We start from the raw sequence: 115343 nt of genomic DNA, 5'->3' as shown, positions 1-115343 counted from the left end.
CGCAACTGTCCCCCAAACCCAGGACAACCTGGCCTTCGGGTTCTGATTCTGCGGGGCCATGGGGCACGAAGCTTTCGCCCTTGAAACGCCACAGGCGGGCGTCGAGCTCGTCGCGTTGGGCTGCATCGCTGCAATGCAGGTAGATGCGGTGGCCCATGCGCCAGGCTTTTTCGGTGAGTTTGCAGGCGAAGTCCAGGCGCGCGAGCGGATCGGCGCTGGGCAATATATAGAAGTCGACTTGGGTCATTGCGGTTCCTGGGCTGCCGCGCCTGCCGCCGTCATAATGTAGGAGCGAGCTTGCTCGCGAAGAACCTGAGAACAATGCGTTCATCCAAGATGAACGCGTTATCGTTGACGCTCTTCGCGAGCAAGCTCGCTCCTACAGTTGACCGCGGCAGGCAGCTGGGCAGGTGTTTAGGCTTTGGCGCGGTCCAGCAGGTATTGGGTCAGCAATGGCACCGGACGGCCGGTGGCGCCCTTGTCCTTGCCGCCGCTGGTCCAGGCCGTGCCGGCGATGTCCAGGTGCGCCCAGTTGAAGTTCTTGGCGAAGCGCGACAGGAAACACGCAGCCGTGATGGTGCCGGCTTTCGGGCCGCCGATGTTGGCGATGTCGGCGAACGGGCTGTCCAGCTGTTCCTGGTACTCATCGAACAGCGGCAGTTGCCAGGCGCGGTCGTCGGCGGCCTTGCCGGCGCTGAGCAGCTGCTCGATCAACTCGTCGTTATTGCCCAGCAGGCCCGAGGTGTGGGAACCCAGGGCAACGATGCAGGCGCCGGTCAGGGTGGCGATGTCGATCACGGCCTGTGGCTTGAAGCGCTCGGCGTAGGTCAGGGCATCGCACAGCACCAGGCGGCCTTCGGCGTCGGTGTTGAGGATTTCCACGGTCTGGCCGCTGAGGGTGGTGACGATGTCGCCCGGACGGGCCGCGCCGCCGCTCGGCATGTTTTCGGCGCAGGCCAGAATGCACACCAGGTTGATCGGCAGCTTCAGTTCCAGCACGGCGCGCAGGGTACCGAACACGCTGGCGGCGCCGCCCATGTCGTACTTCATCTCGTCCATGCCCAGGCCCGGCTTGAGGCTGATGCCGCCGGTGTCGAAGGTGATGCCTTTACCCACCAGGGCGTAAGGCTTCTCGGACTTCTTGCCGCCGTTGTATTGCATCACGATCAGGCGTGGCGGTTGGTCGCTGCCCTGGCCCACGGCATAGAACGAGCCCATGCCCAGTTCCTTGATCTTCTTCTCATCCAGGACTTCGACTTTCAGGCCCTTGAACTCTTTACCCAATGCCTTGGCCTGTTCGCCCAGGTAGGTCGGGTGGCAGATGTTCGGCGGCAGGTTGCCCAGGTCGCGGGTGAACGACATGCCATTGGCGATGGCCTGGGCGTGAGTCACGGCGCGCTCGACTTCAGCCTGGGCGGCCTTGATGGTCAGCAGGGTGATTTTCTTCAGGGCGCGGGGTTCGGTTTTCTGGCTCTTGAACTGATCAAAAATGTAGCCGCCGTCCACCAGGGTTTCGGCCAGCAGGCGGGTCTTGCCGTAGCTGTCACGGCCTTTTACGACGATTTCATCGAGTGCCAGTGCCGCATCGCTGCCGCCCAGGCCCTTGAGGGTGTTGAGGATGCCGCTGATGATCTTGCGGAACGGACGGTCGCCCAGTTCAGCGTCCTTGCCCACGCCCACCAGCAATACGCGGTCGGCTTTCAGGTTAGGCAGGCTTTGCAGCAGCAGGCTCTGGCCGACTTTGCCGGCCAGGTCGCCGCGCTTGAGAACCGCGCTGATCGCGCCGCCGCTGAGTTCGTCGAGCTGCCTGGCGGCTACGCCGAGCTTGCGGCCTTCGCCGATGGCGACCACGAGGGTGGCGGTTTTCAACGTTTCGGGGCTAACGCTTTTTACAACCAATTCCATTTTCGGGTCCCTTATATAAGGTCTGAGAGCCTGGCGTCTGTACGCAGGCTTTAAAGCGTGGCGGCTGTGTAAACCACCAGCGACAAAGGCCGCAGTTTGAACCTCGCCGACGGAGCCTGACAACCCTTTGTGCCTGCGCATGAGGTTGCGCAGTGACAGGCGCGGTCAATCACAGGATAATGCGCCATCTTTTTAGCCGGCCCGGTGCAAACGGGCTGACTCGGTATGCTTGCTTGTTTGGCCGCCTTAGCCTGACAACCCTGGAGTGTCTGGTTTGATCGTCTTCCGTTATCTGTCCCGCGAAGTCCTGTTGACCCTGAGTGCCGTGAGTGCGGTCCTGCTGGTCATCATCATGAGTGGTCGTTTCGTCAAATACCTGGCCCAGGCTGCCTCCGGCGCCCTGGACCCAGGCTCGCTGTTCCTGATCATGGGCTTTCGCCTGCCGGGATTCTTGCAACTGATCCTGCCGCTGGGCCTGTTCCTCGGCATCCTGCTGGCCTACGGCCGCTTGTACCTTGAAAGTGAAATGACCGTGCTCTCGGCCACCGGCATGAGCCAGCAGCGCCTGCTGGGCATGACCATGATTCCGGCGGCCGGCGTTGCGCTGATCGTGGCCTGGTTGAGCCTGAGCCTGGCTCCCCAGGGCGCGATGCAGTTCCAGTTGGTGCTGAACAAACAGGACGCGATGACCGAGTTCGACACCCTCGAGCCGGGCCGTTTCCAGGCACTCAATGACGGCTCGCGGGTGACTTACACGGAAACCTTGACCGACGACCGCGCCAACCTGGGCGGTGTGTTCATCTCCGAGAAACGGTTTGGCCAGGACAAGAAAGACCGGGGCATTTCCGTACTGGTGGCCGATTCGGGCCGCCAGGAAGTGCGTCCTGACGGCAGCCGCTACCTGATCCTGGAAAATGGCTATCGCTACGATGGCAGTCCAGGCATGGCCGACTATCGCGCGATCAAGTACGACACCTATGGCGTGATGCTGGCCCGCCCGGATATCAGCGACGAAGTCACCGACCGCGACGCCATCCCCACGGCGGACCTGCTCGGCAGCAAGGAACTGCGCTCCATCGCCGAGCTGCAATGGCGGATTTCCCTGCCGCTGCTGGTGTTTATCGTGACCCTGATGGCCGTGCCGCTGTCGCGCGTCAACCCGCGCCAGGGCCGTTTCCTCAAGCTGTTGCCGGCGATCCTGCTGTACATGGCTTACCTCACCATCCTGATTTCCGCCCGTGGCTCCCTGGAGAAAGGCAAGCTGTCGCCGGTCCTGGGCCTGTGGTGGGTGCACGGCATGTTCCTGTTGATCGGCCTGGGGCTGCTGTATTGGGAGCCTATTCGTTTGAAAATGATGAGCCATAGTGGCCAGAAGGAGTTGGCTCGTGGCTAAGCTCGATCGCTACATTGGTAGCAGCGTCCTGATCGCCATCCTGGCGGTACTGGGCATTATCCTGGGTCTGGCCTCGTTGTTCGCCTTCATCGATGAAGTCGGCAACGTCAGCGACACCTATACCGTATGGGACGTGCTCGGCTACGTGGCACTCACCGCGCCGCGTCGTCTCTACGACATGATGCCGATGGCCGCGCTGATCGGTTGCCTGATCGGCCTGGGCAGCCTGGCCAGCAACAGCGAACTGACCATCATGCGCGCCGCCGGTGTGTCCATCGGGCGTATCGTCTGGGCGGTCATGAAGCCTATGTTGCTGCTGATGCTGTGCAGCGTGCTGATCGGTGAGTACGTAGCGCCGCCGGCCGAAACCACCGCCCAGGCCAATCGAGCCCTGGCCCAGGGCTCGGGCGATGCACAAAGCGCCAAGCATGGCCTGTGGCACCGCCAGGGTGATGAGTTCATCCACATCAACGCCGTGCAACCGGGCGGGCTGTTGATCGGTGTGACGCGCTATACGTTCGACAAGGAACGTCACATGCTGTCGTCCAGTTTCGCCAAACGCGCGCAGTACGGCGACGAAAAATGGCAACTGACCGACGTCACCACGACTTACTTCCGCAATGTCGGCCAAGGCACCAAGGCCAGCACCGAAGTGATCAATGTGCCGAGTGAGGAGTGGGATATCGCCCTCAAGCCGGAACTGCTCAATACGGTGGTGATGATCCCCGAAAGCCTGCCGATCTCCGGGTTGTGGGGCTATATCCACTACCTGAAGGATCAAGGCTTGAATAACGGTCGTTACTGGCTGGCATTTTGGGTCAAGGTGTTGCAGCCGGTGGTGACCGCCGCACTGGTGCTGATGGCGATCTCGTTCATCTTCGGTCCGTTGCGCTCCGTGACCCTCGGCCAGCGGGTATTCACTGGCGTGCTGGTCGGTTTCACCTTCCGCATCGCCCAGGATCTGCTCGGCCCGTCGAGCCTGGTGTTCGGGTTCTCGCCGCTGTTTGCAGTGCTGGTGCCGACGGCCATCTGCGCCCTGGCCGGGTTCTGGCTGCTGCGCCGGGCCGGCTGATACCGCACCGTTGGATAAAAAATGCCCCGCTCGGATGAGTGGGGCATTTTTGTTCTGGTCAGCAAAGATGACGCCCGGCCTGAGCATCAGGTACAATTCCCGGCTATTTTTCAGCGGGCAATCTGCCTGCAGCCTTTTTGAGTGTTGATCCGTGAGTGATTTGAGTCATATCCGCAATTTCTCCATCATCGCCCACATTGACCATGGTAAGTCGACGCTGGCCGATCGATTCATCCAGATGTGCGGCGGCCTTGCCGAGCGTGAAATGGAAGCCCAGGTGCTGGACTCCATGGACCTCGAACGCGAGCGCGGGATCACCATCAAGGCCCACAGCGTTACCCTGTACTACACCGCCAAAGACGGTATCAAGTACCAGTTGAACTTCATTGACACCCCGGGCCACGTGGACTTCACCTATGAAGTCAGCCGCTCCCTGGCGGCCTGCGAAGGTGCGCTGCTGGTGGTGGACGCGGGACAGGGTGTTGAAGCCCAGTCCGTGGCCAACTGCTACACCGCCATCGAGCAAGGCCTGGAAGTCATGCCGGTGCTGAACAAGATCGACCTGCCACAGGCCGATCCGGACCGCGTAAAAGAAGAAATCGAAAAAATCATCGGCATTGACGCCACCGACGCCGTCGAGTGCAGCGCCAAGACCGGCCTGGGCGTCGACGAAGTGCTCGAGCGCCTGGTCAAGACTATCCCGGCCCCCACCGGCAACTACGAAGATCCGCTGCAGGCGTTGATCATCGACTCCTGGTTCGACAACTACCTGGGGGTTGTCTCCCTGGTACGCGTGCGCCACGGCCGTGTGAAGAAGGGCGACAAGATCCTGGTCAAGTCCACCGGCAAGATCCACCTGGTGGACAGCGTCGGTGTATTCAACCCCAAGCACACCGCGACCACTGATCTGAAAGCCGGTGAAGTAGGTTTCATCATCGCCGGCATCAAGGACATTCATGGTGCGCCGGTGGGTGACACCCTGACCTTGAGCTCCACCCCTGACGTCGACGTGCTGCCGGGCTTCAAACGCATCCAGCCGCAGGTCTACGCCGGCCTGTTCCCGGTCAGCTCCGACGACTTCGAAGACTTCCGCGAAGCCCTGCAAAAGCTGACCCTCAACGACTCGTCGTTGCAGTACACCCCGGAAAGCTCCGACGCCCTGGGCTTCGGCTTCCGCTGCGGCTTCCTCGGCATGCTGCACATGGAAATCATCCAGGAGCGCCTTGAGCGCGAGTACGACCTGGACCTGATCACCACGGCGCCGACGGTTATTTTCGAGCTGCTGCTCAAAAACGGTGAAACGATTTACGTCGACAACCCGTCCAAGCTCCCAGACCTGTCTTCCATCGAAGACATGCGCGAGCCGATCGTGCGGGCCAATATCCTTGTGCCGCAGGAACACCTGGGCAACGTCATTACCCTGTGTATCGAAAAGCGTGGCGTGCAGCACGACATGCTGTTCCTCGGTACCCAGGTGCAAGTGACCTACGATTTGCCGATGAACGAAGTGGTTCTGGACTTCTTTGACCGTCTCAAATCCACCAGTCGCGGCTATGCTTCGCTGGATTACCATTTCGACCGTTACCAATCGGCTAATCTGGTGAAACTGGATGTGCTGATCAACGGCGACAAGGTCGATGCCCTGGCACTGATCGTGCACAAGGACAACGCGCACTACAAAGGTCGCCAGTTGACCGAGAAGATGAAAGAACTGATTCCGCGCCAGATGTTCGACGTCGCGATCCAGGCCGCCATTGGCGGGCAGATCATTGCGCGAACCTCCGTCAAGGCACTCAGAAAGAACGTACTGGCCAAATGCTACGGTGGCGACGTCAGCCGTAAGCGCAAGCTGCTTGAGAAGCAAAAGGCCGGTAAAAAACGCATGAAGCAAGTGGGCAACGTGGAAATTCCACAAGAAGCCTTCCTTGCGGTGCTCAGGTTGGATAGTTAGGTCCTATGTCGCTAAATTTCCCGCTGTTGCTGGTCATCGCCGTTGCCGTTTGCGGTCTCCTGGCGTTGCTCGATCTGGTGTTCTTCGCCCCGCGTCGGCGGGCGGCTATCGCGTCCTATCAGGGCAGCGTCAGCCAGCCCGATGGCATGGTGATCGAGAAGCTGAACAAAGAGCCCTTGCTGGTTGAATACGGCAAGTCGTTCTTCCCGGTGTTGTTCATCGTGCTGGTGCTGCGCTCGTTCCTGGTGGAACCGTTTCAGATCCCGTCGGGCTCGATGAAACCTACCCTGGACGTGGGCGATTTCATCCTGGTGAACAAGTTCTCCTACGGGATTCGCCTGCCGGTGATCGACAAGAAGGTCATCGAAGTCGGTGATCCGCAGCGCGGCGACGTGATGGTGTTCCGCTACCCGAGCGACCCGAACGTCAACTACATCAAGCGTGTGGTAGGCCTGCCGGGCGACGTGATTCGCTACACCAGCGACAAGCGTCTGTTCATCAACGGCGAGTCGGTGGCCGAGAAGCTGATCGGTTCCGAACCGAACAGCCTGGGCAGTGCCGAGCTGTACCAGGAAAAACTCGGTGCGGTAGAGCACGAAATCCGCAAGGAAATGAGCCGCTACCGTGCCATGCCTGATGGTGAGTGGAAAGTGCCGGCCGGGCACTACTTCATGATGGGCGACAACCGCGACAACTCCAATGACAGCCGTTACTGGGATGACCCCAGCATTCCCAAGGACCTGCTGGGCATGGTTCCCGACCAGAATATCGTCGGCAAGGCCTTTGCGGTCTGGATGAGCTGGCCGGAACCCAAGCTCAGCCACCTGCCGAACTTCTCGCGGGTCGGGCTGATCAAGTAATACAAGCGGCGCTGTGCACACAGCGCCGAATGCTTTTCTGGGGCCTGGACATTTCCCGTCCCCGTGCAATACCAACCAGGATTTGAATTTGAACACTGCGTCAATCGTCGATGGCCGCCGGTGCCACCACACAGATATGGGTAAACCGTGACCGTTTCTCTAAGTCGTCTCGAGCGCCAGCTCGGCTACACCTTCAAGGATCAGGAATTGATGGTCCTTGCCCTCACACACCGCAGCTTTGCAGGGCGTAACAACGAACGCCTGGAATTCCTCGGTGATGCCATCCTCAATTTCGTCGCCGGTGAAGCTCTGTTCGAGCGCTTTCCCCAAGCCCGTGAAGGCCAGCTGTCGCGTTTACGCGCACGCCTGGTAAAGGGCGAGACCCTGGCCGTACTGGCCCGTGGTTTTGGCCTGGGTGAGTACCTGCGCCTCGGCTCCGGTGAGTTGAAGAGCGGCGGGTTCCGCCGTGAGTCGATCCTGGCCGATGCGCTTGAGGCATTGATCGGCGCGATCTACCTCGATGCAGGCATGGAAGCGGCCAAGGAGCGCGTCACCGCGTGGCTGACCTCCGAGATCGAAAGCCTCACGCTGGTCGACACCAACAAGGATCCGAAGACCCGACTGCAGGAATTCCTGCAATCGCGCGGTTGCGACCTGCCACGCTACGAAGTGGTGGATATCCAGGGTGAGCCCCATTGCCGCGTGTTCTTCGTGGAATGTGAAATCACCTTACTGAATGAAAAAAGCCGAGGTCAGGGTGTGAGCCGTCGCATTGCCGAACAGGTAGCGGCCGCTGCAGCACTGATTGCCCTGGGCGTGGAGAATGGCCATGACTGATTCAACCGCAACACGCTGTGGCTATGTTGCCATCGTCGGCCGCCCGAACGTGGGCAAGTCCACGCTGCTGAACCATATCCTCGGCCAGAAGCTTGCAATCACCTCGCGCAAGCCGCAAACCACCCGCCACAACATGCTGGGCATCAAGACCGAAGGCAGCGTGCAAGCGGTCTACGTCGACACCCCGGGCATGCACAAGGGCGGCGAGAAAGCCCTTAATCGCTACATGAACAAGACGGCCTCGGCGGCGTTGAAAGACGTGGACGTGGTGATCTTCGTGGTCGACCGCACCAAGTGGACCGACGAAGACCAGATGGTTCTCGAGCGTGTGCAGTACGTCACCGGCCCTTTGATCGTCGCGTTGAACAAGACCGACCGCATCGAAGACAAAGCCGAGCTGATGCCGCACCTGAGCTGGCTGCAGGAGCAACTGCCGAACGCCCAGATCATGCCGATCTCGGCCCAGCACGGCCACAACCTCGAAGCCCTGGAGCGCGTGATCGCCGGCTACCTGCCGGAGAACGAGCACTTCTTCCCGGAAGACCAGATCACCGACCGCAGCAGCCGTTTCCTCGCCGCCGAACTGGTGCGTGAGAAAATCATGCGCCAGATGGGCGCCGAGCTGCCGTACCAGATCACCGTTGAAATCGAAGAGTTCAAGCAGCAGGGCAAGACCCTGCATATCCATGCGCTGATCCTCGTCGAACGTGACGGCCAGAAGAAAATCATCATCGGCGACAAGGGCGAGCGCATCAAACGCATCGGCACCGAAGCGCGCAAGGACATGGAATTGCTGTTCGATTCCAAGATCATGCTTAACCTGTGGGTGAAGGTTAAGGGTGGTTGGTCCGATGATGAGCGTGCGTTACGCTCCCTTGGCTACGGCGACCTGTAAGGACACCGCAGGGCAAAAAATGTGGGAGGGGGCTTGCCCCCGATAGCCATGGATATCTACACAATTTTCCGTGGTCTGTGGCGAGGGAGCTTGGGCCCGTGGCGGCCTTCGGGCCGACCGCTTTTTGGGGTTTGGGGGAGTACATATCCGTTGCTGCGGTCACGGCGACTTAGGGTTCCGCCCTTACGGCGGGTCACTTTTGGAAGAGCCCAAAAGTAACCAAAAGGCTCTCGCCCCACCACTCGGTACCTCGCCTAGGCTCGGTATGCCCGAACGCAGGCTTGAATCCGTGGGCCGCCGTCATGGGCCATCCCTGGCCCAGGACGGCTAACCCGGCGTCCTGCCGGGTTACCCACGGATTCAAGCCTGCGTTCGGCCCGCGTGGTTAACGGGGCGCCTGAGATCAAGATCAAGATCAAAAGCCAGAGCCAGAGCAGATCAAAAGATGGCTGACTTCGTCAGCGGTTAAGGAAGTAGAAGCCACACCGCGTACGCTTCAAAGATCAGGTCGGCTTTAAGGCCGCCTCGTCTTGTTTTTGATTTGGGATCGCCCCGTCAAACACGCTGGCCGAACGCAGGCTTGAATCCGTGGGTAACCCGGCAGGACGCCGGGTTAGCCGCGCTGGGCCATGGATGGCCCATCGCGGCGGCCCACGCTCCAAAGCCTGCGTTCGGGCACACCGAGCCTAAGCGAGGTGCCGAGTGTTGGGGCGAAGGCCTTTTGGTTACTTTTGTGCCTTTACAAAAGTGACACGCCGTAAGGGCGTAACCCTAAGTGGCCGTTACCGCAGCAACGGATATGTACTCGGTCAAATCCAACGACATGGTCGGCCCGAAGGCCGCCACGGGCCCAAGCTCCCTCGCCACAGGCCGCTGAAAAAAGTTGTGTAGATACTTATGCCCCGATAGCGGTGGGTCAGTTAACCAATAAATGACTGACACACTGCCATCGGGGGCAAGCCCCCTCCCACATTAGGTTTGTGTTGTTTTCAAGATAGAGAACCCATGTCCCAATCCCAACCCACCAGCCAACTCGCCTACGTCCTGCACAGCCGCGCCTACCGCGAGACCAGCGCCCTGGTGGATTTCCTTACGCCCCAAGGCCGCCTGCGCGCGGTGTTGCGTAGCGCGCGGGGCAAGGCGGGGACATTGGCGCGACCTTTCGTGGCGTTGGACGTGGAGTTTCGCGGCAAGGGCGAGTTGAAGAACGTCGGCCGCCTGGAAAGCGTCGGCACGTCCGCCTGGCTCAATGGCGATGCACTGTTCAGCGGCCTCTACCTTAATGAACTACTGATCCGCCTGTTGCCCGCCGAAGACCCGCACCCGGCGGTCTTCGATCACTACGCCGCCACCTTGCTGGCCCTGGCCGAGGGCCGCCCCCTGGAGCCGCTGTTGCGCGCCTTCGAATGGCGCCTGCTCGACGACCTGGGCTACGGCTTCGAACTGCACAACGACCTGCACGGCGACCCCGTCGCCGCCGACGGCATGTATCGCCTGCAGGTGGATGCGGGCCTGGAGCGTGTGTACCTGCTGCAACCGGGACTGTTCCAGGGCACCGAGCTGCTGGCCATGAGCGAGGCCGACTGGAGCGCCCCCGGTGCCTTGTCCGCCGCCAAGCGCTTGATGCGCCAGGCCCTGGCCGTGCACTTAGGCGGACGGCCGCTGGTCAGTCGCGAGTTGTTTCGAAAGCCCTGACATCCCCGTGTATGCTGTGCAGCGTTTCTTCCCCTTTTCAGGAGCGCTTCCGTGACCACCAGCAATCGCATTCTTCTTGGCGTCAACATCGACCACGTCGCTACCCTGCGCCAGGCCCGGGGCACCCGTTACCCTGACCCGGTCAAGGCCGCGCTGGACGCCGAAGAAGCGGGTGCCGACGGCATCACCGTGCACCTGCGCGAAGACCGCCGCCACATCCAGGAGCGCGATGTGCTGCTGCTCAAGGACGTGCTGCAAACCCGCATGAACTTCGAGATGGGCGTCACCGAAGAAATGATGGCCTTCGCCGAGCGCATTCGCCCGGCGCACATCTGCCTGGTCCCGGAAACCCGCCAGGAACTGACCACCGAAGGCGGCCTCGACGTGGCCGGCCAGGAAGCGCGGATCAAGGCCGCGGTGGAGCGCCTGTCGAAGATCGGCAGCGAAGTGTCACTGTTCATCGACGCCGACGAACGTCAGATCGAAGCGTCCCGCCGTGTCGGCGCGCCGGCCATCGAACTGCACACCGGCCGTTACGCCGACGCCACCACACCGACCGAAGTGGCGGATGAACTGCAGCGCATCATTGACGGTGTGAACTGCGGCCTCAATGAAGGCCTGATCGTCAACGCCGGCCACGGCCTGCACTACCACAACGTCGAAGCAGTGGCTGCGATCAAGGGCATCAACGAGCTGAACATCGGCCACGCGCTGGTAGCCCACGCGCTGTTCGTCGGTTTCAAAGGCGCGGTTGCCGAGATGAAGGCCCTGATCCTGGCCGCCGCCAAGCCCTAAAAAACACTGAAAATCCAATGTGGGAGGGGGCTCGCCCCCGATAGCGGTGTATCAGCCATAAAGGTAGTGGCTGACACACTGCTATCGGGGCATAGGTATCTACACAACTCTTAGAGGCAGGCACAAAACCCTGTGGTGAGCGGGGCAAGCCCGCTCACCACAAGGGCCTCGTTCGCTAAGGGTAGGTTTTCACCAAAGATGTGTAGATACCTATGGCTATCGGGGGCAAGCCCCCTCTCACATGCGAAGCCTTACTGTTTAGCCAATGCAGGTGTATCGTATCTGCCCTTTGCAGGCCCTGTGCCTGCGGCAGATACGTGAGGTTGTTGTGTCCCGATCCTTTTCCCGTCGACAAATCCTGGGTGGTCTTGCAGGCCTGGCCGTAGTGGGCGTCGGTGCCGGTGGCGCCTACCGCTACTGGCTGGGGAAAGTCGCTGAAGCCGAGGCGGGGCATGATTACGAACTGATCGCCGCGCCGCTCGACGTAGAACTGGTGCCGGGGCACAAGACCCAGGCCTGGGCCTTCGGCCCTTCGGCACCGGGCACCGAGTTGCGGGTGCGCCAGGGTGAGTGGCTGCGGGTGCGCTTTATCAACCACCTGCCGGTCGCCACCACGATCCACTGGCACGGCATCCGCCTGCCGCTGGAAATGGACGGCGTGCCCTACGTCTCGCAATTGCCGGTGCTGCCCGGCGAATACTTCGACTACACATTCCGCGTGCCCGACGCCGGCAGCTACTGGTACCACCCCCATGTGAACAGCAGCGAAGAACTCGGCCGCGGCCTGGTCGGCCCGCTGATTATCGAAGAACGCGAACCCACCGGGTTCAAGCACGAACGCACCCTGAGCCTGAAGAGCTGGCATGTGGACGAAGAGGGCGCCTTTGTCGCCTTCAGCATTCCCCGTGAGGCCGCGCGCGGGGGCACGGCCGGGCGGTTGTCGACGATCAATGGCGTATCCCAGGCGGTGATCGACCTGCCTGCCGGGCAGATCACCCGTGTGCGCCTGCTCAACCTCGACAACACCCTGACCTATCGCATCAACATCCCCGACGTCGAAGCGCAGATCTACGCGCTGGACGGCAACCCTGTCGAACCGCGCCCGCTGGGCAAGGAATACTGGCTGGGTCCGGGCATGCGCATCTGCCTCGCGATCAAGGCGCCGCCGGCGGGCGAAGAACTGTCGATCCGTAACGGCCCGGTGCGCCTGGGCACTTTCCGCTCAGTCGTCAACGCCGATGCACCGACCGAATGGCCCCCGGCATTGCCCGCCAACCCGATTGCCGAGCCGGACCTGGCCAATGCGGAGAAACTCAACTTCAATTTCGAGTGGGTCGGTTCAGTGTCGGTGAATGTCGATAATGGCAAGCCGCCGAGCCTCTGGCAGATCAACGGCCAGGCCTGGGACATCACCGACAAGACCTGCGCCGACCGCCCGATTGCCAAGCTGGAAAAAGGCAAGAGCTACATTTTCGAATTGAAGAACATGACCCAGTACCAGCACCCCATCCACCTGCACGGCATGAGCTTCAAGGTGATCGCCTCGAACCGCCACAAGGTGATCCCGTATTTCACCGACACTTACCTGCTGGGCAAGAACGAACGCGCCCGCGTGGCCTTGGTGGCGGATAACCCCGGGGTGTGGATGTTCCACTGCCACGTGATCGACCATATGGAAACCGGCCTGATGGCCGCCATCGAGGTGGCGTAATGCGCCAGTTTCGCCCCACGGCGATCATCGACCGCAGCCGCGACCAGGATTTCATGCGCGAAGCCCTGGCCCTTGCCGCCCAAGGCGCGGCGCTGGGCGAAGTGCCGGTGGGCGCGGTGCTGGTGCAGGACGGTGAAATCATCGGCCGCGGCTTCAACTGCCCGATCAGCGGCAATGACCCCAGCGCCCATGCCGAAATGGTCGCCATTCGCGCCGCTGCGCACGCTGTCAGCAACTACCGACTGCCGGGCAGTACGCTGTACGTGACCCTGGAACCGTGCAGCATGTGCGCCGGGCTGATCGTGCATTCACGCATCGCGCGGGTGGTGTATGGCGCGTTGGAGCCGAAAGCGGGGATCGTGCAAAGCCAGGGGCAGTTTTTTACCCAAGGGTTTCTTAACCATCGGGTGTTGTTTGAAGGCGGGGTGCTGGCCGAGGAGTGCGGCACGGTGTTGAGCGAATTCTTCAAGGCCCGCCGAGCCAAGCCCCCGCTCTAAAGAACACTTCATTTTTTCAGGGAGTTTGGGGGCTTACTTTTTAGCGATGATCACCGCCCGCATCGGCGCCGGCAGCCCTTCAATCGTCTTGCTGTGATCCTGTGGATCGAGGAAGTCGCTGAGGGACTGATACTTCATCCACGCCGTCCCGCGCTGTTCCTCCACCGTGGTCACGCTCACATCCACGCACCTCACATCACTGAACCCGGCACGCCGCAGCCACAGCATCAACGCCGGCACTGAGGGCAGGAACCACACGTTACGCATCTGCGCATAACGGTCTTCCGGAACCAGCACCTGTTGCTGGTCGCCTTCCACCACCAAGGTTTCCAGGACCAGTTCGCCGCCCTTGACCAAGGTGTCCTTCAGCGCCAGCAAATGCTCGATCGGCGAGCGGCGGTGATAGAACACCCCCATGGAAAACACCGTGTCGAAGCCTTCCAGGTTCGCCGGCAGGTCTTCAAACGGGAACGGTAGGTGCCAGGCCTTGGGTTCGGACAGGTAACGCTGTACGGCCTGGAACTGGCAGAAGAACAGCCAGTTCGGGTCGACGCCAATCACGCTGTCGGCCCCGGCGCCGAGCATGCGCCACATGTAGTAACCGTTGCCGCAACCGACATCGAGAATACGCTTGCCCTTCAGGTCCAGGTGCGGGGCCACACGCGACCACTTCCAGTCCGAGCGCCATTCGGTGTCCACATGCACGCCGAACAGGTGGAACGGGCCCTTGCGCCACGGGCTCAAGCCCATCAGCGCGGTGTGCATCTGCGCGCGGGTGGCGTCGTCGCAATCGGTGTCCAGCACCAGGCCATTGAGCAAGTCGACTTCACTGGGCTGGATCTTGGGCAGCGCGTCCAGGGCACTCTGCCAACGCTCCAGGTCGCCATGACCCTTTTCCATCTTGCTATCGAGCTGCGCTTGCAGGCCTTGGGCCCATACAGCCAGGGGGGTACCGACCAGATGGCGGGCGAGGGGGGACAGATCAATCATGGCAAGGCAATCAACGAGGCAAAGTTAAGACACTGGAACCACGGCACGACTTTCGAAAACCCGGCCGCCAGCAGGCGTTCGCGGTGTTCTTCGAGGCTGTCGGGCTTCATGACGTTTTCGATGGCGCTGCGCTTCTGGGCGATTTCCAGTTCGCTGTAGCCGTTGGCGCGTTTGAACGCGATATGCAGGTCGGTGAGCAGCGCATGTTCTTCCAGGTCGTTGAAGCGCAGCTTTTCCGAAAGGATCAGTGCGCCGCCGGGCAATAACGACTGGCGGATACGCCCGAGCAACGCCAGGCGCTCATCCGGGGCGATAAATTGCAGGGTGAAGTTCAACGCCACCACCGAGGCCGGTTGGAACTGCAGCGCGAGGATGTCGCCGTCGATCACCTCGACCGGCAGCAGCTCCTGGAACATCGAGTCCTGGCCATTGAGGTATTCGCGGCAGCGCTCGACCATGGCCGCCGAGTTATCCACCGCGATCACGCGGCAACCGTCGGTGCGCACATGACGGCGCAAGGCCTGGGTCACCGCTCCCAGGGACGAGCCCAGGTCGTAGAGCACGCTGTGTGGTTGGGCAAACTGCGCTGCAAGCACGCCGAGGTTTTCGACAATCGTCGGGTAACCGGGCACCGAACGCTTGATCATGTCCGGGAACACCCGCACCACGTCCTCGTTAAAGGCGAAGTCCGGCACCTGGGGCAGGGGCTGGGCGAATAGGCGATCGGGTTCTTTGCTCACGGTTGTTCCGGCGACGAAGGGGAAAGGCCGGCATTTTAGCCAAGTTGGCCCTCGTGTGCGCGGGTTGTCTGATGGAAAGCCGAGGCGGTGATGCCCCACTGTCCGAGCCAGTAGGTGACGATCAACAAATACGGCGCGGCGTCGAATGACAGCACAAACCGATTGATGCCGATCAGCGTGTCGGAAAACACAAACGACACCGCGCCAGCCGCCGCCAGCAGCGCCGAGCGTTTCGGTACATCGCTGCCCACACGTGCCAGCGCGCGCCAGAGCATGGCGCTGATCACCAGTGCGTAAATCACCACCGGTACCAGCAGTTCGCCAAGACCGTGGGAGATCAGGATGCCCAGCAGGATCGCGCCCACGCCCAGCGCCAACGCCAACGGCAGCAGCGCCAGACGGCGGCAGTCGCTGAAATAGGCTCTGAGATAGGCCAGGTGGGCACACAGGAAAGCGCCGAGGCCGAAGATAAACAGGTCGCCCGGCCAGGCCAGCAATACATCGCCGGCCAGGGAAAAAATCAGCCCGAGGCTGATCCAGCGTCGATAGTCGGTCGGCGGCGCATCATGCAGCCAACCCAGCAGCGCCAGCACCGGCAGCGGCTTGACCAGCAGGCACAGCAACGTGGCATGGGTGCTCAGGCCGTAGATAAAGGTGCCTGCGCCCATCAACGCAAGAATCAGCCATGGCATATCAGTTCACCGTAATGGCGCAATCGAAGGTCTCTGCGGGCTCGGCTTCCGGTTCCCAGGGTTGCTGGGAGGTCAGGCGCAAACGACCCTGGCCGGCCGTGAATGCCTGGAAGCGCCAGGTGGACTGGCCGCCGCCGCCGATTACACCGGATTCCGAGCTGCTGTACACCTCGGGGCCCAGGGCCCGCAATACGCCGCCGGCGGAATCCTGGATGGCCCAGCGGTAGCCGGTGGTGGGGTTGCTCGGCAGGGTGAGGATCAGGTTTTGCCCGGTCTTGAGTTGCAGCGGGCAGGCGCTCTGGTTGTCCACGGTGACGTTTTGCTTCGGCGCACTGGCGCAGGCGGCGAGCAGGCAAAGGCTCAGGGGGAGAAGCAGGCGGGCGGCGATCATGGGGGCTCCGTTGTTTGGCGACGAAGACCGAGCATAACCGAAGATGAGACAAGGTGTGACAAGAGGGCTGCCGGGTGCCGTTTGTGGCGAGCAGGCTTGCCCTGCGTTGGGCTGCGAAGCAGCCCCTCTTAAAAAGACCCCCATTCTTTCTGAAAGAACAGGGTCGTCAGTTTCGGGGCTGCTGCGCAGCCCAACGCAGGGCAAGCCTGCTCACCACAGGGGCCCACTCGGGCTAATGAGGTATCAGAAGAGCACCTTCGCCACATCCGCAAAGCGCTTGGCAAAGTGCACGGTCATGCCTTCCTTCAGGTACTCCGGCAACTCTTCAAAACTGCCGCGATTGGGCTCCGGCAAAATCAGCTCGTGAATCTTCTGGCGGCGCGCCGCAATCACCTTCTCGCGTACCCCGCCAATCGGCAGCACATGCCCGGTCAACGTCAGTTCGCCGGTCATGGCCACGCCTTTTTTCGGCGCTTGATTGCGCGCCAGGGACAGCAGCGCGCTGGCCATGGTCACCCCGGCGCTCGGGCCGTCCTTCGGCGTGGCGCCTTCCGGTACGTGCAAGTGCACGAAGGCTTCGTCGAAGAACTTCGGATCGCCGCCAAACGACTTCAGGTTGGAGCTGATGTAGCTGTAGGCGATTTCGGCGGACTCTTTCATCACCTCACCCAGCTGCCCGGTGAGCTTGAAGCCGCGATTGAGGGTGTGGATACGGGTCGCCTCGATCGGCAGGGTCGCGCCACCCATGCTGGTCCAGGCCAGGCCGGTGATCACGCCGGTACCCGACAGCACCTGTTCGTTGCGGAACACCGGCATGCCGAGGGAGCTTTCCAGGTCCTTGTTGCCGATCTTGATCACCGAGTTCGGTTCGTCCAGCAGCTTGACCACCGCCTTGCGCACCAGTTTGCCCAGTTGTTTCTCCAGCTGGCGCACCCCGGCTTCACGGGCGTACCCGTCGATCAGTGCGCGCAGGGCGCCGTCACTGATGCTCAGGCTGTTTTTCGAAACGCCGGCTTTTTCCAGCTGTTTTGGCCACAGGTGGCGTTTGGCGATGGCGACTTTTTCTTCGGTGATATAGCCCGACAGGCGAATCACTTCCATACGGTCCAGCAGCGGGCCGGGAATCGAGTCCAGGGTGTTGGCGGTGCACACGAACAGCACCTTGGACAGGTCCAGGCGCAGGTCCAGGTAGTGGTCGAGGAATTCGACGTTCTGCTCCGGGTCGAGGGTTTCCAGGAGTGCCGAAGCCGGATCGCCCTGGAAGCTCTGGCCCATCTTGTCGATCTCGTCGAGCATGATCACCGGGTTCATCACTTCCACATCCTTGAGCGCCTGCACCAGCTTGCCCGGCAGGGCGCCGATGTAGGTGCGGCGATGGCCCTTGATCTCGGCCTCGTCGCGCATGCCGCCGACGCTGAAGCGATAGAACGGCCGCCCGAGGGACTCGGCGATGGACTTGCCCACGCTGGTCTTGCCCACGCCCGGCGGGCCCACCAGCAGCACGATGGAGCCAGCGACCTCGCCTTTATAGGCGCCCACCGCGAGGAACTCGAGGATGCGGCTCTTGATGTCATCCAGGCCGGCATGGTGCTTGTCCAGCACCTTGCGTGCGTGCTTGAGGTCGAGTTTGTCCTCGCCATACACGCCCCAGGGCACCGAGGTGGCCCAGTCCAGGTAATTGCGCGTGACGGCGTATTCCGGCGAGCCGGTTTCGAGGATCGACAGTTTGTTCAGTTCTTCATCGATACGTTTTTTCGCCTGGGCCGGCAGCACCTTGCCTTCCAGGCGTTGCTCGAACTGTTCGACGTCGGCGCTGCGGTCGTCCTTGGTCAGGCCCAGTTCCTGCTGGATGACCTTGAGCTGTTCCTTGAGGAAGAACTCGCGCTGGTGTTCGCCGATCTTGCGGTTCACCTCGGCGGAGAGTTCTTTTTGCAGGCGCGCGACTTCCACCTCCTTGCGCAGCATCGGCAGGACTTTTTCCATGCGCTTGAGCATCGGCACGCAGTCCAGCACTTCCTGCAGCTCATTGCCTGTGGCCGAGGTCAGCGCGGCGGCGAAGTCGGTGAGGGGCGACGGGTCGTTGGGGCTGAAGCGGTTGAGGTAGTTCTTCAGCTCTTCGCTGTACAGCGGGTTGAGCGGCAGCAGTTCCTTGATCGCATTGATCAGCGCCATGCCGTAGGCCTTGACCTCGTCGGTCGGCTCGCTCGGCTGGTGCGGGTATTCCACTTCCACCAGGTACGGTGGGCGGTGGTGCTTGAGCCAGGTCTTGATCCGCACGCGGGTCAGGCCCTGGGCGACGAATTGCAGCTTGCCGTTCTCGCGGCTGGCGTGGTGCACCTTCACCAGGGTGCCGTACAGCGGCAGGGCGGAGGTGTCGAAATGGCGTGGATCTTCCGGCGGCGTGTCCATGAAGAACAGGGCCAGGGAGTGATGGTCGGATTTGCTCACCAGCTCCAGGGTCTCGGCCCACGGCTCTTCGTTGACGATCACCGGCAGCACTTGCGCCGGGAAGAACGGCCGATTGTGGATCGGGATGATGTAGACCTTGTCCGGCAGGTTTTGCCCAGGCAGGGCCAGGCCGGTATTGGACGAAGGGGTTTCAGCGTTTTCGGGGTCGGCGTAATCGTTGAGGTCGTAATCAGGGAATTCTTGCTGGTCGCTCATGGGGCACCTGCATAAGGAAGTATGCAGCTTAGATGGGGCGGGGTAGCAGTGGTTTCAATGGTGGGGGTGAGATAGCAACATATTGCAGGAAATTACTGCGGCGACATTGGTCAATATGGGTCAGCTGATTTTGTGGAGGTAGGCGGGGAGTGGCTGTTCTGGCAGCACCGAGAGCACTTTCAGGCGCTGCAACATCCGCTGCCGCGCCCGCTGCAAATGCTCGCGCAGGTTCAACGCCGCCGCATCGAATGCGCCATGCAGCAGCAGCTCCAGAATCAATCGATGTTCGGCAAGCATCGCCGGATCAGCGCCGATCCCCAGCAATCGGTAAAAAATCCGGCTGATGATCATCGGGCTCTGGCCCTGGCGAATCAGCGCGGCAATCTTGCGGTTTTGCAGGCCGGCCAGGCAGCGCTGGTGCAGGTCCTCTTCGATCTGCTCGATGGCTTCCAGGCTGCACTGGGGGCTGTCCTGGGCATCCAGCACGCGCTGCAGCATGGCTTCCAGCATGTCGCGGTCGAGGTTCGGGGCACTCTGGCGCAGGGCTTCGGGTTCCAGGCAGGCGCGCAGTTCGTAATCTTCGGTGACTTCCCGCGCGGTCAAGGGCCCCGCCAGCCATTGGGAATAGGGCTCTTTTTCCACCAGGCCGCGGTCGCGCAGGCGCATCAGCGCTTCACGCACCACCGCGCGGCTGACGCCGTAGTGGTCGGCGGCGGCTTGCTCATCCAGGCGGTAATGGCCAAAGGCGATACAGGTGGACAGCGCCGCGCCGATTTCCTCGACGATGCGCTCGCCCAGCGGCCGGGTGTCCACCAGTTCGGCCTCGCCATTGAGGCCCAGGTGCCCATGGCTCAAGGGCAGGCGCAACGGCTCCATGGCCAGGCCGTCGGGGTTGATCAGGTAGCCCCGGCCGTTGAAACGGCAGATCAAGCCCTCAGCGTGCAGCAGGTCCAGCGCCTTGCGCACCGGCACGCGGCTGGTGCCGAACAGCTCGGCCAGGGGCGCTTCCAGCAATACCAGGCCATGGCGGGCGGTGCCATTGACGATCGCGTCGCGCAACACCTGGTGAATCATCGCGTAACGGGAGGCCGAGGCGGACACTGCTTTCATCGATTTCTCAAAGGCATGTAGGACGATGGCCGGGGATTCTCTCATAAGTTGCGCCTGTCACTCTGCGCCACGTCGGTGGCACTTTTTTGGGGCCTTGAATGTAGGAATGTTACTTTTCTGCACCAAAATGTACTTATTAATAAAAGATACATTATTTCATTGAGGACGCTTCGTAACCGTGGCGCAAGATTTTTTTCCATCGATCAACACCATCTATCCTGTAGCTCTGGGTAAGAATGCGTAATCGCGCCAAGAGCGCTACGCAGAGACTGGCACGAAAGCTGCCTTTGTAAAATGTACATTTTATTAATATGTACGTTTTATGAGGTTTCCCTGATGTCAGACGCCACTTCACTGGCCGAGGATTTCGCCAGCGGTCGCAGCGACCCGGTGCAAGTCCTTGAGCAGGCACTCGATCAAGCGAGCCGCTCGACCAGCGTATTTATTGCCCTGACGGCCGAGCGCGCCCGCCGTGAAGCCGAAGCGTCCGCCGCCCGGTGGCGTGCCGGCCAGCCCTTGAGCGTGTTCGATGGCGTGCCCCTGGCCTGGAAAGACCTGTTCGACGTAGCCGGCAGCATCACCACCGCCGGCGCCGCTTACCGCCGTACTGCGCCCGCCGCGTTGCTCGACGCCCCCAGCGTGGGCCTGTTGTGCCGTGCCGGGATGGTCAGCGTCGGCAAGACCAACCTCAGCGAACTCGCCTATTCCGGTTTGGGCCTGAACCCGCATTTCGGCACGCCGCACAATCCCCATGACACGGACCAGGCGCGCATTCCCGGCGGCTCGTCGTCCGGGTCGGCGGTGGCGGTTGCGGCCGGTATCGTGCCGATCGCCATGGGCACCGACACCGCTGGCTCCATCCGCATTCCGGCAGCGCTCAACGGCCTGGTGGGGTACCGCAGCAGCAGCCGACGCTACAGCCGCGACGGTGTGTTTCCCCTGGCCCGTTCCCTCGACAGCCTTGGCCCGTTGACCCGCAGCGTGCGCGATACCTTGGCCATCGACGACCTGCTCCATGGCCGTGCCCGGCAGCACAGTGCCCGTCGCCTGAAAGGGCAGCGTTTTGTGTTGGAACAGGGTGTGCTAGCTGACGTGGAGCCTGCCGTGCGCAACAACCTGCTGCGCGCCGTTGAGCGACTGAAGGCGGACGGTGCGCTGATTGAAGAGCGTGAAAGCACCCCGTTCCAGGCCACCCTGGACCTGATCAAGCACCAAGGCTGGCTCGGCGCGTTCGAAGCCTTCGCCCTGCACCAGGACCTGCTCGACAGTGCTGACGCCGAACACCTCGACCCCCGTGTGCGCCGCCGCCTTGAAGCCGCGCGCGCATTGCCGGCCAGCCAGTTGATCCACCTGACCGACGCACGCCGTCGCCTGCAACAGCAACTGCTCGACGCGCTTGACGGCGCGATCCTGATCACCCCCACCGTCGCCCATGTCGCCCCGGCGTTGGCACCGCTTGAGGCCGACGACGAACTGTTCGTCAAAACCAACCTCGCCACCCTGCGCCTGACCATGCCCGGCAGCTTTCTCGACATGCCAGGCGTCAGCTTACCCAGTGGCCGCGATGCCCAGGGCCTGCCCACCGGGCTGCTGCTGAGCGCCCCGAGCGGAGAAGACGCGCGGCTGTTGCGCGCGGCCTTGTCCGTCGAGTCCGTACTTAACTTTTAAGGAGACACACCATGGCTAAAGACATCCTCTGTGCATTTGGCGTCGACGTCGACGCCGTCGCCGGCTGGCTCGGTTCCTATGGCGGCGAAGACTCGCCCGACGACATCTCCCGCGGCCTGTTCGCCGGTGAAATCGGTGCGCCGCGCCTGCTCAAACTGTTCGAGCGCTACGGCCTGCGCACCACCTGGTTTATCCCCGGCCACTCGATGGAAACCTTCCCCGAGCAGATGAAGGCCGTGGCCGACGCCGGCCACGAAATCGGCGTGCATGGCTACAGCCACGAAAACCCGATTGCGATGACCGCCGAGCAGGAAGAAATCGTCCTCGATAAATCCATCGAGTTGATCACCCAAGTCACCGGCAAACGCCCCACCGGCTACGTCGCGCCGTGGTGGGAATTCAGCAAGGTCACCAACGAGCTGTTGCTGAAAAAAGGCATCAAGTACGACCACAGCCTGATGCACAACGACTTCCACCCCTACTACGTGCGCAAGGGCGACAGCTGGACCAAGATCGACTACAGCCAGCACCCCGACACCTGGATGAAACCCCTGGTGCGCGGCGAAGAAACCGATCTGGTGGAGATCCCGGCCAACTGGTACCTCGACGACCTGCCGCCGATGATGTTCATCAAGAAAGCCCCCAACAGCCACGGCTTCGTCAACCCGCGCCACCTCGAAGAAATGTGGCGCGACCAGTTCGACTGGGTCTACCGCGAGCACGAACACGCGGTATTCACCATGACCATCCATCCCGACGTGTCCGGCCGCCCGCAAGTGCTGCTGATGCTTGAACGCTTGATCGAACACATCCAGAGCCATGCCGGCGTGCGCTTCGTCACCTTCGACGAAATCGCCGACGACTTTATCCGCCGCCAACCGCGTACCTGATCCCAACCCTGTAGGAGCGAGCTTGCTCGCGAAAAGCCTGAGAGCACCGCGTGCATTCAGGATGCCCGCGTCATCGTTGACGATTTTCGCGAGCAAGCACGCTCCTACAGAAAGCCCACTCCACCTCCCGAGGCGCGATTATGTCCATCTACAACAAGCTTGACCTGACTGGCTGGAAACCCCGGCAACTGACGTCCCAGGAAGTGCGCTTCGCCACCTGGATCGCGTTTTTCGCCTGGGTGTTTGCGGTGTACGACTTCATCCTGTTCGGCACCTTGCTGCCGGAGATCGGCCGACACTTCGGCTGGGGTGAAGTGGAGCAGGCTGAAATCGCGACCTGGGTGGCGGTGGGTACCGCCGTGGTTGCCTTGGCCATCGGGCCGATCGTCGACAAGCTGGGGCGGCGCAAAGGGATTATTTTCACCGTGGCCGGTTCCGCACTGTGCTCGGCGCTGACCGCCATTGGCGGGGCGTGGGGCAAGTCGCCGCTGATTCTGATTCGTTCGCTGGGCGGCCTGGGGTATGCCGAAGAAACCGTCAACGCCACCTATTTGACCGAGCTGTATGGCGCCTCGGAAGACCCGCGACTGACCAAGCGCCGCGGCTTCATCTACAGCCTCGTGCAGGGCGGCTGGCCGGTCGGTGCGTTGATCGCCGCCGGCTTGACCGCGCTGTTGCTGCCGATCATCGGCTGGCAGGGTTGCTTCATCTTCGCCGCGATCCCGGCGGTGGTGATCGCGATCATGGCGCGCAAGCTCAAGGAGAGCCCGCAGTTCCAGATCCACCAGCGCATCAGTCAGTTGCGTAAAAGCGGCGCGGTGAAAGAAGCACAAAACGTTGCCGTGACCTACGGTGTGGACTACGACGAACACAGCAAGGCCGGCCTCAAGGCGGCCTTCCGTGGCCCGGCCCGTCGCGCCACCCTGGTGATCGGCGCTGCGCTGCTGCTCAACTGGGCAGCGATCCAGGTGTTCAGCGTGCTCGGCACCTCGGTGATCGTCAGCGTGCACCACATCTCGTTCGAGAACTCGCTGATCATCCTCGTGCTGTCCAACCTGGTGGGTTACTGCGGCTACCTCAGCCACGGCTGGATGGGCGACAAGATCGGCCGTCGCAATGTGATCGGCCTGGGTTGGATGCTTGGCGGCCTGGCGTTTGCCGGCATGCTGTTTGGCCCAAGCAATATGCCGATGGTGGTCGGGTTGTACAGCCTGGGCCTGTTCTTCCTGATCGGGCCGTACTCGGCGGCGCTGTTCTTTATCAGTGAAAGTTTCCCCACCAGCATCCGCGCCACCGGCGGCGCGATCATCCATGCCATGGGCCCGATTGGTGCCGTGGTCGCGGGCTTTGGTGCGACCCAGGTGTTGTCCGCCGGCAGTGACTGGCAGACCGCCGCGCTGTGGTTCGGCGCGCTGCCGTGCTTCTTGTCCGGCGCCCTGATGTTTGCCGCCCGCCATGTGCGTCCGGAAACCGTTCAGTAAGGAGAGTTCGATGAGCCGTAAAGTTGCCTTGATTACCGGCGCCGCCAGTGGAATCGGCCAAGCCCTCGCCGTGGCCTATGCACGTTGTGGCGTGGCGGTGGTGGGCGGGTATTACCCGGCCGATCCCCACGACCCGGGCACCACCGTGTCGTTGGTGGAAGAGGCGGGGGGCGAGTGCCTGATGTTGCCGCTGGACGTGGGCGATACCGTCTCGGTGGACGCCCTCGCCGAACAGGCGGTACAGCATTTCGGTCGGCTGGATTACGCGGTGGCCAACGCCGGTTTGCTGCGCCGTGCGCCGCTGCTGGAAATGACCGACGAGTTATGGAACGAGATGCTCAATGTCGACCTGACCGGGGTGATGCGCACCTTCCGCGCGGCGACGCGGCATATGAACGAAGGCGGCGCGCTGGTGGCGATCTCTTCGATTGCCGGCGGCGTGTATGGCTGGCACGACCACAGCCATTACGCTGCGGCCAAGGCCGGTGTGCCGGGGTTGTGCCGTTCGCTGGCGGTGGAATTGGCGCCCCTGGGCATTCGCTGCAATGCGGTGATCCCGGGGTTGATCGAGACGCCGCAGTCGCTGGATGCGAAGAACTCGCTGGGTCCGGAAGGTCTGGCAAAAGCGGCGCGGGCGATTCCGTTGGGGCGGGTAGGGCGCGCGGATGAAGTGGCGTCGCTGGTGCAGTTCTTGACCAGTGAAGCGTCGAGCTATTTGACCGGGCAGAGCATCGTTATCGACGGCGGCCTGACCGTACGCTGGCCCGACTGACTGATGTACTCAATCCAAATGTGGGAGGGGGCTTGCTCCCGATAGCGGTGGGTCAGTCACAGCAGTTCTAACTGAACCACCGCTATCGGGAGCAAGCCCCCTCCCACATTGAAACTGTGTTTGCTTCAGGAGATTTAACATGTTCCAACTGACTGACCGCCGCGCCGTGATCACCGGCGCCGGCAGCGGCATCGGTGCCGCCATCGCCCGCGCCTATGCCGTTGAAGGCGCGCGCCTGTTATTGGCCGACCGCAACTCCGCCAGCCTCGCCGAAACCGCGATCACCTGCCGTAACCTGGGCGCCGAGGTGGTCGAGTGCGTGGCCGATGTGGGTACGGTCGAAGGCGCCCAGGCCAGTGTCGACCGTTGCGTCGACCACTTCGGCGGCATCGATATCCTGGTCAACAATGCCGGGATGCTCACCCAGGCGCGTTGCGTCGACCTGTCCATCGAAATGTGGAACGACATGCTGCGCGTCGACCTCACCAGCGTGTTCGTCGCCAGCCAACGTGCCTTGCCCCATATGCTCGCGCAGCGTTGGGGACGGATCATCAACGTGGCTTCGCAACTGGGTATCAAGGGCGGCGCCGAACTGACTCACTACGCGGCCGCCAAGGCTGGAGTGATCGGTTTTACCAAGTCCCTGGCGTTGGAGGTGGCCAAGGACAATGTGCTGGTCAATGCCATCGCCCCCGGCCCGATCGAGACGCCGTTAGTGGGCGGTATCAGCGACGATTGGAAGCGCGCCAAGGCCAAGGAGCTACCCCTGGGTCGCTTCGGCCTGGCGGACGAAGTGGCGCCCACCGCCGTGCTGCTGGCCAGTGAACCCGGCGGCAACCTGTTCGTCGGCCAGACCCTGGGCCCGAACTCCGGCGATGTCATGCCATGAGCGGGGTGTAGCCATGTGCGGACTCTGCGGATTGCTCGGCGAAGACCTGCACTGGAGCGACCCCTTGGGTGATGAATTGCCCAGGCGCCGCGAACGCCTGCGCCGTATCGCCGCGATCAACCAGGTGCTGGCGGTGTTCCGGCTCAAGGTCGAAGACTTCCAGGGCGCGTCTTATCTGCTGTTGGGCGCCACCGGTAAACAGGCACTGGCGAGCGGCTTGGATCAACTGTGGCAGGCAGCTGAAGCCATGCTCGGCCGGCCGCTGGATCCCCTTGATCCGCGTCTGCTTGACCACCTGGAAAACACCCCACTGTAGGAGCGAGCTTGCTCGCGAAAAACGTCAACGATAACGCGTGTTGTCTGGATGTACGTGGCGCTCTCGGGTTTTTCGCGAGCAAGCTCGCTCCTACCGGGCGTGGAGGTAAATATGAGCATTGCTCTAAATGTGATCACCGGCTTCCTCGGCAGTGGCAAGACCACCTTGCTCCAGCGCCTGCTGCAAGGCGAAAGCCTGGGCGACACCGCGTTGCTGATCAACGAATTCGGCGATATCGGCATCGACCATCTGCTGGTGGAAGAAGTCGCGCCGAACACTGTGCTGCTGCCCAGCGGATGCATTTGCTGCTCCATCCGTGGCGAGCTCAAGGACGCGTTGCTCGGCCTGTTGCAACGCCGCGAGCGTGGCGAAATTCCTGCGTTCAAACGGGTGATCCTCGAGACCACCGGCCTGGCCGACCCGGCCCCGATCCTCGCCACCTTGAACAACGATGTGCAACTGCGCGGGCGTTTTCATATCGGCCTGGTGGTGACGCTGGTCGACGCCAGCCACGCCGCGTTGCAGGAGCGCCTGCACCCGGAATGGCTGGCCCAGGTTGCGGCCGCAGACCGTTTGCTGCTGAGCAAGACTGATCTTGTGGATGACTGCGAACCGCTGCGTGCGCACCTGCAGGCGCTCAACACCGGTACGCCGATCCTCGATACCCACGCTATCCACAGTGGCGACCAACTGTTGCTCGGCGAAGGCCTGCGCAGTGCCGAACCCGCCCTGGAAGTCAGCCGCTGGCAATTGCACCAGACCACCAGCGCCAGCCATGGGGCGGCCCAAGTGTGCAGTATGACCTTTGACCAGCCGCTGGACTGGGTCGGCTTCGGGGTGTGGTTGTCGATGCTGTTAAGATGCCACGGCGAACGAATCCTTCGCGTCAAAGGACTGCTCAACGTGAACGCCAGTAACGCCCCCATCGTCATTCATGGCGTGCAGCATTGCCTGCATGCCCCGGTCCATCTGCCCACGTGGCCAGGCACCGAGCGGCAATCGCGGCTGGTGTTTATCCTGCGTGGCCTGGACCCCGCGCTGCTGCAGCGCTCGTTTGAGGTGTTCTCGCGGCGGTTCGCCGAATGATCACCTTACGAGTGCTCGGCACCTCGGTCACTTTGCTCGAATGCCTGCGCGTGCGCGCCGAACAGGAACTGGGGATTCGCCTCGTGTACCAGGTGCACGATGTGGAACAGGCCCAGCGCATCGCAGTGATGCAGCCCGACAGCTACGACCTGTACGACCAATGGTTTCACAACGTCGACTTCGTGTGGCCGGCCCGGGCGATCCAGCCCATTGACACGCGGCGCATCGCGCTGTGGCACGAGATCAACGACTTGCCCAAGCGCGGTCGCCTGTCACCCAACGACCGGCTGGGCAGCGGCAGTGTGCCCAGTGAGCGGTTGTTCGTGCAGCACGATGGCAGCCTGGGCAGCACCGTCACCGAACGCATCAGCATGCTGCCCCTTACCCACAATGCGGACAGTTTTGCCTACCGCCCTGAGCGCCTGCCCGAGGGTTTTTGCCACGGCAACGAAAGCTGGGGCTGGCTGCTGGACCCGGCCTGGCGTGCCCGCACGGCGTTGCAGAGCGACGCCGCCATCGGTGCACTGGATGCGGCGCTGGCGGTGCAGGGCGCGGGACTGGCGCGCTTCAACGACATCGGCAATATGAGCATCGAAGAGATCGACGTGCTCGCCGATATTCTGGTGCGCAAGCAGAAGGAAGGGCATTTCGCTGCGTTTTGGTCCGACGATGAAGAGGCGGCGCAACTGATGCTCAGCCCGAGCATCGATATCCAGAGCCTGTGGTCGCCAACCTTGATGCGCCTGCACCGCGCCGGGGTGAAATACCGCCTGGCGGTGCCCCGCGAAGGCTATCGCGCCTGGTTCGGCGGCTTGTCGTTGTCGCGCCATGCCCAGGGGCCGGTGCTGGACGCGGCCTACGCGTACCTCAATTGGTGGTTGTCCGGCTGGCCGGGCGCGGTGATGGCGCGCCAGGGTTACTACATCGGCAACCCGGCGCGCAGCCGTGATCACCTGAGCAGTGCCGAGTGGGATTACTGGTACGCCGGCAAGCCTGCGCGGGAGGAGCTGCTCGGCAGTGATGGGTTGCCGTTGATCGATATCGGCGAGGTGCGCGATGGCGGCTCCTATGAGCAGCGCATGGGGCATATTGCGGTGTGGAACTCGGTCATGGATGAGCACAACTATCTGGTGCGGCGTTGGGGGGACTTCATGCGCGCCCGCAGCTGACAGGCGGGTATGGCCAAGCGGTTGTCGCCAATAAAATGACAGTTTAATCCCCGGTTTTATTCGGTGCGCTTCTGCTCTGTCCCAGCTACTCTGCTAAAACAAAATGTCCAGTCTAAATAGATGTTTTTTTGACGGCGGGTTTGGGCGCAGGGACTGCACATGACTAAGGGACGCGGCGGCAGAGAGAGGCGAACGCTGCCAGAGGGCACTGCCATGACATGGCGCCATACCTTTCAAACCCGCATCGCCGGGGTGTTGGCGCTGTTGCTGCTGGTGGTGGTCGCCGCCACCTATTTCGCCGTCAAGAGCGCCACCCGCCGTGCCGTGGAGAACCAGGCACAAGTCCAACTGAAAACCGGAACCCAGGTATTCGAGCGTCTGCTGGACCTGCGCGGGCGGCGCCTGCAATACGGGCTCGACTGGCTCGCCGGCGATGGTCCGTTCAAGCAGGCCGTGGCCGGAGGCAAGCCCGCGCCGATCCTGGCGGCACTGCGTCGCCACGGCACCGGCATCCGTTCCAGCGACGTGTTTGTGCTGGGCCTGAATGGCAAGGTCATGGTCAGCACACTCCCTATCCTCACCCGCGGCCAGCCGTTCCCCTATGACGCCGCCTTGCGCCATGCGCGGCGCAATGGCCTGCACATGGTGATCGTGGCCCTGGATGGGCGGCCTTACCTGCTGGTGCAGGATGAAGTGCGCGACCCGTTGCCCATCGCGCGCATCGTGATGGGCTTTGCCATGGACCAACTGTTCGCCTATGAACTGCGCTCCATGAGCAACCTGGAAGTGTCGTTTCTCAGTGTGCAGGACGGCACGCCCGGCCCGCTGTTCAGCACCCAGCCCGACGCGTACCGGGCCACCGCCCTCAGCCTGCTGCACGACGCTCCGCTCAACCCTGAGGCACAGATCCATGGGTTCCACGGTCAGCGCGTGCTCAGCCGCGTGCTTCCATTGGCCAATACCGGCGACGGCGATGACGTGCGCGTATTGCTGCAAAGCCCGCTGGACCATGCGCTGGAATCCTTTGCGCCGCTGGACCGGCAGTTTCTCGGGATTGCCCTGGCGGTGCTGCTGGTGTCGTTGGCCGGCGCGTTGTTCCTGGCGCGGCGGGTGTCGCGCCCGCTCAACGCCCTCGTGGAGGCGGCGGGGCGCATCGGCGCCGGTGATTACCGCACGCCGGTGCGGGTACGCAGCCACGATGAGTTCGGTTTGCTGGCACGCGCCTTCAACGCCATGCAAAGCGGCATCGCCGTGCGCGAACGGCAACTGGCCCACAACGCCCTGCACGACCCACTCACCGGTCTACCCAACCGGGCGCTGGCGATGGAGCGCCTGGGCAGCGCGATCAGTGCGCGGCGGCCGGTGGTGTTGCTGTACTTGGGCATCGAGAACTACCGGGTGATCAACGAAGGCTTCGGCCCCGAGGGCGTGGAGGAGATGATGCGTGAAGCCAGCCGGTGTTTGTCCATGAGCCTTCTGGCCAGCGATACCGCGGCGCGCATCACCGGCAGCGAATTCCTGCTGTTGCTGGAGAACACCGAGATCGACCGTGCAGTGACCCGCGCCGACCGCCTCTACGCACTGCTCACCGAGCCCCAGCGCATCGGCAATGACGAAGTGCGCCACGAAGTCAGCATCGGCATCGCCGCCTATCCCGCCGATGGCCAGCAGGTGGAAGAGTTGATCAGTCGCGCCGCCATCGCCCGCCACGATGCGGCGACGCTGCCGGGTTATCTGCAGATCTACCAGCAGGACCGCGACCTCGCCCACCAGCGCCAGATCACCCTGATCCGCGACCTGCGCCGGGCCGTCGTCGAAGGCGAGTTGTACCTGTGCTACCAGCCCAAGCTCGACCTCAAGCATGGCGAGGTGTGCCAGGCCGAAGCCCTGCTGCGCTGGCAGCATCCCACCCTGGGGCTGGTGTCGCCCGCCGAATTCATCCCCCTGGCCGAGCGCACCGGCAGCATGGGCGGCCTGACCCTGTGGGTGATCGAAGAAGCCATCCGCCAGATCGGCGAGTGGTCGCAGCGCGGCATGCACATTCAGTTGTCGGTGAACATCTCGGTGGATGACTTGGCCGATGATGACCTGGCGACCCGCGTCACCACCTTGCTGGCGCACTACCAGGTGCCCGCCCAGCAGCTGATTTTCGAGATCACCGAAAGCGCGATCATGCACAACCCGCAACAAGCCTTGAGCGTGCTGGAGCAACTGCGCGGCTGCGGCATCAGCCTGTCGGTGGATGACTTCGGCACCGGCTACTCCTCACTCGCGCAATTGCAGCGCCTGCCGGTGCAGGAGTTGAAGATCGACCAGTCGTTCGTGCGCAACCTCGATAGCGCCACGGGCGACGGCGTGATCGTGCGCTCCACCATCGAAATGAGCCACAACCTGGGGCTCAAGGTGGTGGCCGAAGGGGTGGAGTTCGAGCCTAGTCTCAAGTTGCTCAAACAGTGGAACTGCGACACGGCCCAGGGCTATCTCATCAGCCGACCGTTGAATGCCCTGGCGTTCGAGCGGTGGATGCGGCGTGAGCGGGTGGCACCGTGACTGACCTATTCCATGCCGTTTTGGCTGGGTGAAACAGCTTCTAAAATTTTCGTCTCGCCGATTTTTCTCCAAGTTGCACTCAGGTTACTCCGGAACTCTCTCCGGCCTTTCCTAACCTTGGCCCGCTCTCGACGGGCCTGTGAGGGGCAATTCATGCGCACCATTCCTACAACCGTCCTCCCTGGCCAATCTCGCCCTGAACTTCAGTCGCCCCTGCCCTGGGAAGGGCATCAGCGCGAACCCATCCAAATCCATGATTCAAGCTCGCCACCCGCAGCCGTGCAGGTAAACCCTGGGCGCTCGCTGCAAAGGTCACTGTCTAGCTCTGAACAGAGCCTGGATGAAGCGAGAGAACGGCTTGGCAATACCCGCAACACGCAGAGCCTGATAACGGCCTTGGGGGCGGTGCAAAAGGCCGCGCTGGAAAACCCGAGCCTGAAGGTTGCAACCTTGTTGGACCGTCAGATGATGCCTGCTGATGCCCTTTCAACGTTTGGACGCGAAAATCGGCTTGAGCCTGCTTCGCAAGTGCCGGTGGCCTGGTTTCTAAGGGAGTCCGGCTTGAATGTTCCACACACCCCGGAACAACTGGCAGACCTGCTCTACGCGAGTTCAAACCCTCTGCCCGAGCCGCTTGAACGGGGCAACTACTGGGGCCTTTTGTCCACGCCGCTTGCGCTGGACGCAGAGCAAAGGCGTCGGCTGCAGGCGATGGTCTCGCAGACCCTGGCCGAGGTTTCGCCTGGCAAGGGTTTGTTCGCGCTCTTTCAGGAGAAACACGTTGATTCAAGTCGACCCGCAGGCGTCGTGCAGCGGATTGAACAGATGATTGAAAGTCCCGAAGTCCAAGCGTTGGGGAAAAAACTCGAGGCGGCTTTCGACGGCGTATCTACACCTTCCAGCGCCGCTCAATGGGCGATGGCAGCGATGGTGCTGGAACTTGACCCGCACGCAGGCAGCCAACGCGGGCAGGTGGCCGGGTATGACTTGCTGGCGCCGGCCAACTGGGGGGTAAGCCCGGCCGTGGTAGTGGAGCGATTGAGCCAGCACTTGGTGGCGCAGGGCAAAGTCACCTCCGCCTTGGCTCCTGCGGCGGCCTGGCTGCTGCTCGTGGGCGCGGCACCGACCTTTCTTGTGCCTGATATGCCCGCCAATCTGGTGGTGGGGTCACCCGCCTGGATGAGGCTCACGGCAGTGGTTGAGGCCAGCGAACACGCGATACCGGGTGTTGCCGCGTGCATTCCTTTTGGCGAGTGGATGACGCGTGAGAGCCATGGTCCGGTCTCGCTGACTCAGGCAATCGTCGAGCGTCACGCCCAGGAGCAGGCGCTGGTCGATTGGGGCATTGCCCAGGGCAGAGTCCCGGCCAATCCGAGGGTGTATACGCCCGAACAACTGGATGGGTTACGGACAACCTTCAATGAAACTATGACCAGGCTGCAAAAGGCGCAGAGTCAGTTGGCCGCGACGATGCCCACCCGAAGAGACATTGCGCTTGCCGAACTGAAAAAAGCCTATGGAGACGATGTTTCTTTTGAAGTCCCAAACATCAGCATCACCCACATTGATGCCAGCGAGAGTGAGCTGCACTCACTGCTGGACATTTACATGGCCGGCAAAATGGACCGTATCCCGCGAGGGGTGCGTCACGATTTTTCCCTGGGTAATCGGCATTACAGGGTCACGCCGCTGCCTGACGTTGGAAAAATCTTCGATGAGCAATTCGATGCATACGTGAGTGGCCTGAAGGCGAGTCTCACGACATTGGTCGCACATCAACTCTCGCAATTGCCGCTGAGCGACAGGCAAACCATCGCGTCCGGCCAGGTAGAGTTTTTTTCCTTGCGCAAGGCCAGTGAGGCCCAGGCCGAGGGGCTGGAGTCCGACGCCGAAGCGCAGGCCGCCGTGGCGCGCTACGGTTTGTGGATGCGGGTCCTGACCCCAAGGGACAAGCGTGACACTGGCCGGGCCTATGCCGACTTCAAGCATGCGTCCTATGAGTTGTTCCCGTTGCAGGGGCTCATTCGAAAGCGCGAGGACCTGCAGAGGAATCCGCCGAATCCAGCGCCCCGAGTGGCGGATCCTGAGGGGTATGCAGCCCGTCAAGCCAAAGGGATCGGCGAATGGCTGGACTACGAGGCTTACCGTTCAGGCACTGCCCCGCGACCGGGCACGTACTCCCATGATTTATTGACCGAAAAACTCAATGCGCCGCTCTTGCACGAGGACAGAAAGGCGATGGACGACGCGGTTCCGACTATCGACCATCCTCGCTTCGGCCAGATTGCTGAGGTCATGGCCAATCACCTGCTGTATGACCCAGCAGCGATGAAAGCGGCCGCACGCGGGTCGACGGCGGTGGAAGATGAGGAGGCGCAGATCAAGGCCGGACATGATTTTGTCACGGGTTTGATTCCGCTCAAAAACGCGATCGAGAATGCCGCCAACGGAAACGTCGGTGCTGCTGTGCGCGATTTTGCGCTGGATATCTTTGGTTTCGTCGTGCCAGTCGGCAAGGGGCTGGGTTCGGCGGCGAAGGTGGCTGGCAAAGTGACTGAGCGGCTTGGAACGCGAGCGTTCAAGGCGTCTGACATCCTGTTCCGGGCCGCCCTCAGCGGTCTGAACCCGGTGGAAGGTCTAGGGGGCTTGGGGCTGCGGGCCACCCAAGGCATCAAAACGCTCTGGCAGGCCGGTCACAGGGAACTGAAATGGCTGCAGGGGCAGGGTTTCAATCTCAACGCCTACGCAAAAATGTCGGGTGCTGTCGAAGGTGAGATGGGTTTGGCGAGTGCATCGACGCAGGGATTGAAGGTTATTGCCAAGCGTCATCGGGGCAAGTGGCATGCCTACGATGTCACTACTCGCACGGCCTATGGCCCGGCGCTCAAGGATTTTCGCCCTGTCAGCCCACCCGCAGTTGCGCCGGGTGCCGTTGATAATGTGCACTTCGACAAGTATGCGGTCAGTAAAGCGAAGTTGGCAGGGTTGACGCCTGACAGCCAGGGTATCTACCGAGGGGAGGACGGCGCACAGTACATTCGCAACGCGGACGGCTCGGGGAAAACCTCGGTTTATAAAGTTCGCGAGGTGTCGCAGGCCGGCAGCCCGGGGAGTGTGCAGGCGCGGCTGATTAACCCGAAGACCAACCGGCAAACCGAGTTCCTGTTCAGCAACCGTGGCAACGAACAGTGGCGTCGCTTGGGGTTACAGGGTGGAGACGGCATTGCGTCACAGGACTACAAGCTGGTTGAACTGCCGATGGACGAGGTTGAGCAAGTGGTGAGGAGGGATGGGCAAATAACCTTTCTCGCTAACTTTACGACTGAAGTCAGGTTTGATGCCGAACTGGGCGCTTGGCGTAAAATCGGCCGGGGCGATGCGCTGGGTGATGTTTTCTGGCGAGCCGGGCCTTACGACTGGCGCGCCGGGCCGTTACAGGAATACTTGAAAGTCAAAGACACATTGCCTTCGCCCAGCAGTATCAGAACCGTGCGCGTTGCAGCGCTGCCTATTCCCGAGGCAGCCACCGCCATCCCCAAGGAGATCAATTACATCTGGGCGGGCGGCAGCATGCCGGATGATCGGCTCGCCACTGTTCTCAGTAACGCAGAAAAGACCTCTGCTTATAAAACCATTGTGCATATCGATGCGGACACACCGCAGGTGTTCGAGCAGATAAAAGCGCAACTTCAGGGCAAAGGCCGCAACCTGGACGTGCGTAACTTGAACGATGATGCCTTTTTCAAAGCTTTCAAGGCATCGGATTCCGGCGAGGTTTATCAGTTCTTCCGCCAAGGCGCGGGGCAAAACTACGCGGCGGCCAGTGATGCATTACGTTACCCGCTGATCAATCACCGGGGCGGTATTTACCTGGACAGTGATGACGTGGTCACGGCCAATATCGGTGAGGTGGAGCTCAAGGCGACGGGTAATCAGGTGTTATTGAACTCGCATGTTTCCTATGCAGACACCGATTTTATTGGCTACAACACCAGTGTGTTTGCAAGTCATCCCAATAATCCTGTGCTGCGCGATATCAGCGATGAGCTGTACCGTCGTTTCAAAGGCAATCAGCAATGGCTCGAAGGTAATCGCCCTTACTTGAAGGGAACCCCTACCGCCGAGCAGATAAAGACGTTCAATGAGTACCAGACCAGGATTTTTGAAGTCACGGGGCCGACCTTGTTCAACGACGTGCTGAGGAAAACCATGGGCAGCGCCTATGACTTGAGTTGGGCGGCAACGGATCCGGCGCTCGCGGGTATCAAGCTGTCTTCTTCAGACGCCACAGCCTTTGCCGAGGCTTACAACCATTACTTGCCCTTCAACAGCAAGTTTGCGGTAGAGATCGGTTCGCAAACCAGCATGGCCAGGGCAGTAGATTGAGGTAGCCGTGGCGGCCGGAAAAAACGGGCGCTCGGCTACAGCTTTCTCTTGAATGGTCGACATCCTCTACAGAGCTTGACCGATTGCATAGGTTTTTGCCGACCAACGGTCAAGCCTCATCTCATAATCAGCGATGGCATTTTGCCTTGCTTGCGGCATCATGGCTGTGCGTCGTTGTGCCAGGGCTGGCCGCTCTTTTTCCATTTTTTGCGGATATCCCATGGCTCGAATGACTGACTTCTTATCCCGTGTAGCGCTGGTGCTGGCAGTGGCATGCCCCGCGTCGGCGGCCAGGCTTGAGGTCTCGATGCGCCAGGCCGATGGCAGCCCGGTTGCCGATGCAGTCGTGACCCTCCAGGGCCCGGCAGGCGCGCCTGCCGGTGTGCTCAAGGCCAATATGGACCAACGTGGCCAGCGTTTTGCCCCACATGTGCTGGCGGTCCATACCGGCACCCAGGTGCGTTTCCCCAACAGCGATAACATCCGGCACCAGGTGTATTCCTTCTCCGCGGCCAAACGCTTCGAACTGCGCCTGTATGAAGGCACGCCCAGCGAGCCGCTGCTGTTCGACAAGCCCGGCGTGGTGGTCTTGGGCTGCAATATCCATGACTGGATGCTCGGCTATATCTACGTCACCGACGATCCGCACTTTGGCGTCAGCGATGCCCAGGGCCAGGTGCGCCTGGAGCAACTGCCTCCCGGCGATTACCACGCCACCCTGTGGCATCCGCAATTGGCGAATATGCAGCCCTTGGATGGCGGCACCCTGCATGTTCCCGCCGCCGGCCTGAGCCACCGCGTGGTGCTGGCCCTTGAGCCCGCGTCCGAAGATCTTCCACCCACACCGATGCCAAGCGCCTTTGGCGATGCCTTCAACCGAGCTGCCCGTGAACCTGCGCAGTAGTTTCCAGGCGCGGGTCGCCAGCGTTCTGATCCTGCTGCTGCTGGTGGTGATCGGTGCGCTGTACTTCAGCGTCAAGGCCGCCACCAGCTCGGCGGTGCGCAGCCAGGCGCTGGCCCAGTTGGACGTGGGCGCGCGGGTGTTCGAGCGCTTGCTGGACGCACGCGGCCGGCGCCTCGCCGACGGCGTGCAATTGCTGGCGGCCGACTTCGGTTTTCGTGATGCGGTGGCCAGTGGCGATTCGGCGACGATGCGCTCGGTGCTGCTCAACCACGGCAAGCGCATCAACGCCAGCGACATGATCCTGCTGGGCATGGACGGCAAAGTCCTGGCCAGCACCCTGAGCGAAGTGCCCGAAGGTTCGACCTTCCACTATGACCAATCGCTGCGCGAAGCCCGGCGCAATCGCCAGGCCATGCTGATCGTGCCGCTGCAAGGCAAGCCGCACCTGCTGGTGGAGGCCTCGGTGCTGGCGCCGTTGCCGATTGCGCGGGTGGTGATGGGCTTCAGCATGGACGGCGTGTTCGCCGATGAGTTGCGTTCGTTGAGCAACCTCGAAGTGTCGTTCCTGGCGATTGATAAAGACCAGCCCGGCGAGTTGGTCACCACCCAGCCCCAGGCGCTGCGCGGGAGTATCCTGAGCCTGATGCAGGGCGATTCCACGCGCCGTGGCGTGTCCACCACCGATCATCTGGAGCAGAGCTTCCTCAGCCAGTCGCTGGTCTTGGCCAGTGATGAAAACGGCAAGGTCCTGGCCTTGCTGCAAAGCCCGCTGGATGCGGCGATGCAGGCCTTTGTGCCGTTGGATGAAAAGATCCTCGGTATCGCATTGATCGCATTGCTGGCCTCGTTGATCGGTGCCTTGTTGCTGGCGCGCACCGTGTCGCGCCCGGTGCAGGCGCTGGCCCTGGCGGCCGAACGCATTGGCCAGGGCGATTATCAGACGCCGGTGGCCCTGGCCCGCAGCGACGAACTGGGCTTGCTGGCCCATGCGGTCAACTCCATGCAAAGCGGGATCGCCGAGCGCGAACAGCAGCTTGCCCACAACGCCCTGCATGATCGGCTCACCGGCCTGCCGAACCGCGCGCTGGCCATGGAGCGCCTGGGCAGCGCCATTGCGTTGAATCGGCCGGTCGCGCTGATTTACCTGGGCATCGACAACTTGCGCGCCGCCAGCGAAACCGCCGGGCCGGATGCGGTGGACCAATTGCTGCTGGCCGTCAGTCGTCGCCTGGAGGCGGTGTTGCGTCCCGGCGATACCCTGGCGCACTTGATTGCCGACGAGTTCCTGCTCCTGCTCGAAGGCGCCGGCAGCGACGAGGCGGTGGGCATGGCCGACAAGCTCCAGCAACTGTTGCTGCGCCCCCAGCGCATCAACGGCCATGACCTGGCGCTGGACTGCCGCCTGGGCATCGCGGCATTCCCGGCCGATGGCGAAAGCCCGCACACCTTGCTCGAGCGCGCAGCCATCGCCATGAAAGACGCCGCGCAAATGCCCGGCCGCCTGCAAATCTACGAGCAGGGCCGCGACCTCGCGCACCGCCGCCAGATCACCCTGATCCGCGACCTGCGTCACGCGCCCAACCAGGGCCAACTGCTGCTGCATTACCAGCCCAAGCTGGACATTCGCCAAGGCCATGTGCGCCAGGCCGAAGCCTTGCTGCGCTGGCAGCACCCGCAGTTCGGCATGGTCTCGCCAGCGGAGTTCATCCCCCTGGCCGAACGCTCGGGCAGCATCCAGTTGTTGACCCATTGGGTGATCGAGGAAGGCATTCGTCAGTTGTGTGAATGGAACCGCCGTGGCCTGTACCTGCAGCTGTCGTTGAACATCTCGGCAGACGACTTGCTCGGCGATGAGCTGGCTCACCGCGTCTCGGCGTTGTTGCGGCGCTATAACTTGCCGGCGGAGCAGTTGGTGTTTGAAATCACCGAGAGCGCGGTGATGCGCGAGCCGGAAAAAGCCCTCAAAGTCCTGCACCTGCTGCGCGATTGCGGCATCAGCCTGTCGGTGGATGACTTCGGCACTGGCTACTCGTCCCTCGCGCACCTCAAGCGCTTGCCGGTGCAAGAATTGAAGATCGACCAATCCTTTGTGCGCAACCTCGATGAAACCAGTGAAGACGCAGTGATCGTGCGTTCCACCATCGAGATGAGCCACAATCTGGGCCTCAAAGTGGTCGCCGAGGGCGTTGAATACGCCCACAGCCTGCGTCTTCTGGAACGCTGGCAGTGCGATACGGCCCAGGGTTATCTGATCAGCCGGCCCTTGAGCGCCGACGCTTTCGAAGCCTGGGTGGCCTTGCCCCTCAGTGCGCAAACTTCCCTGGTTCATTGAGTGGCTGACGTGCGTCTTTCTCTAGTGATCGGCTGCCTGGCCGCCCTGACGGTGCAAACCACCCTGGCCGATAACGGTCGCCTGATCGCCACCGGCGGTGCCAGCAGCATCGAGGGTACGGCCGGCGGTGGGATCACGCCGTGGGCGGTGTTGACCGGCTACGGCGAACAGCACGAGTGGGGTGCCACGGCGTTCGCCACCACGGTCAACCTGCCGGATTATCGGCTGGACGTGGCCGGGTTGGCGCTGGCCTATGACAACCGGGTCGAAGTGTCTTTCGCCCGCCAGCGCTTTGACCTCGGTAGCCTGGTGCATAAGCTCAACCTGCCCGAAGACAACCTCGGCCAGGATGTACTGGGCGTGAAGGTTCGCCTGTTCGGTGACGTGATTTACGACCGCTTGCCGCAGGTGTCCCTCGGCCTGGAATACAAGCACCAGACCAATTTCGATATCCCCAGCCTGGTCGGCGCCAAGCGCGACAGCGATGTGGAGGGCTACCTCGCCGCCAGCCGCTTGTTCATGGGCGCCGCGTTTGGCTACAACGTGCTGGTCAACGCCAGCCTGCGCTACAGCCGCGCCAACGAAACCGGCCTGCTCGGCTTTGGCGGCGACCGTCGCGACAGCCGCAGCCTGCTCAAGGAAGGCTCGCTGGCGCTGCTGTTCAACCCGCGCTGGGCGGTGGGCGTGGAGTACCGCGAGAAACCCGACAACCTGTCGTTCGCCGGCGAAAGCGACTGGGCCGATGTGTTTGTCGGCTACTTTCCCAATAAACACCTGTCGTTTGTGCTGGCCTATGCCCGGCTTGGGGAGATCGCGACCTTGGATAACCAGAACGGCACCTACCTGTCGGTGCAGGGGAGTTTCTGATGCGCTTTCTACCCATCGCCCTGGTGCTGCTGCTCAGCGCCTGCGCCCAGCAACCGCCCAAGGACGACAGCCTGTACCGCGACCTCGGCGCCATGCCCGGCATCACGCGGATTGTCGAAGGCATGCTGCTCAACATTGCCCGCGATGAGCGCATTGTCGAACGCTTCCGACGCATCGATATCCAGCGTTTGCGCAACAAGTTGATCGAACAGTTCTGCGTCGAGGCACGCGGGCCGTGCACCTACACCGGTGACAGCATGGCCGAGAGTCACAAGGGCCAGAACGTGAGCCGCAGTGACTTTAATGCGTTGGTGGAGGATTTGATCAAGGCGATGGACCGCGAGGGCATTGCGGTAGCGGTGCAAAATCGATTGATTGCCCGGCTGGCTGCGATGCGTGGAGAAGTGATCGAGCGCTAGTCTGCTGAACACCACATTCAGTCCTGCATCACACATGAAAAAGGCGGCTACCTGTTGAGGGTAGCCGCCTTTGTTTTACCGCCAGTCTTGCTTAATCCGGCAGTTTAAACGCCATCACATAGTCACCCTGCTTAGTCCCCAGGGAACCATGACCACCCGCCACGACCAGCACGTATTGCTTGCCGTCCTTGCCGGTGTAGGTCATCGGGGTGGTTTGCGCGCCGGCTGGCAGGCGGCCTTCCCACAACTGCTTGCCGTTTTTCACGTCATAGGCCCGCAGGTACTGGTCGAGGGTACCGCTGAGGAACGACACGCCACCGGCCGTGGTGAAGGTGCCGCCCAGGCTCGGTACGCCCATGGTCAGCGGAACCGGAACCGGCGAGCTGTCACGCACGGTACCGTTCTTGTGCATCCAGATAGTCTGGTGGGTGGTCAGGTCGACCGCGGCCACATAACCCCACGCCGGTGCCTGGCACGGCAGGCCCAGGGGCGACAGCAGTGCTTCGAGGATCACGCCGTACGGCGCGCCTTTGTTCGGCTGCACGCCCTGGGTTTCGCTGACGCGAGGGCCTTGCTTGGCGATATCGGCCGCCGGGATCAGCTTGGATTTGAACGCCATGTAGCTCGGGTTCACGAAGGCGATCTGGCGTACCGGGTCGACGGAAATACCACCCCAGTCGAACACGCCAAAGTTACCTGGGTAAACGATCGAACCTTGCAGCGATGGCGGGGTGAACGGGCCGTCGTAGCGCATGGATTTGAAATCGATGCGGCACAGCAGTTGGTCGAACGGTGTCACGCCCCACATGTCACGCTCCTTGAGGGGCGGTGGCATGAAGTTCAGCTCGGACTTCGGCTGGGTCGGGGAAGTACGGTCGCCCGCGACAGCGCCCTGGGGCACGGCCACTTCGTGGATCGGCACCACCGGCTGGCCGGTGGCGCGGTCCAGCACGTAGATGCTGCCTTGCTTGGTCGACGCCATCACCGCTTGCTTCACGCCGGCTTCGGTCTTGATGTCGATCAGCGACGGCTGGCCGCCGACGTCCATGTCCCACAGGTCATGGTGAGTGAACTGGAAGGTCCACTTCACGTGGCCGCTGTCGATGTCCAGGGCGGTCAGGCCCGCAGCGTATTTCTCGGAATCGTCGGTACGATCGCCGCCGTACTGGTCGGGCATCTGGTTGCCCATCGGCAGGTAGAGCATGCCGAGTTTTTCATCCACGGCGAACATGGACCACATGTTCGGCGAGTTGCGGGTGTAGGTCTTGCCTTCGGCCAACGGGGTAGTGTCGTCCGGGTTGCCGCTGTCCCAGTTCCACACCAGCTTGCCGGTGTGTACGTCGAACGCGCGGATCACGCCGCTGGGCTCGTCGGTGGAGACGTTATCGGTGACGTGTCCACCGATCACCACCAGGTTTTTGGTCACGGCCGGTGGCGAAGTGGAGTAGTAACCGCCTGGGGCGAAGCTGCCGATGTTGGCACGCAGGTCGACCTGGCCTTTGTCACCGAAGTCTTCGCACATCTTGCCGGTGTCGGCGTTCAGGGCGATCAGGCGGGTGTCGGCGGTCGGCACGAAGATGCGTTTCGGGCAGGCATTCGGTGCGGCGGCCGGGCTGGCGCTGCCGGTCGGGCTCTGCTCGGAAGCGTAGGCGGCGTCATCGTGATACGACACGCCACGGCAGGTCATGTGTGCCCAACCCTTGAAGTTCTCGGCACCCTGGCTGCTGATCTTCGGATCGAAGCGCCAGATTTCCTTGCCGGTGTCCGGGTCCAGCGCAATCACCTGGCTGTGGGGCGTGCACACGTAGAGCATGCCGTTGACTTTCAGCGGGGTGTTTTCCGCGGTGGTCTCGCCTGGATCGTTCGGGCCGGGGATGTCGCCGGTGCGATAGGTCCATGCCGGTACCAGCTTGTGCGCGTTTTCCGGAGTGATCTGCGCCAACGGCGAGTAACGATCACCGTAGGCCGAGCGGCCATAGGAGTTCCAGTCGCCATCGGCCTGGGACGGTGCAGCGCTGGCCATGCCCGGTACCGCGTCGCGGTCCAGTTGGCCGGTCTTGACCATTTCACCGGGGTTGGTGAATTGGCTGGCCAGGGCGGTTGCACCGGCCAGCACCACGGCCACGCTCAGCGCACCAGTGCCCAGCGGGGCAGGTTGGCCGCGCAACAACGGACGGCGAAACCACGGGAGCAGCATGACGATGCCCAGGGCGAACAGCAGCGCCAGGCGCGGCACCAACTGCCACCAGTCCAGGCCGACTTCCCACAAGGCCCACACGGTACTGGCGAACAGCACCAGCGCGTACAGGCCCAGCGCTGCGCGGCGGGTAGCCAGCAGCAGGAGGCCGGTCAGGGTGATGCCGATACCGGCCAGCAGGTAGTACAGCGACCCGCCGAGCAGGCTCAGCTTGACGCCGCCGGCCAGCAAGGCCAGGCCCATGATCAGCAGCAAGATCCCCAGCAGCCTGGGCAGCAGGCGGCTTGGGCTCGAAGCACCATCAGTGCTCATAGTGTGTTTCTCCGTGACGTTGGAATAATTGTGTAACCCCGTGCTTCATTCACTGTAGATGACGATTCGGCACGGGCTTGGTTCAGCGTTAATTCGGTTTTTCTGGGGAAAGCGGGGGTTATCCACAGGCGGGCGATTTATCCCCAGGCGCGGGTCGGTGTAAGACAGCGCTGTCTTGGTGGGCAGGAATAATCAGCAAGATAGGATCGACCGGGGAAGTGAAACGTTTCAGTTTATTGCCGACAAGGATAAAGCGCGGACGCGCCGAGAGAAAGCGCAAATCGCAAGATGCATCATTTCCGATTTGGTAACAGTGACAGATCGTCGCTGCCAAATAACGGTGGGAGGGGCAAGCCTCCTCCCACAGGGGAATTTCAGTGTGTTTAGAAGGTGGTGCGGATGCCCAATTGCACACTGCGTCCCGGTGCCGGCGCGATATCGCGCAGGATCGAGCTGGCATAGCGCACGGTCTGGTTGGTCAGGTTTTCACCGTTCACAAACGCCAGCCATTGGCTGCCGCCGACATTGAAGTGATAACCGGCGCTCGCGCCCAATGTGGTGTAGCCATCGGTGCCGCTTTCGTTATCCGGCACACGGCCCTGGCCAGCGGCGTGTTCGACGTCGATGCGTGCCTGCCAGCGGTCCAGTTCCCACAGCAAACCGCTGTTCAAGCGCAACGGGGCGATGCGCGGCAAAGCTTCGCCGGTGTCGAGGTTGGTGGCGCGGGTGTAGTCGCCTGACAGCTCCAGCGCAAATTTACCGTAGGCGCCTTCGCCGAGCTTGATGTGATCCTGGGCTTCGAAGCCGGCGAAACGTGCCCGCACGCCGGAATATTCGTACTCAGGAATGCCATCCGCGTCTTCTTCGCCTTCATCGTTCAGCGTACGACCCGTGCCCAGCAGGCCGATGTAATTGGAGAAGCGGCTGTAGAACACGCCGAAGCTGCCCTTGTGCGTGCCATTGTCAAAGCGCAGGGCCAGGTCGCTGGACACGGCCTTTTCTTTTTTCAGGTTGGCATCGCCCAGTTCATAGGTGCCGGTGGCGACGTGGGCGCCGTTGGCATACAGCTCGTAGAAGGTCGGCGCGCGCTCGGTGTAGCCCAGGGTCGCGGCCAGGGACCAGATGGGCGTCAGCGTATACACCGCGCCGGACGACAGGCTGGCGGCGGTGAAGTCGTTGGTCTTGTCGGCACCGGCAAAACGCGCGTTGCCCTTGGCGTCCGGGTCGACGCTGGTGTGCTCCAGGCGCCCGCCGAGGCTGAGCTTGAGGCGCTCGGTGGCCTGCATTTCTTCGAGGATAAACAGCGCGCCGGCGTTGGTGTCGGTCTGCGGCACGAAGGCTTCTTCACCGAGGGCCGAGAATTCGTTGCGGGTTACTTGGGCGCCCACCACGCCATCGAACGGGCCAACGGGCTGGTGACGCGCTTCGACGCGGGCTTCATAGCCTTTGTTCTTGAAGATCGTGCCGGTTTCGCCGCCTTCGATTTCGCGGTGCTCGTAGTCGGTGTAGCCCGCGTCGAGTTTGACCGAGGTGAACGGGCCTTGCAGGTTGCGGATCTCGGACGCAAAGGCGTAGTGATCCTGCTTCATGCGGATGCGCACTTCCTGCTCGGCCGGCGAGCCGTAGTTGCTGTCGTAGTTGCTGTAGGACAGCCCGGCGTAACCGTCGTCCCAGGTGTAGGAGCCGCCTACCGCACCGCCGTCCTGGCGCCCGTCGCTGTTGCCCAGGCGGCCGTTCCTGCCGGGTGCGTCATCGCTGTCCGGGGCGTGGCGGCTGCGGGCCTGGCCGGGGATTTTCAGGTCGTTGAATTCCCGCGCGTTGGCGTCCAGGTGCAAGGCGAAGGTGCCATTGCCGGCTTCCAGCTTGCCCGCACTGCTGCGCGTGGTATCGGCGCCGCCGTAACGCAATTCACCGGCGCCGTGGATGCCCTCGATGGCTTCGGTGGGGATGCGGTTGTCGAAGGTGTTGACCACGCCACCGATGGCGCTGCCGCCATACAACAGCGCTGCCGGGCCGCGTACGATTTCAATGCGTTCGACGTTGACCGGGTCCAGCGGCACCGCGTGGTCATAGGACAGCGACGACGCATCCAGCGCGCCCACGCTGTTGCGCAAAATGCGTATACGGTCGCCGTCCTGGCCACGAATGATCGGCCGGCTGGCGCCTGGGCCAAAGTACGAGGAGGACACGCCCGGCTGCTTGTTCAGGGTTTCGCCGAGGCTGCCTTTTTGTTGCAGGGTCAGCTCATCGCCCTCCAGCACGGTGGTCGGCGAGGCGAGTTGCTCGCTGCCCAGCGGGTTGCCGGTGATGACTTGGGGTTGCAGTTCCAGGGCGTGGGCTTCCGAGCTGATCAACAGGGCGGCGGCGAGCGGCGACAAGCGCCACAGGGAGGAGAGGGACATCGGACATTCCTTGACAAAACGACGAAAAGATTTGAGATTTATAGTTACAATATAACATCTCTTTTTTGCCGGGAGCGGGAACTTTTTTTACCTGCCAGGGCGGAGTGATAAGGTGTGCGCCTTCGTGAGCACTTTTTCATAGGCCCGGCATGACCGCGACAAACAACGACCCCCTCCACGGCGTGACCCTGCAACACGTCCTCACCACCCTGGTGGAACATTACGAATGGGCAGGCCTGGCCGAACGCATTGATATCCGTTGCTTCAAGAGCGACCCGAGCATCAAGTCGAGCCTGACTTTCTTGCGCAAGACCCCATGGGCGCGGGAGAAGGTCGAAGGCTTGTACGTCAAGCTGATGCGCACCAAACGCCCGCTGGATTGACCTCATGAAGCGGTATGTGGCGGCAGCGGCGCTGGCCGGTTGGGTGGGCCTGGCGATTCAGCAATACCTGATTTTCTATTCGCGCTGGGAGTCCGGCGCCAGCCTGCTCGGCGGGCTGATCAACTTCTTCAGTTTCTTCACGGTGCTGACCAATACCCTGGCAGCGGTGGTGCTGAGCTATGCGTGGGTGAAGCGCGATTCTGCAGCCAGGCGGTTTTTCCTCGCCCCCGGCGTCAGCAGCGGCATCGCCGTCAGCATCGTGGTGGTCGGCTTGGCCTACAGCCTGTTGCTGCGGCATCTGTGGCAGCCCGAAGGCTTTCAATGGATCGCCGATGAACTGCTGCACGACGTGATGCCGCTGCTGTTCGTGCTGTACTGGTGGCGCTGCGTGCCCAAGGGCCAGTTGCACCTCAAGCACATTGGCCTGTGGGTCATCTACCCGCTGGTGTACTTCGGCTATGTGCTGCTGCGCGGGGATTTGCTCGGGCAGTACCAGTACCCGTTCATCGATGTCGGCACCCTGGGTTATCCACAAGTGTTTGTGAATGCCGGGGGGATCCTGCTGGGGTTCGTGCTGGTTGCCCTGGCGGCGGTCGGCCTGGACAAGACCTTGAAGTCACCCCGAATTTAACCTGTACGGATCTCTGGGCAGGGAGCAACTCCCTTCTCCCAGGCTTTAAGCCTCGTCATTCCCCCCACTGCGCACCGTCCATGGTTTTCCATTGAGCGGTGTTTCGCCACGTCGCGCACTTATCAACACGTTAGTTGATGTGCTCGAGTAAATGTTGTTATTTTTCGTTGAGTGTAATCCCTCTCTTACAGTTATATCTGAAGACAAGCTTTTGCAACTAAGGCCGATGTAGTCCAATTCTTACGGATGTTTTTAAAGTTTTGGCAATTTGCCATGTTTTTCCTATGTGTTTAAGTGTTGCAGGGCTACGTAATTAGAAGAACTGGCCGACTTATGTTTTTGGAATCTGGTCGGGATAATCGCCTGGCTTCAAATGAGCTGGTTTGCAATACAAGTAATTGGAATAAATAGAGGAATTCTGTGCGCCACGGCGGCGGAATCACTTAAACGACGTTTATTACTAATGTGGACATCTATAAATGAAAGCTAAAATGAAAACCGCGCTGTTCTCTATCGGGCTGTTGGTGGGGTCGATGTCCGTTGCCCAGGCGGCGGACGGAACTGTCACGTTCTTGGGGTCGGTCCATTCGGGTGCCTGCTCTATCAAGCCTGATTCGGTCGATCAGACCATTCCCCTTGGCGCGATCGCAAAACATCAATTGCAAGCGGGCGGGAAGTCCGAGCCGCGTCGCCTGCTGATTGAACTTGAGGGCTGCGACCTGGCGGGTCTCACCGATAACACCGTGACCACCACCTTCACCGGAGCGCCATCGAGCGTTGTGCCGGGTGCACTGGGCACCGTCGGGAGCGCGGGCAATGTGGGCATCATGATGACCCATGGCAGTAAACCCGTTGAATTGGGCGTGGCTACCACGCCGCAAGTGATTGCCGCCGGTGACAACACGCTGGAGTTCGGTGCCTATGTACAAGGCGCTGCCACGGGCGACATCGTGCCAGGCGACTTCAGCGCGGTGACCAACTTCACCTTGGCTTATCAGTAAGCGTTTTCCCCCGCCACCCAGCGTGGCGGGGGAGGCTGGTGGAGGCACAGGTGAAAACATTCATAAGTCTCGCTATCTCCTCTTCTTTGGCGATGTTCATCAGCCCTGGGGTGGTTGCCCAGGAGCCTGCTCAAGGTGATGGGCTTGTCACGCTGGGAGGAGAGGTCGTCGACTCGGCCTGCGGGCTGGAGTTGGTCAGCGTCGATCAAACCATCGATATGGACCCCGAGCCCATTGGCCGGTTCCTGCGGCGCGCCAGGGGCCAGGACCAGTCCTTCCAGTTGCGCCTGGTCAATTGCACCTTGAGTCGTACCGATCCATCCCGTCCAGGGGTAACGCTGCCCGACTGGCAGCACCTTCGGGTGACGTTTGACGGCCCCACCGACAGAGGCGGTCGTTCTTTTGCGGTCTTTGGTGGCTCCCAAGGCGTTGCGATGAATATTGAGGATTCCGCTGGCCAGTTAAGTGTTCCGGGTCAGCCGATGACTCCACATCCGTTAACGGAAGGCGATATGACGCTGCACTACACGCTTCATTTTGTCGGTAACGGATTGCCCATAGTGGCCGGAGCCCACCGTACTGCCGTGCGGTTCAAGTTGGAATATTTTTGAACGTTGATGGGTTGCTTGCATGTTAAATACAGCGAAGGTCAAAAATACGCTGCGCCCAAGCCTTTTTGGCGGGTTGATATCATTGGCAGGCACTGCACTGGCTGCTGGGGATATTGAGTTTAATACTGATGTTCTTGATCTGAGTGATCGCACTAATATTGACTTGTCTCAGTTTGCCCGCAGCGGGTTTATTCTGCCGGGCACCTATTCGATGGTAGTGCAGATCAATGCCCAGCCCATTGCTGAGCAATCGGTGGCTTTCTATCCCCCCGATAATGACCCTAAAGGCAGCCAGGCATGTTTATCGCTGGATCTTGTCGATCAATTGGGTCTCAAGGCGTCGGACGCGGCCAAACTCAAATGGTGGAAAAACGGCGAGTGCCTGGATACCGAAAGTTTGCCTGGCATGGAGGTCAGTGGCGACCTGGCCACCTCCACACTGAACATCAACCTGCCCCAGGCCTACCTCGAGTACAGCGCCATCCATTGGGATCCGCCGTCCCGGTGGGATGAGGGGGTGCCGGGGCTGCTGGTTGACTACAACATGACGGCGCAGTCCAGCTATCAAAAGAATGACGGCACCCGCAACAACCTCAGTGGTAACGGAACCCTTGGCGCCAATGCCGGGGCCTGGCGCCTGAGGGCCGACTGGCAGGGACGGATCGAGAAAGGCGTGGAAGGGGCACCCAGGGATCAACAACAGTTGGAGTGGAGTCGCTACTACGCCTATCGCGCAGTGCCTGCACTGAAGGCACGCTTGACGGTCGGAGAGGACTACCTGTACTCGGACATCTTCGACAGCTTCCGTTTTACCGGGGCTTCGCTGATCTCGGATCAAAGCCAACTGCCACCCAACCTGCGTGGCTACGCACCGGAAGTCGTCGGGGTCGCCAAGACCAACGCAAGAATCATCATCAGCCAGAAGGGCCGCGTGCTGTATGAAACGCTGGTCGCCGCAGGCCCTTATCGCATTCAGGACCTCAGCGACGCCGTGAGTGGCACTCTGGATGTGCGGGTCGAGGAGCAGGACGGTTCGGTTCAGACCTTCCAGATTGATACGGCAGGCGTTCCCTACCTGACACGTCCTGGGCACGTTCGATACAAGCTGGCGACCGGGCGCCCGTCCGATCTTCAGTACGGCGCCAACGGCAGCGTTTTCGGCACCGGCGAATTCTCCTGGGGGATCAGCAATGGCTGGTCGCTGTTTGGCGGCGGGATAACGGATAACAACTACCGCGCATTGTCTGTCGGGGTCGGTCGCGACCTGCTGGCGTTCGGCGCCGTATCGCTGGATGCCACCCAGTCCCACGCCAGTGTGTGGAACCAGACATTCTCGGGCAAATCCTACCGCCTTCAATACTCCAAGCACTTCGAGCAGTACGACAGCCAGGTCACGTTTGCCGGTTACCGGTTTTCCGAGAAAAACTACTTGAGCATGAGCGAGTACCTGGACGCCCGTCATTACGGGTTGAACGGTGAGCGCGGCGGGATCGAGCGCGGTGAATACATCGAGGGCTGGAAGCCGATTGGCGACAGCAAGGCCCTGTATACGGTGACGCTCAACAAGCAGTTTCGTGACCTTGGGGCGACCGTCTACGCCAGCTACAACAAGCAGACGTATTGGGGGCGCCCGGACACTCAGCGTTGGAACCTGTCGATGTCGCGCTACTTCAATGTGGGAACCGTCAGGAACATGAGCCTGTCCCTGAACATGTTTCGCACCCAGGAGTATGCCTACAAGGATAACGGAATGGCGCTGACGGTCAGCCTGCCGTTGGGGCGCAGCGGCACCCTGTCGCTGGACGCCAACAGGACCTCGGGTAAAGAGAGTTTCTCGACGCGCTACAGCGATCGCCTCGATGAGCGCAACAGTTACCAGCTCAATGCAAGCGACCGCTCTGCCAGCGGCTATCTGAGTCATATCGGCGACCAGGCCGACATCGATCTCAGCGCCAGCACCCAGGAAGGCAGTGGCAGGACCCTCAGTGCATCCATTCGCGGCGGCGGCACGCTCACGCCCTACGGTGCGGCGCTGCACCGAACCAATGGCACCGGTGGCACCCGCCTGATGCTCGACACCGGAGGTGTGCCCGATGTGCCTGTGCGTGGTTACGGCACATCGACCCGCACCAACGCGTTCGGCAAGGCAGTGATTTCCGATATCAGCAGCTACCAGCGTACGGCCGCCAGTGTCGACCTGGAGAACCTGCCGAGCAACGTTGAAGCCACTCAATCGGTGACCCAACTGACCCTTACCGAAGGGGCCATTGGTTATCGGTCCCTGGACGTGATTGCCGGTGAGAAGGCCATGGCTGTCCTGCGCCTGCCGGATGGCAGTGCACCGCCCTTCGGCGCGACGGTGAAGAACACCAAACAGCAGGACACCGGGATTGTGAACGACGGTGGCGCTGTTTACCTGAGCGGTATTCAGGCCGGTGAGCAAATGATCGTCAGTTGGGGCGGTATCGAACGCTGCCTGCTCACGCTGCCCGTCGCGCTGCCCGCAGACAGTTTGACCGATGCCTTGCAATTGCGCTGCCAGAGCGTAGCCACTGATCAATCCTCACCCGAGCCAGCAGCGCTGACCGGGAAGCGTACCGATACGGAGAACAACGCCTCATGATGCTCAATACGCACCCCACACTCCTGGTCTTCGCACTGCTGGCTCTGGGTCTGAGCCAGAGTGCCGGCGCCGCGGTTGGCCTGGACCGAACCCGGGTGATTTTTGACGGTGGCAAGGATGCGACCAGCGTGAATATCACCAATAACAACACCCAACTGCCGTACCTGGCCCAAGGCTGGATCGAGGACGAGGAGGGCAACAAGATCACCTCGCCCTTGATCGTGCTGCCGCCGGTTCAACGCTTGGAGCCCGGCAAGCAAAGCCAGGTGAAAGTGCAGGCGTTGCCGGCGGCCAAGTCGTTGCCGCAGGATCGCGAGACGGTCTACTACTTCAACCTGCGGGAGATTCCACCGCGCAGCGACAAATCCAACACCCTGCAAATCGCGCTGCAGACCCGGATTAAATTGTTCTACCGACCGCAGGCCATCGCTCCCAGTCAGCAAGACCTGTCCAACCCCTGGCAGGAAAAGCTGACCCTGACCCGCCAGGGCGACCGTTACCAGGTGAACAACCCTACGCCTTACTACGTGTCTCTGGTGGATGCTCGCAGCAGCAAAGACGGCAAGACCGTGCCGGGTTTCGAGCCCGTGATGATCCCGCCTAAAGGCACGCAAACCCTCGGGCCGACGGCCAAGGCGCTGGGCAATTCACCCTACCTGGCCTACGTGAATGACTACGGCGGGCGTCCATTACTGGCGTTCACCTGCACGGGCGAAACATGCAAGGTGAACTTGCAAGTCTCGACGCCTAATGAGTAGCAGCCTGCAGCGGGAGAGCGTCATGAAGTTGCACAACGTGAAAGTCCTGGGCTGTGTGTTACTGGTCCTGGCAACGCGCGCGGGCGCCGAGGATGACGATGGAATCGATGGCCAGCGTGGCCGGTTGAACGTTTCCGGATCCATGCATGAGTCCCCTTGCACGCTGGAGATGACATCGTTGCATCAAACGGTCGACTTGGGCGCCGTGTCTGCCAGTCAGCTGCAACGACCTGGCGATCAGGCCCCATCGAAGCCGTTTCAACTGCGTTTTCAGGATTGCCAGCGCACCGCAGGCAGTATCCGCAGCGAACGTACCGGGAACCTGGCATGGAGCGCTCACCAACCGGTGTTGTCGGTGACGTTTGTTGCCCCTGCCGATGCCGACGACCCACGACTGGTCAAAGTGCAAGGCATCACCGGGATGGGACTGCGGTTGACCGATGCCCTGGGGCGCGATGTACAGCTGGGCTCCAGGGGCGAACCGTTGTTTCTGAGCGAGGGCAGCACGACCCAGACGTGGAATGTTCAACCCACGCGTACCTCCGCGCCGTTGACCAGCGGAGCGTTTCGGGCCGTGGTGGATTTCAGGCTCAGTTATGAGTAAGGGCAAAACAATGGCTAAGTCAGTCGGCTCGCGGGCCATTCTTATCGTGGGGGGCCTGTTGTGGGCGGTCAGTCAAGGCGCGCAGGCCGAGACCAGCCTGATCATCCGCGCAGTCATCATTGCGCCTCCGCCCTGCGTCATCAATGGCGGCGGTACGCTCAATGTGCCTTTTGGCAATGACCTTCTTACGTCACGGATCGACGGGGTCAACTACCGTCGCAACGTGCCTTACACCGTCACCTGTGACGCCCCGTTCAGTAACGCGATGACTCTCCAGCTCAGGGGGACCGGGGCTTCGTTCGATGGGCGTGTGCTCTCGACCCGCAACCCGGACCTGGGGGTCAAGCTGTCGCTCAATGGCGCTGACTGGGCGCTGAATTCGAGCGTGAATTTTACCTATCCGAACTTTCCCGTGGTGCAGGCGGTGCCTGTCAAGCGCGCGGGCAGCCGGCTGGTGGGAGGCGCATTCGACGCTGCCGCCACCTTCGTGATCGATTACCAGTGATGAGGAGCGCGCAATGACATGCTGGCAGCAGCGAGCCTTGCTCGCTTTGTGTTCCATCGGCCTCTGCCATAGTGCGTCGGCCAACGTAACGTTCAGCGGAACGCTTAACGAGCCCCCGCCCTGCACCATTGATGCGGGCAACAAGATTGAAGTCGACTTTGGGGATGTGGGGGTCAAGCGGGTCGATGGGGTGAAATATCGCCGGGGGGTGGGTTACACCATCAATTGTGGCGTCGACACGCTCCCGTGGGTACTCAAGTTGAGTGTCAACGGTACCCCCACGACGTTCGACGGCGCGGCATTGCAGACCAGTGCACCTGACCTGGGTATTCGGATATTCCAAAACAACCTGCCGTTTCGACTCAATACGCCACTGGACATCACCCTGTCTTCCCCGCCGGTATTGGAAGTCGTGCCGGTCAAACAGCCCGGTGCAACGCTTGCCCCCGCCAGGTTTACCGCGGTGGCGACGTTGTTGGCCGAGTACCAGTAGGAGTTGGATATGGGACATGAAACTGTTCATAGGGCCAGGCTGTACGCCGTGCTGGCGTGCCTGCCGGCCCTCGGCCTGATCTGCGAAGCACACGCGGCGGATAACCTGAATTTCAAGGGCAACCTGGTTGAAGAAGCCTGCACCATCCGCCCGGGTGACGAGGCAATCAGCCTGGAACTCTGGGACCTGACCAGCAAGCACCTCTACATCAATACGCGTTCGGTGGGCAAAGGTTTCAAGCTGCACCTGGAGGACTGCGACACCACCATCGGCGACACGGTGACCATCACGTTCGGCGGCGTAGAAAACCGGGAGCTTCCGGGGTTGCTCGCACTCGATGGTGGAAGCGGCGCCTCCGGTATCGGGATCGGTATAGAGACGCTGGGTAACAAGCCCTTGCCGCTGAATAAAACCAGCGACGAACAGGTACTGAGTAATGGCAGCAATGTCATCGAACTCAAAGCCTACGTGCAAGGGGAGCCGATGGCCATCAGGGACCAGACCATAGGGCACGGCAGCTATACCGCGACCTCTACTTTTACGCTGGATTATCCGTAGTCGTGAGCCGTCATTGACCGGCTGAAAACAGCATTGGACAAACTTCACATCTCTCCTGGGCGGCTTAAGGTACGAACTCCGCGTTCGCAGGCCAACGCCTGGTGGAGGAGCAACGAGAGATCAAAATGAAACGATTCTATGGAGCCATTGCACTGCTCGCCTTGATGGGTGCAACTGCCACCGTGAAGGCCGCAGAGTGCCGTGTGAATGGCGGGCCGTGGGGGTGGTCCCTGCAGGTCCCTGTGACTGTGACCTTGGCGGCGGATCGTACGCGGATCCTGTTGGAAGGCGCCAGGCTGGAATGCCGATACAGCGCCGGGCATGGCCCAAGTTGGGGGGAAGATTACTGGGCAACGGGGAACGGCACTATTACGCCTTGGACCCCTGGCCCCAAGTTTGCAGGCGAAAGGACGGGGCTACGAATTAACGGGGCTTTTCACAACACCCCGATCCCGAACGGTATACGGTTGGCAACGATGCCCAACAATGGGATTGCTTACCCGATCAATGTCACGCCTTTTATTCTGGTACGCAACAGCCCGTCTAATCCGATCAATATTCGAGTAGGAGACAACCTTGGCCGGTTGCATCTCACTGCGACGAACAATTACAGCGCCGAAGTGGCGGAAGTCATCCTCATCTACACCGCCGCCAACAACTTCGACATCTCGCCATCCACCTGCACGATCAACAACAACCCGATCGAGATCAACTTTGGCAACGTACACCAACGGGCGATAGGCACCGATCCGCTGACGACCTCCATCCGCAGCAACCGCCGGCTCACCTATTCATGCCCGGACGGCGGGATTACCACGCCGATCACCATCACCTACAAAGGTACCGCCTCGTCGTTCGACACGCGCCTGCTGCGCATGACCAACCCGGACGTGGGCACGGCCTTGGTTCGTGGCGCAAGCGCGGTTCAAGTCGGTGGTTCATTCCTGACCCAAATCACCAACAGTGTGGGGAGCGACGATGTGACGTTTTCCCTCGTACGGCGTTTCGGTTCACTGCCTGCCGCTGGGGTTGTCAGCGGCAGCGGCGTCCTTGTAATGGGGGTGCCCTGAGGCTTACTCCTCTTCGCTGCCTTCCGCACGCCAGTAACCCACCGCCTTGAGGAACGCCTCATTGACCTTGTGTGTGTCCAGCAGCACCCGGCGGACCTGGCGCGACAGCCTGGTTTCGGTGGCGACAAAGCTGTACAACGAACCGCTCGGCAGCGTCAGTTTCTGCACGGTGTCGAGCAGGTCGTCCTGGCCGCGCACGATCCATTTCACCTCCACATCGGCAGCACTTGCCAGTGCCTGCCGTTCCGCCGCATTGGCGATTTCGATCACCGCCAGCACCTTGCGCCCGGCCGGTAATTCTTCCAGGCGCCGAGCAATGGCCGGGATCGCCGTCTCATCGCCGATCAGCAAATAGCTGTCGAACATATCCGGCACGATCATCGAGCCCCGTGGCCCGCCGATATACAGGTGCTGGCCGACCTTGGCCTGTTCAGCCCAGGTGGAGGCCGGGCCGTCGCCGTGCAGCACGAAGTCGATGTCCAGTTCGCCGATGTCCAGGTCGAAGCGGCGTGGCGTGTAGTCGCGCATCGCCGGCTGCGGGCCGTCGCCCTTGATGTTGAAGGTCGGGCTTTCCAGCGCCGCTTGTTCCGCAGCGTTCTGTGGGAACAGCAGCTTGATGTGATCGTCACTGCCCAGGCTGATAAAGCCCGCCAGTTCCGGGCCGCCCAGGGTGATGCGGCGCATGCGCGGGGTGAGGTCGACTACCCGCAATACTTCAAGGCGGCGGCGTTTGATTTCGTGGGTGACACGGTGGATGGCTTGCGTATTCATTGAGCTGTCCCGTCGGCAATGGCTTGGGCGGCGCCGTTGAGCAGCGCCGCGACACGAACGATTTCTTCCGGGCTCCAGCGCCCGTGGTGCGAATGCAAGGCATGGCGCAGGTTGTGCACGGCCTCGTGGATTTCCGCAGGGCGGTCATGACCGCGCAGCGAGCGTTTGCTCAATTGGATGCGCATGCGCACACCGTCCAGCGCAACCGCCTGTTCGCTTAAGAAGAGACGTCCGGCGTCGGTGATTGTGTAGCGTTTTTTTCCGCCTTCGGCGTCGCCGCTGATCAATTCGCTTTCTTCCAGGAAGGTCAGCGTCGGGTAGATCACCCCTGGGCTTGGGGTGTAGGCGCCGTCAAACAGGCCTTCGATCTGGCGGATCAGGTCGTAGCCGTGGCACGGCTGTTCGGCGATCAGGGCGGGCAGCAGCAGCTTCAGGTCGCCCGGCGCAAAGACGCGCGGGCCACGGCCGCCGCGTTCGCGGACGGGGCGTTTCTCGAAGCCGTCGCGGTCGTCACCGTGGTCTCGGTGGTGATGAGGGTCCCTCATGATCGTTCTCTCCTGTCTAATTAAGATGCAACTTAAGATATATCTTATGAAGAGCGCAAAATCGTCTGACGAACGGTAGCGCAAGCAAATCTGCGCTTGGCGGGTGGTCGGTAGGGGTGAACGGAGCGTGGCACTGCTCGCCTTTAAGTGGGCGAACACATGGCATTTGCATGAATATTAAATACAGTTGTTAGTTGGAGTGTTTGCTCTAGAAGTATGCAGACTCAAGCCCGCTCTAGTCGTGTGGCCGATCTCCTACAGCTTTATGATTTATATAAGTAGTATCAGTGATGTTTGGATGTAATTAGTGGATGACAGTTAGTATTTATAATATTGAATATTAAGGTTTTTTTCTTTCTGGTCGGGTCGAGATTTATTACGCGCTAAAGCGAGGTTGCTGGCATCGTCAAGTGTGATTTCCAAGCACTATTTACCTGCGTCGCAAGACCCGGTTTATTCGTGTTTTGTCGCATTGGGAAAATCGGTTTCCCAACCAACATCTAATGCCACAACAGGTACTTAAAATGCTTAAGAAGACCGCTTTCGTACTGCCGTTTCTCGCACTGGCTTTCAGCACGTCCAGCGTGTTCGCCGCAGGTGAAGCCAGCAGTGTCATCAACATCAAGGCAACGATTCCGACCAAGCAGTTCCACGCGCAGCCACGTGACCCCAACTTCGGTCGTGACGAAACCATGAACTACAACACCGTCACCGGCGAGTTGAGCCAGTTGCGCGCCACCTACGATGTGAAAAACACCGACGGCTCGATCAAGGCTTACATCGAGGGCGGCCCTGCTTCGTTGACCAACGGTAGCGACGCGATCGCACTGACCAACACCTTCAACGGTGTCGTACTGACCGGCTCGCCGCTGGAAGTGGTCGATGATGCCAGCTCCACTCCAGGTACCCAGGCGGACCTGGTAGTGGCCGCTGCCAAACCTGCGGATGGCGTTTCCGGGCTCTTCACCACCAACTACACCATCGTGTTCGACCACGAGCCGCGCGTCACGCCGTGAAGCCAGGCTCGTTGAGCGGTAAGCACCGGCCTGTGGCTCGGTAGTCAAACCGGTCGGCAGTCAGTCTCTGTCTGTCGGTCGGCCGGTTTTCTCGTATTGAAATTCGAAATCAGAGTATTCCGTTCATGTTCCCGATGACTCCCATCGCGGCAGCGCTTGCCTTGTTGTTTTGTGCGAACGCGCTGGCGGCAGGTACTGCCGACGGCACTACACCTCGTAGTCTGCTTTCCCAGGCCAAGGGACTTCCGGCGGACTTTGAAGAGCATTTCTTCGATGTGCCCCTGGCAGTCAAGGTGGATCTGGACCAAGAGTTTGTGTCCGAAGCGATGATCGTATTGACCCGTGATGACGGGCTGACCTTACTCGACTTTACCGACCATGACGGCAGCGTGATCAAGGATGACGAGCGTGACCGCTGGGCCGAGTACCTGAAACAAGGCGTGCCCCTGGGGGCATGCGAAACCAATTGCCCCGACGGGCTCATGGCCGTGCATTACAACCTGGAAAACTCCACGGTTTCCCTGCTGACCGAAAATGCCGAGCGCGACGCCGAGGAGCAGCGCTACTACTTTCTGCCCACCGGCGGCAGCACTGCCTGATCGTGCGCAACCAGATGAACCTCAGCGGTGGCGAAGGGCAGGACCTGGGCGGGCGCTTCGGCATCGATGCCAGCAGCAGCCTGGGCCTGTGGAGCCAGACCCTGAACATGCAGTTCTCGCGTCTCGGCGGGCCGGACGACGATGACCTCAACCACGCCGTGTATGCGCTCTATACCCAGCGTGAACTGCAGGGCAATTTCCTGCGCCTGGGCTATTTCACACCCAATGCCGAAGGCCTGACCCGCCAGTTGCGAACCTTCGGGGCCAGCCCGGACACCGCCGTGGGCGTGATGTATGGCAGTTCCGACAGCCTGATGATCAATAATTCCAAGCCTGCCGTTTACCCGATCTATGTCACCGCCAGCCGCCAGGCAGCGGTGGAGATTTATCGCAATGGCCTGCTGATCAACACCCAGCCGGTCAGCAGCGGCTTGCACAGCCTGGACACGCGGCCGCTGCCCGGTGGCATTTATGAAGTGGAAGTACGCCTGGTGGAGGACGGCCAGATCACCAGCACCACCCAGGAGTTGGTGTACAAGCCCAACAACTGGCGCAACCACGACGAGCGCTGGCGCTACAACCTGTTTGCTGGCCGGGAAAGCAAACTGCTGAGCAACTTTGATGAGCAGAGCAGCGGCAGCCCGACCGCAGGCATCTCGGTGAACTACCTGGCTCACCCCCGTGTGGTGTTGGGGGCGTCCGGTCGCCAGGTCAAGGACAACATGCAATACGGCACCTCGGTCGACTGGACCCTCGCCGACCAGGCCAGCCTGTATGCCAACGTCTACTGGACGGAAAAATACGGCACCGGCCTCGACCTCAACGGCCTGTACAACTACGGCCTGGGAAGCGTCGTGTTCAACCACACGCGCAGTTGGCTAGACACCCGTAACACCTATGAAACCCTGCCGGATGGCACGCGCATTCGCCAGCGCGATGTGTTTGTGGGCCAGACCAGTAACTCATCGATTTCAGTCAACCACCGCTTGAGCAACCTGCGCTCGATCAACGCTCGCCTGTTCTACAGCGAAGGCAACAGTGAAGGCGTCGGCCTGGACCTGGGCTGGACCGAGCGCACCCATATGTTCGGCAACGACGCCAACTGGCGCGTGTCGGTATTTGACCGGCCAGCCACCGCCAGCACGGGCGACCGGCGCAACCGTGGGGTCGACCTGAGCATCAGCCTGGCCCTCGGCGCCCCCGGCGAGCAGTGGTCCGCCAGCATCGGCACGCGTACCTCCCGCGAGGGCACCCGCGACAACAATGCCTCGCTGACCTACCGCAAGGACCTGCAAGACCACATGCTGCAAAGCGTCTCCGCCACGGCGACCACTGACACCTACGGCATCGGTTTGTCCGGCATGGCCAGTTTCGAGAACGAGTTTGTCAGTGGTGATGGCTACGTCCAGCGTTCTTCATTCAACAATGAGCTGGCGGGCGGCCTGAACCTGGACAGCACCTTTGCCCTGGGCCAACAAAAAATGGTGCTCACCAGCCAATACCACGGCACCGGCTCCGGGTTGATCGTGGATGTCGAAACCGACGTCGACGACATCGCCCTGCGCGCCGATGACTTGAGCGGCGGTAGCACGGCCCTGCGCCCTGGTCGAAACTTCATCCCGATCACCGCCTACAAAGGCAGCTCGGTGAGCTTCGACTTCGAAGGCAACCACGCCCCCTCGGCCTCGATTCAACCGCCGCGCACGCGCTACCACCTGAACAAGGGCGGCGTGGAGTACCGCAAGGTCAGCGTGATGCAAACCGTCACCGTGCTCGGGCGCCTGGTGGACCCCCAGGGTAAACCGCTCAAGGGCCTGCATGTGATCAACCACGCCACGCGTGGGGTGAGTGAGGTCGACGGGTTCTTCTCTCTGGAAATGAATGCCAGTTCGCCGACCCTGGAAGTGCGCCGCAACAACCAACTGCTCTGCCAGTTCAGGCTTGATCCTTCCAAGGCGCGCCTTGAAAACAGTGTGCTGATGATCGGGGACTTGCGCTGCACGCCGGATACGTTGGCGGAGTCCACAGTCACCGAACAGATTGCCGGTTGAGCATGAAGATGAGAACACGCACAGTCATGAAAACGCTTCTTTCCCGCGCCACCCAACGCCATGTAGTGGGTACGGCGATGCTCCTGTGTTCCTTCGCGGCGCTGGCCGACGAGGACATCACCGCACGGTTCAGGCCGGACCCCGGCAACCCCATGGTGAACAGGTTCGAGAACACCACGCCGATCAGTTCGATTTGCGCCGCGCACATTCCGGCCCGGTGCAAGGCGTTGAATATCTTCAGCCTGCGCGACACCAACTTCACGGCAGCCGCCATTGCGCCCATCCAGGCCAACCATTCGGACGAGCGCCAAGGCTTCATGGTCAAGGTGCCGTCTGATTGGCGTGACTTGACCGTGACGCATACGGTCACCCAGGAGACCGAGACAGTACAGGTCAGGATCGCCGGCGTCGGATCGCTTTGGTATGTGCCGCGGCCGCCTGGCGTTTCGGCATGGGCACAGCCTGGGGTGAGCTGGCAAAGTCGATGGACGACGGCGCCCGCGCCCTGTCAGAGCACCGGCCACCTTGCTGCCGGCACTTTCTTTGCCTCGTACTTCTGGCTGACACCCGAAGGTGCGGGCCCCTGCAGTCGGCAACCGTCCCAGGACTTGGCGACCCTGCGTTACAACACCATGGAGTATGCCTACGAACTGCGCACTCCCAACCCGTTGGGCATGTCCAGTGGTCACTACACCGGAAGCATTACGTACACCATGGGCCCCGGTGGCGATTACGATTTTGGCGATGTTGTGATCCCCTCGAAAAATGCCCTCACCTTCAATTTCACCTTGAGTGTGGAGCACGACCTGAAAGTCGAGGTGCCGCCGGGAGGCACCCGCATTGAACTGGTACCCCAAGGCGGTTGGCAGGCTTGGCTGAACCAAGGGCGCAAGCCGGCGCGGCTGTTTCGCGACCAGACTTTCAATATTTCCGCTTCGTCGCGTTTCAAGATGCAGTTGGAGTGCGAGCGAGTGATGGGCAATACCTGCGCCTTGAGAAACGCGGCCGACCACCAGGTTCCCGTGAATATCAGTGTCTCCTTGCCCCACGGCCTGAACCGCCCTGACAGCTCTGCCGTCAATCGCCAGCCGCTGTTGTTGAGCGGTGCCGGCACCGAGCAATTCCAGCCGGGGTTCTATGTGAACCGCCGCCCTGGAACCTTGCATTTCGAGGTCGCCAAGGAACATGTCGACGCCATGCTCAGCCAGGGCGGCAGCACCTATTCGGGGCAGGTCACGGTGATCTGGGATTCGGACCTGTAAACGGAGAGCGTTATGTGGATCAAGTATGTGTTGGCCCTGTGGGTGCTCGGCGGCTTGCCGCTGTGGGCACACGCCGGCCCGAGCCTCAACGTCGGGGCGTTCTACGACTACCTGGAAGGCGATAAGAGTACCTACCTCAAGCGGGTCTTCAATGCTGGCGACAGCACCGCCTTTGTACGGATCCAGGTGCAGGAAATCCTCTACAACAATGACGGAACCTCCGAAGAGGTGGCGCTCAAGCCGGCCGCCGACCCCAGCATTCGTGACGGCCTGATGGCCAGCCCGACGCGCTTGATCGTTCCGGCCGAAGGCATGCAGGGCACGCGCCTGTTGTACCTCGGCGAGCGCGAAAAAGAGCGTTATTTCCGCGTGCGCTTCGTGCCGGTGATGCCAGAAAAGGACGACGAGTTTGCGGTTTCGAATGAGGAACGCGAAGCCTACAAAACGTCCTTGTCAGCTGGGGTCACGGTATTGGCAGGGTTCGGCACGGTGTTTTTCGTGAGGCCCAAGGTGACGCGCTTTGCGACGGGCACCGATGACAGTGCCGGGAGCTACCGTCTGCGTAACGACGGCAATAGCGTGGTGGTGATCGATGAGTTCAAGGACTGTTCCACCGCCGCGCCCCAGGACTGCCAGCCCACCACCAAGCACCACATTTTGCCAGGCCGCGCGTTTGACTTTGACAAGCAGGCCGGGCGGACTTACCGCTTCACTCTGATCGAAGGCGGTGACAAAAAACCTTATGAGGTCAAAGGATGATGAGCAGTGAAACAACCCACGTCGGCTGGCGCGGACGGCCGTCGGAGACGCTGTACAAAGGCCTCGCGTGGGCGGTGTTGTTGGTCGCCGTGCTGTTCAGTTCATCGGCGCTGGCGGTTCGCGAAGCGCGGGTGTTCGATGTGTCGGTGACCATCCCGACCTCGGACTTTTACGTACTGCCGATCACCCCAGGGTTCCTGGAGAGTGAGCAACAGATGGTCTGGGACCTGGTGCCGGGTCGCCTGCGTCCGCTGCGCGAACACTTCGACGTGAAGAGTTCGGCGGGCGGGATCAACGCGCGGCTGGGCGCGGTGCCCATGTTGTTCAACGGCGGGCGTACCTATATCGACTTGAGTGTCACGTTCAATGGCCAGGCGCTGAGCCTCGACGACACCCTGGTGGTGCCCCAGGACGAAGCGCGCCAGGGCAAACGTGTGCTGCTGGACATCTCGGCGGTCGAGCCGGCAGATGGGTTTACCCCCGGCGAGTATTACGGCAGCGTCGAGCTGCTGTTCGACGCGGTACGCCCATGACGATTTTTAAAGGAGGGGTTATGAAACGTGTAGCGGCAATGCTGGGCTTGATGGTGTGTTCGTTGAGTGCCCAGGCCGGGCCGAACATCAACATTGGCGACTTTTACGACTATTTGCGTGGCGATAAAAGCACCTACCTCAAGCGTGTCTTCAACGGCGGCACCAAGACTGCCTTCGTCAAGGTCAACGTCACCGAAATGCTCTACAAACCCGACGGCAGCTATGACGAAGTGCCGCTCAAGCTCGAAGCCGACGGCAGCGTGCGCAATGGTCTGGTCGCCAGCCCAGCGCGGCTGATCGTGCCGGCCGATGGCATGCAGAGCACACGTTTTGTATTCATCGGTGAGCGCGATAGCGAGCGCTATTTCCGGGTACGTTACCTGCCAGTGGCGCCCGAGAAAGACGACGGCTTTGGTGTCACCGATGAGGAGCGCAAAGCCTATGAAGAGACCTTGGTGGGCGGTGTGCAGGTGATGGCTGGCTACGGCACCGTGTTCTTCGTGCGGCCCAAGGACAGCCGCTTCGATACGCGGGTCGAAAATGGCGGGCAGCGTTACACCTTGCGCAATGCGGGGAATACGGTGGTTGTGGTGGATGAGTTCAAAGATTGCGCGGCCAATGACCGAACGTCGTGCGCCCCCACCACCAAGAATCATATTTTTCCGGGGCGGGTGTTCAGCTTTGAAAAACAGGCCGGGCGTACTTATCGGTTCTATGTGGTAGAGGGCACTACCCAAAGAATCGTCGAAATCAGTGGCTAGCAGCGGTGCACAAGGTATGGCTGCCCGGTTGCAGATAGGGCATCAGCACCGGCGCCATGCCCTTGAGCACCTGCACCGGCAGCGCTGAGGTAAAGGTGAAATTCTGCGCGCCGCTGCCGGGAACAAAGGCAGTCAGGGTGCCGAAGTGGTGTTCACCGATGTAAAACACAAAGGTCGCGGTGCGGTTGATCGCCTTGGAACTCAGGACCCGCCCACCCGCGCCAATCGCCTCAATGCGGTTATCCCCGGTGCCGGTCTTGCCGCCCATCGCCAAGGGGCTGCCATCGGCCAACTTGAAACTGCCGGAGACACGTTTGGCGGTGCCTGCGTCCACCACTTGCGACAAGGCCCCTCGCAAGGCAGTGGCCACTTCGCTGGGCATCACCCGTTTGCCGCGATTCGGGTCATTGATCAGGCGGGTTTCATAAGGTGTGCCGGCGGCAAAGTGCAGGCTGTCGATGCGCAGGGTCGGTTGGCGCACACCGTCATTGAGGATCGTGCCCACCAGTTCGGCGAGGGCCGCGGGCTTGTCGCCAGAACTGCCGATGGCCGTGGCCAGGGACGGCACCAAGTGATCGAAGGGGTAGCCGACGGCTTTCCAGCGCTGATGAATATCCAGGAACGCTTCGATCTCCAGCATGGTGCGGATGCGGCTGTCGCGGGCGCTTTTGTGCCGGCTCTTGAATAGCCAGCCATAGACTTCCTGGCGTTCATGCTCGCTGGCCGCGACCGCCTGGGTAAAGGTCGCGTCGGGATGGTTGAGCAGGTAACCGAGCAGCCATAGGTCCAGTGGGTGAACCTTGGCGATATAGCCTTGGTCCGGCAGGTCGTAGGCGCCGGGGCCGTAGCTCAGGTAGAGTTTTTGCAGGCGCTCGTCGCTGAGTTTTTCGCTGGTCTTGCTGCCGCTCAGGTGGGAGCGGACGAAACGGTCGAAACTCTCTTGGCTGGCCTGGGGCAGCAGGTAGCGATGCACGGCCGCCAGACGGATGGCGGTGGGGTGCAGGCCGTCGAGGAAGGTGTTGAGCCGGGCCTGGGTGTCCTTGTTGCGGTATTTTTTCCAGAAGCGCAGCAAAAACGTCGTGCCCTCGCGGTCGGCGAACTGGGCCAGGTATTCCTGGCGCCGTGGGTCGCTGTCGTCCTTGAGTAATTGCGCGCTGTTGCCCGGGGCCTGGTAGGTGCTGTAGCGCACCAGGTCGCGCATCAGGCGGATGAAGGGCAGGTTGATCGACTCGCGCAGGGCGTCACGCAGGGTCGGGCTGCGGCCGTTGTCTTCGTTGCGAAAGTTGTGGAAGTGATGCAGGCCGCCACCGGTGAAAAAGCTTTCGCCGGGGCTGGCCGAATATTGCCGATCAAGGGCTGCGTCGAGCATCTTCGGCAGGCTCTGGTCGCTGTTCTGCGCCAGGTAATCCAGGGCCCAGCGGGACAGGCGATCCTGGTCATCGATCTCGATTTTTTTCAGCGCAGCGGGCGGCTGGCCGGCGTATCGATCATGCAACTCGCTGATGATTTGCAGGTAGGTGGTCAGTACCCGCAGCTTGGCGGTGGAGCCCAGTTCCAGCTTGCTGCTTTCGTTGATGTCGAACGGTTGGTCGGTGTTGTCGGTCTGCACCCGTACGCGGGCACCGTCGGGCGTCATCTCATACAGGGTGAAGCTGTAGCGCACTTGGGCGGTGCTGCTGGGCGTCAGCAGGCGCGGGCCGAGTAGCCCCAGTTGGCCGGCGAAGGCCGGGTCTGCCAGGCGTTTGAGGTAGTCGGTGGCCTGGGTTTGCAGGTCGCTGTGCAGGGTGCTGGTGGCGGACAGGTCGAGGCGGTCCAGGTCATACAGCGGCCGGTTGAGCAGGGAACCCAGGCGGCTGCGGGCAACGTTGATGCCTTTGTTGCTTTCGATGGGCTGGACCGTGGGCTGCTGCTGCCAGTCCCGGTAAGTGACCCGGCTGGCGAGTGCGGCTTCGGACAGCCCCGGCTCAATCACCCCGTTCTGCGCCAGCAAACGCAGATGACTGTCGGTCAGTTGCTCCAGGTCGGCACGGCCCTTGGCGAGGTAGTAAGACGGGCGGCGCTGGGCAATCATCAGGGACAACACTTCGCGCAGGGCCAGGCCTTTTTGCTTGAGCGTTTGCGGGTCGTCACTGGCGAGCAGGGCGTTGGTCTGGTTGAAGTCGGCGCCATACCAGACCCGCAGTCCTTCTGCCAGGCCATGCACCTCGCCGTGGCCGGGCACCGCCGACAGCGGCACGCTGTTGAGGTAGTCGCGCACCACATCCTGACGTGCTTGCAGGCTGTCCGGCCCGCCCTGATACGCCCGTACACTGGCGGAAATCATCTGGCGGATTTTCTCACCACCGCTCAGGGTCAGCCCATCGGGTGAGTGGCGGTATTTTTCCAATTGCGTGGCCAGGGTACTGCCACCGGCACTTTGGCCAGGCAGGTGCAGCAAGCGTGCGACCTGCGACCACGCGGCCTTGGCAAAACGTGGCCAATCCACGGCGGGGTTGGCTTGGGGTTGGTCGGGGTCGAGCAGGTCGCGGTTCTCGATAAACAGCAGGCTACTGACGATCACGGGCGGGATGGCGCTGAAACGCGGGTACGCCTGTTGCGGGTAATTGAAGCGGTACACCGGGGCGGCCCGGCAATCGGTAATCGTCAGACCAGCCTGGATTTTCTCGCGGTAGGGAATGAATAGGCCGTGATCGCTGTAGTCGATCAGCGCCGTGGAGAAGCGTGCCTGACGTTCGATCAGGTAGTTGCGTTTGAGCAGGCGCGGCAGGAACTCACCCAGGGCGCTGTAGCCCAGGCGCCGGTCGAACGGACCGTCGCCGGGATAGACAATGGCGTCGCTGGCACCGGGTTGTACCGTATAGCTCAACGCGTGGGCGAGACGGCTTGACTCTCGGGCTTGCCAGTGGGCCGTGCGCATTTCCCGATGGGCGGCAAACCCCAGCGCGATCAGGCCGATCAGCAGCAGTAACCAGACCATTCGCCACGCATACCGCCGCTTGCGGGGGCTTTGCGGCAATGGCTGTTCATCCAGGCTGTCGGCGGGGCCAGCAGCCTTGGGTGAATCGGTTTGCCATAAAGCGCCCATAGTCGATTGATCCATTCACGCAGATTGATCGGACTTGATTCAAGCGTAGACGTTGATTGAGGCAGACAAGGGATTTGTCGCAAACCCCTAGCGGGCTACCGCAGGTGCGTGGAAGGCAAGCCATAGCCTGCGAGGTCAATCGGACCGATTTCCGGTGTCCGTTACCAGGAGCTCCCTCATGTCTCAAACCCCCCCTGTGCCCACGTTGCGGCGTGCGCGCATCGAGCGGATCGTCAATACGTTTTCCTCTGTGCCGAGCTTGCGTACGGTAGCGCAGGCCCAGATCCAGGCGGCACTGGATCGGCAGTACCCTTCCTTGCACTATGCCGCCGCACACCTCGCCATTGGCATACCGGTAGGTCAGGGTTATCGCTACAGTGCGCTGGCCGACGAAGTGCTGGCGCGCCTGGCCCGTGCGCGACCGGTTCGGTATGTCGAAGACTTTCACCAGGTGATGCAGCATCAACGGGAGGTCTACGTGCAGGGCGGGCCGGGGCTGGTCGATCTGGAACGGCTGGTCAACCACGCGGGAGGCGAGTTGTTGGATGCCTGGCTCGCACGTTTGCGGGATTGGTGGGGGGCGCCGCGAGGGGAGGGGACGAGCCGCTGGGCTGAGTTGTCCGATGAATTACTGGGGTTGCTGTATGAATGCCAGATGCCTGCGGGCATGAGTGCAGAGCACTTTTCACGGCTGTTTCCACGTCAGGCGCTGCACCCCAGCCGACCTGATCGTACGTGGCGTTCGCAGGGTGAGACGTTAACGGTACGTACGCTGTCGGTGCGCCGTGGCCAGAGCAAGCAACCCCCTGACATGGTGCCGGTATTGATCCTTGATCACCGGCTGCTGGGGGCCGAACTGCGCACGCTGCTCGTGTTCAGTCCCGCCACGGGGATTCATCCGTTGCAACAGTTGGAGGATATCGAACCCCTGATCCCCGGGTTCGTGAGCGCCTCGCTGGCACACGGGGCCGTGGAGTGGTTTGTCGAGGAACTACCCGGCGACCCGTTCGATGCGTTGGCGGCCTGCTTTGCCCAACAGCAGAGCGCCGAAGTCATGGCAATCGACCGCTCAGTATCACGTACGCCCGAGCAGTGCCAGGCAATGCTGGACTACGTGACTGACCCCCATCGTTGGTTCGAGTCGGCCCTCACACCTGAACAGCAACGCTTGCAAGATCGATTACCGCTCTGGCTCATCCATGCTTCGCCGGACGACAGCCTGGCCTATGCTCGCCTGCTACAGGGGCTGGTCGCTGCGCAAACAGCGGCGGCGGGGCACACCTTTCTCGACGGTATCGTGCCGATTCGCACGTTCACCGCCCAGGCCCTGACGCACTGCCTGGAGAAGGAGCCCCGCGCCAAGGCGATCAGCCCGGATCACATTGAACTGACCTACAGCCTTGTCACGGCGGTGATGTTGCCAGGCGGTTTTACCAGTGGTGATGCCCACCGGGTGACACTCACGCTGACGGAGCTGGCCCTGGAAAACCTCGGCGGTTTCCCCCATGCGCCGTCCCAGATAAAACTCAACGGCGACGTGGCGCCCGCTTGGTTGAGCGCCTCTTTGTTGACCGGCTGCGTGACCGAGACGGACGTCGGCCAGGCGTACCCCGACCTGTTGCGCAAAAAACTGATCGACGACCCGATTGAATCGGCCCGCCGCGAGAAGCTGTTCAGTCGGCAACTGCGGGCGCAACTGCCGCTGCTGGCGCTGGAGCTGAAGCTCAAACGCGAGGGCGGCTTGAGCCAGGCCGGTTACCGGTTGGTGGAGGCGGCCGTCCAGGCCAGTGCGGATGGACGCGCGGCGGGTATGTGGTCGCTGGCATTCAAGGCCACGCCAGCTGCGACGGCGGACGAGGTGGTCGGTTTTTACGTGATCGGCCCACGTGACACCGAGCACGGGCCGCATCTGTTGTACCGGCCGTTGTCGACCCCAAGCCTGCGTGAGTTCGAGTCGCAGCAGGCGTTGTTGGAGGCCATCAAGACGCCAGGGGAATTGCACGACAGTGTCCTCGCCTGGATGGCCCCTGCCCGCCAGCCGGTGTATGCCAACGGTGGTTTCCAGGAACCGCATGTCGCGCACTTTCTGGCCGGTGATGAGTTCAGCGTGCCGGATCGGCCAGCGCCGGCACAGCTCAGTAAGCGGCTGGAGGAAGGCGACCCGTTGCCTGGCCTGTTTGTCTCGACTGCCCAGGCGTTGGTCAGCCTGGCCCAGGCTCAGTCGGTGTCCAATGCTCAGCAACGCTGGCGGACGTTAAAGGCCGGCGGTTGGTTGCTGTTCAATACACTGCTGCCGTTTGTCCGGGGGCCGGCACTGCTGGCGGGCTGGATGGTGCAGGTGATGGACAGTGTCCAACGGGATGTGGCGGCATTGGCCAGTAACGACTCGGTCATGCAGACCCAGGGTGTGATAGACCTGTTGACCAATCTGGTGATGATCCTGGCCCATCGGGCCTCGCCTCATGAGTGGCCGGCGATGCTGGACCAGCAAGCCTCAACGTTTGCTTCGCCAGCGTCGATGCAGCGTCCGCCCGCAGTGATACCTGGCCCTGCCACCGTGCAATTGCAGCCTCCCTTCAGTTGGAGTAATTCGCGCGATACGCTCACACCGTCCTTGCGCGCCCGGCTGGAGGGTATGAGTCTTAAGGCCTTGCCCCAACCTTGGCCATCACGGCTGCCAGGCGCACAGGCTTCGGGGATACACGAAGGCTTGCTACTGGATACGGCGTCGACCCCGGTCCACTGGCAGGCGTTGGTGCGCGGTCATGTGTACCGCGTGCAAGTGGCCCGTGACCGCGTGCGAGTGGTCAGCGCCGACGGTAGCGCGAACGGGCCGTGGCTCAAGTCGCTGGGGGGCGGTGCATGGGATGTGGACTTGGGCTTGCGCCTGCGCGGCGGGCAATCGGATACCCCGACCGGCCTGGTTGACAGTGAGTCACGCCGTCAGCAACTGGAGCAGGATTACCGCCAATCCACCGAGCGCCGGGAAACCGCAGACCGTGCCCTGACCACGGCCCGCATGCTTAGAGACAGTGAGGATACGCGCGTCACCGAACAGCATCGCGCCACGGCGGGCGCTCGCTATGTGCAGGAGCTTCAGAACAAACTCGAGGCCTCATTGCTTGAGCTGGAGTGCCTCAGGGCGCTGCAGGTCATCAGGCGCCGACCCGGTTATGCGAGAGAGTTGTCCACGTTGCTGGAAGGGACGGCGCTCACGTTGCAGCTATTGCTCCAGCACGCCCGCCAACAGACCGTCGCGATCCACCGCAGGTTGGTGCCGCTGCTGGAGCTGGTGCAATCGCTGAGCGCGCAGGAGGCACTTTTGGATATCTATCAGCAGCCCCACCGGCAGATCATGGAGGGGCTGCGGCAGTTGGCCGACAGTAATGAGCAAGCCATTGACTGGCGCGGCCTGCAACTGGGTTTGCTGGATGAACTGAGTCAGGTGCCCAAGTATGGGCGGGACAAGGCCCAAGCCTTGCGCGAGAGCGAGTTGTCCGCGCCGACGGTGCTCGAACTGCAATCGCTGCAGGTCACCGCCTTGTGGGCCGTGGCGATCAATACCGAAGGGCCGACGCTGGAGGAAGGTTTTTTTCAAAGCCTGGACGACACCATTCACCGCGCCCGTTGGGCCAGTGGCTCGCAGGCGCACTTGGACGAGCTGGCGCCGCAAAGTGCGGAGCTGCGTACCGAGTTGCTGGAGAGTTTCGACCGTGTCTACGCCTTGAGCGATGATCGGATTGAGTTCTGGCGCGCTATGGCCCCGGAGCGATTCGATCTCAAGTACCTGGAGAAGCTGCAACAGTTGCTCGCGCAATTGCACAAGGAGGTTCAGCGTGAGCTGGCAGCGGTGCTGGTTCCGACAGCCGCCGCGACGCCTGCTGTGGGACGTGCGCGGGTTCGGCAGAAAAAAATCATTCGCGTGCGCAACCAGGACATGTACGTCGCCCAGGTCAAAGTGACAACCGGCGAGCATCCCCAGGAAGTGGCCGAAGTCACGGATGCCCAGGACGCGGTGATCGCCACGTTTACCCAGGCCGACGATGGCATTTGGGAGCCGGTCAAGGCACCCGCCCCGGCGCTTCCTGGGCCGCTGCCCAACCTGGGCCGGCTGGTCGAACAGGGGCAGGCGTTACGCGCACCGGTGGAAAAGGCCATCGCCGAGGTACTCAAAATGGCCAGTCGGGCCAATGAGCCTCAGTCGTTGCAGGACCTGCTGGAGCAGCGCGCCGACAAGTTGCGCCAGTGCGCCGAGGCGATCCAGCAGCGGTTGCTGCACAGCGTGCCGGAGCGCCTGGCCGCGACGCAGCGTGCCCGGGCCACAACCGAGGCCGATGAGTTGCGCGCGGCCGCCAGCCGCTTGTCCGAGCAAGGTTTGCAGGCACGCCTGGCTGCAATCAAGGCGCGCCTGCCGACCCAGGCCGGGGTGGAGGTGCTGGTCAGTCATCACGAAGCGCGCATCTTTCGCCAGGGGGCGCGGGTCGAACTCGCCGGACGGTCCAATGACTGGTTGCAAGCGTACGTGGTGATGGACGCGCAAACGCGTCAGGCCCTGTGCTACGGGCATTTTCACTACGAACGGCCGACCGGGCCGGACGACCATTTCACCGCTGCGCACCTCAAGACACCCGCGCAACATCGAATGGGCAAACAGTCCCAGGCCCAGGCCCGTGCCCAGGCATTCGCCAGCATGCAGGCGGGGCAAAGCGGGCGTGTGACGCAAACTCTGGAGATCCATCGGGGCGAAATCAACCTCAGGATGGCGCGCAGGTTGTTTTTCGATGCGCCGCAGTGGACCGGCGACTGGTGATCGATACGGACCCTCGGGCTAGAGCGCTCCAGCTCCGGTAAATACGACCAGGGCAGGGGCATGACGGTGCACCGATGCTGTGCAATACTCGCCGCCGTTTGCGACAGACTATTCCTACAGTTCCCAGGTGATGCCCCTCCGCAGAAGCGGCATTTGCCGAGGAATCTCGCTGAATTTTGTTGCTTATTGAGTGAAAAGCCCTGCTTGCGGCTTTCTATACTGCACGCCCCCTGAGCTGGCCGGTGTGTCGGCCGGACGGGTTTACCCACGAGGTGAGCCCGCTAGGACAGCGTCACGGCGACCCGCTGTGGCGCTGAACACTCGGTGGTTCAATCCAATAACAAAATGAGGTTGTATCCCCATGCCAGCTGGCAACCACCTGCCCCATGGCGAGACCGCTTCTGGCGGCCCGCTCAAACGCGAACTCGGTGAGCGGCATATCCGCCTGATGGCCCTCGGCGCCTGTATCGGTGTCGGCCTGTTCCTCGGTTCGGCCAAGGCCATCGAGATGGCCGGCCCGGCGATCATGCTCTCCTACATCATTGGCGGCCTGGCGATCCTGGTGATCATGCGCGCCCTCGGCGAGATGGCCGTGCACAACCCGGTCGCCGGTTCGTTCAGCCGTTATGCCCAAGACTACCTTGGCCCGTTGGCGGGCTTCCTGACCGGCTGGAACTACTGGTTCCTGTGGCTGGTGACCTGCGTCGCCGAGATCACCGCCGTGGCGGTGTACATGGGCGTGTGGTTCCCCGATGTACCGCGCTGGATCTGGGCCCTGGCGGCCCTGGTGAGCATGGGCACCATCAACCTGATCGCCGTCAAGGCCTTCGGTGAGTTCGAGTTCTGGTTCGCCCTGATCAAGATCGTCACCATCATCGCGATGGTCATCGGCGGTGTCGGCATCATTGCCTTCGGTTTCGGCAATGACGGTGTTGCCCTGGGTATTTCCAACCTGTGGGCCCACGGCGGCTTCCTGCCCAACGGCGTGCAGGGTGTGTTGATGTCGCTGCAGATGGTGATGTTCGCCTATTTGGGCGTGGAGATGATCGGCCTGACCGCTGGTGAGGCGAAGAACCCGCAGAAGACCATCCCCAATGCCATCGGCTCGGTGTTCTGGCGGATTCTGCTGTTCTATGTCGGCGCGTTGTTCGTGATCCTGTCGATTTACCCGTGGAATGAAATCGGCACCCAGGGCAGCCCCTTCGTGATGACGTTCGAGCGGTTGGGCATCAAGACCGCCGCCGGCATTATCAACTTCGTGGTGATCACCGCTGCGCTGTCGTCGTGCAACGGCGGCATCTTCAGCACCGGTCGCATGCTCTACAGCCTGGCACAGAACGGCCAGGCTCCGGCGACGTTCGCCACCACTTCCAGCAATGGCGTGCCGCGTCGCGCCCTGTTGTTGTCGATAGGCGCGTTGCTGTTGGGCGTGTTGCTCAACTACCTGGTGCCGGAAAAAGTCTTTGTGTGGGTGACGTCCATCGCCACCTTCGGCGCGATATGGACCTGGGTGATGATCCTGCTGGCGCAGCTCAAGTTCCGTCGCGGCCTGAGCCCGGATGAGCGCGCCGGGCTCAAGTACCGCATGTGGCTGTACCCGGTCAGTTCCTACCTGGCGCTGGCGTTCCTGGTGCTGGTGGTCGGCTTGATGGCCTACTTCCCGGACACCCGGATCGCGCTGTACATCGGCCCGGCGTTCCTGGTGCTGCTGACCGTGTTGTTCTATGTGTTCAAGCTGCAGCCGGCCCAGGCTGGCCAGGGTTCGCCGCGCTCGGCATGACCCCCTGAACGATGGCCTGCCTGCCCCTTGCGACAGGCAGGCCACAGGTCAGACGTGTTGCAGGGTCAGTTGGGTGCCTTCTGTCAGTTGCCGCACCAGGCGGTTATGTTCACTTCGTTCTTCCTCGGCCAGTGACTGGCGGCGCTCCAGGTACGCATCCGAACGCTTGTCCGGCAGTTGCTGCTCGAGCACGCTGACTTTGTAGCTCATGGTGTCCTTGATGGTCAGAAACGGCTCCGGCTCGCTACTTGCCAAATATTCGATCCAGAATTCGCTCATCAAGATCCACTCCTGCAAGGCGGGCGACTCGCCAAGCCGGAGCAGGGTGTTGCGCGCAGTGTTGACCACCTCGTCCGTGACGTAGTCATTCACGGTGTACAGCAGTTCCAGCGGATAAAACGGCAGGTCGAACTCACGGGCCAGTTTTTCGCGCAGGTACACCGTTACCTCGGCTGGGTCGACCGTCAGGTTGGCCCGTTCACGCTCAAGAATGAACTGATCGGCAAAGTGATCCAGCTGATTGAGGTAGAAGCAACTCTTGGCCAGCGCCAGCAAGGCCCTGTCGGCCATGTAACTGCGGGGTTGCTGCTTGGCCTGGTGGATACGGTGATGCAACTCCATGTTGGTGAACGCCAGCAGCACACTGTCGCCGCAGTCGCCTGAGCCGTAGGTGTTGAGGCATACCGTGTCGCGCAGTTGCCTCGACTCGCCCATGGCGCTCAGTAAGGTCCAGACTCTGTGGGTCAATGCTCTCCTTGGGGTGTCGCCGTGGATGTAGGCGTAGGTCCGCGTCAGGTCCTGCAAGACCCGGAACACATCATCGGCACTCGCCGTCTCATTGGTTTTCAAACCCTCCCACAGCGCTCTGCGTGCCGGTACATCCTGGAGCGGCACGCCCATCAGCCATTGGCTGAGGTCGTCGACGGCCACAGCCGTATGCCGAGGCGTACGCAGTTGGCCACCCAGGCGAATACCGGTATCCAGCCGGTACGCTTCGATACTCGCCAGGGTCGGTGCCGACAGCGGGTTTTCATGCAGGAGCGTGTTGCGATTGGCGGCTTGCAGCCAGGGGTTGGTGAAGACCTCTTCTGGAATGGTGGAGATCTGGTTTTCCTGCAGGTGCAACTCCATCAGGTACGGCAGCGCACTGGCGCCACGGGGCCATTGCGTGATGCCGGTGTTACCCAGGTGCAGGATGCGCAGTTGGGTCATTTGACTGACATCCGGGGCGAGTGCCAGGTCCGGGTTGTCGCTGAAGTCCACGTTGCGCAAGTTGACCATCGTTGCCAGGCGTTGTACCGCCTCTTCGGTCAAGCGGATGTCGTTGTCGTTCAGGTCCAGGTAGGTGAGCGAGGTCATGTCCGTGATTGCACTGGGCAGTTCGGTCATCCGGCAATCGAGGTGCAATGCCTTGAGCTGGTTGAATTTAGCGAGGAATTCAACCGCCGAAGACGGGAAGGCATTGCCGGAAATCCGCAGGTGTTCAATATGGCTGAAACCGCTGGTACCTGTGATGAACGAGGCGGGTGGCAGGCCACCATCGTCCAGTTGCAACTCCAGGGAGTACACGTGGAACAGCCCGGCGATGTAGACCGCCCTGTTGTCCCGCCGCCATGCCTGGCGCAATTGCTCGGCAATGTAGCGGCGCCGGGCCTGGCGCTGCCCGATGGGGTCGTCGATCACGTTGTCTTCATCCAGCACGGTTTCGCTCCAGCGCCGCAACTCCAGGTCCATGGCCTGGTACTCGGCCTTGCGACGTTCGAGCTCAATCAACACCGCCGGCTCAGTGAGGTTCAGCGACTGGATCAATTGGCGCGCGTCGTCGCGGGTGAAACGCGGATAAATCTCTTGGACCTTGGCCACCAGGTCCGGCGGCCTGGGGCCGTTGAACGGCCAGAAACGTGACCAGAGCGGGTACACCAGGAACGAACGCTCCAGGCCCATCGCCGGTTGCATCCAGGGTTGCAGGTGCGGGATATCCAGCAGGCCCTTGATCTCTACGCGGCGGGACAGGGCGATATCGGCGAGTTGCTGGCGCAGTTCGGTGATGCCGGTTTCATCGGTAACGCCCAGGACCGTTTGCTCGCTCGCCGACAAGGTGCTGAGAATCACCCTCAGCAAGTCGTTCGAAGGTTGGCCAAGGGGCACGCTGTTGGCGTCATAAGCCTGATAGCCACGATGGGTCTTGGCCACGGTCTTGCGCGAGGTGCCTACCAAATGACCGGCCGTTTTGAGCAGGCGCCCCTGTTCGTCGCGTTCGCGAATATCGATGCGCACATGCCTCGGCCAGGTGGGCAGGAGCTTGAGCAGATGCAGGGTAATCCGGTCGCTGTCGGCATTGGCGCAGGCAGACACATGCAAGCCCTCATAGGCGCGGTTCAGTCGCAGGTCGTGGCTACTCAAGCGCGCCTGTTCCGCGAGTCGCAGGCTCAATTGGTTGTTTTCATGCAGTTGCTTGAGTTCGCGTGGCGAGGCGTGGCCAAGAATCGCCGTGACGGAACTGGTTGGCAGATCGGGATGCTTGGCCTTGAACCGTCGCACCGACTCGCTGCCCCCGGACTCGCTGCGTTGGTACAACGAGCTCAGGATCTGCGCCTTTTCCCGGTCGGTGTAGTCGACGATCCGAGTGATCAGCTGGAACAGGCGCTGCTCGTGAGTCGTCGGCAATTCACCGAGCAGGGCAAGGGTCACGTCATCGTGGGTGATAATGTTTTCCAGCAGCCTGGCGTTTTTGAAGTCGGATTCGGTGATCTTCACCGTCAGGTCGTCCGGGCTGCTGCGTTGCGGGTATTGATGGGTGACCTGGTGGTTGTCATCGACAATTTGCAGTACGTGGCTGTCGGGCCATTCCGGCAGGCTGGAGAGCACCAGTAATTGCAAGTCCGGTCGGGCGTTGGAGGCGATGGGGGTTTCGTACATCGCGTCGATGAACTGGTCGATTTCCTGGTCGATCCTGAAGCGTTTGCAGGTGTCGACCAGCAATGGCGGCGCTGCACGGCCGCAGCGGTGAACCTGGCGCAATAGGTGGGCAGGGGTGTCGGTCAGGGCGAGGATGTTTTTGGACATGTCCTGGGTGAAGCTGTGGTGATTGCCCCCCAGGCGATAGAGCAGGCTATGGTCGTCCCAGCTCATCGGGTTCTCGCTGGACAGGCGCCAGGCACCGTGACCGTTGTGCTCCAGGGTCGGGGTGTCGACGCCGACCTTCTGCGGGTGCTTGAGCCGCCATTTAAAGCTGCGCTTGTCATAGATGATGCGGTACAGAGAACCGAACAACGGCAGGTAGTGGCGGCCTTCCAGGGGGAAAATACCTTGGGCATCCGGTTGCAGGGCGGGCGGCAAGGGCAATGTGTGTTCGTACTGCGCCAGTGACCCGTTGACCAGGCTCACAAAACCTTCGGGGGTACGTTGGCTGCTCATGTAGTCGCCCAGGGTGTGGCGCAGGCCCAGCGCATCGGTCGCACTGTGCATGCCCAGCGCCTGGTGCTCGTGGGGTTGCAGTACCGAGCCGATGGCCAGGTAGAAACTGTCGACGACCGGGGACACGGCAATCGTGCCGGCATTGCGCATGTCGTAGGCCTCATAGGCGCCGTCGCCTGAGTGCCGCAGCTCTACGGTTCGGTCGTCTGGGCCGCTGGAGCGATAGGGGGTGGCGATGGCTCCGGCATGCACTTCTGTGATCACGAAGTCGCGCTTGAGCCGATGGCGTACCAGCGCCGATGCGAACTCCCTGGCCCATTGGTCGGCGTCAGTGTTGTAGGGCCTTGGGTGATAAAGCCCGTCGATTGCCGCGTCGATACGCAGGGCGATGCGGTGGTTTTCCAGTTCTTCATGAAAGTGGCTGGGCAGCGCCCCCTCCTGCAAGTAGGCCTGCTGTTGGCGCGGTGTCAGAGGGTGCTGCTGCAGCAGGCGTTCCAGCAGGGCTGGGGACAAGGGGCGATTGAGGTCGCGCAGTTTCTTGAGCAGCGGCGTGACCGCCACCAGCGGGGCCGATGCCTGGATGGGCAAGAAGCGTCGGGCATTGATGGGCGGGAGTGGTTCACTTTTTTCATACCCGGCATAGCTGAAGATTGCCGCGAACAACGCCATCCGCTCACGGCTCGCCAGCGCGGCCACGTCCCGGCGAACGCTCATGATCCGCTGTTCGGGCGAGGCGTCGGCCTGATCCGCCAGGCCCAGCCGTGAGTGGGCCGGTTGCAGGCTGATGATCAGGCTCAACAGCGGCTCGGCCCGATAGGGCGGCTGGCCACGATCCCCTTCGACCTGGTAGCCACTGTCTTCACTGCGGATGAGGGTCAGGGTCTTTGACTCGGCCACCGTGTGCTCGAGGTTGCCGAAGGTTTCGATCACGCTGCGTTGCGGGTCGCTGATGCTCAGCAGCAGGCTGGCGGGCCAGTCCGGCAGTTGGGTCAGCAGGCACAGCACCAGGCTGTCACCGTAGGGCGGCAGGTAACCGGGCTCAGGGAAACGTTCGATGATCTGCTGGATCACCTGGTCAGCCTGCAGGCGCCGTACGCCCTCGATCAGGTTCAACGGTGCCGGTTCGCCACGCCAGACCCGATCCAGGGTGGTGCGGGTGGTTGCGGTGCTGCGCAGCATGCGTTCCAGGTCGAGCTGATGGATGACCGACGAACCGTTGGGCAGCATCCGTTGCAGCAATTGGATATCCGAGAGGGTATGAGCGTTGTGCAGGTCGAAGGTCCAGGCCTGCAGCGCGGGCTCGAACACAATGGGTGGCTTGTAGCTGCTGCGACCATTCTTGAGCACGTAGCGCAGGCCCGGCACGTCGTGGCTCACTTCGGCTACCAGGGTCTGACCTTCATGATGCAGCTTGACGTATTGCTTGCCGTGTACGGTGAACACGCCCAGGGCATCGGCGCTTTTGCCATCCAGTAGGTATTGCCGATCATGGGCATAAGGGCCTGGGTCGGCCTTCCACAGTTCATCCACGCCGTCGGGGCGCGTGACCTTGCGGGGGTTGCCCAGCCGTTGCAGGTGTTCGAGCATGCGTTGGCGATGGGCTTTACCCGCGACATTGATCAGGCGTCCGCTGATTGCCAGGTCGGCGACGTCGGTCAGGGTCGAGGCAAAGCCGCTGGCGTCGCCCTTGGCGGCTTCATTCAGGCCGACGCTGACGCTGTAGGTCATGCTGCCCAGCACCGCCAGTTGCATGATTCGGTTCATGCCCGTGACGCCACCGGGCAGGGGGGTCAGCAGCAGTTGCAGGACTTCGGATGCAATGGCGGCGGCGGCATCCTTGACGGCTTGCCAATCGGCTTCGGAGCGGCTGCTGGCGAGGGTGTCCATGTCGGCCTGGCAACGCTGCAACTGACGATATGCCAGGGCTTGGCGCAATGTCTCGGCGGGGCCGGCATGCGGGTCGGTGGCGAAGCGGATATCGTTGAGTGTGCGTTCCGGGAAGGCGTTGTGAAACCCGTCGTACAGTGTGCCCGCCAGCCAGTTCATGCCCTCGGGGCGTTTTTCCTGGGTCAGCAATGACTGGAAGGCCGACAAGCCCACCAAGGGCAACTGCCGGGAAAACCAGCCGAGGTCGCCTTGCTGGTGACTGTCCAGCAGTTGCTGGCGAAAGTCGGCTTCTGCCGAGCGGGCATCGTCGTGGTAGCGAAACGCGCCGCCAGGGCGGAAAGGAAAATAGGACAGCACCCCGAGGCTGGCAATCTTGATCAGCATCAAGGGCACGGGAATGTAACTCTCCCACGCCACGAACGGCACGGAGACAATGGGCGTGACGCCTGAGGTCAGGCTCAGGCTCTCGATCGACAGCTGCGTCCCGCTGCCGTCGATCGATGCCCTGAGGCGCTCATACATCGTGCGGGTCAAACCGTTGTGGGCGCGGTTGCGCCAGGCGTCTAATACATCGAACTGCAGCAGGGCCTGCGCGGCGTCATTCATCAATTGACGCAGCGTGCCATGCTCGCCCAGCGTGGCTCGGATCGTAACGTGCAGTTGGTGACCCAGGTCCAGCTCGCGGGCGATGCCGATGAACTCGCGGGCACTCAGGCTTCGGTCGCCGTCGGGACCGACCACGCGGCTGGCATCAATCAGGGTATAGCCGGAATCCGTGCGAGCGTACGCGGTGAAGCCGAAGTTCACGCAGGCTGCCTCCCACAGCGACAGGCTCTTGACGTGTTCGATATGGCGCAGGTCCATATCCGAACGACGCGGCACTCGGATGTGGCTGCCGGTTCGCCGCTCCCATGGCAAGGGTTGTTCCACTTTTTCCAGGTAGGTGGTTTCGAAGCGGTACTGTTCCGGGTCGCGCCCGCCGATCCTGTCGCGCAATTGCGCCAGGCCCTTGGTCTTGAAGGCACTTACGACCCGTTCTTTCTCGGTCTCGACTGCCGTCAAGGCCGCGAGGGCCTGGCGTTGCAGGTTTACGAAACGTCGCTTTTCCTCGTCGTCCAGGCCATCCAAGGCTTGGATCACGTTGCGCTGGATCAGCTCCAGTGCCTGTTGCTGGGTCCAGGAGATACTCGATTGCAGATTGCCGGACAGGCCGTTGAGTAATTGTTGAGTCGGCATGCGCTCTACCTTTCACGATAAGTGGAGGGCAGATGGAAGCACCGCGCATGCCGGCGCTGGGGCTATCTATTTAAGGGCCGGCGCCTCGCCGCGCAGCGCCAGGTCCAGGCGCTTGTTGAACTCCAGCCACGCCGCCAGCCCGGCCATCAGCGCCAGGCCCAGCAACGCGCTGAAAACCTGCATCGGCCAGGCATCCTCGACCTGGGCGTTGAGCATGTCCGCCAGCGGCGCCAGCAGCACGCCGAGGCAGAACACCTCCAGGGAGTAGCGGCCCATGCGACAGCTTTGTTGCGCCCACCAGGTTTGCGTCCAGCCGCGACCCGGCAACAGCTTGGCGGTGACATAGGCCAGGGCCAGGAAGTGCAGCAGGCGCAGCGGCGACAGGTCGGTCTTGCTGATGGGGTAGATCAGGTCGCTGAGCCACGACGGCATCAGCGCGTCATGCACCTCGGGCCAGCGCCATGACAGGGTCAGCACACACGCCACCACGGTGTACACCGCCGCCGCCATGAACAACGGCTGGCGCTTGAGCGGGCGCTGTTCCGGCGGGCGCGCCTGACTGGCCTGCAGCGCCGCCGCGCCACCGAGGATAAACAGGAACTGCCAGGTCACCGGGTTGAAGTACCACACGCCGTCGGCAATCGCCCGCAGGTTCCAGCCCATCCACGGCGCCAGCAGATACACCGTCGCCGACGCGGCCACCACCAGCCAGGTGTGGCGCAGCAGCAGCGGCAACACCAGCGGCAACCCCGCCAGCAGCACGATATACAACGGCAGCGGGTCCATCAGGTTGGGCTTGAAGCGCAGCAGCAACTCGTCGGTCAAGGCTTGTTGCGGGTTGGTGATGAAGTGCGTCAGGCCCATTTCCTGGACGAGGTCGCGGGTTTCCACCTTGCTGTTGGCGAAGAACACGATGCCCATCAGCATCGCCAGCAAAAAGATATGCACCACGTACAGCACCCAGGCGCGGCGCAGGATCTTCAGGCAGGCCATCCAGTAGCCTTCGCGTTGCAAGACCTTGCTGTAGGCCAGTACCGAGGCGTAGCCGGCCAGAAACACAAAGACTTCCGCAGCATCGCTGAAGCCGAAGTTGCGCAGGGTGATCTGGCCGAGGGGGTTGTGGGGGACGTGATCCCAGAAAATGAAGATCAACGCCAGGCCCCGAAAAAAATCGATGCGCGGGTCGCGTCCGTTCAGCATGGCAGCGGGCTCTTGAACAAAAGGTTTAGTAATGACCGGCGAGCGCGCAGGTTGTCGTACGCCGCACGTCGGGCGGGCGCAGGTTGGCGGTATTTGTAAGCAATTGCAAAGGTTGGGTATTACTGAATGTCTCTAGGCGTCAATGATCACCAGGGTGCCCTGGCTACCTGGAAGTACGGCATGAGCGGTGCCTGCTTCCACGAGGTACATCTGGCCGGTCTCTACGTGGATCTCTTCATCAGCGATGCTCAGGCGCAAATGGCCGCTGATCACCAGTAGCCCTTCGTTGTAGTCGTGCACCTCTTCTTCGTAAGCCTGCTCATCCATGCGCAACACCTTGATCCGCGCCGGGCCGACCTGGCCCAGGCGTATCGATTTCCAGCTGTCAGGCAGTTGCCCGGCGAGTGCAGCGAAGTCCAGTAACGGCATGTGAATCTCCTTGTTTCTACGATGCCGTCGGTGGTCCGGTTCAGCGGGGAAGAGGTGGGTCAGAACGCATCCATCAGCAGCACTTTGCACGGCTTGGCCTGGTGCTCATTGATCTGCGGCACCAGCCGGGTGAAGTGTTCGGTCTGGCAATGGGTGTCGAGCGCGGCCTGGTCGGGCCATTGCTCGATGAAAATGAAGTGCCCTGGGTCTTTCTGATCGACAAACAGATCGTAGGCGATGCACAGCGGTTCCTGGCGGGTTTTTTCCACCAGTTCGGCGTACCAGGGACGTACGGTGTCGAGGTATTCGGGTTTGATGAAATCTTCGGCGATGACTTTCAACACGATCTGGGTCCTTAAGCAGCGGCGACTTCATGGGGCTCAAAACTGTCCGCCCGCGCCATCTGCCACATGCGCGAATAGAACTCGCCATTCACTTCGCCGGTGAGCAACTCGCCAGGCTTGAGGAACACATGCAACTGCGAGAACAGCTTGATCTCGGTGGCCGACATGCGTCGTACCAGATGCTTGGCCGACAGCTGCGACGGATGATCCAGGCCTGCCGCCGCGAGCATTTCGGCCAGGGCCTTGAGGGTGTTGCGGTGGAAGTTGAACACCCGCTGGGCCTTGTCCGGCACCACCAGTGCACGTTGGCGCAATGGGTCTTGGGTGGCGACGCCGGTCGGGCACTTATTGGTGTGGCAGCTTTGGGACTGGATGCAACCGATGGCGAACATGAAGCCGCGCGCCGAGTTGGCCCAGTCGGCGCCGATGGCCAACACGCTGGCGATATCGAAGGCGCTGACGATCTTGCCACTGGCCCCCAGCTTGATCTTGTCGCGCAGGTTCAGGCCTACCAGGGTGTTGTGCACGAACAGCAGGCCTTCGCGCAGCGGCACGCCGATATGGTCGGTGAACTCCACGGGCGCGGCGCCGGTGCCGCCTTCCTTGCCGTCGACGACGATAAAGTCCGGGAGGATGCCGGTTTCGAGCATGGCCTTGGCAATGCCCATGAACTCCCACGGGTGGCCCAGGCAGAACTTGAAGCCCACCGGCTTGCCGCCGGACAGTTCACGCAATTGGGCGATGAATTGCATCAACTCGATGGGGGTAGAGAACGCGCTGTGACGTGACGGCGAGATGCAGTCTTCGCCCATCAGGATGCCGCGGGTTTCGGCGATCTCTTCAGTCACCTTGTGCTTGGGCAGGATGCCGCCGTGGCCGGGTTTGGCGCCCTGGCTCATCTTGATTTCGATCATGCGCACCTGCGGGTTCTGCGCCTGCGCGGCGAAGCGCTCCGGGTCGAAGCGGCCGTCGCTGGTGCGGCAGCCGAAGTAGCCGCTGCCCAATTCCCAGGTCAGGTCGCCGCCGTTTTCACGGTGATAGGGGCTGATGCTGCCTTCGCCGGTGTCATGGGCAAAATTGCCAAGCTTGGCGCCTTGGTTGAGCGCGCGGATCGCATTGGCGCTCAACGAGCCAAAGCTCATCGCCGAGATATTGAACACCGACGCCGAATACGGCTGGGTGCATTGCGGGCCGCCGACCATCACGCGAAAGGCGCTGGGGTCGCTCAGGGGCGCGGGGCGCATGGAGTGGCCGATAAATTCGAAACCCAGCTGGTACACATCGATCAGGGTGCCGAAGGGTTTGTCGGCGGTTTCGTTCTTGGCTCGCGAGTACACCAGGGATCGTTGCGAGCGCGAGAAGGGCAGGGCGTCGCTGTCGGACTCCAGCAGGTACTGGCGGATTTCCGGGCGGATAGCTTCCACCAGGTAACGGATATTGCCCAGGATCGGGTAGTTGCGGCGCACCGCGTGGGGGCTTTGCAACAGGTCGAAAATACCGATCAGGCTCAACACGCCGGTGACCAGGGTGATGGGCCACAGCCATTCGTGTTGGATAAAGGGCAGGCTGGCGAGGGTGAACATGACGCACACGGCAAAGAAGGCGTAGCGGCTTAGCAAGGACAGGCTCATACGGTTTCCTTGGGTTCGGACTCTCAGGTCGATCCGGCATTCTGCGCCAGTAACGAAACGCCAGACAACCTGCAGGTGTACTCAGTTTGATCCCGGTGATGGGACGGACTGGCCCGAAATAGACAAGGCGCGGCTATCGGTCAGTTCAAACCGGGCCTGGTTTTCGGTGGTCGAATCTGCCCCGACGAAGACGGTGAACGTGCCGGCCTCAATCACCGGCGAAAAGTTGCTGTCCAGCAGGGCAAAGTCCGCCTGGTCAAGGGTGAAGGTCAGCTCCCGCGCCTCGCCGGGCGCCAGCTGCACTTTGCGGAAACCGCGTAGTTGGCGAACCGGGCGGGTCACGCTGGCGACATCATCGCGCAGGTATAACTGCACGATTTCTTCGCCTGGGCGCGCTCCGGTATTGGTGACGGTGACCGCCACGCTCAGCACTTGGGTGGACGCCAGCCGCTGTGTGCTGAGCCGCGGTGCGGAGTAACTGAACGAGGTATAGCTCAGGCCGAAGCCGAAGGGATACAGCGGCGTCCAGTGTTCATCGATGTAGCCGGAGGTATACCTTTCATCGCCGCTGGGCGGACGCCCGGTGCTTTTGTGCGCGTAGTAGAGGGGGATCTGCCCCACGTTGCGCGGGAACGTGATCGGCAGTTTGCCGCTGGGGTTGACGTCACCAAACAGGATATCGGCCACGGCATGGCCCATCTCACTGCCCAGGAACCAGGTTTCCAGCAGCGCCGGCGCCTGGCGCACGTTTTGCGAGAGCACCAGCGGGCGGCCATTCATCAACAGGATGACCACGGGTTTGCCGCTGTCCAGCAGGGCACGCAACAGCGCCTCCTGGGCACCCGGCAGGTCGAGGTCCGCGCGACTGCGGGCTTCGCCGCTCTGATCGGCGCGCTCGCCGAGCACGGCGATCACTACCTCGGCGCGGCGGGCGGCCTGCCGGACCTCGTTGAGGTTCTGCGTCTCGGTGCTGATGGGCGAAGCGCCGGGCAGGTAAACCACCTCGGTGCCAGGGGCGACGGCGCGGCGTATGCCCTGCAAGACCGTGATCGAATCTTCGGGATGAGCCGCCAAGGCCCAGGGGCCGATCGTGGCCTCGGCGTCCGTGGCCAGGCTGCCGACCACCAGCACGTTGCGCAGGTGCTTGGACAGCGGCAGCAGGGCGTCGGTGTTTTTCAACAATACGATGGACTTTTGCGCGGCCTCGCGTGCCAGTGCCCGGTGCTGCGGTGTCAGGACATTGGCCCGTTGCCGCGCCTCGTCGCTGTAGCGGTAGGGATCGTCAAGCAGTCCCAGGCGCTGCTTGGCCTGGAGTACACGGCGCACCGCATTATCCACGGCGGTCAGGGGAACCTGGCCAGTGCGCACCAGGGTGGGCAGGTATTGGCGGTACGTCTGGCTGACCATGTCGATGTCCACCCCGGCGTCGAACGCCAGCCGTGCCCGGTCGGCCGGACCGCCGGCGATGCCGTGCTGGCTCAGCTCCCAAATGGCGTTGAAGTCACTGACAATGAGGCCACGGAACCGCCACTGATTGCGCAGCACACCGGTCAACAGCGCGGTGTTGCTGTGCAGGGGCGTCCCGGCCAGTTCGTTGAACGAGGGCATGATCCCATCGACGCCAGCCGCCACGGCCGCCTGGAAAGGCGGCAAGTACACTTCCCGCAACGTGCGTTCCGACACGTCGGCGACGTTGTAGTCGCGCCCGCCTTCGGCCGCGCCGTAGGTCACGAAGTGTTTCGCGGTCGCCAGCATATATGACGGGTCGGCAGGCCCGGCGCCGTGGAACCCCCGCACCTTGGCGCTGGCCAGCGCTGCGCCCAGGAACGGATCTTCGCCGGTGCCTTCCACCACACGGCCCCAGCGCGGGTCGCGGGCAATGTCGACCATGGGCGCGAAGGTCCAGTGTATGCCGCTGGCCGTCGCTTCAACGGCCGCCGCGCGAGCGGTCCGTTGTGCCAGGTCAGGGTCCCAGGCAGCGGCTTGCGCCAACGGCACGGGAAATACAGTGCGAAACCCGTGGATCACATCAAAGGCAAACAACAACGGTATAGGCAGGCGAGAACGGGTGACGACGTGTTCCTGCAACCGGCGGGTCTGTTCGACGCCGTAGGCGCCAAGGACCGAGCCCACGGTGTTCATGGGCAGTTGCGCCAGCTCGCCTTGGTCAATGACCGGGCCGGTAGGTGTGTCCTGGACGCCGAGCTGGCTGAGTTGGCCGACTTTTTCTTCCAGCGTCATCTGCTGCAACAAGGCCTCTACGGGGTCCTGCTCGCCGGCGTGGAGAGCGTTGCCGCTGACACTGAACACCACGCAGAACAGCGCCCATTGGCCGCCGAGCCTCATGGACTATTGCCGGTGTCGGCCGTTGAAGGGGTACCGATTGCCGTCGATTCCGAATGGAAGGGATGGTACTGATACAGCCAGGTCTCTGACAGCGGCTGGCCGTCCAGGCGCAGGAACAGGCGCAATTCCACCGGCTCCTTGCCGTCGACGTTCAGGTCGAACTGTGCTCGCCAATGGCCGGCGACGCCGTCCGGCACCGCTTCGGTAAAGACCCGGCTGAGGGCGCCCCTGGAGCAACTGATCACGGCCTCGGGCTTGACCCCCGGTGCGAGTTTTTCCAATGGGGCGCCCTGGAATTCCACCACGAATTTACGTACCCCCAGCGGGCGCGGCTCACCCGGTGAGCCGCCTTTGCCCAGGCGAGTGGCCACGCACACCGCCAGTGGCGAAACGTAGGGCTCCCGGGCCAGCCAGTGCAGGCGATACCGCAGCGCATAGCGGTTGCCCGCTTCCGCCGGGGCCGAGGGCACCCACATCGCGACGATGTTGTCGTGGATCTCGTCGTCGGTGCCGTTTTCCATCAGTTGCACGCTGCCTTCGCCCCAATCGCCCAATGGCTCGACCCACAGGCTGGGACGCCGTTGGTAATTCACCCCATCAAGGTAGTGGTCGAAATTACGGTCGCGCTGTAACAGGCCGAAGCCCTTCGGTTGCCGGTCGCTGAACGCCGAAACCAGGGTGCGTGGCGGGTTGTTCAAGGGCCGCCAGATACGTTCTCCGTTGCCGGTCCAGAGCCCCAGGCCGTCACTGTCGTGGACCTCGGGGCGCCAGTCGGCGGCGGTGCGCTTGGCGGTTTCACTGAACCAGAACATCGAGGTCAGCGGCGCAATGCCCAGCCGGCTGACGTTCTTGCGCAGGAAAAACGTGCAGTCGATGTCCATGACCACGCCCTGTGTGCGGTGGATCTCGAAACGGTAGGCGCCGCAGATACTGGGGCCGTCGAGCCGCGCGTAGAGGGTCATGGCGTTTGTGTGCTGGTTCTTTGGCGGCTCGAACCAGATGTGGGTGAAGTCGGGGAATTCTTCGGCCTTGCCGGCTTGTGCCACATCCAGGGCAATCGCCCGTGCCGACAGGCCGTACTGGTACAACTCGCCGATGGCCCGGAAGTACGACGCGCCAAGAAAGGCCACCCAGTCGTTCTGTTGCCACGCCAGCCTGGCCTGGTCGCCCAGACGGCTTTCCTGGATACGAAAACCGGCGAACCCGCTGTTACGGGGCAGGGCACGGGCCGGGCTGTCGCCCGGCATATCGAAGTGCGCCGGGTCGTAGACGATCTCGCGGGCGATGCCGTTGTCCAGCACATACAGCCTGACGGGCGTGCGAAAAAACGACCCCAAGTGAAAGAATGTCACAGGGAACTTGCCGGGGCCTTTGGCGAACAGGGCGTGCTCGGGTTTGAAGCGGATCTGGCCATGGGCGGCGTAGTCGAGTCGCGCCAGCAGCGCGGCCGATGCGGTGCTGGGGTAGGTGTAGGGTTTCAAGGCATCGGCCTGTGCCTGTTCGATCAAGCCTTCGAAGGAAAAAGCGCTGGGCTGGTCGGCTGTATCGGCCGCCAGGGCGCCCCTGCCCAGTGGCATGAGCAAGGCGCCCAGTGACGCGTATGTGAGGAACTCGCGACGCGTAGACATGCTGTCCTTTCCTTCGACGATGAGGGTCCAGGCCTCACGTTCAGCACGCCACCGGCATGCAACCGTGTTGCTTGTGTGGAGTCTCGAGTCGGGAAAAGGGTCTGTCTACTGTCAGAAATAACAGGGTGCGCAGGGGCGGATGATTCGGCGGCGTGTCCTACGCCGCCGTCTGCCGAATCGGCAATACCACGCGAAACTTCGTGCCCTTGCCCAGTTCGCTGCTGACAGAGATATCGCCATGGTGTTTCTTGACGATGCCGTAGGAGAGTGACAGCCCTAAGCCAGTGCCTTCGCCTACCGGCTTGGTGGTGAAAAACGGGTCGAAGATTTTCTGCACCGCCTCGGGGGCAATCCCGCAGCCGTTGTCCGCCACTTCCAGCCACACGTTCTCGCCTTCCACGCCGTTGCTGATGGTGATGATGCCGCGCTCCGGCCCCATGGCCTGCGCCGCATTGATCACCAGGTTCATCACCACCTGGTTGAGCTGGGAGGCCAGGCATTCGATCTCTGGCAGCGGCGCGTAGTGCTTGACCACATCGGCCTTGTACTTGAGTTCGCTGGCAACGATGTTCAGCGTCGAATCGATGCCCTGTTGCAGGTTTGCGAATTGCCAGGTCTGGTCGTTGTCCACCCGCGAGAAGTTTTTCAGGTCCTTGACTATCTGCACCACGCGGCCGATGCCCTCCTTGGACTCGCGGATCAACACCGGAATGTCTTCCTGTAGAAACTCCAGTTCCAGGCGGGTGCGCAAGGCCTTGAGCTGCTCGTGCTGTTCACCCGTGGCGAGGCTTTCTTCGGCCTGCCGGTAAGCCTCCAGCATCTGTTGCAACTGGTTGAAGTAGCCGTCGAGGGTGCTGAGGTTGGAGGAGATAAAGCCTACCGGGTTATTGATCTCATGGGCCACGCCCGCGGCGAGTTGCCCCAGGGAGGCGAGTTTTTCCGACTGCACCAGTTGGCTTTCCAGGTGCTTGCGCTCTTCGATTTCCAGCTGCAGCGCGTGGGTGCGTTGTTCCACCAGCCGTTCCAGATGAGTGGTTTGCAGGGTGGCGCGACGGGCCATGTCCCATTTATTGGCCAGGGTGTTGGCCATCTGCTGGACTTCGATGTTATCGAACGGTTTTTTCAGGATCAGCAAGCGATCATGGCCTTGCAGGCGGTCGAGCAGGTCCTCCCAGGAATAGTCCGAGTACGCAGTGCACACCACCACTTGCAGGTCGGGGGCGACTTTCCAGAGCTCTTCTATGGTCCTCGCGCCGTCCCAGCCCTGGGGCATGCGCATGTCGACAAACGCCAGGGCATAGGGCTGCTGGTGCGCCATGGCGGTGATGAGCAACTGCAGGCCTTCTTCGCCGCCGTAGGCCGAGTGCAGGTCGAAAGGGGGGGCCGTGGGTTTGCTGGTTTCACCGAACAGTGCCGACTCCATGTCATCCAGCTCCTGGTTGGATTCAGTGGGCGGCATCAGGATCTTGCGGAAATCCTCATGAATCGACGGCGTGTCATCAATCAACAGGATGCGCCGGTTGGGAGGCTGGTTCATACGAGGCTTCCGGCAGGAATGAGGGGGATAGTCAGGGTGAATAGCGCGCCCAGGCCCGGCCCGTCGCTGTGGGCGCTGAGGTGGCCGTCCATTTCGACGGCGGCCAGGGCGCAGCTGTGCAGGCCGAAGCCGTGACCTTCCTTGCGGGTGGTAAACCCGTGGGTAAATATCCGGGTCATGTTCTCGGCAGGTATGCCTTCGCCTTCGTCCTTCACGCTGATCTGCAACCTGTTGCCCTCCAGCGACTGGACTGTCAGGGTCATCTGCCGTGGCCGGTCGGTGAGGTTGGACATGGCGTACTTGGCGTTGCTGATCAGGTTGACCATGATCAGCAGCAAGCGGTGTTTGTCCCCGAGGACTTCCGGTACCTGCCCATAGTGCTTGACCACCGTGACATTGTGCCGGCTCAGTGCCCCCGCGTTCATGCGCAGGGCGTCTTCCATCAAGGTGCTGATCTGCACCGGTTCCTTCATCGAGGACGCGCCCGCATAGGATTGTTGGGTGGAGACGATGTCCTTGATATGGTCCACGCTCTTGCTCAGTTGCCCCAGCTCCTCGATCAGGCCTTGCTGCTCGACGGCAATGGCGTCCACCAATTGGTTCAAGTAGCCGGGCAGCAACTTGCCCTTCTCATCCTCGGTGATAAAAGTGCCCAGGTCGCCCTGGCGTTCGTTGATCAACTGCATGGCCTTGCCCAGGCCCATTGCCTTGCTGCTGCGCAGTTTGCGGGTGACCAGGTCGGCGGAGATGTTCACGCTGTTAAGCACATTGCCGACGTTGTGCAGCACGTTGGTGGCGATCTCCGCCATGCCGGCCTGGCGCGCGCTGTCCATCAGCTCGCTCTGGGCATCCTTGAGCTGTCGGGTACGTCGTTCCACACGCTGTTCCAGGGTTTCGTTCACCGCCTGCAAGGCGCGGTTGACGCGGTTGATCTCGGCGAAACTACGCAGCAGGCGAACCGCCAGGAACAGCAGCAGGGCCACCAGCAGTGTGGAGAACACCAGCAGGTAACGGTGGTATTGCTGCTCGACCAGGTCGAGGGCCTGTTGGTCCTGGTTGAGGTGGGTGGTCAGGTCATCCAGGCGTTCGGCTACCGGAATGGCGGCGATCTGTTCGAGCAACGTGTTCACCACCGGCTGCTCGCGCAGGATCAGTTCGATGTGATTGCTCAGGATCTCCACCGGGCCGCGGAATTCGCTGGGCAGCAGTTCCTGGTTGACGGCCAGCTTGCCCAGGCCGACGAGAATGTCGGCGGCGCGCTCGTCGCTGGTGACCTGGGCGAATTCAAGGCTGCTGAGCAGCAAGTCGTAGGTGTCGGTGGCCACGCTTTGCAGTTGCGGTTTTGTATCGTCGTTTACCTGGTTGAACTGCGCCTGGATATCGTCTTCGGCGGTCGGCAGGAAAGCCAGGGAGTTGCGCAATACCGCGTTATGGGACTTGAACTGGTCGACGCGCCGGGCCTTTTCCTGGATGGCCGCTTGATAAGCCTGCTGGCTGGCTTCCCAGGCGGGCAGGTCTTGCGGGCTGTGGTACGAGCCGCGTGCTTCCAGCTCGGCCCACAACCGGGTCATTTCCGTCAGGGGCGTCACCAGGGGGTCGTAGTTGTGGGTGATGGCGATCCTGGCCTTGAGGACTTCGCTGTCCCACTGGGCATTGAGTTGCTGCAACTGCCGGATCAGGTCCCGGGAGTGGGTGTAGGAAGACGACTGGTCGCTGGACGACTTGATGTACAGAAAAATCAGGGTCGAGGCCAGCAACAGGGTGATCAATCCCAAGGCCAACTGGCTGGTGCGGCGGCGAGAAAGGGTCATGACGGTCTGCTCATAAAGGCTTGCCTTTCCATTCGCCGGTCAGGGTCTTGAGAAACTGGATGATCAGGTCTTTATCCTCCTGTGAAGGATTGCGCCCCAGTTGGAACTTGAACATGACGTCGACGGCTTCTTCCAGGGTCTTGGCCGAGGCATCGTGAAAATACGGGGCCGTGACCGCGACGTTACGCAGGCTGGGGACCTTGAACACGTGCCGGTCTTCCTCATCCTTGGTCAGCAGGTAGCGCCCCAGGTCCGACTCGACGGGGTTGCCGCGGACCTTGAAGTAGTCGCCCATCACGCCGAATTTCTGGAACATGTTGCCGCCGATGTTGATGCCCTGGTGACAGGCGATGCAACCGTAATCCTTGAAGCGCTGGTAGCCGTACTTTTCCTGGATCGTGAGGATGTCCGTGTTGCCCAGCAGGTACTGGTCAAACCGTGAGTTGGGCGTCAGCAGCGTGCGTTCATAGGTGGCCAGGGCGTTTTGCACATTGGCGGCGGTGACGCCATCGGGGTAGGCCTGCTTGAACGCCGCCTGGTAGGCGGGCAGGGCGGTCAGGTTCTGCACCACGGTGTTCCAGTCGCTGCCCATTTCCACCGGGCTGATGACCACTTGCTCGACCTGCGCTTCCAGGGTGTCCACGCGGCCATTCCAGAACTGTTTGAAGTTCAGGCTGGCGTTGAAGACCGACGGCGTATTGATCTCCACGGGTTTGCCGTCGAAACCCAGGGAGAAGGGCCTGGTGTCGGCGCCCCCGGATTCGAGGTGATGGCAACTGGCGCAAGACAGCGTGTTGTTCACTGACAGGCGCGGCTCATTGAACAGCTGGCGGCCCAGCTCGACCTTGGCCGCATCGAGGTGCGGCACCGGCGGCAGGGGTTTGAGCGCTTCGTCCAGCGGCGCGGCCGTCACGGTCGTCCCCAGGCACAGCCCCAACGCGAGGATGGAGCCGAAATGGTAGGTTGAAACGTCGCTCAAGCGAGCACTCCTTGCAGGCATAGGGCTATTGGTCGGGCATCAGTGTGGGGCTGCCCACCTGCAGCAACTGGGCGAAATCCTTCGCAGGCACGGCCTTGCTGAACAGAAAGCCCTGGCCTTCTTCACAGTGCTGGGCTCTCAGGAAGTTCAGCTGTTCGACGGTCTCTACCCCTTCGGCGATGATGTTCAGCTCCAGGCTCTTGCCCATCCCGATGATAGCGCTGATCAGTTGCGCGTCCTGGCTATTTTCGTGCAGCCCGCGCACGAATGATTGGTCGATCTTCAGCACATCGATGGGAAAGCGTCGCAGGTAGCTGAGGCTGGAGTAGCCGGTGCCGAAATCATCCAGGGCCAGGCGCACGCCCATGGCCTTGATCCGGTTCAGGATATCGACCGTCTCGTCGACATTCTGCATCAGCACGCTTTCGGTGATTTCCAGCTCCAGCTGGTTGGGCGGCAGGCCGGTCTGCTTGAGGATGGCGGCCAGGTTGTCGACAAACTCCCGCTGGCGGAAGTCGATGGCCGAGATGTTCACCGAGATGCGCAGCGGCGCCAGGCCCATGGTGCGCCAGGCCTGTGCCTGTTCGCAGGCGTGGCGCAGCACCCACTGGGTCAAGGGGACGATCAGCCCGCTGTCTTCGGCCACCGGAATGAAGTCGGCCGGGTGGACCCAGCCCGAGCGCGGTTGAAACCAGCGGATCAGCGCCTCTGCGCCGAGGATCCGCCCGGTTTTCAGGTCCAGCTTGGGCTGGTAGTGCAGCGCAAACTCATCGTGCTCCAGGGCCTGGCGGATCGCGCTTTCCAGGTTCTGTTGATGCCGGGCGCGCAGGTTCATGTCTTCGGTGTAGAAACTCAGGTCGTCCGGGCCACGCTCCTTGGTGGTGTGCATGGCGGTTTCGGCGTGCTTGATCAGTTCCACCGCAGTGCTGCTGTCATTCGGGTAGATGCTGATGCCGAGGCTGGCGGTAACGCTCAGGTCGTGCCCCGCGACATGCCGGGTAACGCTGATGGCCTGGAGCACCTTCTGGGCGATGTGCTGGGTTTGCTGGGGATGCTGGACATCATTGAGCAGGATCACAAACTCGTCCGAACCATAGCGAAACACCGAGTCAGACTCACGCACGGCCGCCACCAGGCTTTGGCTGACCTGCTGGAGTACCTCATCCCCCACCGGATAACCCAGGGCGTTGTTGATGCGCTTGAAGCGGTCGAGCCCGATAAACATCACCGCCAGTTGCGTATCATGGCGCCGGCCCAGGGCAATGGCCTGGGTCAGGCGGTCGCCCAGCAGCGTGCTGTTGGGCAGCTCCGTGAGCGCGTCGTATTGCAGCAGGTGCGAGACTTTCAGCAACTCCTGCACGCGCTCCTCAATCGTGCGTTCGAGCCCGATCACCTTGAGGGCGGCATCCTGGGCGAGCTGCCATTTCCAGGTCAGGGCGCTGGCCATCTGGCGGATTTCCAGGTGGTCGAAGGGCTTTTTCAGGATCAGCAACTGGTCGTTGTACTTCAATCGCGCCTCGATCGCTTCAAAGGAATAGTCGGAATAGGCGGTGCACAGGGCGATCTGCAGGTTGGGATCGACGTTCCACAACTGCTCGATGGTTTGCAGGCCGTCCCAGCCGGGCGGCATGCGCATGTCGATGAACGCCATGGCGTAGGGGGTGTTGGTTGCCAGGGCCCGACTCACCAGATCCAAGGCCTCCTGGCCCTGGTAGGCGGAATCGAGGATAAACGCCTGGCGAGCAACGGCCGTTGTGCCGAACAGGGTCTGCTCAAGGGTATCCAGGGAGGGCTCGGCGTCGGCGTCGGCGCACAGGATCTTGCGAAAGTCCAGGTGGATGGACGTGGCATCATCGACGATCAGGATGCGACGGTTGGCCCGCCCTGCGTTCGGGTTCATAGTGCGCGCCTTATCTGCAAACGGTTCGACGGCATAACCATTCCTTCCTTGGTTCCATGGCTGAGCGGGGCGCAGACCTGCCGTGACAGTGTAGTCGAGGTCCCTTGAATTCGGCGGCCAGTTGGCGTCAAATCAACTCCGCGCCTTAAGCGAGGGAAGATGGCTTGGCACAGGGGTTCAAATCAGCTCAATTCAGTTCAATGTGAAGGCGCAACAGGCATGGATGAACAACTTGCGACGAAACCCACTATTTTGCTGGTCGACGATGAAGAGTCGATCCTCAACAGCTTGCGCCGCCTGTTGCGCGGCCAACCCTTTGATGTCGTGCTCGCGGGCGGCGGCGTCCAGGCCCTGGAGATCATGGCCGCCCAGCCCATCGACCTGGTGATGAGCGATGCGCGCATGCCCGGCATGGACGGCGCGCAGCTGCTGGCCGAGGTTCATCGCCTTTATCCCGCCACCAGTCGCATCCTGCTCACCGGCTACGCCGACCTGCCGACGATCATCAAGGCGATCAACGAAGGGGCGATCCACCGCTATATCGGCAAACCCTGGAACGACGACGAACTGAAGCTGATCCTGCAGCAGGCCCTGGAATTTCAGCGGCTGGAGCGCCTGGCCCATCAGCAGAACGACCAGCTCAAGCTGTTGAACGCCACCTTGGAAAAACGCGTGGCAGCACGCACCAGTGAGTTGCAACAGACCGCCGACATGCTCGACCTGGCCTACGACGAGCTCAAGCGCAGCTACGTGACCGGCACCGAAGTGTTTTCGTTGCTGGCCAACCTGCGCCTGCCCAAGAACAAACAGACCAACCGCGCACTGATCGAACTGGTGCGAGTGTACTGCACCGCCCAGTCCATAGACGAAGCCAGCGCCCGCGACATGGCCATGGCCGCCGCGCTGTACAACATCGGCAAGCTGAGCTGGAGCGACAGCATGTTGATCGAGCCGGCCGACAAGCTGCACAGCACCGATCGCGAGCGCTACCGTGGCTATCCGGCCCAGAGCGAATCGCTGCTGATGACCCTGGAGCCGATGAAGGATGCGGCGCGGATCATCCGTCATCACCAGGAACGCTGGGACGGCAGTGGTTTTCCCGACCACCTCAAGGGCGATGCGATTCCGTTCGGTTCACGCCTGCTGAAACTGGCGGTGGACTTCATCGAGTTGCAGAAAGGCCTGATCCTTGAGCGGCACCTGAACAGCGATGAAGCGCTGTTGTATATCCGCAAGTATGCCGGGCGTCTCTACGATCCGGACCTGGTCGAGGACTTCATCCTGGCGTGCGCTGCGTTTCTCAGTGACGTGACCCTGGGCGATCCGACCGTCAAGGTGCTCACCACCCGTGAGCTGGAAGACGGCATGGTCCTGGCGCGTAACCTCAACGCCGATAACGGCATGTTGCTGCTTAACGCCGGCAAGGTGCTGAACCTGCCGTTGGTGGACAAGCTGATTGCGTTCGAGGCGATGGAAGGCGCCAAGTACAGCGTGTTCATCAAGGAGCCGGACGAGAGCGAAGGGGTGCTCCATTAATTTTCATTTTTTGAGTTCAAGGTTTTCAGTTCATGCCTAGCACTATCCGTATCGCCGCTGCCCTGCTGATCGGCAGCGACGGCCACACCTTGCTGGTGCGCAAGCGCGGTACCCAGGCCTTTATGCAACCCGGTGGCAAGATCGACGCCGGTGAGCAGCCCGTCGAGGCCCTGGCCCGCGAGCTGTACGAAGAGCTGAACCTGCGCATCGAGCCCGGCGACGCGGTCTACCTGGGTCACTTCTCGGCCCCTGCGGCCAACGAACCGGGGTTTACCGTGGACGCTGAATTGTTCCAGGTGCAGATCGATGCTCCGGTCAGCCCGGCCGCTGAAATCGAAGAGGTGCGCTGGATCGACCCGGCCGGTGATGGCGGCCTGGTGCTGGCGCCCTTGACCCGTGACCTGATCCTGCCGTTTTACCGCGCGTCACTGACCACGCCGGCCTGACGCGAATGAGCGTGCGTGCGCTGGGGGCCAACGATGCCGAGGCTTATCGGGCGTTGATGCTGGAAGCTTACGGCGCCTATCCCCAGGCGTTCACTTCCAGTGTGGCCGAGCGTGCGTCGATACCGTTGAGCTGGTGGGAAAAGCGCCTGGAGAGTCCGCTGGATCGTTTGCTCGGCGCGTACGTCGACGGGGTACTGGCCGGCATCGTCGGCCTGGCCTTCGAGCCTAGGGAGAAGGCGCGGCACAAGGTGACCCTGTTCGGCATGTACGTGAACGCGGCTTACCAGCAGAAAGGCTTGGGCCGGCGATTGGTCGAGGCAGCGCTGGATGAAGCGCGCCGACATCCGCGGCTGAAAGTGATCCAGCTGACCGTCACCGCCGGCAACGATGCAGCGTTTGCGCTGTACCGCCGCTGCGGGTTTATCCAGTACGGCCTGGAACCGTTGGCGGTGCGAGTGGGCGTGGACTACTTCGACAAAATCTACATGTGGCGCGAACTCACGGCTCACTGAGATCCAATGTAGGAGGGGCTTGCCCCTCTCACATTTGGAACTGTGTTGTTTCAGCGTACCGCGCTCACGCCATCCAGCGTTGAAAACGACGTATCTTTTGCCGTCAGCAAAAAATCGCGCATATACGGCGCATCCAGCATGTCCGCACGAATCCCCGCATACAGCGTCGCAAACAAGCCTTTCTCGCCCAGGCGCTTGGCCTTCACGTAGCCGCGCGAGCTGTATTCATGCAGCGCCCAATGGGGCATGCCGCACACGCCACGGCCGCTGGCGACCAGTTGCATCATCATCACCGTCAGTTCCGAGGTGCGCACCTGGGCCGGTTCCACATCGGCCGGTTCCAGGAAGCGGGTGAAGATGTCCAGGCGGTCACGCTCCACCGGGTAGGTGATCAGGGTTTCGCTCAGCAGGTCTTCGGGCACGATGTACGCCTTGTTCGCCAGCGCGTGCTGGTTGGCCACGGCGAGCATGGCTTCGTAGGTGAACAGCGGCACATAGGTGATGCCCGGCAGCTCCAGCGGGTCGGAGGTCACCACCAGGTCCAGGTCGCCACGGGCCAGGGCCGGCAGTGGCGCGAACGCAAAGCCCGAGGCCAGGTCCAGCTCGACTTCCGGCCAGGCATCGCGGAATTGGTCGATGGTCGGCATCAGCCATTGGAAACAACTGTGGCACTCGATCGCCATGTGCAGGCGTCCGGCGGTGCCCCCGGCCAGGCGTGCAATATCGCGCTCGGCACCACGCAGCAGGGGCAGGGTGGCGTCGGCCAGTTGCAGCAGGCGCAGGCCGGCGCTGGTGAAGCGCACGGGTTTGGTCTTGCGCACGAACAGCGGCATGCCCAGGCGCTCTTCCAGCTCCTTGAACTGGTGGGACAGCGCCGACTGCGTCAGGTGCAGACGCTCGGCGGCCTCCACCAGGCTGTCGGCTTCGCGCAGGGCGTGCAGGGTCTTGAGGTGACGGATCTCGAGCACGGGCTCTCCATGAAGACAATTTGTGACGAAACGGAATAGCGTGAGTTTGTCTCATGTTGCAATCCATGTCGACCATGACCGCCGGGCACTCTTCATCAAACTGTCATGGAACTGTGGCAGCGCCCTTGAACAAACTTCATCAGACTCGCGCTCTACTGGGGTTCTGCGTTTCGGTGTTTTTCATGCGCGTGTTGTTTTTACTGGCCGCTCTACTGTTCGGCCTGCCGTCTTTTGCGGCGTCTCGATGTGATGTCAATGTCCCGACCCAAACGGTCGACCTGGCCCAGGTGAGCATCGCCTACCAGAGTATCGGCCGTGCGTCCGACCCGGCCTTGCTGCTGGTGATGGGCTTGGGCGGGCAACTGATTCACTGGCCCGACGAAGTCGTCGTTGCCCTGTGTCAGCAGGGTTTCCGGGTGATCCGCTACGACAACCGCGATGTCGGCCTCTCCACCTGGCGCCAGGCGCCGGCGAACGCCAACCTGACCTTTGAAGTGCTGCGCTACAAGCTCGGCCTGCCGGTATCGGCGCCGTACACGCTGACGGATATGGCCGATGACGCCCTGGGCCTGATGGACGCCTTGCAGGTCCAGCAATTCCACGTACTGGGCGCAAGCATGGGCGGCATGATCGCCCAGCACCTGGCGGCGATGGCGCCCCAGCGCGTGGAAAGCCTGACCCTGGTCATGACCAGCTCCGGCGCCGAAGGCTTGCCGGCCCCGAATGCGGCGCTGGTGCAATTATTGTCGCGACGCAGTGCGCCGAATCGTGAAGTGGCGCTGGAGCAGCAGGCCGATTTGCTCGCGGCGCTGGGCAGCCCGACTGTGAAGGACGATCGCCAGGTGCTGCTGCACCAGGCGGCGCTGTCCTATGACCGCGCCTTCAACCCGGACGGCGTGAAGCGCCAGATCATGGCGATCCTCGCCGAACCCAGCCGTGTGCCGCTGCTCAACCAGCTGCGCGTGCCGACACTGGTGGTCCACGGCACCGCCGACCCGTTGCTGCCGGTGATGCACGGCGTGCACCTGGCGGCGCATATCCAGGGCAGCCAGTTGAAGTTGATTCCCGGCATGGCCCATCGTTTCCAGGAAGCGTTCAAGGCGCCGCTGCTGACGGCGGTGTTGCCGTACCTGCAGGCTCATCGTGAAGATGCCGCACATTGGGCGCAGATTGACCCGGTCGCGCCTTCGAAGCTGCTGTGACATTGGTGTATCGTGCACCCTTTACGGCGTATTGAAGCCTGCGAGGTTGCCTGTCATGAGTACTCCCCTGAAAATCGATTTCGTCAGCGACGTGTCCTGCCCCTGGTGCATCATCGGCCTGCGCGGCCTGACCGAAGCCCTCGACCAGCTTGGCACCGAGGTGCAGGCCGAGATCCATTTCCAGCCGTTCGAACTGAACCCGAACATGCCCGCCGAAGGGCAAAATATCGTCGAACACATCACCGAGAAATACGGCTCCAGCGCCGAAGAGTCCCAGGCCAACCGTGCGCGTATCCGCGACATGGGCGCCGAGCTGGGCTTTGCCTTCCGCACCGACGGCCAGAGCCGTATCTACAACACCTTCGACGCACACCGCCTGCTGCATTGGGCCGGGCTCGAGGGCTTGCAGTACAACCTCAAGGAGGCGTTGTTCAAGGCCTACTTCAGCGATGGCCAGGACCCTTCCGATCACGCCACCCTGGCGATCATCGCCGAAAGCGTCGGCCTGGATATCCAGCGCGCCGCCGAGATTCTCGCCAGCGATGAATACGCCGCCGAAGTCCGCGAGCAAGAGCAATTGTGGACCTCCCGTGGGGTGACGTCAGTGCCGACCATCGTGTTCAACGACCAGTACGCCGTCAGCGGTGGCCAGCCGGCGGAAGCCTTTGTGGGCGCGATTCGCCAGATCATCAACGAAGCTAAAAACTAAAATCGAACACTGATCCAGATGTGGGAGGGGGCTTGCCCCCTCCCACATTTGTTTCTCACTGTCCTTGAGGTAAGCGCTGGCCCGCCCCTTGCATCGACCCCCTAAAGCCATAGGGGAAACATGACCTTGAACATTCTCGACCTCGACCACAGCCTCACCGGTCAGGCACCGATTGCCCGGCGTCTGGCCAGTGGCCGTGCCACGCGTATCGACCTGCTGGACCTGGGCCCGAAGCTGCGCCTGTGGTCCACCGAAAAAACCTGGAAGCGCTTCGCCGAACGCCTGGCCCGGCGGCCCCGGCCCACGGATGCGCGTCCGGAAATCCTGTTCGTCGGTTCCGGCGATTATCACCACCTGACGCCGGCGTTTCTGGCCGACCTGAAAGAACCCATCAGCCTGATCCACTTCGACAACCACCCCGACTGGGTGCGCTTTGCGCCCAGGCGCCACTGTGGCTCGTGGGTCAACCGCGCATTGAACATGCCGGCGATCAAACGCATCGTCACCCTCGGCCCCTGCAGCGATGACCTGCATAACCCGCAACTGCGTGGCGGCAACCTCGGTGCCCTCAAGCGCGGGCGCCTGCAACTGTTCCCCTGGCAGCACCCGCCGTCGAAAGTCTGGGGCCGGGTCGGCGATGGCGCCGGCCATCAGCAGCAGGAAAACCACCTGCACTGGCGCAACCTGGCGGAGCTGGACTGGCCGGCGTTTCTCGAGCAGATGATCGGCAGCCTGCCCACCGAAGCGATCTGGATCACCATCGACAAAGACGTGCTCGCCAGTGAAGACGCCGCCACCAACTGGGACCAGGGCGGCATGCGCCTGACCCACCTGCTGCAAGCCCTGCGGGCGCTGGCGGCGCGCAAGCGCATCATCGGCATCGACGTGTGCGGCGAGTTCGCCACGCCGGCGTTCAGCAACGCGTTCAAGCGTTGGGAAGCCAAGTCCGACCAGCCGCCCGCGGAGCGCTGGAGCCCGGAGGATCTGCAGCGCAACGCCGCCACCAATGAAGCCCTGATCGACCTGTTTGAGGAGCTGTTCCCGTGAGCCTGACCGTGGTGTTACTCGTGGCGTTTTCCATCGTGCTCGATGTGATCGGCCAACTGTGTTTCAAGCTCGGCCTGGACCGCTTGCCGGAGTTGGAGGGCGGCTTTCGCCTGAATGCGTTCTGGGGCCAGGTGTTCAATGCGCCGTTGCTGTGGGCGGGGATCGCCGCCTATGTGATCGAGTTTTTCGTGTGGCTCGAAGCGCTGTCTCGTGCGCCGTTGAGCCTGTTATTCCCGGCGGCGGCCCTGGCTTATTGCGGGGTGGTGCTGGCGGGCAAGGTGGTACTGGGCGAAACCGTCAGCCGACGTCGTTGGCTGGGCACGCTGGTGATTACCTTGGGTGTGATGCTGGTAGCGATTGCTGGGAGTCAGGCATGAGTACGCAAACGATGCATACCGGTTGGTTGCATGGGCGCCTGGGCACGGTGGTGCTGTGGGCCTTGCTGATCTGCACCGAGAGTGCCGGGCAGCTGTTTACCAAAGTTGCAGGGGACCAACTGGGGCAGATGGATTTCAACTGGCAGTGGTTGTCCGAGGTGGCGCGTAACCCGGGGATCCTGGCGGCGATCGCCAGTTACATCGGCGCGTTTTTCGTGTGGATGCTGATCCTGCGGCGCAGCAGCCTGTCCCTGGCGTTTCCGCTCAGTTCGCTGGTGTTTGTGGTGGTGTTGCTGGGTTCGTGGCTGGGGCTGGGGGAACATATCAGCCCGCTGCATTGGGTGGGGGTGGCGGTGATTATCGGCGGAATCGCGCTGCTGGCCGAAGGCGAGGAAAACTGAAACACGAATTCATGGGGAGTGGGCTTGCCCCTCCCATATTTTGTTCGAAGTGATCAATCAAACTTGTAGCTGATCGCCGTTTGTACCTGGCCCTGGTTCACGTCGCCGGTCTCCTTGACGATGCTGCTGTTGGCCGCCGAACCCACCAGGTGCACCCAGCTGGCGCTGGTCAGCAGTGACCAATTGGAGGCCAGGGGGAATTCGAAACTCTGGGTCAACGTGAGGTTCTGGAAGCCGCCGTTGGCGTTATACGGACGAATACCAGAGGCCGCGGATTCATTGGCGTCCACCCCGAAATAAGTCTGGGTCTGGCGCGCATCGGCGAAATTCGCCGCCAGGCCGCTGCTGCCGATCACCCCGCCACCCAGGGGGTAGCCCAGCTCGCCGCCGACCTTGCCCAGCGCGCCGCTCTGCGAGTGCCCGCCGCCCACGGCCTGGCCCATCCGGGCGTACACGCGCCAGAAGTCGGCCGGCGCGTATTGGATGAAGCCGCCCACTTCCGCCATGTCCGACACATTGCGCAGGCCTTGCAGCTCACCGTTGGAGGTACGCCCCTGCAGGTAGTTGATATAGGGGCCGGCGGTAAAACCGTTGGTGTTCAGGGCGCTCCAGGTCAGGCCGTCATCGGTGCTCAGGCTGACGTTGCCCCAGTCCAGGTCCAGGTAGGGCACGGGGCGGGTTTCGTAGCGGCTGCCGGTGGGGTCGTGGGGTTGATAACTGAGGCCCGCGCCGGCTTCACCGGTGACCGGGGCTGCCAGGGCGGTGTCGGCAATGCCCCACAGCCCCAGTAAACCGGCGAATACAGCGCAAGTGAGTTTGAGCATGGAGCAGGTTCCTTATCTGGACATGCGCGCATGAACGCGCGAAGGGCATCCCTTGCGCAAGCACTCATCTTGTTTGTAGCGAGCTACAAAAATTGTAGCTTGCACGACACATATCTCCACCGCTAACGCCAGAACCCCCAGCCCGGCTGGGCTTCAGCCAGTTGGCACACTCCCTGCTCTACCCCTTGGGCAAGCGCACACAGCGCGCTCCTCAAGGTAAACGCAGATGATCCACTGGCATATCGTGTGTGACTTCGACGGGACCATTACCCCCACCGATGTCATCGACAACGTCCTCCAACGCTTCGCCGGCCCCGAGTGGGAAACCATCGAACAGGAATGGCTGGATGGGCATATCGGTTCCCGCGAATGCCTGAGCCGTCAACTGGCGCTGATCAAGGCCACCCCAAGTGAACTGCTGGCGTATTTCGACAGTGTCGAGATCGACCCGGATTTCCCCGACTTCGTCGATCACGTGCTCGGCCTGGGCGCTTCTCTCGAAGTGGTCAGCGACGGTATCGAACAGGGGATTGCGCGGATCCTGTCGCGCAACTACGTGACCTTGCTGCCGATCCTCGCCAACCGCCTGCGCCAGGTCGACCAGAACAGCTGGCGCATCGATTTCCCGTATGCCAGCGATGCCTGCCGCGCCGCGTCCGGCAACTGCAAGTGCAAATCCACCCCGCGCAACAAGCGCGTGCTGGTGATCGGCGACGGCAAGTCGGACATGTGCGTGGCCTCCACCGCCGACTTCGTGTTCGCCAGAGACAGCCTCGCCCAGTACTGCGCAGCCAACAACATCCCTCACGCGCGCTTCGACACCTTCGCCGAAGTGCCTGCGTTGCTGGCCCGCCTGCCTCAGGGCATCGCCGCCAACGCCACCACCTTCAATACCTCTTCTGACAATCAGGAACTCTTCCACCATGTCTGATATCCGCATCGCTACCGCCGAAGACCAGATCCTCCTGGATAAAGAAGCCAAGTATTGCTCCTACGGCGACACCGTTCACTACATCGAGCCACCGCGTATTTTCAGCCGTTGCGAAGGCTCCTACGTGTGGGACACCGAAGATCAGGCCTACCTCGACCTGCAAATGTGGTACTCGGCCGTCAACTTCGGCTACGCCAACCCGCGCCTGAACAATGCGTTGAAACAGCAGATCGACACCCTGCCGCAAATCGCCAGCCAGTACCTGCACAAAGGCAAGATCGAGCTGTCGGAAATGATCGCGGTGGACGCCAAGAAGAAATTCGGCCTCGACGGTCGCGTACACTTCAACGTCGGCGGTTCGCAGTCGATCGAAGACTCCCTGAAGGTGGTGCGTAACGCCACCAACGGCAAAAGCCTGATGTTCGCCTTCGAAGGCGGCTATCACGGCCGGACCCTCGGCGCCTCGTCGATCACTTCCAGCTACCGCTACCGTCGCCGCTACGGCCACTTCGGCGAGCGTGCGCAGTTCATCCCGTTCCCGTACCACTTCCGTGGCCCCAAGGGCATGACCAAGGAAGAGTACGGCAGCCATTGCGTGCAGCAATTCGCGCGCCTGTTCGAGACCGAATACAACGGTGTGTGGGACCCGAAAGTCGGCCAGAGCGAATACGCCGCGTTCTATGTCGAGCCGATCCAGGGCACCGGCGGCTACGTGATCCCGCCGATGAACTTCTATCGCGAACTCAAGCATGTGTTGGATCAGCACGGCATCCTGATGGTGTCCGACGAAATCCAGATGGGCTTCTACCGCACCGGCAAACTCTGGTCCATCGAGCACTTCGACGTACAACCGGACGTGATCGTGTTCGGCAAGGCGCTGACCAACGGCCTCAACCCACTGGGCGGCATCTGGGCCCGTGAAGAGTTGATCAACCCGAAGATCTTCCCGCCAGGTTCGACCCACTCCACTTTCGCCTCCAACCCATTGGGCACGGCGGTGGGCCTGGAAATGTTCAAGATGACCAACGAAGTCGACTACGGCGCGATGGTCATGGCCAAGGGCAAATTCTTCCTCGAAGGCCTGCAGGACCTGCAGAGACGGTTCCCGATCATCGGCGACGTCGACGGCCTGGGCCTGGCCCTGCGCTGCGAAATCTGCGGCCCGGACGGCTTCACGCCGGACAAGGCGACCCTGGACTACATGGTCGAAGAAGGCATGAAAGGCGACATGGTCGTCGATGGCCGCAAACTCGGCCTGATCCTCGACGTGGGCGGCTACTACAAAAACGTGATCACCCTGGCACCGTCCCTGGAAATCAGCTACCCGGAAATCGAACTGGGCCTGAAGCTGCTCGAGCAACTGCTGGTACGGGCGACCCAACGGTGAGCGCCGCCGGGATCGACCTCGGTGAAGGCAGTGCCGGTTTCGTTCTCGGTGAAGGTCCGGTCGGGATCCTGTTGATCCACGGCCTGACCGGCACCCCGACGGAGTTGCGCCAGGTCGCCAAGGGCCTGGTCAAGGCGGGTAACTGCACGGTGTACGTGCCCACCCTGGCCGGGCACTGCGGTGACAACAGCGACCTGCAGGCCACCGGCTGGCTGGACTGGTACGAGGGCGTGCGCAAGACCTTCGTGCAGGTCAGGCAACGCCACGAGCAGGTGTTTGTCGGTGGCTTGTCGATGGGTGCGGTGATGTCGATGTACGTGGCTGCCGAGCACCCTGGGCAAGTTGCCGGGCTGTTGATGTATTCCACCACCCTCAAGTACGACGGCTGGAGCATCAACAAGCTGGCGTTCCTCACGCCGTTGCTGATGAAGATTCCGTTCGGCGTGCACATCTGCCGCTTCGAAGAGAAGCCGCCCTACGGCATCAAGAACGAACGCCTGCGGGCAATCGTCGAGCGGCAGATGAAGGAAGGGCAGAGCAGCGAAGCCGGTTTGCTGACCATGGAAGGCATCACGGTGCGCGAGTTGCACCGCATGAATGCCGTGGTCAGGAAATGCATGCCCAAGGTCAAGGTGCCGGCCCTGGTGCTGCACTCCCTCGAAGACGACATCACCAGCCGCTGGAACGCCGATTACGTGGAGCGTCACCTGGGCGGCCCGGTGACCAAGATCCTGCTGGACAACTGCTACCACATGATCACCGTCGACCTGCAATACCGCCGGGTGATCGAGTTGAGTGCCGACTTTGTCGAGCGGCACACCGCGTTTGTGGACGCCGGCTTACTTTGTGGTGAGCGGGCTTGTCAGCCATAACAAGGGAAACGATGTGATCACCACCCAAGCCTTCCCGACCATCCGGGCCCTCCAGCGTAGCGCCTGGAACGACTGTTTTCCCGGTGCCCTGGAAGACTGGGACTATTACGTCGCCGTGGAAAACGCCGCCATCGATGACTTCCAATGGCGCTACCTGGCGGTTTACGACAATGGAACGCTGGTGGCCGTGGCCGCCGCCTTCATCACCCATTATCGCCTCGACACCACGGTGTCGGGCGCCGGCAAGCGTTTGGCCGAACGTGTGGAGCGGCTGTGGCCGGGTGTTTTGCAATTGGGCCTGTATGCCATTGGCTCCCCGGTAGCCGAGCGTTGCGACGCCGGGGTGGCCAGTGGCGTGCCCGAGTCGCGTCGCCCGTTGTTGCTCAAACACTTGCTGGAAGCCGCGCGCCAGGATGCCGATGATTTCGGTATCGGCCTGCTGGCGGTCAAGGATGCACCCAGCCAGGATCCCCATTGGCTCGACAGTTGCCGGGTGGCGGGTTTTCAAAGCATGCCGGGCTTGCCCACCGGGGTGTTGCCGCTGCCGTACGGTTCGGTGGACGCCTACCTCGGTTCGCTGGGCAAATCCACCCGCAAGGACTTGCGCCGCAAGCTGCGTGCACCTGGACCACGGGTGGAATGGCGCGGCAATATCGACGACGTGCTGCCCGAGGTCATGGGCCTGTACGAAGCCACATTGAAGCGCGCCGAGTTGCAGTTCGAACACCTGCCTGCCGGCTATTTCACCGGCGTGCTGGAACGCCTTGGCGATCGCGCCGTCTGTGTTCTTTACTGGGTCGACGAGCAGTTGGTGGCGTTCAACCTGCTGCTGCTGGACGAGCACCGGTTGGTGGACAAGTTTTTCGCCCATGACGTTGCGTTCAGCCGTGACTACAACCTGTACTTCCGCAGCTGGCTGACCAACGTCGACTACTGTATTCAACACAATATTGCGGTGTATGAGTGCGGCCAGGCCGGGTATGCCAGTAAGCTGCGCCTGGGCTGCGAGTTCCAGGGCAACAGCGTGTTTTTCCGCCACCGCAACCGGCTGGTCAACGGCCTGCTCACGCTTGTAAAACTGTTTATTCGACCGGATCGTTCCGACCCTGCCATGGCTGCTGCGATAAGCGAAACCTGATGATCACCAAGACCCGCCAGAAAGCCCGCCCCTTTGCCATTTCGCGCTGGAGCGTCCAGCGCAAGCTGGTGCTGGCGTTCTGGCTGGTCAGCGTGATTCCCACCATGATCGCGGCGGAGCTGGCGGCGACCACGCTGTCGCAGATTTTCGACAGCAACGTGCGTATCTGGCTGCAGGAATCGACCAAGATCGTCAAGGACGAGATCGGCGACATCCTTCACGACAACGCGCGCATGGCCAAGCTGTTCCTGCGCTACACCAGCCCGCCCTCGAGCCGGCAGGCGGCCAAGCATGACCGGCTGACCGCGGACATCGCCGATGCCACCGACATCGACGTGGTGGCGCTGATCCGCACCAGCGATCAAAAGGTGGTGTTCAGCACCGCCTCCGATGACATCGTCAAACAGATCAGCCTGACCAGCAACGCGGTGCTGCAGACCGTGCAAGTGGCGGGGGTGAGTACCGGGATTGTGGTCTCGACCTTCGAAACCAGCCAGGACGGCGTCGACTACCGCCTGTTGGTGGCGACCTACCTGGACAGCAGCTTTCTCACCAGCGTGGCCGATGTGCATTCCCTCGACCTGCGCCTGTACCTGGCCAACCCCGAGGGGTTCTCGGAGATATTTTCGACCCAGCGCTTCGTGGATCACCCGGCGCGTATCCCGAAAAGTGTCGAGACCGCGATGCGCAGTACCAAGCAGCCCAGCGAGCAGTTCACCAACAGCTACAGCGGGTTGTACTGGCCGATTTTCAACGACGCCGGTGACCTCCAAGGCGTGATTTTCAGCGGACTGTTGCGCCATACCAGCCTGGTGGGGCTGGTGAACCAGAGCAACCTGTTCGTGCTGATTTTCCTGCTCAGTTCGGCATTGTCCCTCGCGGCCGGGGTGCTGGTGTCACGGCGCCTGACCAAGCCGTTGCGGGACTTGTCCGAAGGCGTGAGCGCGGTGATCTCAGGCAACTACGCGCACCGCGTGCTGGTCAGTGGTGGCGACGAACTGGCGCAATTGAGCAGCACCTTCAACCATATGACCGAGCGCCTGGGCGAGCTGCATCACCTCGAGGCCCAACTGCGCCGGCGTGATCGCCTGCATGCCCTGGGTGAAGTTGCCATGGGCCTGGCCCACGAGATCCGTAACCCGTTGGGCATCATCAAGACGGCGACCCAGTTGTTGCACCGCCGCGTTGATCTGCCGGACGCCGACAAGCGCCACCTGGAATATGTGATCAGCGAAGTCAGCCGCATCAACGACTTGATCACCGAGTTCCTCGATTTTGCCAAACCCAACCCACCGTTGCGCGTGCTGCAGCCGGCCCGTCCATTGGTGGAGGAGATCCTGGGCTTCTGTGCGCCGGAACTGGCCAGCCATAACATCGACGCGCAGATCGACGACCAGGCGCCGGGGGCGACGATCTACGCCGACGCCAAGCAACTCAAGCAGGCCTGCCTCAACCTGATTCTCAACGCCATCGATGCCATGCCTGAAGGCGGGCGCCTGACCCTGGGGATTCGCAGCGAGGGCGACAACACCGTCATCACCATCGCCGACACCGGCCAGGGCATCGCGCCGGAGATGATCGAGCGCATCTTTACGCCATTCGTCACCACCAAGGCCTCTGGCACGGGCCTGGGCCTGGCCAAAGTCTATTCGATCATGGAAAGTCACGACGGCAGCATCGAATGCGCCAGCGAAAACGATGCCGGCGCCACCTTCAGCCTGTACATTCCAGCGACAGGCGAAGACGACGAGGACAGTCATGACGCATAACATTCTGGTAGTCGACGACGAACCCAAGCTCTGCGACCTGCTGGCGTCGGCCCTGGGCCAGAACAGCGTGCAGGTGTTCATTGCGGGCAACGGCCTGCATGCGCTCAAGGTGCTGGAACAGGAAGACATCGACCTGGTGATCAGTGACTGGCGCATGCCGGGCATGGACGGGCCGGCCTTGTTGGCCGAGATCAAGGTGCGTTATCCCCACGTGCCGGTGATCGTGATGACCGCCTACAGCACGGTGAAAAACGCCGTGCAGTCGATGCGCAACGGTGCCTACGACTACATTGCCAAACCGTTCGATATCGACGAGCTGGACATCACCGTGGCCAAGGCCCTGCAGTTTCGCGACATCATGCGCGACAACGCGCGCCTGCGCGCCGAGCTGGATGAGCAGGCGCAGTTCGACAGCCTGGTGGGCGACAGCCCGGCGTTTCGCAAAGTGTTGCAGGCGGTGGATTCGGTACGCGACAGCAGCACCACCATCCTGCTGACCGGCGAAAGCGGCACCGGCAAGGAAATGGTCGCCCGCGCCATCCACAAGCACGGCAGCCGTGCCGACAAGCCGTTTGTGGCGGTCAACTGCGCGGCGATCCCCGAAGGGCTGCTGGAAAGCGAAATGTTCGGCCATCGCAAGGGCGCGTTTACTGGCGCCGTGTCTGACCGGGTCGGGCGCTTCCAGCAGGCCGACAAGGGCACGCTGTTTCTCGATGAAGTGGGCGATATGCCTCTGGCATTGCAGGCCAAGATCCTGCGCGCCTTGCAGGAGCGGGTGATCGAGCCTGTGGGCGACCCCCGCGAGCGCAAGGTGGATGTGCGGGTGATCGCCGCCACCAACAAGAACCTGCTGGAGGCGGTGGCCAACAAGGAGTTTCGCGAAGACTTGTATTACCGCCTCAATGTGTTCCCGATCCCGCTGCCGGCCCTGCGTGAACGCGTGGAAGACATCGCGCCCCTGGCCCGTCACTTTGCCCGGACCCTCAGCGCCACTGCCGGCAAGCGTATTACCGGCTTCAGCCCTGAAGCGTTGCAGGCCATGGCCGCGTATCACTGGCCGGGCAATATCCGTGAGCTGCAAAACTGTGTGGAGCGCGCGACCATCGTGGCCGCCACGCCTGTGATCGAAGACATTGATTTGCCGGGCTATCTGTTTGCTTCCAAACCCAGCGAAGGCGGCGTGACCGCGATCCTCAGCGACGGGCCGGGGATTCCCCAGGACCTGGACGCGGCGCTGGCGGAGGTGGAGAAGGCCTATATCCTCGCGGCGTTGCAGGAGAGCAATGGCGTGCAGGCTGCGGCGGCGGCGAAGATCGGGATTTCCGAAAGGAGCTTTTGGTATCGCCTGAAGAAACTGGGCATCCAGGTCGACAAAATAGTCCGCTGATTAAAATGTGGGAGGGGGCTTGCCCTAATGTCAGTCAGTTAAGCGTACATCGCCTCCTGTAGGAGCGAGCTTGCTCGCGAAAAACGTCAACGATAACGCGTGCTTCCTGAATGAACGCGGCGCCTGTGAGTTTTTCGCGAGCAAGCTCGCTCCTACAAAAAGCCTTAAATGACTGGCATTAGGGCAAGCCCCCTCCCACATTTTTTGACCGAGTCGGGTCAGGTATGGAAGCGTACCCAGATACTCACCAGGATCGTCGCTGCCATCAGCCACGCTACCGCTGCGACGGCTAAAGAGGCCTCCAGCCGCATGCGGTCCACCATCACATACAACGTCGCCAAATACACAAAGTAGGGAATGATCGACCACATCCCGAACAGGATGGTGGTCTTCAAATCGTCCAGCGAACGGCCCTTGCCGACGATGTAATGGGCGATCAACGCAAAGGTCGGAAACAGCGGCACCAGCCCGGCGATGTAGTAGTTCCTGGTCTTGGCCAGCGCCGCCAGGATCAGCACCACCGCCGCGCCCAGGGCGGCTTTCAAAAAAAGATCCATCAGTGGCTCAACCCGTATTTCTTGACCTTGTCGAACAAGGTGGTCTTGGCCATGCCCAGTTCCTGGCTGGCCTGGGTCAGGTTGCCGCCGCTGCGTTGCAGGGCATCGCTGAGCAGGTTGCGTTCAAAGGCTTCCACCGCTTCGGTGAACGCCAGGCCTTGGCTGCCGCTGCTGGCCCCGCTTTTCTTGAAGGCGGGCAGGCCGAGGGCGAAGCGTTCGGCGACGTTGCGCAGTTCGCGTACGTTACCGGGCCAGTCGTGGCTCATCAGGCTGGAGAGGGTCTGGTTGTCCAGTTCCGGCGCGGTGCGGTCAAAACGCAGCGACGACTGCTGCAGGAAGTGTTCGAACAGCTGCAGGATGTCTTCGCGGCGTTCGCGCAGGGGCGGCAGTTCCAGGGTCACCACGTTGAGGCGGTAGTACAGGTCGCTGCGGAACTGGCTGGCGCGGCTCAGTTCGTCGAGGTCGGACTTGGTGGCGGCGATCACCCGGCAATCCACGGCCACGCTCTGGTTCGAGCCCAGGCGTTCCAGGGTGCGCTCCTGCAGCACTCGCAGCAATTTGATCTGCAGGTTGATCGGCATGCTTTCCACTTCATCGAGGAACAGCGTGCCTTCATGGGCGTGTTCGATCTTGCCGATACGGCGCTTGCCGGCGCCGGTAAAGGCGTTGGCTTCGTGGCCGAAAATCTCGCTTTCGAACAGGTTCTCCGGCAGGCCGCCGCAGTTGAGGGCGACGAACTGGTGGGCATGCCGGCGGCTGAAATCATGCAGGCAACGCGCGACCAGCTCCTTGCCGGTACCGGTCTCGCCTTCGATCAGCACGTTGGCCGAGGTGTCGGCGACGTTGGCGATCAGCTCGCGCAGGTTCTGCATGGCCGGCGAGCGACCGATGATGCGGCCTTCCAGCGAATCCCGCTCAGCCAACTGACGGCGCAGCGACCAGACTTCCCGCGCCAGCCCGCGTTGTTCCAGGGCGCGGCGGGCGACGTCGACCAGGCGCTCGGGGGAGAAGGGTTTCTCCATGAAGTCGTAGGCGCCATTGCGCATGGCGCCGACCGCCATGGAGATGTCGCCATGCCCGGTGATCAGCACCACCGGCAGGCTTTTATCCAGGGCCTTGAGACGGGTGAGCAGTTCCAGGCCGTCAATGCCCGGCAGGCGAATGTCGCTGATCACAATGCCGGCGAAGTTCTCGCCGATACGTTTCAATGCCTCCTCGGCACTGCCCACGCCCACGCTTGGGATATCTTCCAGCGCCAGCGCCTGTTGGCAGCCGAGCAGCACATGGGGGTCGTCTTCGACGATCAGCACGGTGAGGTCTTGAGGATCAATATTCATGTCGACTCAGCTTGTTGAGCGCCCACCAGCGGCAGGCTCAGGACAAAGGCAGTGCCACCGCCGGCCGGGTGCTCCACGGCGAGGGTGCCGCCGGTGGCTGCCGCGAGGCTGGCGGAGAGGGTCAGGCCCAGGCCCAGGCCTTGCTCGCCGGGTTTGGTGGTGAAGAAGGGTTCGAACAGATGCTTGCGCGCCTCGGCGTCGATGCCGTGGCCGTTGTCGCGCACCAGCAGGCGGTATTTGCCCTCGGCGGCGCTGCCTTCCAGCCACAACTCGGGAGCCGGTTGTGCCTGCATGGCGTCGAGGGCGTTGCCGATCAGGTTGACCAGGATCTGTTCCAGGCGGGTCTGGTCGATCTGCAATTGGGCCGGGGCAAAGTCGCGGTGCAGGCTCAGCGGCAGGCTGTCCAGGCGTGGGCCCAGGACCTGGAACGCGGCGTCCACCGCCTTGGCCAGGCTGGCTTCGCCCTGGTCATCGCCGCGTCGGGCAAAGGAGCGCAGGCTGGCGGTGATACGGCCCATGCGGTCGATCAGTTCGTTGATGGTCTTGAGGTTGGCGCTGGCGGTGTCCAGCGCGCCGCGTTCGAGGAAGCGCACGGTGTTGCCGGACAAGGTGCGCAGCGCGGCCAACGGCTGGTTCAGTTCATGGGCGATGCTGGTGGACATCTGGCCGATGGCCGCCAGCTTGCCGGCCTGTACCAGTTCATCCTGGGCGCGGCGCAGGGTTTCTTCGGCCTGGCGCCGTTCGCGGATCTGGCCCTTGAGCCGCTCGTTGCTGGCGCGCAGGTCGGCGGTGCGTTCGGCGATCCGCCGTTCCAGCTGGCTGTTGGCTTCCTGCAAGGCTTCCCGCGCCGCGAGGCGGGTGGCGATGACTTTGCGCCGCTCGTTCCAGGCAATCAGCAAAAACGCGACGAGGCCAAACGCGACAGCCACCAGGATGCCCTGGTTGATCGCCGCGCGACGCAGGTCGTTGAGCGGAGTGAGCAGGGTGAAATTCCACGGTGTGTCATTGAGTGGGCGGGTTTGCGCCAGGTAGCTGACTTCGTGCTCGTCGTTGACCACTTCAGTGTTGGCCGGGAAAGTCAGCTTCTCGCTGCGTTCATTCAAGCGCTCACGGGCCAGGGGTTCCAGTTCGTTGAGCGTGGCCCAGTAATATTGCAGGCTGTGGGCCAGGCGATCCTTGGTCTCGTCGCTCAGCGGTCGCACCGCCTTGAGGCGTCGAGCCGGGTCGCTGGAGAGAATGATGATGCCGTTCTCGTCGCTCACAAAGGCTTCGAGGCGCGCGCGTTGCCAGCGCTCTTCCAGGGCTTCGAGGCGCACTTTGACCACCGCCACGCCGATGATCTTGCCGTGTTCCTCCAGGCCATGGGCCAGGTAGTAGCCGGGTTCGCCGTTGGTGCTGCCGATGCCGTAGAAACGCCCGGGCTGGCCGCGCACGGCATTCTGGAAATAGGCACGAAAGGACAGGTCTTCACCCTGGTAACTGTCGGCATCGCGCCAGTTACTGGTGGCCAGCACACGGCCGGTGGTGTCCATCACGTAGATGGCCCGACTGCGACTGCGTCGGTTCAGGCCTTCGAGGTAGTCGTTGACCGTTTTGCGGGTTTCCTGGTTCGGCTCGGCCAGCAGCTTGGAGACGCTCGACTCCAGCTCCAGCAGGCTGGGCAGGTAGGTGTATTTGCTGATTTCACTTTCGACGGTGCGGGCATGCAGCTCCAGCTGGCGTTCGCCGTTGTCGCTGAGGGTGCGGATGCCGTAGTACTCACTGATCCAGAAGCCGATATAACCCAGGCCGATCATCAGAGCGATGATCAACGGCGGCAGGAACAGTTGGCGAATCAGACGAGGTTTCACGGCAAGTGATGGCGGTGCGGCGCGATAGAGGTTGGGGTCGCATTTCATCACAGATGCCTTGGGTCAGCTACCGCCCTCCGGCCAACTGTAGGAGCGAGCTTGCTCGCGAAAAACGTCAACGATGACGCGTGCATCCTGGATGTCCGCGGTGCTCTTGGGTTCTTCGCGAGCAAGCTCGCTCCTACAGGGTGGGAGTGAGGCTGTTTTTAGTGCTGCAGGATTTTCTCAAGGAAGTGCTGCGCGCGCTCGGAGCGGGCGCTGATGTCGCCGAAGAACTCTTCCTTCGGGCAGTCTTCGATGATCTTGCCGGCGTCCATGAAGATCACGCGGTCGGCCACTTTGCGGGCAAAGCCCATTTCGTGGGTGACGCACATCATGGTCATGCCTTCCTGGGCCAGTTGCACCATCACGTCCAGTACTTCGTTGACCATTTCCGGGTCGAGGGCCGAGGTCGGTTCGTCGAACAGCATGACGATCGGGTCCATGGCCAGGGCGCGGGCAATCGCCACACGTTGCTGCTGGCCACCGGAAAGCTGGCCCGGGTGCTTGTGGGCGTGCGCCGACAGGCCGACGCGCTCAAGCAGTTGCAGGCCTTTCTTGGTGGCTTCTTCCTTGCTGCGGCCGAGCACCTTGATCTGTGCGATTGTCAGGTTTTCGGTGATGGTCAGGTGCGGGAACAGCTCGAAGTGCTGGAACACCATGCCCACGCGCGAACGCAGTTTCGGCAGGTTGGTCTTCGGGTCGGCGATGGAGGTGCCGTCGACGATCACGTCACCTTTCTGGAACGGTTCCAGCGCGTTGACGCACTTGATCAGGGTGGACTTGCCCGAGCCCGATGGCCCGCACACCACGATCACTTCGCCTTTTTTAACCTCGGTGCTGCAATCGGTCAGCACCTGGAAGTCGCCATACCACTTGTTGATGTTCTTGATAGAGATCATACGGCAAACCTTTTTTGCAGACGCTTGACCAGCAGCGAGGCGGAAAAGCTGATGATGAAGTAGACGACACCGGCGAAGATCAGGAACTCATTGGAGCGCCCGATGATGTCGCCGTTGGAGCGGGCGGAGTTGAGGAAGTCCACCAGGCCCACGGTGTAGACCAGCGAGGTGTCCTGGAACAGGATGATCGACTGTTGCAGCAGCAACGGGGTCATCTTGCGGAACGCCTGGGGCAGGATGATCAGGCGCATGGTCTGGCCATAGGTCATGCCCATCGCTTGTGCCGCCGCCATCTGGCCCTTGGGGATCGACTGCACGCCGGCCCGCACGATCTCACAGAAGTACGCCGCTTCGAACATCATGAACGCCACGACGCAGGAGGTGAACGCACCGATCGGCGTGTCTTCGCCGGTGATCCAGCGCAACACGAACGGCACCGCCAGGTAGAACCAGGTGATCACCAGCAGCAGCGGGATCGAGCGGAAGTAGTTCACATAGGCGCCGGCCACCCGGGACAGCAGTTTGCTGGACGACAGGCGCATCAGTGCCAGGATCGTCCCCAGCGCGATACCGCCGATCACGCCCATGACCATCAGCTTCAAGGTCATGACCATGCCGTTCCACAGGCCCGGGATGGCGGGGATGATGCCGCTGAAATCGAGTTCCATTATTTACCCCCCACGGAGATCAGGCCGGGCACTGCGACTTTCTTCTCGACCACGCGCATCAGCAGCATCAGGCTCATGTTCAGGGTGAAGTAGATCAGCGTGGCCAGGGTGAAGGCTTCAAACAGGTTGGCCGAGAACTCGGCGGTCTGTTTGGTTTGCGCCAGCAGTTCCATCAGGCCGATCAAGGACGCCACGGAGGAGTTCTTGAAGACGTTGAGGAATTCCGAGGTAAGCGGCGGAATGATGATCCGGTAGGCCTGGGGCAGCAGCACGTTCCAGTAGATCTGCGGCAACTTGAAGCCCATGGCACGTGCAGCGGCCTCTTGGCCCCGTGGCAGCGCCTGGATACCGGTACGCACTTGCTCGCACACACGGGCAGCGGTGAACAGGCCCAGGCACACGACAACGCTCAGGTAGGCCGAGGTGGTCGGGTTGAGGTCCTGTTTGTACCAGTCCTGCAGGTTCTGCGGCAGCAGGTCGGGTATCAGGAAGTACCAGATGAACAGCTGCACCAGCAGCGGCACGTTACGAAACAGTTCCACGTAGCAGGTCGCGATGCCCGATACGAGGCGGTTTGGCACAGTGCGCATGACCCCCAGAATGGAGCCCAGCAGCAAGGCGATAATCCATGCCACGACAGCGATGGCGATGGTCCAGCCCAGGCCGGCGATGTACCAGTCGAGATAAGTCTCGCTGCCCACGCCGGTGGACTTGAAGAACACGCCCCAGTCCCAGTTGTAATTCATTAGGGTCTCCCCTCGAGATCGATCGATGTACAAGCACCCGCTTGGGGAAAGTCCATTCCCGCCTGGCGATGAACGCCAGGCACACGCGATCGGCTCGAAAACCGCCCGGTCGAGTGTTCCAAAGTATAGCCAGCAGGTAGTAACAGACGCCTGAGGGAGGGTTGGCTCCCTCAGGCGATAAGGTTAGTCAGGAATCAGATTTTTACTTCAGGCGCCGGCTTGTCGGTCGGGTTCTTGATCAGTTCCTTAACCTTGTCGCTCATTGGGAAGTTCAGGTTCAGGTTTTTTGGTGGGATCGGGCTTTCGAACCACTTGGCGTAGATCTTGTTGATTTCGCCGGACTTGTACAGGCCAACGATGGCGTCATCCACCGCTTTCTTGAAGGCAGGATCTTCTTTGCGAACCATGCACGCGTAGGCTTCGAAGGACTGTGGAGTACCGGTGATGACCCAGTCATCCGGCTTCTTGGCCTTGGCTTCTTCACCGGCCAGCAGGGCGTCGTCCATCATGAAGGCTACGGCACGGCCGCTTTCCAGCATCTGGAAGGACTCGCCATGGTCTTTGGCGGAGATGACGTTCATGCCCATCTGCTTGTCAGCGTTCATCGCCTTGATGATGCGCTCGGACGTGGTGCCGGCGGTGGTCACGACGTTCTTGCCTTTCAGGTCGGCGAAGTCGGCGTAGCTAGGCTTGCCTTCCTTGTCTTTCTTGACCAGCAGGCGAGTGCCGATTTCGAAGATGTTGGTGGTGAAGGCGACTTGCTGGGCGCGTTCGGCGTTGTTGGTGGTGGAACCGCACTCGATGTCGACGGTGCCGTTCTGAACCAGCGGAATACGGGTCTGCGAGGTGACCAGGTTGTACTTGGCCTGCAGATCGGGTTTGTTCAGGTCTTTTTTCAGGGCTTCGACGATGGCCAGCTGAATGTCGTGGGAGTAGCCCACAGGTTTGCCCGAACCATCCGCAATGTAGGAAAACGGAATGGAACTGTCGCGGTGCCCGAGGGTGATGGTGCCGGAGTCGTTGATTTTCTTCAGTGTGCCGGTGAGTTCGGCGGCAAAGACTGGAGTGCTGATCAGAGCAGCAGCGATAGCTGCGCCCAGGATATGGGGAACGATGCGCATCAATACTTCCTCGACATTTGTTTTTTTTATGAAGCCGGCTAGACGGCTCTCTTGTACAGCGAATGCCCGTGACGGCTCCTGAAGCGTCCCAGGCAATCGTCTGGGAGTGTAGAGCATGAGTCGTGCCAGACCGAAAATAAAAGCTTAACAAGTTGATTTATATGATGATTAATTTTGTATGACGACAAATATGTAACCGTTTGATCCGGTAAACCGAATAGGCTT

At 61.8% G+C, this 115343-nt stretch carries 89 protein-coding genes and 1 pseudogene (1 of these 90 running past the window's edge); 57 read left to right on the top strand and 33 right to left on the bottom strand.

Going from position 1 to position 115343, the window contains the following annotated elements:
- On the bottom strand, positions 1-247 hold the 5' portion of the coding sequence (locus Q8X51_RS04030) for a DNA polymerase III subunit chi (protein WP_027604668.1). Its footprint begins 182 nt before the window's first position; 247 of the gene's 429 nt are visible here — the first part of the coding sequence; it begins with the start codon at positions 245-247; the stop codon falls past the left edge of the window.
- A gap of 167 nt (positions 248-414) precedes the next feature.
- Entirely contained in the window at positions 415-1905 is a 1491-nt protein-coding gene (locus Q8X51_RS04025; RefSeq protein WP_065924182.1) for a leucyl aminopeptidase, read from the bottom strand.
- A gap of 274 nt (positions 1906-2179) precedes the next feature.
- On the opposite strand from Q8X51_RS04025, the gene lptF reads away from it, so the two are divergent.
- The 10 genes from lptF (at position 2180) to tadA (ending at position 13611) form a co-directional block, all read left to right on the top strand.
- Positions 2180-3298, top strand: a complete 1119-nt coding sequence (lptF, locus tag Q8X51_RS04020; protein WP_407693171.1) for an LPS export ABC transporter permease LptF — start codon at positions 2180-2182, stop codon at positions 3296-3298.
- Positions 3291-4370 carry an LPS export ABC transporter permease LptG gene (lptG, locus tag Q8X51_RS04015; protein WP_065924180.1) on the top strand — a complete coding sequence of 360 codons (1080 nt, stop codon included), beginning with the start codon at positions 3291-3293 and terminating at the stop codon, positions 4368-4370. Before lptF ends, lptG begins: the two co-directional genes overlap by 8 nt.
- Positions 4371-4521: 151 nt before the next feature.
- Entirely contained in the window at positions 4522-6321 is a 1800-nt protein-coding gene (gene lepA, locus Q8X51_RS04010; protein ID WP_027604664.1) for a translation elongation factor 4, read from the top strand.
- Positions 6322-6326: 5 nt separating this feature from the next.
- Complete coding sequence (gene lepB / locus Q8X51_RS04005; protein ID WP_027604663.1) at positions 6327-7181, top strand: signal peptidase I; 855 nt, start codon at positions 6327-6329, stop codon at positions 7179-7181.
- A 147-nt stretch (positions 7182-7328) separates the two neighbouring features.
- Entirely contained in the window at positions 7329-8018 is a 690-nt protein-coding gene (gene rnc / locus Q8X51_RS04000) for a ribonuclease III (RefSeq protein WP_027604662.1), read from the top strand.
- Positions 8011-8913, top strand: coding sequence for a GTPase Era (era, locus tag Q8X51_RS03995; protein WP_027604661.1), 903 nt, complete (start codon positions 8011-8013; stop codon positions 8911-8913). The genes rnc and era overlap by 8 nt, the downstream gene beginning before the upstream one ends.
- A 1005-nt stretch (positions 8914-9918) precedes the next feature.
- A complete protein-coding gene (gene recO, locus Q8X51_RS03990) occupies positions 9919-10608 on the top strand; it encodes a DNA repair protein RecO (RefSeq protein WP_407693172.1) in 690 nt (229 codons plus the stop codon).
- A gap of 51 nt (positions 10609-10659) precedes the next feature.
- A complete protein-coding gene (pdxJ, locus tag Q8X51_RS03985) occupies positions 10660-11403 on the top strand; it encodes a pyridoxine 5'-phosphate synthase (protein WP_090409006.1) in 744 nt (247 codons plus the stop codon).
- A 328-nt stretch (positions 11404-11731) separates the two neighbouring features.
- A complete protein-coding gene (locus Q8X51_RS03980; RefSeq protein ID WP_137211518.1) occupies positions 11732-13114 on the top strand; it encodes a multicopper oxidase family protein in 1383 nt (460 codons plus the stop codon).
- On the top strand, positions 13114-13611 hold the full coding sequence (gene tadA, locus Q8X51_RS03975; RefSeq protein WP_074844004.1) for a tRNA adenosine(34) deaminase TadA: 498 nt from the start codon (positions 13114-13116) through the stop codon (positions 13609-13611). Before Q8X51_RS03980 ends, tadA begins: the two co-directional genes overlap by 1 nt.
- Positions 13612-13644: 33 nt before the next feature.
- Here the strand turns inward: tadA and cmoB are convergent, their stop codons facing one another.
- The 6 genes from cmoB to Q8X51_RS03945 form a co-directional block, all read right to left on the bottom strand.
- On the bottom strand, positions 13645-14601 hold the full coding sequence (gene cmoB, locus Q8X51_RS03970) for a tRNA 5-methoxyuridine(34)/uridine 5-oxyacetic acid(34) synthase CmoB (protein WP_131698290.1): 957 nt from the start codon (positions 14599-14601) through the stop codon (positions 13645-13647).
- Positions 14598-15341, bottom strand: coding sequence for a carboxy-S-adenosyl-L-methionine synthase CmoA (cmoA, locus tag Q8X51_RS03965; protein ID WP_065926593.1), 744 nt, complete (start codon positions 15339-15341; stop codon positions 14598-14600). Before cmoA ends, cmoB begins: the two co-directional genes overlap by 4 nt.
- Positions 15342-15376: 35 nt before the next feature.
- Positions 15377-16033, bottom strand: a complete 657-nt coding sequence (locus tag Q8X51_RS03960; RefSeq protein WP_407693173.1) for a lysoplasmalogenase — start codon at positions 16031-16033, stop codon at positions 15377-15379.
- A gap of 1 nt (position 16034) precedes the next feature.
- Entirely contained in the window at positions 16035-16424 is a 390-nt protein-coding gene (locus Q8X51_RS03955; RefSeq protein WP_065926591.1) for a protease inhibitor I42 family protein, read from the bottom strand.
- A 243-nt stretch (positions 16425-16667) separates the two neighbouring features.
- Entirely contained in the window at positions 16668-19088 is a 2421-nt protein-coding gene (gene lon / locus Q8X51_RS03950; protein ID WP_065926590.1) for an endopeptidase La, read from the bottom strand.
- Between the two features lie 120 nt (positions 19089-19208).
- The gene (locus tag Q8X51_RS03945) at positions 19209-20198 is read right to left on the bottom strand and encodes a GntR family transcriptional regulator (RefSeq protein ID WP_065926589.1); all 990 of its coding nucleotides are present in this window, start codon (positions 20196-20198) and stop codon (positions 19209-19211) included.
- A gap of 336 nt (positions 20199-20534) precedes the next feature.
- On the opposite strand from Q8X51_RS03945, the gene Q8X51_RS03940 reads away from it, so the two are divergent.
- The 14 genes from Q8X51_RS03940 (at position 20535) to Q8X51_RS03875 (ending at position 39927) form a co-directional block, all read left to right on the top strand.
- On the top strand, positions 20535-21866 hold the full coding sequence (locus Q8X51_RS03940) for an amidase (RefSeq protein ID WP_065926588.1): 1332 nt from the start codon (positions 20535-20537) through the stop codon (positions 21864-21866).
- 11 nt (positions 21867-21877) lie between these two features.
- Positions 21878-22756, top strand: a complete 879-nt coding sequence (locus Q8X51_RS03935; RefSeq protein WP_003234086.1) for a polysaccharide deacetylase family protein — start codon at positions 21878-21880, stop codon at positions 22754-22756.
- A gap of 140 nt (positions 22757-22896) precedes the next feature.
- Positions 22897-24237, top strand: coding sequence for an MFS transporter (locus Q8X51_RS03930; RefSeq protein ID WP_065926587.1), 1341 nt, complete (start codon positions 22897-22899; stop codon positions 24235-24237).
- Between the two features lie 10 nt (positions 24238-24247).
- Positions 24248-25009 (top strand): SDR family NAD(P)-dependent oxidoreductase, encoded by a 762-nt coding sequence (locus tag Q8X51_RS03925; RefSeq protein WP_065926586.1) that lies wholly within the window; start codon positions 24248-24250, stop codon positions 25007-25009.
- 139 nt (positions 25010-25148) lie between these two features.
- The gene (locus Q8X51_RS03920; RefSeq protein ID WP_137211515.1) at positions 25149-25898 is read left to right on the top strand and encodes an SDR family NAD(P)-dependent oxidoreductase; all 750 of its coding nucleotides are present in this window, start codon (positions 25149-25151) and stop codon (positions 25896-25898) included.
- Between the two features lie 13 nt (positions 25899-25911).
- Positions 25912-26214, top strand: a complete 303-nt coding sequence (locus Q8X51_RS03915; RefSeq protein WP_065926584.1) for a hypothetical protein — start codon at positions 25912-25914, stop codon at positions 26212-26214.
- A 111-nt stretch (positions 26215-26325) separates the two neighbouring features.
- Positions 26326-27300 carry a CobW family GTP-binding protein gene (locus Q8X51_RS03910; protein WP_065926583.1) on the top strand — a complete coding sequence of 325 codons (975 nt, stop codon included), beginning with the start codon at positions 26326-26328 and terminating at the stop codon, positions 27298-27300.
- The gene (locus Q8X51_RS03905) at positions 27297-28469 is read left to right on the top strand and encodes an ABC transporter substrate-binding protein (protein ID WP_065926582.1); all 1173 of its coding nucleotides are present in this window, start codon (positions 27297-27299) and stop codon (positions 28467-28469) included. Before Q8X51_RS03910 ends, Q8X51_RS03905 begins: the two co-directional genes overlap by 4 nt.
- 213 nt (positions 28470-28682) lie before the next feature.
- Positions 28683-31019, top strand: coding sequence for a putative bifunctional diguanylate cyclase/phosphodiesterase (locus Q8X51_RS03900; RefSeq protein ID WP_407693174.1), 2337 nt, complete (start codon positions 28683-28685; stop codon positions 31017-31019).
- Between the two features lie 153 nt (positions 31020-31172).
- Complete coding sequence (locus tag Q8X51_RS03895; protein ID WP_407693175.1) at positions 31173-35405, top strand: glycosyltransferase; 4233 nt, start codon at positions 31173-31175, stop codon at positions 35403-35405.
- 220 nt (positions 35406-35625) lie between these two features.
- Positions 35626-36309, top strand: coding sequence for a methylamine utilization protein (locus Q8X51_RS03890; RefSeq protein ID WP_407693176.1), 684 nt, complete (start codon positions 35626-35628; stop codon positions 36307-36309).
- A complete protein-coding gene (locus Q8X51_RS03885) occupies positions 36293-38641 on the top strand; it encodes a bifunctional diguanylate cyclase/phosphodiesterase (protein WP_407693177.1) in 2349 nt (782 codons plus the stop codon). The genes Q8X51_RS03890 and Q8X51_RS03885 overlap by 17 nt, the downstream gene beginning before the upstream one ends.
- Positions 38642-38650: 9 nt before the next feature.
- Positions 38651-39508 carry a DUF3034 family protein gene (locus Q8X51_RS03880; RefSeq protein WP_407693178.1) on the top strand — a complete coding sequence of 286 codons (858 nt, stop codon included), beginning with the start codon at positions 38651-38653 and terminating at the stop codon, positions 39506-39508.
- The gene (locus Q8X51_RS03875; RefSeq protein WP_407693179.1) at positions 39508-39927 is read left to right on the top strand and encodes a group I truncated hemoglobin; all 420 of its coding nucleotides are present in this window, start codon (positions 39508-39510) and stop codon (positions 39925-39927) included. Before Q8X51_RS03880 ends, Q8X51_RS03875 begins: the two co-directional genes overlap by 1 nt.
- 91 nt (positions 39928-40018) lie before the next feature.
- On the opposite strand, the gene Q8X51_RS03870 is transcribed toward Q8X51_RS03875, so the two are convergent.
- Entirely contained in the window at positions 40019-42436 is a 2418-nt protein-coding gene (locus Q8X51_RS03870) for a glucose/quinate/shikimate family membrane-bound PQQ-dependent dehydrogenase (protein WP_065926576.1), read from the bottom strand.
- A gap of 383 nt (positions 42437-42819) precedes the next feature.
- Entirely contained in the window at positions 42820-44838 is a 2019-nt protein-coding gene (locus Q8X51_RS03865) for a TonB-dependent receptor (protein WP_407693180.1), read from the bottom strand.
- A 149-nt stretch (positions 44839-44987) separates the two neighbouring features.
- On the opposite strand from Q8X51_RS03865, the gene Q8X51_RS03860 reads away from it, so the two are divergent.
- The 11 genes from Q8X51_RS03860 (at position 44988) to Q8X51_RS03810 (ending at position 54075) form a co-directional block, all read left to right on the top strand.
- A complete protein-coding gene (locus Q8X51_RS03860) occupies positions 44988-45221 on the top strand; it encodes a VF530 family DNA-binding protein (RefSeq protein ID WP_027604640.1) in 234 nt (77 codons plus the stop codon).
- A 4-nt stretch (positions 45222-45225) separates the two neighbouring features.
- The gene (locus Q8X51_RS03855) at positions 45226-45852 is read left to right on the top strand and encodes a Pr6Pr family membrane protein (RefSeq protein WP_065926574.1); all 627 of its coding nucleotides are present in this window, start codon (positions 45226-45228) and stop codon (positions 45850-45852) included.
- A gap of 491 nt (positions 45853-46343) precedes the next feature.
- Entirely contained in the window at positions 46344-46853 is a 510-nt protein-coding gene (locus tag Q8X51_RS03850) for a fimbrial protein (protein ID WP_065926573.1), read from the top strand.
- A gap of 50 nt (positions 46854-46903) precedes the next feature.
- Complete coding sequence (locus Q8X51_RS03845; protein ID WP_065938652.1) at positions 46904-47464, top strand: fimbrial protein; 561 nt, start codon at positions 46904-46906, stop codon at positions 47462-47464.
- A gap of 19 nt (positions 47465-47483) precedes the next feature.
- Entirely contained in the window at positions 47484-50087 is a 2604-nt protein-coding gene (locus tag Q8X51_RS03840) for an outer membrane usher protein (RefSeq protein WP_153227260.1), read from the top strand.
- Complete coding sequence (locus Q8X51_RS03835; protein WP_065926571.1) at positions 50084-50845, top strand: fimbria/pilus periplasmic chaperone; 762 nt, start codon at positions 50084-50086, stop codon at positions 50843-50845. The genes Q8X51_RS03840 and Q8X51_RS03835 overlap by 4 nt, the downstream gene beginning before the upstream one ends.
- A 22-nt stretch (positions 50846-50867) precedes the next feature.
- Complete coding sequence (locus Q8X51_RS03830) at positions 50868-51449, top strand: fimbrial protein (RefSeq protein ID WP_065948889.1); 582 nt, start codon at positions 50868-50870, stop codon at positions 51447-51449.
- 10 nt (positions 51450-51459) lie between these two features.
- Positions 51460-51954, top strand: a complete 495-nt coding sequence (locus tag Q8X51_RS03825; protein ID WP_065926569.1) for a fimbrial protein — start codon at positions 51460-51462, stop codon at positions 51952-51954.
- A 13-nt stretch (positions 51955-51967) separates the two neighbouring features.
- Positions 51968-52447 (top strand): fimbrial protein, encoded by a 480-nt coding sequence (locus Q8X51_RS03820; protein WP_065926568.1) that lies wholly within the window; start codon positions 51968-51970, stop codon positions 52445-52447.
- 9 nt (positions 52448-52456) lie between these two features.
- Entirely contained in the window at positions 52457-53005 is a 549-nt protein-coding gene (locus Q8X51_RS03815; RefSeq protein WP_065926567.1) for a fimbrial protein, read from the top strand.
- Between the two features lie 125 nt (positions 53006-53130).
- Positions 53131-54075 carry a fimbrial protein gene (locus tag Q8X51_RS03810; RefSeq protein WP_407693182.1) on the top strand — a complete coding sequence of 315 codons (945 nt, stop codon included), beginning with the start codon at positions 53131-53133 and terminating at the stop codon, positions 54073-54075.
- A gap of 3 nt (positions 54076-54078) precedes the next feature.
- Here Q8X51_RS03810 and Q8X51_RS03805 read toward each other — a convergent pair whose 3' ends face one another.
- Together Q8X51_RS03805 and Q8X51_RS03800 are read right to left on the bottom strand one after the other, a co-directional pair.
- Positions 54079-54846, bottom strand: a complete 768-nt coding sequence (locus Q8X51_RS03805; RefSeq protein WP_065926565.1) for a siderophore-interacting protein — start codon at positions 54844-54846, stop codon at positions 54079-54081.
- Complete coding sequence (locus Q8X51_RS03800) at positions 54843-55391, bottom strand: PadR family transcriptional regulator (RefSeq protein ID WP_065926564.1); 549 nt, start codon at positions 55389-55391, stop codon at positions 54843-54845. The genes Q8X51_RS03805 and Q8X51_RS03800 overlap by 4 nt, the downstream gene beginning before the upstream one ends.
- 524 nt (positions 55392-55915) lie before the next feature.
- Between Q8X51_RS03800 and Q8X51_RS03795 the strand changes: the two genes are divergently transcribed.
- The 6 genes and pseudogenes from Q8X51_RS03795 to Q8X51_RS03770 all read left to right on the top strand — a co-directional run bounded on the left by Q8X51_RS03795 (position 55916) and on the right by Q8X51_RS03770 (position 62372).
- Positions 55916-56407 carry a CS1 type fimbrial major subunit gene (locus Q8X51_RS03795; protein ID WP_065926563.1) on the top strand — a complete coding sequence of 164 codons (492 nt, stop codon included), beginning with the start codon at positions 55916-55918 and terminating at the stop codon, positions 56405-56407.
- Between the two features lie 125 nt (positions 56408-56532).
- A pseudogene (locus tag Q8X51_RS03790) lies at positions 56533-59057 on the top strand (CS1-pili formation C-terminal domain-containing protein).
- A 26-nt stretch (positions 59058-59083) separates the two neighbouring features.
- Positions 59084-60319, top strand: a complete 1236-nt coding sequence (locus tag Q8X51_RS03785; protein ID WP_315871405.1) for a hypothetical protein — start codon at positions 59084-59086, stop codon at positions 60317-60319.
- Positions 60320-60331: 12 nt separating this feature from the next.
- Positions 60332-61078 carry a pilus assembly protein gene (locus Q8X51_RS03780; RefSeq protein ID WP_065926560.1) on the top strand — a complete coding sequence of 249 codons (747 nt, stop codon included), beginning with the start codon at positions 60332-60334 and terminating at the stop codon, positions 61076-61078.
- Positions 61078-61611 carry a CS1 type fimbrial major subunit gene (locus Q8X51_RS03775; protein ID WP_407693183.1) on the top strand — a complete coding sequence of 178 codons (534 nt, stop codon included), beginning with the start codon at positions 61078-61080 and terminating at the stop codon, positions 61609-61611. Before Q8X51_RS03780 ends, Q8X51_RS03775 begins: the two co-directional genes overlap by 1 nt.
- Before the next feature lie 20 nt (positions 61612-61631).
- Positions 61632-62372, top strand: coding sequence for a molecular chaperone (locus tag Q8X51_RS03770; RefSeq protein WP_159933172.1), 741 nt, complete (start codon positions 61632-61634; stop codon positions 62370-62372).
- On the opposite strand, the gene Q8X51_RS03765 is transcribed toward Q8X51_RS03770, so the two are convergent.
- Entirely contained in the window at positions 62362-65457 is a 3096-nt protein-coding gene (locus Q8X51_RS03765; protein WP_407693184.1) for a transglycosylase domain-containing protein, read from the bottom strand. The genes Q8X51_RS03770 and Q8X51_RS03765 overlap by 11 nt on opposite strands.
- A 178-nt stretch (positions 65458-65635) precedes the next feature.
- On the opposite strand from Q8X51_RS03765, the gene Q8X51_RS03760 reads away from it, so the two are divergent.
- Positions 65636-70267 carry a hypothetical protein gene (locus tag Q8X51_RS03760; protein ID WP_407693185.1) on the top strand — a complete coding sequence of 1544 codons (4632 nt, stop codon included), beginning with the start codon at positions 65636-65638 and terminating at the stop codon, positions 70265-70267.
- A gap of 361 nt (positions 70268-70628) precedes the next feature.
- Positions 70629-72047 (top strand): amino acid permease, encoded by a 1419-nt coding sequence (locus Q8X51_RS03755; protein ID WP_065926556.1) that lies wholly within the window; start codon positions 70629-70631, stop codon positions 72045-72047.
- A 48-nt stretch (positions 72048-72095) separates the two neighbouring features.
- On the opposite strand, the gene Q8X51_RS03750 is transcribed toward Q8X51_RS03755, so the two are convergent.
- The 11 genes from Q8X51_RS03750 to Q8X51_RS03700 all read right to left on the bottom strand — a co-directional run bounded on the left by Q8X51_RS03750 (position 72096) and on the right by Q8X51_RS03700 (position 92392).
- Positions 72096-78587, bottom strand: coding sequence for an NEL-type E3 ubiquitin ligase domain-containing protein (locus Q8X51_RS03750; protein ID WP_407693186.1), 6492 nt, complete (start codon positions 78585-78587; stop codon positions 72096-72098).
- 66 nt (positions 78588-78653) lie between these two features.
- Positions 78654-79787 carry an OpgC family protein gene (locus Q8X51_RS03745; RefSeq protein WP_065948881.1) on the bottom strand — a complete coding sequence of 378 codons (1134 nt, stop codon included), beginning with the start codon at positions 79785-79787 and terminating at the stop codon, positions 78654-78656.
- A 132-nt stretch (positions 79788-79919) separates the two neighbouring features.
- Positions 79920-80216: a cupin domain-containing protein gene (locus tag Q8X51_RS03740; RefSeq protein ID WP_065926553.1), complete on the bottom strand. Its 297-nt coding sequence runs from the start codon at positions 80214-80216 to the stop codon at positions 79920-79922.
- Positions 80217-80275: 59 nt separating this feature from the next.
- Positions 80276-80560 carry a putative quinol monooxygenase gene (locus tag Q8X51_RS03735; protein ID WP_065926552.1) on the bottom strand — a complete coding sequence of 95 codons (285 nt, stop codon included), beginning with the start codon at positions 80558-80560 and terminating at the stop codon, positions 80276-80278.
- A gap of 11 nt (positions 80561-80571) precedes the next feature.
- Positions 80572-82191 carry an FMN-binding glutamate synthase family protein gene (locus tag Q8X51_RS03730; RefSeq protein WP_407693187.1) on the bottom strand — a complete coding sequence of 540 codons (1620 nt, stop codon included), beginning with the start codon at positions 82189-82191 and terminating at the stop codon, positions 80572-80574.
- Between the two features lie 81 nt (positions 82192-82272).
- Positions 82273-84537, bottom strand: a complete 2265-nt coding sequence (bglX, locus tag Q8X51_RS03725; protein ID WP_407693188.1) for a beta-glucosidase BglX — start codon at positions 84535-84537, stop codon at positions 82273-82275.
- The gene (locus tag Q8X51_RS03720) at positions 84534-86114 is read right to left on the bottom strand and encodes a glucan biosynthesis protein (RefSeq protein WP_407693365.1); all 1581 of its coding nucleotides are present in this window, start codon (positions 86112-86114) and stop codon (positions 84534-84536) included. Before Q8X51_RS03720 ends, bglX begins: the two co-directional genes overlap by 4 nt.
- A gap of 208 nt (positions 86115-86322) precedes the next feature.
- Complete coding sequence (locus Q8X51_RS03715; protein ID WP_065926549.1) at positions 86323-87702, bottom strand: ATP-binding protein; 1380 nt, start codon at positions 87700-87702, stop codon at positions 86323-86325.
- Positions 87699-89513: a DAHL domain-containing protein gene (locus Q8X51_RS03710; protein ID WP_407693189.1), complete on the bottom strand. Its 1815-nt coding sequence runs from the start codon at positions 89511-89513 to the stop codon at positions 87699-87701. Before Q8X51_RS03710 ends, Q8X51_RS03715 begins: the two co-directional genes overlap by 4 nt.
- A gap of 10 nt (positions 89514-89523) precedes the next feature.
- On the bottom strand, positions 89524-90492 hold the full coding sequence (locus Q8X51_RS03705; protein WP_065948876.1) for a cytochrome-c peroxidase: 969 nt from the start codon (positions 90490-90492) through the stop codon (positions 89524-89526).
- A 25-nt stretch (positions 90493-90517) separates the two neighbouring features.
- Positions 90518-92392: a putative bifunctional diguanylate cyclase/phosphodiesterase gene (locus Q8X51_RS03700; RefSeq protein WP_407693190.1), complete on the bottom strand. Its 1875-nt coding sequence runs from the start codon at positions 92390-92392 to the stop codon at positions 90518-90520.
- 219 nt (positions 92393-92611) lie between these two features.
- On the opposite strand from Q8X51_RS03700, the gene Q8X51_RS03695 reads away from it, so the two are divergent.
- Genes Q8X51_RS03695 through Q8X51_RS03685 form a run of 3 tightly spaced genes read left to right on the top strand, consistent with a single transcriptional unit; the run spans position 92612 to position 94886 of the window.
- A complete protein-coding gene (locus Q8X51_RS03695) occupies positions 92612-93928 on the top strand; it encodes an HD domain-containing phosphohydrolase (protein ID WP_407693191.1) in 1317 nt (438 codons plus the stop codon).
- 32 nt (positions 93929-93960) lie between these two features.
- The gene (locus Q8X51_RS03690; RefSeq protein ID WP_065926545.1) at positions 93961-94374 is read left to right on the top strand and encodes an NUDIX hydrolase; all 414 of its coding nucleotides are present in this window, start codon (positions 93961-93963) and stop codon (positions 94372-94374) included.
- A gap of 5 nt (positions 94375-94379) precedes the next feature.
- Complete coding sequence (locus Q8X51_RS03685; RefSeq protein ID WP_065926544.1) at positions 94380-94886, top strand: GNAT family N-acetyltransferase; 507 nt, start codon at positions 94380-94382, stop codon at positions 94884-94886.
- Between the two features lie 50 nt (positions 94887-94936).
- On the opposite strand, the gene metR is transcribed toward Q8X51_RS03685, so the two are convergent.
- Positions 94937-95854: a transcriptional regulator MetR gene (gene metR / locus Q8X51_RS03680; protein ID WP_027604617.1), complete on the bottom strand. Its 918-nt coding sequence runs from the start codon at positions 95852-95854 to the stop codon at positions 94937-94939.
- A 182-nt stretch (positions 95855-96036) separates the two neighbouring features.
- On the opposite strand from metR, the gene Q8X51_RS03675 reads away from it, so the two are divergent.
- The 5 genes from Q8X51_RS03675 (at position 96037) to Q8X51_RS03655 (ending at position 99590) form a co-directional block, all read left to right on the top strand.
- Entirely contained in the window at positions 96037-97056 is a 1020-nt protein-coding gene (locus Q8X51_RS03675) for an alpha/beta fold hydrolase (protein WP_065926543.1), read from the top strand.
- A gap of 55 nt (positions 97057-97111) precedes the next feature.
- Complete coding sequence (locus Q8X51_RS03670; RefSeq protein ID WP_065926542.1) at positions 97112-97765, top strand: DsbA family oxidoreductase; 654 nt, start codon at positions 97112-97114, stop codon at positions 97763-97765.
- 126 nt (positions 97766-97891) lie between these two features.
- Positions 97892-98812, top strand: coding sequence for an arginase (locus tag Q8X51_RS03665; protein ID WP_065926599.1), 921 nt, complete (start codon positions 97892-97894; stop codon positions 98810-98812).
- Positions 98809-99189, top strand: a complete 381-nt coding sequence (locus Q8X51_RS03660) for a transporter (RefSeq protein WP_407693192.1) — start codon at positions 98809-98811, stop codon at positions 99187-99189. Before Q8X51_RS03665 ends, Q8X51_RS03660 begins: the two co-directional genes overlap by 4 nt.
- Positions 99186-99590, top strand: a complete 405-nt coding sequence (locus Q8X51_RS03655) for an EamA family transporter (protein WP_065926540.1) — start codon at positions 99186-99188, stop codon at positions 99588-99590. Before Q8X51_RS03660 ends, Q8X51_RS03655 begins: the two co-directional genes overlap by 4 nt.
- A gap of 53 nt (positions 99591-99643) precedes the next feature.
- Here Q8X51_RS03655 and Q8X51_RS03650 read toward each other — a convergent pair whose 3' ends face one another.
- Positions 99644-100414 (bottom strand): MipA/OmpV family protein, encoded by a 771-nt coding sequence (locus Q8X51_RS03650; RefSeq protein WP_065926539.1) that lies wholly within the window; start codon positions 100412-100414, stop codon positions 99644-99646.
- Between the two features lie 226 nt (positions 100415-100640).
- Between Q8X51_RS03650 and Q8X51_RS03645 the strand changes: the two genes are divergently transcribed.
- The 6 genes from Q8X51_RS03645 to Q8X51_RS03620 are packed head-to-tail and all read left to right on the top strand — an operon-like array spanning position 100641 to position 107898.
- Positions 100641-101345: an MtnX-like HAD-IB family phosphatase gene (locus tag Q8X51_RS03645; RefSeq protein WP_407693193.1), complete on the top strand. Its 705-nt coding sequence runs from the start codon at positions 100641-100643 to the stop codon at positions 101343-101345.
- Complete coding sequence (locus tag Q8X51_RS03640) at positions 101338-102732, top strand: aspartate aminotransferase family protein (protein ID WP_323145826.1); 1395 nt, start codon at positions 101338-101340, stop codon at positions 102730-102732. The genes Q8X51_RS03645 and Q8X51_RS03640 overlap by 8 nt, the downstream gene beginning before the upstream one ends.
- Positions 102729-103604: an alpha/beta hydrolase gene (locus Q8X51_RS03635; protein WP_407693194.1), complete on the top strand. Its 876-nt coding sequence runs from the start codon at positions 102729-102731 to the stop codon at positions 103602-103604. Before Q8X51_RS03640 ends, Q8X51_RS03635 begins: the two co-directional genes overlap by 4 nt.
- Positions 103605-103617: 13 nt before the next feature.
- Positions 103618-104742, top strand: coding sequence for a GNAT family N-acetyltransferase (locus Q8X51_RS03630; RefSeq protein WP_065926536.1), 1125 nt, complete (start codon positions 103618-103620; stop codon positions 104740-104742).
- The gene (locus tag Q8X51_RS03625; protein WP_065948873.1) at positions 104742-106511 is read left to right on the top strand and encodes a sensor histidine kinase; all 1770 of its coding nucleotides are present in this window, start codon (positions 104742-104744) and stop codon (positions 106509-106511) included. Before Q8X51_RS03630 ends, Q8X51_RS03625 begins: the two co-directional genes overlap by 1 nt.
- Positions 106501-107898: a sigma-54-dependent transcriptional regulator gene (locus tag Q8X51_RS03620; RefSeq protein WP_065926534.1), complete on the top strand. Its 1398-nt coding sequence runs from the start codon at positions 106501-106503 to the stop codon at positions 107896-107898. The genes Q8X51_RS03625 and Q8X51_RS03620 overlap by 11 nt, the downstream gene beginning before the upstream one ends.
- A gap of 218 nt (positions 107899-108116) precedes the next feature.
- Here the strand turns inward: Q8X51_RS03620 and Q8X51_RS03615 are convergent, their stop codons facing one another.
- The 7 genes from Q8X51_RS03615 to Q8X51_RS03585 all read right to left on the bottom strand — a co-directional run bounded on the left by Q8X51_RS03615 (position 108117) and on the right by Q8X51_RS03585 (position 115118).
- On the bottom strand, positions 108117-108455 hold the full coding sequence (locus Q8X51_RS03615) for a GlpM family protein (protein ID WP_065926533.1): 339 nt from the start codon (positions 108453-108455) through the stop codon (positions 108117-108119).
- Entirely contained in the window at positions 108455-109792 is a 1338-nt protein-coding gene (locus Q8X51_RS03610; protein WP_065926532.1) for a sigma-54-dependent transcriptional regulator, read from the bottom strand. Before Q8X51_RS03610 ends, Q8X51_RS03615 begins: the two co-directional genes overlap by 1 nt.
- Positions 109789-111690: a sensor histidine kinase gene (locus Q8X51_RS03605; protein ID WP_065926531.1), complete on the bottom strand. Its 1902-nt coding sequence runs from the start codon at positions 111688-111690 to the stop codon at positions 109789-109791. Before Q8X51_RS03605 ends, Q8X51_RS03610 begins: the two co-directional genes overlap by 4 nt.
- A gap of 158 nt (positions 111691-111848) precedes the next feature.
- On the bottom strand, positions 111849-112583 hold the full coding sequence (locus Q8X51_RS03600; RefSeq protein ID WP_065926530.1) for an amino acid ABC transporter ATP-binding protein: 735 nt from the start codon (positions 112581-112583) through the stop codon (positions 111849-111851).
- Positions 112580-113251, bottom strand: coding sequence for an amino acid ABC transporter permease (locus tag Q8X51_RS03595; protein ID WP_027604601.1), 672 nt, complete (start codon positions 113249-113251; stop codon positions 112580-112582). Before Q8X51_RS03595 ends, Q8X51_RS03600 begins: the two co-directional genes overlap by 4 nt.
- Positions 113251-113997 carry an amino acid ABC transporter permease gene (locus Q8X51_RS03590; protein ID WP_024073702.1) on the bottom strand — a complete coding sequence of 249 codons (747 nt, stop codon included), beginning with the start codon at positions 113995-113997 and terminating at the stop codon, positions 113251-113253. Before Q8X51_RS03590 ends, Q8X51_RS03595 begins: the two co-directional genes overlap by 1 nt.
- 194 nt (positions 113998-114191) lie before the next feature.
- Positions 114192-115118, bottom strand: a complete 927-nt coding sequence (locus tag Q8X51_RS03585) for a glutamate/aspartate ABC transporter substrate-binding protein (protein ID WP_027604600.1) — start codon at positions 115116-115118, stop codon at positions 114192-114194.
- Positions 115119-115343: the final 225 nt, after the last annotated feature.

This window comes from Pseudomonas sp. Yb2C2, assembly GCF_052112325.1.
Lineage (GTDB): Bacteria > Pseudomonadota > Gammaproteobacteria > Pseudomonadales > Pseudomonadaceae > Aquipseudomonas > Aquipseudomonas marginalis.
Note: the sequence above shows the minus strand (reverse complement) of the source record. Positions and strands in the feature narration are given on the sequence as shown.

Coding starts and splice junctions, on each gene's coding strand:
- Q8X51_RS03640 (WP_323145826.1), top strand. CDS start 101,338: ATGTCTGATATCCGCATCGCTACCGCCGAAGACCAGATCCTCCTGGAT.
- Q8X51_RS03820 (WP_065926568.1), top strand. CDS start 51,968: ATGACATGCTGGCAGCAGCGAGCCTTGCTCGCTTTGTGTTCCATCGGC.
- Q8X51_RS03865 (WP_407693180.1), bottom strand. CDS start 44,838: ATGTCCCTCTCCTCCCTGTGGCGCTTGTCGCCGCTCGCCGCCGCCCTG.
- Q8X51_RS03595 (WP_027604601.1), bottom strand. CDS start 113,251: ATGGAACTCGATTTCAGCGGCATCATCCCCGCCATCCCGGGCCTGTGG.
- Q8X51_RS03780 (WP_065926560.1), top strand. CDS start 60,332: ATGTGGATCAAGTATGTGTTGGCCCTGTGGGTGCTCGGCGGCTTGCCG.
- Q8X51_RS03745 (WP_065948881.1), bottom strand. CDS start 79,787: ATGCTGAACGGACGCGACCCGCGCATCGATTTTTTTCGGGGCCTGGCG.
- Q8X51_RS03930 (WP_065926587.1), top strand. CDS start 22,897: ATGTCCATCTACAACAAGCTTGACCTGACTGGCTGGAAACCCCGGCAA.
- Q8X51_RS03695 (WP_407693191.1), top strand. CDS start 92,612: ATGGATGAACAACTTGCGACGAAACCCACTATTTTGCTGGTCGACGAT.
- Q8X51_RS03720 (WP_407693365.1), bottom strand. CDS start 86,114: ATGCCACTGGGCAGGGGCGCCCTGGCGGCCGATACAGCCGACCAGCCC.
- Q8X51_RS03600 (WP_065926530.1), bottom strand. CDS start 112,583: ATGATCTCTATCAAGAACATCAACAAGTGGTATGGCGACTTCCAGGTG.
- Q8X51_RS03755 (WP_065926556.1), top strand. CDS start 70,629: ATGCCAGCTGGCAACCACCTGCCCCATGGCGAGACCGCTTCTGGCGGC.
- Q8X51_RS03840 (WP_153227260.1), top strand. CDS start 47,484: ATGTTAAATACAGCGAAGGTCAAAAATACGCTGCGCCCAAGCCTTTTT.
- Q8X51_RS03710 (WP_407693189.1), bottom strand. CDS start 89,513: ATGACCCTTTCTCGCCGCCGCACCAGCCAGTTGGCCTTGGGATTGATC.
- Q8X51_RS03910 (WP_065926583.1), top strand. CDS start 26,326: ATGAGCATTGCTCTAAATGTGATCACCGGCTTCCTCGGCAGTGGCAAG.
- Q8X51_RS03655 (WP_065926540.1), top strand. CDS start 99,186: ATGAGTACGCAAACGATGCATACCGGTTGGTTGCATGGGCGCCTGGGC.
- Q8X51_RS03940 (WP_065926588.1), top strand. CDS start 20,535: ATGTCAGACGCCACTTCACTGGCCGAGGATTTCGCCAGCGGTCGCAGC.
- tadA (WP_074844004.1), top strand. CDS start 13,114: ATGCGCCAGTTTCGCCCCACGGCGATCATCGACCGCAGCCGCGACCAG.
- Q8X51_RS03815 (WP_065926567.1), top strand. CDS start 52,457: ATGGGACATGAAACTGTTCATAGGGCCAGGCTGTACGCCGTGCTGGCG.
- lepB (WP_027604663.1), top strand. CDS start 6,327: ATGTCGCTAAATTTCCCGCTGTTGCTGGTCATCGCCGTTGCCGTTTGC.
- Q8X51_RS03585 (WP_027604600.1), bottom strand. CDS start 115,118: ATGCGCATCGTTCCCCATATCCTGGGCGCAGCTATCGCTGCTGCTCTG.
- Q8X51_RS03750 (WP_407693186.1), bottom strand. CDS start 78,587: ATGCCGACTCAACAATTACTCAACGGCCTGTCCGGCAATCTGCAATCG.
- Q8X51_RS03825 (WP_065926569.1), top strand. CDS start 51,460: ATGGCTAAGTCAGTCGGCTCGCGGGCCATTCTTATCGTGGGGGGCCTG.
- Q8X51_RS03775 (WP_407693183.1), top strand. CDS start 61,078: ATGAGCAGTGAAACAACCCACGTCGGCTGGCGCGGACGGCCGTCGGAG.
- Q8X51_RS03960 (WP_407693173.1), bottom strand. CDS start 16,033: ATGCCATGGCTGATTCTTGCGTTGATGGGCGCAGGCACCTTTATCTAC.
- Q8X51_RS03615 (WP_065926533.1), bottom strand. CDS start 108,455: ATGGATCTTTTTTTGAAAGCCGCCCTGGGCGCGGCGGTGGTGCTGATC.
- Q8X51_RS03620 (WP_065926534.1), top strand. CDS start 106,501: ATGACGCATAACATTCTGGTAGTCGACGACGAACCCAAGCTCTGCGAC.
- Q8X51_RS03810 (WP_407693182.1), top strand. CDS start 53,131: ATGAAACGATTCTATGGAGCCATTGCACTGCTCGCCTTGATGGGTGCA.
- Q8X51_RS03645 (WP_407693193.1), top strand. CDS start 100,641: ATGATCCACTGGCATATCGTGTGTGACTTCGACGGGACCATTACCCCC.
- Q8X51_RS03785 (WP_315871405.1), top strand. CDS start 59,084: ATGAAAACGCTTCTTTCCCGCGCCACCCAACGCCATGTAGTGGGTACG.
- Q8X51_RS04025 (WP_065924182.1), bottom strand. CDS start 1,905: ATGGAATTGGTTGTAAAAAGCGTTAGCCCCGAAACGTTGAAAACCGCC.
- era (WP_027604661.1), top strand. CDS start 8,011: ATGACTGATTCAACCGCAACACGCTGTGGCTATGTTGCCATCGTCGGC.
- Q8X51_RS03855 (WP_065926574.1), top strand. CDS start 45,226: ATGAAGCGGTATGTGGCGGCAGCGGCGCTGGCCGGTTGGGTGGGCCTG.
- Q8X51_RS03830 (WP_065948889.1), top strand. CDS start 50,868: ATGAAGTTGCACAACGTGAAAGTCCTGGGCTGTGTGTTACTGGTCCTG.
- recO (WP_407693172.1), top strand. CDS start 9,919: ATGTCCCAATCCCAACCCACCAGCCAACTCGCCTACGTCCTGCACAGC.
- Q8X51_RS03835 (WP_065926571.1), top strand. CDS start 50,084: ATGATGCTCAATACGCACCCCACACTCCTGGTCTTCGCACTGCTGGCT.
- Q8X51_RS03590 (WP_024073702.1), bottom strand. CDS start 113,997: ATGAATTACAACTGGGACTGGGGCGTGTTCTTCAAGTCCACCGGCGTG.
- Q8X51_RS03730 (WP_407693187.1), bottom strand. CDS start 82,191: ATGAGCCTGTCCTTGCTAAGCCGCTACGCCTTCTTTGCCGTGTGCGTC.
- Q8X51_RS03700 (WP_407693190.1), bottom strand. CDS start 92,392: ATGAACCCGAACGCAGGGCGGGCCAACCGTCGCATCCTGATCGTCGAT.
- Q8X51_RS03920 (WP_137211515.1), top strand. CDS start 25,149: ATGTTCCAACTGACTGACCGCCGCGCCGTGATCACCGGCGCCGGCAGC.
- Q8X51_RS03870 (WP_065926576.1), bottom strand. CDS start 42,436: ATGAGCACTGATGGTGCTTCGAGCCCAAGCCGCCTGCTGCCCAGGCTG.
- Q8X51_RS03670 (WP_065926542.1), top strand. CDS start 97,112: ATGAGTACTCCCCTGAAAATCGATTTCGTCAGCGACGTGTCCTGCCCC.
- Q8X51_RS03850 (WP_065926573.1), top strand. CDS start 46,344: ATGAAAACCGCGCTGTTCTCTATCGGGCTGTTGGTGGGGTCGATGTCC.
- Q8X51_RS03900 (WP_407693174.1), top strand. CDS start 28,683: ATGACATGGCGCCATACCTTTCAAACCCGCATCGCCGGGGTGTTGGCG.
- Q8X51_RS03610 (WP_065926532.1), bottom strand. CDS start 109,792: ATGAATATTGATCCTCAAGACCTCACCGTGCTGATCGTCGAAGACGAC.
- bglX (WP_407693188.1), bottom strand. CDS start 84,537: ATGAGGCTCGGCGGCCAATGGGCGCTGTTCTGCGTGGTGTTCAGTGTC.
- lon (WP_065926590.1), bottom strand. CDS start 19,088: ATGAGCGACCAGCAAGAATTCCCTGATTACGACCTCAACGATTACGCC.
- Q8X51_RS03765 (WP_407693184.1), bottom strand. CDS start 65,457: ATGGGCGCTTTATGGCAAACCGATTCACCCAAGGCTGCTGGCCCCGCC.
- Q8X51_RS03800 (WP_065926564.1), bottom strand. CDS start 55,391: ATGAGGGACCCTCATCACCACCGAGACCACGGTGACGACCGCGACGGC.
- Q8X51_RS03890 (WP_407693176.1), top strand. CDS start 35,626: ATGGCTCGAATGACTGACTTCTTATCCCGTGTAGCGCTGGTGCTGGCA.
- Q8X51_RS03860 (WP_027604640.1), top strand. CDS start 44,988: ATGACCGCGACAAACAACGACCCCCTCCACGGCGTGACCCTGCAACAC.
- Q8X51_RS03715 (WP_065926549.1), bottom strand. CDS start 87,702: ATGAACCAGCCTCCCAACCGGCGCATCCTGTTGATTGATGACACGCCG.
- Q8X51_RS03895 (WP_407693175.1), top strand. CDS start 31,173: ATGCGCACCATTCCTACAACCGTCCTCCCTGGCCAATCTCGCCCTGAA.
- cmoB (WP_131698290.1), bottom strand. CDS start 14,601: ATGATTGATCTGTCCCCCCTCGCCCGCCATCTGGTCGGTACCCCCCTG.
- Q8X51_RS03935 (WP_003234086.1), top strand. CDS start 21,878: ATGGCTAAAGACATCCTCTGTGCATTTGGCGTCGACGTCGACGCCGTC.
- Q8X51_RS03675 (WP_065926543.1), top strand. CDS start 96,037: ATGCGCGTGTTGTTTTTACTGGCCGCTCTACTGTTCGGCCTGCCGTCT.
- Q8X51_RS03875 (WP_407693179.1), top strand. CDS start 39,508: ATGCGCTTTCTACCCATCGCCCTGGTGCTGCTGCTCAGCGCCTGCGCC.
- Q8X51_RS03625 (WP_065948873.1), top strand. CDS start 104,742: ATGATCACCAAGACCCGCCAGAAAGCCCGCCCCTTTGCCATTTCGCGC.
- Q8X51_RS03805 (WP_065926565.1), bottom strand. CDS start 54,846: ATGAATACGCAAGCCATCCACCGTGTCACCCACGAAATCAAACGCCGC.
- Q8X51_RS03955 (WP_065926591.1), bottom strand. CDS start 16,424: ATGATCGCCGCCCGCCTGCTTCTCCCCCTGAGCCTTTGCCTGCTCGCC.
- Q8X51_RS03945 (WP_065926589.1), bottom strand. CDS start 20,198: ATGAAAGCAGTGTCCGCCTCGGCCTCCCGTTACGCGATGATTCACCAG.
- Q8X51_RS03770 (WP_159933172.1), top strand. CDS start 61,632: ATGAAACGTGTAGCGGCAATGCTGGGCTTGATGGTGTGTTCGTTGAGT.
- Q8X51_RS03795 (WP_065926563.1), top strand. CDS start 55,916: ATGCTTAAGAAGACCGCTTTCGTACTGCCGTTTCTCGCACTGGCTTTC.
- Q8X51_RS03905 (WP_065926582.1), top strand. CDS start 27,297: ATGATCACCTTACGAGTGCTCGGCACCTCGGTCACTTTGCTCGAATGC.
- Q8X51_RS03650 (WP_065926539.1), bottom strand. CDS start 100,414: ATGCTCAAACTCACTTGCGCTGTATTCGCCGGTTTACTGGGGCTGTGG.
- Q8X51_RS03915 (WP_065926584.1), top strand. CDS start 25,912: ATGTGCGGACTCTGCGGATTGCTCGGCGAAGACCTGCACTGGAGCGAC.
- Q8X51_RS03690 (WP_065926545.1), top strand. CDS start 93,961: ATGCCTAGCACTATCCGTATCGCCGCTGCCCTGCTGATCGGCAGCGAC.
- Q8X51_RS03740 (WP_065926553.1), bottom strand. CDS start 80,216: ATGCCGTTACTGGACTTCGCTGCACTCGCCGGGCAACTGCCTGACAGC.
- Q8X51_RS03685 (WP_065926544.1), top strand. CDS start 94,380: ATGAGCGTGCGTGCGCTGGGGGCCAACGATGCCGAGGCTTATCGGGCG.
- Q8X51_RS03760 (WP_407693185.1), top strand. CDS start 65,636: ATGTCTCAAACCCCCCCTGTGCCCACGTTGCGGCGTGCGCGCATCGAG.
- Q8X51_RS03925 (WP_065926586.1), top strand. CDS start 24,248: ATGAGCCGTAAAGTTGCCTTGATTACCGGCGCCGCCAGTGGAATCGGC.
- Q8X51_RS03605 (WP_065926531.1), bottom strand. CDS start 111,690: ATGAAATGCGACCCCAACCTCTATCGCGCCGCACCGCCATCACTTGCC.